The sequence below is a fragment of the Paracoccus sp. Z118 genome (genome assembly GCF_019061185.1).
Classification (GTDB): domain Bacteria; phylum Pseudomonadota; class Alphaproteobacteria; order Rhodobacterales; family Rhodobacteraceae; genus Paracoccus.
In genome coordinates this window covers 164,331-270,625 of the sequence record NZ_JAHQZU010000002.1, presented here as the reverse complement: position 1 = coordinate 270,625, position 106,295 = coordinate 164,331, and the positions used below count along the sequence as shown (strand labels likewise).

At 69.7% G+C, this 106,295-nt stretch carries 112 protein-coding genes, 2 tRNA genes, 1 pseudogene and 1 riboswitch (1 of these 116 only partly in view); of the genes and pseudogenes, 70 read left to right on the top strand and 45 right to left on the bottom strand.

Annotation, left to right across the window (positions count from 1 at the left end; genetic code table 11):
* The coding region (locus KTN05_RS02930) for a GTP-binding protein (protein WP_023878051.1) at window positions 1–93 on the bottom strand (93 nt) is incomplete at its 3' end.
* A gap of 111 nt (window positions 94–204) precedes the next feature.
* On the opposite strand from KTN05_RS02930, the gene KTN05_RS02925 reads away from it, so the two are divergent.
* The 4 genes from KTN05_RS02925 to KTN05_RS02910 all read left to right on the top strand — a co-directional run bounded on the left by KTN05_RS02925 (window position 205) and on the right by KTN05_RS02910 (window position 3,698).
* Window positions 205–1,497, top strand: coding sequence for a glycerate kinase (locus KTN05_RS02925; protein ID WP_217327866.1), 1,293 nt, complete (start codon window positions 205–207; stop codon window positions 1,495–1,497).
* Between the two features lie 89 nt (window positions 1,498–1,586).
* The gene (locus tag KTN05_RS02920) at window positions 1,587–2,456 is read left to right on the top strand and encodes a tellurite resistance TerB family protein (RefSeq protein ID WP_217327865.1); all 870 of its coding nucleotides are present in this window, start codon (window positions 1,587–1,589) and stop codon (window positions 2,454–2,456) included.
* A 202-nt stretch (window positions 2,457–2,658) separates the two neighbouring features.
* Window positions 2,659–3,108 (top strand): cytochrome c, encoded by a 450-nt coding sequence (locus KTN05_RS02915; RefSeq protein ID WP_217327864.1) that lies wholly within the window; start codon window positions 2,659–2,661, stop codon window positions 3,106–3,108.
* On the top strand, window positions 3,105–3,698 hold the full coding sequence (locus KTN05_RS02910; protein ID WP_217327863.1) for a cytochrome b/b6 domain-containing protein: 594 nt from the start codon (window positions 3,105–3,107) through the stop codon (window positions 3,696–3,698). Before KTN05_RS02915 ends, KTN05_RS02910 begins: the two co-directional genes overlap by 4 nt.
* A gap of 42 nt (window positions 3,699–3,740) precedes the next feature.
* Here KTN05_RS02910 and parC read toward each other — a convergent pair whose 3' ends face one another.
* Window positions 3,741–5,996, bottom strand: coding sequence for a DNA topoisomerase IV subunit A (gene parC, locus KTN05_RS02905; protein ID WP_217327862.1), 2,256 nt, complete (start codon window positions 5,994–5,996; stop codon window positions 3,741–3,743).
* Between the two features lie 192 nt (window positions 5,997–6,188).
* On the opposite strand from parC, the gene KTN05_RS02900 reads away from it, so the two are divergent.
* From KTN05_RS02900 to KTN05_RS02870, 7 genes are all read left to right on the top strand, one after another.
* On the top strand, window positions 6,189–6,545 hold the full coding sequence (locus tag KTN05_RS02900; RefSeq protein WP_217327861.1) for a hypothetical protein: 357 nt from the start codon (window positions 6,189–6,191) through the stop codon (window positions 6,543–6,545).
* Between the two features lie 6 nt (window positions 6,546–6,551).
* Window positions 6,552–7,370: an SDR family NAD(P)-dependent oxidoreductase gene (locus KTN05_RS02895; RefSeq protein WP_217327860.1), complete on the top strand. Its 819-nt coding sequence runs from the start codon at window positions 6,552–6,554 to the stop codon at window positions 7,368–7,370.
* A 27-nt stretch (window positions 7,371–7,397) separates the two neighbouring features.
* Window positions 7,398–7,601 carry a twin transmembrane helix small protein gene (locus KTN05_RS02890; RefSeq protein WP_217327859.1) on the top strand — a complete coding sequence of 68 codons (204 nt, stop codon included), beginning with the start codon at window positions 7,398–7,400 and terminating at the stop codon, window positions 7,599–7,601.
* On the top strand, window positions 7,601–8,173 hold the full coding sequence (locus tag KTN05_RS02885; protein ID WP_217327858.1) for a cob(I)yrinic acid a,c-diamide adenosyltransferase: 573 nt from the start codon (window positions 7,601–7,603) through the stop codon (window positions 8,171–8,173). Before KTN05_RS02890 ends, KTN05_RS02885 begins: the two co-directional genes overlap by 1 nt.
* A 109-nt stretch (window positions 8,174–8,282) precedes the next feature.
* The gene (locus KTN05_RS02880) at window positions 8,283–9,041 is read left to right on the top strand and encodes an electron transfer flavoprotein subunit beta/FixA family protein (protein ID WP_217327857.1); all 759 of its coding nucleotides are present in this window, start codon (window positions 8,283–8,285) and stop codon (window positions 9,039–9,041) included.
* Window positions 9,041–9,967: an electron transfer flavoprotein subunit alpha/FixB family protein gene (locus KTN05_RS02875; protein ID WP_217327856.1), complete on the top strand. Its 927-nt coding sequence runs from the start codon at window positions 9,041–9,043 to the stop codon at window positions 9,965–9,967. The genes KTN05_RS02880 and KTN05_RS02875 overlap by 1 nt, the downstream gene beginning before the upstream one ends.
* A gap of 104 nt (window positions 9,968–10,071) precedes the next feature.
* A complete protein-coding gene (locus KTN05_RS02870) occupies window positions 10,072–10,947 on the top strand; it encodes a 3-hydroxybutyryl-CoA dehydrogenase (RefSeq protein WP_217327855.1) in 876 nt (291 codons plus the stop codon).
* Window positions 10,948–10,951: 4 nt separating this feature from the next.
* On the opposite strand, the gene KTN05_RS02865 is transcribed toward KTN05_RS02870, so the two are convergent.
* Entirely contained in the window at window positions 10,952–11,692 is a 741-nt protein-coding gene (locus KTN05_RS02865) for an MBL fold metallo-hydrolase (RefSeq protein ID WP_217327854.1), read from the bottom strand.
* A 122-nt stretch (window positions 11,693–11,814) separates the two neighbouring features.
* On the opposite strand from KTN05_RS02865, the gene KTN05_RS02860 reads away from it, so the two are divergent.
* Both KTN05_RS02860 and KTN05_RS02855 read left to right on the top strand, forming a co-directional pair.
* Window positions 11,815–12,897, top strand: a complete 1,083-nt coding sequence (locus KTN05_RS02860; protein WP_371823257.1) for a type III polyketide synthase — start codon at window positions 11,815–11,817, stop codon at window positions 12,895–12,897.
* 3 nt (window positions 12,898–12,900) lie between these two features.
* Window positions 12,901–13,380: an isoprenylcysteine carboxyl methyltransferase family protein gene (locus KTN05_RS02855; protein ID WP_217327853.1), complete on the top strand. Its 480-nt coding sequence runs from the start codon at window positions 12,901–12,903 to the stop codon at window positions 13,378–13,380.
* Here the strand turns inward: KTN05_RS02855 and plsY are convergent.
* The 4 genes from plsY to KTN05_RS02835 all read right to left on the bottom strand — a co-directional run bounded on the left by plsY (window position 13,371) and on the right by KTN05_RS02835 (window position 16,949).
* Window positions 13,371–13,958: a glycerol-3-phosphate 1-O-acyltransferase PlsY gene (gene plsY / locus KTN05_RS02850; protein ID WP_217327852.1), complete on the bottom strand. Its 588-nt coding sequence runs from the start codon at window positions 13,956–13,958 to the stop codon at window positions 13,371–13,373. The two genes, KTN05_RS02855 and plsY, sit on opposite strands and share 10 nt — an antisense overlap.
* Window positions 13,955–15,262 (bottom strand): dihydroorotase, encoded by a 1,308-nt coding sequence (gene pyrC / locus KTN05_RS02845; RefSeq protein WP_217327851.1) that lies wholly within the window; start codon window positions 15,260–15,262, stop codon window positions 13,955–13,957. The genes plsY and pyrC overlap by 4 nt, the downstream gene beginning before the upstream one ends.
* A gap of 63 nt (window positions 15,263–15,325) precedes the next feature.
* On the bottom strand, window positions 15,326–16,294 hold the full coding sequence (locus KTN05_RS02840; RefSeq protein WP_217327850.1) for an aspartate carbamoyltransferase catalytic subunit: 969 nt from the start codon (window positions 16,292–16,294) through the stop codon (window positions 15,326–15,328).
* A 73-nt stretch (window positions 16,295–16,367) separates the two neighbouring features.
* Entirely contained in the window at window positions 16,368–16,949 is a 582-nt protein-coding gene (locus KTN05_RS02835) for a YqgE/AlgH family protein (RefSeq protein ID WP_217327849.1), read from the bottom strand.
* Between the two features lie 103 nt (window positions 16,950–17,052).
* Here KTN05_RS02835 and KTN05_RS02830 point away from each other — a divergent pair, with 103 nt between their 5' ends.
* Complete coding sequence (locus KTN05_RS02830; RefSeq protein ID WP_217327848.1) at window positions 17,053–17,874, top strand: protein-disulfide reductase DsbD domain-containing protein; 822 nt, start codon at window positions 17,053–17,055, stop codon at window positions 17,872–17,874.
* 21 nt (window positions 17,875–17,895) lie between these two features.
* Here KTN05_RS02830 and KTN05_RS02825 read toward each other — a convergent pair whose 3' ends face one another.
* Together KTN05_RS02825 and KTN05_RS02820 are read right to left on the bottom strand one after the other, a co-directional pair.
* Window positions 17,896–18,723 carry a uracil-DNA glycosylase family protein gene (locus KTN05_RS02825; protein WP_217327847.1) on the bottom strand — a complete coding sequence of 276 codons (828 nt, stop codon included), beginning with the start codon at window positions 18,721–18,723 and terminating at the stop codon, window positions 17,896–17,898.
* A 54-nt stretch (window positions 18,724–18,777) separates the two neighbouring features.
* A complete protein-coding gene (locus KTN05_RS02820) occupies window positions 18,778–19,713 on the bottom strand; it encodes an L-threonylcarbamoyladenylate synthase (RefSeq protein ID WP_217327846.1) in 936 nt (311 codons plus the stop codon).
* Window positions 19,714–19,839: 126 nt separating this feature from the next.
* Here KTN05_RS02820 and KTN05_RS02815 point away from each other — a divergent pair, with 126 nt between their 5' ends.
* From KTN05_RS02815 to KTN05_RS02800, 4 genes are all read left to right on the top strand, one after another.
* Entirely contained in the window at window positions 19,840–21,534 is a 1,695-nt protein-coding gene (locus tag KTN05_RS02815; RefSeq protein ID WP_217327845.1) for an acyl-CoA dehydrogenase, read from the top strand.
* The gene (locus KTN05_RS02810) at window positions 21,531–22,556 is read left to right on the top strand and encodes an MBL fold metallo-hydrolase (RefSeq protein ID WP_371823256.1); all 1,026 of its coding nucleotides are present in this window, start codon (window positions 21,531–21,533) and stop codon (window positions 22,554–22,556) included. Before KTN05_RS02815 ends, KTN05_RS02810 begins: the two co-directional genes overlap by 4 nt.
* A 65-nt stretch (window positions 22,557–22,621) precedes the next feature.
* Window positions 22,622–22,801, top strand: coding sequence for an aa3-type cytochrome c oxidase subunit IV (locus KTN05_RS02805; RefSeq protein ID WP_254367925.1), 180 nt, complete (start codon window positions 22,622–22,624; stop codon window positions 22,799–22,801).
* A gap of 60 nt (window positions 22,802–22,861) precedes the next feature.
* Window positions 22,862–23,521, top strand: a complete 660-nt coding sequence (locus KTN05_RS02800) for a hypothetical protein (protein WP_217327844.1) — start codon at window positions 22,862–22,864, stop codon at window positions 23,519–23,521.
* On the opposite strand, the gene KTN05_RS02795 is transcribed toward KTN05_RS02800, so the two are convergent.
* Together KTN05_RS02795 and KTN05_RS02790 are read right to left on the bottom strand one after the other, a co-directional pair.
* Window positions 23,509–23,835, bottom strand: a complete 327-nt coding sequence (locus KTN05_RS02795; protein ID WP_217327843.1) for an AzlD domain-containing protein — start codon at window positions 23,833–23,835, stop codon at window positions 23,509–23,511. The two genes, KTN05_RS02800 and KTN05_RS02795, sit on opposite strands and share 13 nt — an antisense overlap.
* Complete coding sequence (locus KTN05_RS02790; RefSeq protein WP_254367924.1) at window positions 23,832–24,536, bottom strand: AzlC family ABC transporter permease; 705 nt, start codon at window positions 24,534–24,536, stop codon at window positions 23,832–23,834. Before KTN05_RS02790 ends, KTN05_RS02795 begins: the two co-directional genes overlap by 4 nt.
* Window positions 24,537–24,875: 339 nt before the next feature.
* On the opposite strand from KTN05_RS02790, the gene KTN05_RS02785 reads away from it, so the two are divergent.
* A complete protein-coding gene (locus KTN05_RS02785; protein ID WP_217327841.1) occupies window positions 24,876–25,430 on the top strand; it encodes a GNAT family N-acetyltransferase in 555 nt (184 codons plus the stop codon).
* 52 nt (window positions 25,431–25,482) lie between these two features.
* Here KTN05_RS02785 and KTN05_RS02780 read toward each other — a convergent pair whose 3' ends face one another.
* From KTN05_RS02780 to greA, 3 genes are read right to left on the bottom strand one after another with little or no spacing between them, the layout of a single operon-like run.
* Window positions 25,483–26,313, bottom strand: a complete 831-nt coding sequence (locus KTN05_RS02780; protein ID WP_217327840.1) for a CoA transferase — start codon at window positions 26,311–26,313, stop codon at window positions 25,483–25,485.
* Between the two features lie 27 nt (window positions 26,314–26,340).
* Window positions 26,341–27,270 (bottom strand): hypothetical protein, encoded by a 930-nt coding sequence (locus KTN05_RS02775; RefSeq protein WP_217327839.1) that lies wholly within the window; start codon window positions 27,268–27,270, stop codon window positions 26,341–26,343.
* Window positions 27,263–27,733: a transcription elongation factor GreA gene (gene greA / locus KTN05_RS02770; RefSeq protein WP_217327838.1), complete on the bottom strand. Its 471-nt coding sequence runs from the start codon at window positions 27,731–27,733 to the stop codon at window positions 27,263–27,265. Before greA ends, KTN05_RS02775 begins: the two co-directional genes overlap by 8 nt.
* Before the next feature lie 235 nt (window positions 27,734–27,968).
* Between greA and KTN05_RS02765 the strand changes: the two genes are divergently transcribed.
* The 6 genes from KTN05_RS02765 (at window position 27,969) to acpS (ending at window position 34,552) form a co-directional block, all read left to right on the top strand.
* The gene (locus KTN05_RS02765; RefSeq protein ID WP_217327837.1) at window positions 27,969–29,624 is read left to right on the top strand and encodes an electron transfer flavoprotein-ubiquinone oxidoreductase; all 1,656 of its coding nucleotides are present in this window, start codon (window positions 27,969–27,971) and stop codon (window positions 29,622–29,624) included.
* A gap of 105 nt (window positions 29,625–29,729) precedes the next feature.
* Window positions 29,730–31,598, top strand: coding sequence for a tetratricopeptide repeat protein (locus KTN05_RS02760; protein WP_217327836.1), 1,869 nt, complete (start codon window positions 29,730–29,732; stop codon window positions 31,596–31,598).
* A 94-nt stretch (window positions 31,599–31,692) separates the two neighbouring features.
* Window positions 31,693–32,535, top strand: a complete 843-nt coding sequence (locus tag KTN05_RS02755) for a 4-(cytidine 5'-diphospho)-2-C-methyl-D-erythritol kinase (RefSeq protein WP_371823255.1) — start codon at window positions 31,693–31,695, stop codon at window positions 32,533–32,535.
* Window positions 32,536–32,569: 34 nt separating this feature from the next.
* Window positions 32,570–33,316 (top strand): pyridoxine 5'-phosphate synthase, encoded by a 747-nt coding sequence (locus KTN05_RS02750; RefSeq protein ID WP_217327834.1) that lies wholly within the window; start codon window positions 32,570–32,572, stop codon window positions 33,314–33,316.
* A 19-nt stretch (window positions 33,317–33,335) separates the two neighbouring features.
* A complete protein-coding gene (locus KTN05_RS02745; protein WP_217327833.1) occupies window positions 33,336–34,145 on the top strand; it encodes a hypothetical protein in 810 nt (269 codons plus the stop codon).
* A complete protein-coding gene (gene acpS / locus KTN05_RS02740) occupies window positions 34,142–34,552 on the top strand; it encodes a holo-ACP synthase (protein WP_217327832.1) in 411 nt (136 codons plus the stop codon). Before KTN05_RS02745 ends, acpS begins: the two co-directional genes overlap by 4 nt.
* A gap of 10 nt (window positions 34,553–34,562) precedes the next feature.
* Here acpS and fliP read toward each other — a convergent pair whose 3' ends face one another.
* From fliP to fliF, 4 genes are read right to left on the bottom strand one after another with little or no spacing between them, the layout of a single operon-like run.
* Complete coding sequence (gene fliP, locus KTN05_RS02735) at window positions 34,563–35,294, bottom strand: flagellar type III secretion system pore protein FliP (RefSeq protein ID WP_217327831.1); 732 nt, start codon at window positions 35,292–35,294, stop codon at window positions 34,563–34,565.
* Entirely contained in the window at window positions 35,291–35,545 is a 255-nt protein-coding gene (locus KTN05_RS02730) for a FliM/FliN family flagellar motor C-terminal domain-containing protein (RefSeq protein WP_217327830.1), read from the bottom strand. The genes fliP and KTN05_RS02730 overlap by 4 nt, the downstream gene beginning before the upstream one ends.
* The gene (locus tag KTN05_RS02725) at window positions 35,542–36,105 is read right to left on the bottom strand and encodes a hypothetical protein (protein ID WP_217327829.1); all 564 of its coding nucleotides are present in this window, start codon (window positions 36,103–36,105) and stop codon (window positions 35,542–35,544) included. The genes KTN05_RS02730 and KTN05_RS02725 overlap by 4 nt, the downstream gene beginning before the upstream one ends.
* On the bottom strand, window positions 36,105–37,658 hold the full coding sequence (fliF, locus tag KTN05_RS02720) for a flagellar basal-body MS-ring/collar protein FliF (RefSeq protein ID WP_217327828.1): 1,554 nt from the start codon (window positions 37,656–37,658) through the stop codon (window positions 36,105–36,107). The genes KTN05_RS02725 and fliF overlap by 1 nt, the downstream gene beginning before the upstream one ends.
* 108 nt (window positions 37,659–37,766) lie before the next feature.
* On the opposite strand from fliF, the gene KTN05_RS02715 reads away from it, so the two are divergent.
* The 8 genes from KTN05_RS02715 to KTN05_RS02680 are packed head-to-tail and all read left to right on the top strand — an operon-like array spanning window position 37,767 to window position 43,115.
* On the top strand, window positions 37,767–38,243 hold the full coding sequence (locus KTN05_RS02715) for a flagellar basal body-associated FliL family protein (protein WP_217327827.1): 477 nt from the start codon (window positions 37,767–37,769) through the stop codon (window positions 38,241–38,243).
* Complete coding sequence (locus KTN05_RS02710; protein ID WP_217327826.1) at window positions 38,240–38,572, top strand: hypothetical protein; 333 nt, start codon at window positions 38,240–38,242, stop codon at window positions 38,570–38,572. The genes KTN05_RS02715 and KTN05_RS02710 overlap by 4 nt, the downstream gene beginning before the upstream one ends.
* Before the next feature lie 10 nt (window positions 38,573–38,582).
* Window positions 38,583–39,107 (top strand): MotE family protein, encoded by a 525-nt coding sequence (locus KTN05_RS02705; RefSeq protein WP_254367923.1) that lies wholly within the window; start codon window positions 38,583–38,585, stop codon window positions 39,105–39,107.
* A gap of 3 nt (window positions 39,108–39,110) precedes the next feature.
* The gene (gene motA / locus KTN05_RS02700; RefSeq protein ID WP_254367922.1) at window positions 39,111–40,010 is read left to right on the top strand and encodes a flagellar motor stator protein MotA; all 900 of its coding nucleotides are present in this window, start codon (window positions 39,111–39,113) and stop codon (window positions 40,008–40,010) included.
* Window positions 39,899–40,912 carry an FHIPEP family type III secretion protein gene (locus KTN05_RS02695; protein WP_371823260.1) on the top strand — a complete coding sequence of 338 codons (1,014 nt, stop codon included), beginning with the start codon at window positions 39,899–39,901 and terminating at the stop codon, window positions 40,910–40,912. The genes motA and KTN05_RS02695 overlap by 112 nt, the downstream gene beginning before the upstream one ends.
* Window positions 40,909–41,646: a flagellar biosynthetic protein FliR gene (locus KTN05_RS02690; protein ID WP_217327823.1), complete on the top strand. Its 738-nt coding sequence runs from the start codon at window positions 40,909–40,911 to the stop codon at window positions 41,644–41,646. The genes KTN05_RS02695 and KTN05_RS02690 overlap by 4 nt, the downstream gene beginning before the upstream one ends.
* Before the next feature lie 9 nt (window positions 41,647–41,655).
* Window positions 41,656–42,753 carry a flagellar type III secretion system protein FlhB gene (gene flhB / locus KTN05_RS02685; RefSeq protein ID WP_217327822.1) on the top strand — a complete coding sequence of 366 codons (1,098 nt, stop codon included), beginning with the start codon at window positions 41,656–41,658 and terminating at the stop codon, window positions 42,751–42,753.
* Window positions 42,750–43,115: a hypothetical protein gene (locus KTN05_RS02680; RefSeq protein WP_217327821.1), complete on the top strand. Its 366-nt coding sequence runs from the start codon at window positions 42,750–42,752 to the stop codon at window positions 43,113–43,115. Before flhB ends, KTN05_RS02680 begins: the two co-directional genes overlap by 4 nt.
* 120 nt (window positions 43,116–43,235) lie before the next feature.
* Here KTN05_RS02680 and KTN05_RS02675 read toward each other — a convergent pair whose 3' ends face one another.
* Window positions 43,236–44,672: a Glu/Leu/Phe/Val dehydrogenase gene (locus KTN05_RS02675; protein ID WP_254367921.1), complete on the bottom strand. Its 1,437-nt coding sequence runs from the start codon at window positions 44,670–44,672 to the stop codon at window positions 43,236–43,238.
* 232 nt (window positions 44,673–44,904) lie between these two features.
* On the opposite strand from KTN05_RS02675, the gene KTN05_RS02670 reads away from it, so the two are divergent.
* The 3 genes from KTN05_RS02670 to KTN05_RS02660 all read left to right on the top strand — a co-directional run bounded on the left by KTN05_RS02670 (window position 44,905) and on the right by KTN05_RS02660 (window position 45,948).
* On the top strand, window positions 44,905–45,234 hold the full coding sequence (locus KTN05_RS02670) for a hypothetical protein (RefSeq protein ID WP_217327820.1): 330 nt from the start codon (window positions 44,905–44,907) through the stop codon (window positions 45,232–45,234).
* A gap of 8 nt (window positions 45,235–45,242) precedes the next feature.
* Window positions 45,243–45,524 carry an I78 family peptidase inhibitor gene (locus KTN05_RS02665; RefSeq protein ID WP_217327819.1) on the top strand — a complete coding sequence of 94 codons (282 nt, stop codon included), beginning with the start codon at window positions 45,243–45,245 and terminating at the stop codon, window positions 45,522–45,524.
* An 82-nt stretch (window positions 45,525–45,606) separates the two neighbouring features.
* Window positions 45,607–45,948: a DUF2794 domain-containing protein gene (locus tag KTN05_RS02660; RefSeq protein ID WP_217327818.1), complete on the top strand. Its 342-nt coding sequence runs from the start codon at window positions 45,607–45,609 to the stop codon at window positions 45,946–45,948.
* Between the two features lie 88 nt (window positions 45,949–46,036).
* Here KTN05_RS02660 and KTN05_RS02655 read toward each other — a convergent pair whose 3' ends face one another.
* The 4 genes from KTN05_RS02655 to KTN05_RS02640 form a co-directional block, all read right to left on the bottom strand.
* Window positions 46,037–46,843: a crotonase/enoyl-CoA hydratase family protein gene (locus tag KTN05_RS02655; protein WP_217327817.1), complete on the bottom strand. Its 807-nt coding sequence runs from the start codon at window positions 46,841–46,843 to the stop codon at window positions 46,037–46,039.
* A gap of 3 nt (window positions 46,844–46,846) precedes the next feature.
* Window positions 46,847–47,773 carry an AEC family transporter gene (locus KTN05_RS02650; RefSeq protein WP_217327816.1) on the bottom strand — a complete coding sequence of 309 codons (927 nt, stop codon included), beginning with the start codon at window positions 47,771–47,773 and terminating at the stop codon, window positions 46,847–46,849.
* A gap of 78 nt (window positions 47,774–47,851) precedes the next feature.
* Complete coding sequence (locus KTN05_RS02645; protein WP_217327815.1) at window positions 47,852–48,097, bottom strand: sulfurtransferase TusA family protein; 246 nt, start codon at window positions 48,095–48,097, stop codon at window positions 47,852–47,854.
* A gap of 6 nt (window positions 48,098–48,103) precedes the next feature.
* Window positions 48,104–48,616, bottom strand: coding sequence for a DUF2478 domain-containing protein (locus KTN05_RS02640; RefSeq protein WP_217327814.1), 513 nt, complete (start codon window positions 48,614–48,616; stop codon window positions 48,104–48,106).
* Between the two features lie 106 nt (window positions 48,617–48,722).
* On the opposite strand from KTN05_RS02640, the gene mobA reads away from it, so the two are divergent.
* Window positions 48,723–49,337, top strand: coding sequence for a molybdenum cofactor guanylyltransferase MobA (mobA, locus tag KTN05_RS02635; RefSeq protein WP_217327813.1), 615 nt, complete (start codon window positions 48,723–48,725; stop codon window positions 49,335–49,337).
* A gap of 98 nt (window positions 49,338–49,435) precedes the next feature.
* Entirely contained in the window at window positions 49,436–50,377 is a 942-nt protein-coding gene (locus KTN05_RS02630) for a DMT family transporter (RefSeq protein WP_217327812.1), read from the top strand.
* Here KTN05_RS02630 and KTN05_RS02625 read toward each other — a convergent pair.
* Window positions 50,311–50,922 (bottom strand): glutathione S-transferase family protein, encoded by a 612-nt coding sequence (locus KTN05_RS02625; RefSeq protein WP_217327811.1) that lies wholly within the window; start codon window positions 50,920–50,922, stop codon window positions 50,311–50,313. The two genes, KTN05_RS02630 and KTN05_RS02625, sit on opposite strands and share 67 nt — an antisense overlap.
* 101 nt (window positions 50,923–51,023) lie before the next feature.
* On the opposite strand from KTN05_RS02625, the gene KTN05_RS02620 reads away from it, so the two are divergent.
* The 4 genes from KTN05_RS02620 to pdeM all read left to right on the top strand — a co-directional run bounded on the left by KTN05_RS02620 (window position 51,024) and on the right by pdeM (window position 56,965).
* Window positions 51,024–52,019 carry a ligase-associated DNA damage response exonuclease gene (locus tag KTN05_RS02620; RefSeq protein ID WP_217327810.1) on the top strand — a complete coding sequence of 332 codons (996 nt, stop codon included), beginning with the start codon at window positions 51,024–51,026 and terminating at the stop codon, window positions 52,017–52,019.
* Between the two features lie 70 nt (window positions 52,020–52,089).
* A complete protein-coding gene (locus KTN05_RS02615; RefSeq protein WP_217327809.1) occupies window positions 52,090–53,802 on the top strand; it encodes a cisplatin damage response ATP-dependent DNA ligase in 1,713 nt (570 codons plus the stop codon).
* Window positions 53,799–56,231: a ligase-associated DNA damage response DEXH box helicase gene (locus KTN05_RS02610; protein WP_217327808.1), complete on the top strand. Its 2,433-nt coding sequence runs from the start codon at window positions 53,799–53,801 to the stop codon at window positions 56,229–56,231. Before KTN05_RS02615 ends, KTN05_RS02610 begins: the two co-directional genes overlap by 4 nt.
* A gap of 44 nt (window positions 56,232–56,275) precedes the next feature.
* Window positions 56,276–56,965 carry a ligase-associated DNA damage response endonuclease PdeM gene (gene pdeM / locus KTN05_RS02605; protein ID WP_217327888.1) on the top strand — a complete coding sequence of 230 codons (690 nt, stop codon included), beginning with the start codon at window positions 56,276–56,278 and terminating at the stop codon, window positions 56,963–56,965.
* 56 nt (window positions 56,966–57,021) lie between these two features.
* On the opposite strand, the gene KTN05_RS02600 is transcribed toward pdeM, so the two are convergent.
* The 8 genes and pseudogenes from KTN05_RS02600 to KTN05_RS02565 all read right to left on the bottom strand — a co-directional run bounded on the left by KTN05_RS02600 (window position 57,022) and on the right by KTN05_RS02565 (window position 63,552).
* On the bottom strand, window positions 57,022–57,708 hold the full coding sequence (locus tag KTN05_RS02600; RefSeq protein WP_217327807.1) for an outer membrane protein: 687 nt from the start codon (window positions 57,706–57,708) through the stop codon (window positions 57,022–57,024).
* A gap of 163 nt (window positions 57,709–57,871) precedes the next feature.
* Window positions 57,872–60,307, bottom strand: a complete 2,436-nt coding sequence (gene gyrB, locus KTN05_RS02595) for a DNA topoisomerase (ATP-hydrolyzing) subunit B (RefSeq protein WP_217327806.1) — start codon at window positions 60,305–60,307, stop codon at window positions 57,872–57,874.
* Between the two features lie 116 nt (window positions 60,308–60,423).
* Window positions 60,424–60,944 (bottom strand): annotated as a pseudogene (locus tag KTN05_RS02590) (ABC transporter permease); the annotation flags it as partial.
* Window positions 60,945–61,083: 139 nt separating this feature from the next.
* Window positions 61,084–61,329 carry a hypothetical protein gene (locus KTN05_RS02585; RefSeq protein ID WP_217327805.1) on the bottom strand — a complete coding sequence of 82 codons (246 nt, stop codon included), beginning with the start codon at window positions 61,327–61,329 and terminating at the stop codon, window positions 61,084–61,086.
* A 91-nt stretch (window positions 61,330–61,420) separates the two neighbouring features.
* Window positions 61,421–61,807: a GNAT family N-acetyltransferase gene (locus KTN05_RS02580; protein WP_217327804.1), complete on the bottom strand. Its 387-nt coding sequence runs from the start codon at window positions 61,805–61,807 to the stop codon at window positions 61,421–61,423.
* Window positions 61,808–61,818: 11 nt separating this feature from the next.
* Window positions 61,819–62,418 carry a tRNA (adenosine(37)-N6)-threonylcarbamoyltransferase complex dimerization subunit type 1 TsaB gene (gene tsaB / locus KTN05_RS02575; protein ID WP_217327803.1) on the bottom strand — a complete coding sequence of 200 codons (600 nt, stop codon included), beginning with the start codon at window positions 62,416–62,418 and terminating at the stop codon, window positions 61,819–61,821.
* Window positions 62,411–62,971: a NifU family protein gene (locus tag KTN05_RS02570; RefSeq protein WP_217327802.1), complete on the bottom strand. Its 561-nt coding sequence runs from the start codon at window positions 62,969–62,971 to the stop codon at window positions 62,411–62,413. Before KTN05_RS02570 ends, tsaB begins: the two co-directional genes overlap by 8 nt.
* Window positions 62,972–63,096: 125 nt before the next feature.
* Complete coding sequence (locus KTN05_RS02565; protein WP_217327801.1) at window positions 63,097–63,552, bottom strand: universal stress protein; 456 nt, start codon at window positions 63,550–63,552, stop codon at window positions 63,097–63,099.
* 181 nt (window positions 63,553–63,733) lie between these two features.
* On the opposite strand from KTN05_RS02565, the gene KTN05_RS02560 reads away from it, so the two are divergent.
* On the top strand, window positions 63,734–64,486 hold the full coding sequence (locus KTN05_RS02560; protein ID WP_371823254.1) for a sugar transferase: 753 nt from the start codon (window positions 63,734–63,736) through the stop codon (window positions 64,484–64,486).
* Here the strand turns inward: KTN05_RS02560 and truA are convergent.
* The 6 genes from truA to KTN05_RS02535 all read right to left on the bottom strand — a co-directional run bounded on the left by truA (window position 64,446) and on the right by KTN05_RS02535 (window position 70,014).
* Window positions 64,446–65,255 (bottom strand): tRNA pseudouridine(38-40) synthase TruA, encoded by an 810-nt coding sequence (truA, locus tag KTN05_RS02555; protein ID WP_217327800.1) that lies wholly within the window; start codon window positions 65,253–65,255, stop codon window positions 64,446–64,448. The genes KTN05_RS02560 and truA overlap by 41 nt on opposite strands.
* Before the next feature lie 7 nt (window positions 65,256–65,262).
* The gene (locus tag KTN05_RS02550; protein ID WP_217327799.1) at window positions 65,263–66,249 is read right to left on the bottom strand and encodes a 5-bromo-4-chloroindolyl phosphate hydrolysis family protein; all 987 of its coding nucleotides are present in this window, start codon (window positions 66,247–66,249) and stop codon (window positions 65,263–65,265) included.
* A gap of 9 nt (window positions 66,250–66,258) precedes the next feature.
* Window positions 66,259–66,393, bottom strand: coding sequence for a hypothetical protein (locus KTN05_RS18435; RefSeq protein WP_256449473.1), 135 nt, complete (start codon window positions 66,391–66,393; stop codon window positions 66,259–66,261).
* Entirely contained in the window at window positions 66,390–68,192 is a 1,803-nt protein-coding gene (ade, locus tag KTN05_RS02545; RefSeq protein ID WP_217327798.1) for an adenine deaminase, read from the bottom strand. The genes KTN05_RS18435 and ade overlap by 4 nt, the downstream gene beginning before the upstream one ends.
* 145 nt (window positions 68,193–68,337) lie before the next feature.
* Window positions 68,338–69,531, bottom strand: coding sequence for a Hint domain-containing protein (locus KTN05_RS02540; protein ID WP_217327797.1), 1,194 nt, complete (start codon window positions 69,529–69,531; stop codon window positions 68,338–68,340).
* A 409-nt stretch (window positions 69,532–69,940) separates the two neighbouring features.
* Window positions 69,941–70,014, bottom strand: a tRNA-Gly gene (locus KTN05_RS02535).
* A gap of 120 nt (window positions 70,015–70,134) precedes the next feature.
* On the opposite strand from KTN05_RS02535, the gene KTN05_RS02530 reads away from it, so the two are divergent.
* Window positions 70,135–71,583, top strand: a complete 1,449-nt coding sequence (locus tag KTN05_RS02530; RefSeq protein ID WP_217327796.1) for a TrkH family potassium uptake protein — start codon at window positions 70,135–70,137, stop codon at window positions 71,581–71,583.
* Between the two features lie 16 nt (window positions 71,584–71,599).
* Here KTN05_RS02530 and KTN05_RS02525 read toward each other — a convergent pair whose 3' ends face one another.
* A complete protein-coding gene (locus tag KTN05_RS02525; protein WP_217327795.1) occupies window positions 71,600–72,922 on the bottom strand; it encodes a peptidoglycan-binding protein in 1,323 nt (440 codons plus the stop codon).
* A gap of 112 nt (window positions 72,923–73,034) precedes the next feature.
* On the opposite strand from KTN05_RS02525, the gene KTN05_RS02520 reads away from it, so the two are divergent.
* Genes KTN05_RS02520 through glyS form a run of 3 tightly spaced genes read left to right on the top strand, consistent with a single transcriptional unit; the run spans window position 73,035 to window position 76,815 of the window.
* Window positions 73,035–73,997 (top strand): glycine--tRNA ligase subunit alpha, encoded by a 963-nt coding sequence (locus KTN05_RS02520; protein ID WP_217327794.1) that lies wholly within the window; start codon window positions 73,035–73,037, stop codon window positions 73,995–73,997.
* Window positions 73,994–74,476 carry a DUF6446 family protein gene (locus tag KTN05_RS02515; RefSeq protein WP_217327793.1) on the top strand — a complete coding sequence of 161 codons (483 nt, stop codon included), beginning with the start codon at window positions 73,994–73,996 and terminating at the stop codon, window positions 74,474–74,476. The genes KTN05_RS02520 and KTN05_RS02515 overlap by 4 nt, the downstream gene beginning before the upstream one ends.
* Window positions 74,473–76,815, top strand: a complete 2,343-nt coding sequence (gene glyS / locus KTN05_RS02510) for a glycine--tRNA ligase subunit beta (protein WP_217327886.1) — start codon at window positions 74,473–74,475, stop codon at window positions 76,813–76,815. Before KTN05_RS02515 ends, glyS begins: the two co-directional genes overlap by 4 nt.
* 307 nt (window positions 76,816–77,122) lie before the next feature.
* On the opposite strand, the gene KTN05_RS02505 is transcribed toward glyS, so the two are convergent.
* The 3 genes from KTN05_RS02505 to KTN05_RS02495 all read right to left on the bottom strand — a co-directional run bounded on the left by KTN05_RS02505 (window position 77,123) and on the right by KTN05_RS02495 (window position 80,246).
* Window positions 77,123–77,473, bottom strand: coding sequence for a hypothetical protein (locus KTN05_RS02505; protein ID WP_217327792.1), 351 nt, complete (start codon window positions 77,471–77,473; stop codon window positions 77,123–77,125).
* 91 nt (window positions 77,474–77,564) lie between these two features.
* Complete coding sequence (locus tag KTN05_RS02500; protein WP_217327791.1) at window positions 77,565–79,427, bottom strand: extracellular solute-binding protein; 1,863 nt, start codon at window positions 79,425–79,427, stop codon at window positions 77,565–77,567.
* A 255-nt stretch (window positions 79,428–79,682) separates the two neighbouring features.
* Window positions 79,683–80,246 (bottom strand): DUF1440 domain-containing protein, encoded by a 564-nt coding sequence (locus KTN05_RS02495; RefSeq protein WP_217327790.1) that lies wholly within the window; start codon window positions 80,244–80,246, stop codon window positions 79,683–79,685.
* Window positions 80,247–80,390: 144 nt separating this feature from the next.
* Here KTN05_RS02495 and KTN05_RS02490 point away from each other — a divergent pair, with 144 nt between their 5' ends.
* Genes KTN05_RS02490 through KTN05_RS02475 form a run of 4 tightly spaced genes read left to right on the top strand, consistent with a single transcriptional unit; the run spans window position 80,391 to window position 83,449 of the window.
* Complete coding sequence (locus tag KTN05_RS02490) at window positions 80,391–81,173, top strand: 3-hydroxybutyrate dehydrogenase (RefSeq protein ID WP_217327789.1); 783 nt, start codon at window positions 80,391–80,393, stop codon at window positions 81,171–81,173.
* Between the two features lie 12 nt (window positions 81,174–81,185).
* Window positions 81,186–81,971, top strand: coding sequence for an SDR family oxidoreductase (locus KTN05_RS02485; protein WP_217327788.1), 786 nt, complete (start codon window positions 81,186–81,188; stop codon window positions 81,969–81,971).
* Window positions 81,972–82,004: 33 nt separating this feature from the next.
* Entirely contained in the window at window positions 82,005–83,057 is a 1,053-nt protein-coding gene (locus KTN05_RS02480; protein ID WP_217327787.1) for an AI-2E family transporter, read from the top strand.
* A gap of 59 nt (window positions 83,058–83,116) precedes the next feature.
* Window positions 83,117–83,449 (top strand): four-helix bundle copper-binding protein, encoded by a 333-nt coding sequence (locus tag KTN05_RS02475; protein WP_217327786.1) that lies wholly within the window; start codon window positions 83,117–83,119, stop codon window positions 83,447–83,449.
* 3 nt (window positions 83,450–83,452) lie between these two features.
* On the opposite strand, the gene KTN05_RS02470 is transcribed toward KTN05_RS02475, so the two are convergent.
* Entirely contained in the window at window positions 83,453–84,346 is an 894-nt protein-coding gene (locus KTN05_RS02470; protein ID WP_217327785.1) for a LysR substrate-binding domain-containing protein, read from the bottom strand.
* 103 nt (window positions 84,347–84,449) lie between these two features.
* Between KTN05_RS02470 and KTN05_RS02465 the strand changes: the two genes are divergently transcribed.
* The 7 genes from KTN05_RS02465 (at window position 84,450) to KTN05_RS02435 (ending at window position 90,831) form a co-directional block, all read left to right on the top strand.
* Window positions 84,450–84,800 carry a hypothetical protein gene (locus KTN05_RS02465; protein ID WP_217327784.1) on the top strand — a complete coding sequence of 117 codons (351 nt, stop codon included), beginning with the start codon at window positions 84,450–84,452 and terminating at the stop codon, window positions 84,798–84,800.
* 146 nt (window positions 84,801–84,946) lie between these two features.
* A riboswitch (glycine riboswitch) is annotated at window positions 84,947–85,036 on the top strand.
* Between the two features lie 132 nt (window positions 85,037–85,168).
* Window positions 85,169–86,278: a glycine cleavage system aminomethyltransferase GcvT gene (gcvT, locus tag KTN05_RS02460; protein WP_217327783.1), complete on the top strand. Its 1,110-nt coding sequence runs from the start codon at window positions 85,169–85,171 to the stop codon at window positions 86,276–86,278.
* 14 nt (window positions 86,279–86,292) lie between these two features.
* Window positions 86,293–86,649 (top strand): glycine cleavage system protein GcvH, encoded by a 357-nt coding sequence (gcvH, locus tag KTN05_RS02455; RefSeq protein WP_217327885.1) that lies wholly within the window; start codon window positions 86,293–86,295, stop codon window positions 86,647–86,649.
* Window positions 86,649–86,987, top strand: coding sequence for a hypothetical protein (locus KTN05_RS02450; RefSeq protein ID WP_217327782.1), 339 nt, complete (start codon window positions 86,649–86,651; stop codon window positions 86,985–86,987). The genes gcvH and KTN05_RS02450 overlap by 1 nt, the downstream gene beginning before the upstream one ends.
* A 10-nt stretch (window positions 86,988–86,997) precedes the next feature.
* Window positions 86,998–89,832, top strand: coding sequence for an aminomethyl-transferring glycine dehydrogenase (gene gcvP, locus KTN05_RS02445; protein ID WP_217327781.1), 2,835 nt, complete (start codon window positions 86,998–87,000; stop codon window positions 89,830–89,832).
* A 199-nt stretch (window positions 89,833–90,031) separates the two neighbouring features.
* The gene (gene trxC, locus KTN05_RS02440; protein WP_217327780.1) at window positions 90,032–90,466 is read left to right on the top strand and encodes a thioredoxin TrxC; all 435 of its coding nucleotides are present in this window, start codon (window positions 90,032–90,034) and stop codon (window positions 90,464–90,466) included.
* A gap of 289 nt (window positions 90,467–90,755) precedes the next feature.
* A tRNA-Ala gene (locus KTN05_RS02435) sits at window positions 90,756–90,831 on the top strand.
* Between the two features lie 63 nt (window positions 90,832–90,894).
* Here the strand turns inward: KTN05_RS02435 and rlmJ are convergent.
* Window positions 90,895–91,677, bottom strand: coding sequence for a 23S rRNA (adenine(2030)-N(6))-methyltransferase RlmJ (rlmJ, locus tag KTN05_RS02430; RefSeq protein ID WP_217327779.1), 783 nt, complete (start codon window positions 91,675–91,677; stop codon window positions 90,895–90,897).
* Between the two features lie 385 nt (window positions 91,678–92,062).
* Window positions 92,063–92,296, bottom strand: coding sequence for a DUF1127 domain-containing protein (locus KTN05_RS02425; protein WP_217327778.1), 234 nt, complete (start codon window positions 92,294–92,296; stop codon window positions 92,063–92,065).
* 307 nt (window positions 92,297–92,603) lie between these two features.
* Between KTN05_RS02425 and KTN05_RS02420 the strand changes: the two genes are divergently transcribed.
* From KTN05_RS02420 to murC, 12 genes are all read left to right on the top strand, one after another.
* Entirely contained in the window at window positions 92,604–93,701 is a 1,098-nt protein-coding gene (locus KTN05_RS02420) for an Mrp/NBP35 family ATP-binding protein (protein ID WP_217327777.1), read from the top strand.
* A 657-nt stretch (window positions 93,702–94,358) separates the two neighbouring features.
* Window positions 94,359–94,862 (top strand): division/cell wall cluster transcriptional repressor MraZ, encoded by a 504-nt coding sequence (mraZ, locus tag KTN05_RS02415; protein WP_217327776.1) that lies wholly within the window; start codon window positions 94,359–94,361, stop codon window positions 94,860–94,862.
* On the top strand, window positions 94,862–95,827 hold the full coding sequence (rsmH, locus tag KTN05_RS02410) for a 16S rRNA (cytosine(1402)-N(4))-methyltransferase RsmH (RefSeq protein WP_217327775.1): 966 nt from the start codon (window positions 94,862–94,864) through the stop codon (window positions 95,825–95,827). Before mraZ ends, rsmH begins: the two co-directional genes overlap by 1 nt.
* Entirely contained in the window at window positions 95,824–96,237 is a 414-nt protein-coding gene (locus KTN05_RS02405; protein WP_217327774.1) for a cell division protein FtsL, read from the top strand. The genes rsmH and KTN05_RS02405 overlap by 4 nt, the downstream gene beginning before the upstream one ends.
* Window positions 96,234–98,039 (top strand): penicillin-binding protein 2, encoded by a 1,806-nt coding sequence (locus KTN05_RS02400; RefSeq protein WP_217327773.1) that lies wholly within the window; start codon window positions 96,234–96,236, stop codon window positions 98,037–98,039. The genes KTN05_RS02405 and KTN05_RS02400 overlap by 4 nt, the downstream gene beginning before the upstream one ends.
* A gap of 64 nt (window positions 98,040–98,103) precedes the next feature.
* On the top strand, window positions 98,104–99,567 hold the full coding sequence (locus KTN05_RS02395) for a UDP-N-acetylmuramoyl-L-alanyl-D-glutamate--2,6-diaminopimelate ligase (RefSeq protein ID WP_217327772.1): 1,464 nt from the start codon (window positions 98,104–98,106) through the stop codon (window positions 99,565–99,567).
* Window positions 99,564–100,961 carry a UDP-N-acetylmuramoyl-tripeptide--D-alanyl-D-alanine ligase gene (gene murF / locus KTN05_RS02390; protein WP_217327771.1) on the top strand — a complete coding sequence of 466 codons (1,398 nt, stop codon included), beginning with the start codon at window positions 99,564–99,566 and terminating at the stop codon, window positions 100,959–100,961. The genes KTN05_RS02395 and murF overlap by 4 nt, the downstream gene beginning before the upstream one ends.
* A gap of 4 nt (window positions 100,962–100,965) precedes the next feature.
* Window positions 100,966–102,051, top strand: coding sequence for a phospho-N-acetylmuramoyl-pentapeptide-transferase (mraY, locus tag KTN05_RS02385; protein ID WP_217327770.1), 1,086 nt, complete (start codon window positions 100,966–100,968; stop codon window positions 102,049–102,051).
* A 73-nt stretch (window positions 102,052–102,124) separates the two neighbouring features.
* Window positions 102,125–103,534 carry a UDP-N-acetylmuramoyl-L-alanine--D-glutamate ligase gene (gene murD / locus KTN05_RS02380; RefSeq protein ID WP_217327769.1) on the top strand — a complete coding sequence of 470 codons (1,410 nt, stop codon included), beginning with the start codon at window positions 102,125–102,127 and terminating at the stop codon, window positions 103,532–103,534.
* A 205-nt stretch (window positions 103,535–103,739) separates the two neighbouring features.
* Window positions 103,740–104,906, top strand: coding sequence for a putative lipid II flippase FtsW (gene ftsW / locus KTN05_RS02375; RefSeq protein ID WP_217327768.1), 1,167 nt, complete (start codon window positions 103,740–103,742; stop codon window positions 104,904–104,906).
* The gene (locus tag KTN05_RS02370) at window positions 104,903–105,994 is read left to right on the top strand and encodes a glycosyltransferase (RefSeq protein ID WP_217327767.1); all 1,092 of its coding nucleotides are present in this window, start codon (window positions 104,903–104,905) and stop codon (window positions 105,992–105,994) included. The genes ftsW and KTN05_RS02370 overlap by 4 nt, the downstream gene beginning before the upstream one ends.
* Window positions 105,991–106,295, top strand: the start of a protein-coding gene (gene murC / locus KTN05_RS02365) for a UDP-N-acetylmuramate--L-alanine ligase (RefSeq protein ID WP_217327766.1). Its footprint extends 1,120 nt past the window's final position; only the first 305 of its 1,425 coding nucleotides appear in the window; it begins with the start codon at window positions 105,991–105,993; its stop codon lies beyond the right edge, outside the window. The genes KTN05_RS02370 and murC overlap by 4 nt, the downstream gene beginning before the upstream one ends.

Below are 106,295 nucleotides of genomic sequence, written 5' to 3'. Positions count from 1 at the left end.
CGCCGCCGTCAGCGTGGTCTTGCCGTGATCGACGTGACCGATCGTCCCGATGTTGACGTGCGGTTTCGTCCGTTCGAATTTTGCCTTTGCCATCGTGGCCTCCTGGTGACGGGCGGCGGCGACTCCGCCCCCTTGGGAAAGATCGCCGCGACTTATAAGGCGGTCATGGAAAAATCAAGCTCTGCGACCGCCGGGAGGACCCAGATGAGCCAGCCTGACCACAAGATTGACCCGCCGCGCCTGCTGCGGACCCTTTTCGACCGCGCCGTCGCCCGCGCCGATCCGATGGAGGTGGTTCCCGCCCATCTGCCGCCCCGCCCGGAAGGCCGGGTGGTGGTCGTCGGCGCCGGCAAGGCGAGCGCGCGGATGGCCGAGGCGGTGGAAAGCGCCTGGGGGCCGTGCGAGGGGCTGGTCATCACCCGCTACGGCCACGGGCGCCCGACGCAAGGGATCGAGATCGTCGAGGCATCGCACCCGGTTCCCGACGCGGCGGGAGCGGCCGCGACGGCGCGGATGCTCGACCTGCTTCGGGGCTTGGGCGAGGGGGATCTGGCGCTGGCGCTGATCTCGGGCGGGGCCTCGGCGCTGCTGGTCGCGCCTGCGGACGGGCTGACGCTGGAGGACAAGCGGCGCGTGAACGCGGCGCTGCTGGCCAGCGGGGCGCCCATCGACCGCATGAACGTGGTCCGCAAGCATCTGAGCCGGGTGAAGGGCGGCCAGCTTGCCGCCGCCGCCCATCCCGCGCGGATGCTGGCGCTGCTGATTTCGGACGTGCCGGGGGACGATCCGGCGTTCATCGGCTCGGGGCCGACTGTCGGCGATGGCTCGACGCCGGAGGATGCGCGGGCGGTGCTGGCGCGCTGGTCGGTGGCGGTGCCGGAGCCGGTGACGGCGGCGCTGGGGGCCGCCATGGGCGTGGTGCCGCCCGGCGATGCGCGGCTTGCGCTGGTGGAGAACCGCATCGTCGCCGCGCCCGCGCAGTCGCTGGAGGCGGCGGCGGAGCTGGCCCGCAGCGAGGGTTGCGAGGTCCGCATTCTCGGCGACCGGATCGAGGGCGAGGCGCGGGACGTCGCCGGGGATCACGCGGCGCTGGCGCTGCGCGAGCAGGCGGAACGCGCGGCCGGCTCGCCCCCGCTGCTGCTGCTGTCGGGGGGCGAGCTGACGGTGACGCAGCGGGGCGATGGGACCGGCGGGGGGACCGGCGGGCCGAATGCCGAATACGCGCTGGCGCTCGCGGTGGCGCTGGACGGCGCGCCGGGCATCCATGCGATCGCCTGCGATACCGACGGAGTCGATGGCGCGGCCGAGATTGCCGGGGCGGTGATCGGGCCCGATACGCTGGCGCGTGCGCGGGCGGCGGGGGTCGATCCGGGGCGGGCGCTGGACAGCAACGATGCGCACGGGTTCTTCGCGGCGGCGGGCGGGCAGGTCGTCACCGGCCCGACGCTCACCAACGTCAACGACTTCCGCGCCATCCTCATCGTGCCGGGCGGCTGAACCCCGCGCGGAACCGCCGCCGGGCGAGGGACGTTGCGGAGCCGACGGACCCCCGCCTCCAGCGGGCGGCCACATATCGGAGTGACACCATGTCCATGATGAAATCCCTCGCCAAGGTCGCGGCAGGCGTGATGCTGGCCAAGGGCATCGGCAACATGATGCAGCGGCAGCAGCAGCCCCAAGGGCGCGGCGGCCACTCGACCGGGGGCGGCATCCTGGGCGATCTGCTCGGCGGCAGCGGAAACACGCGGACCGGCGGCGGCGGCCTTGGCGACATGATCGGGCAGGTGCTGGGCGGCCGCACGGCGGCGAACCCCGGCACCGGGCGGCCCTATGGCGGGCAGACGGCGGGCGGCGCGTCCGGCGGGATCGGCGGGCTGATCGACGGCTATACCCGGCGCGCGGGCGGGCCGCCGACCGGAGCGTCGAGCGGCGGCGGCATCCTTGGCGGGGTGCTGGGCGGCGCGGCCGGCGGCATGCTGGGCGATCTGCTGCGCGGTCCGGCGCAGCGGGATTCGCAGCCCCGCAACGACGCCACCTTCGGCGAGGTCCTCAACGATGCGATGTCGCGCCAGGATGAGCCGAGCGTCACGCCCACGCCCGAGCAGAACGCCGTCGCCGGTCTGATGCTGAAAGCCATGATCCAGGCGGCCAAGGCGGATGGCGAGATCGACGAGGCCGAGCGCCAGCGGCTCATGGGCCAGCTTGGCAATCTGGACGCGCAGGAGCAGCAGTTCATCCGCGACCAGATGGCCGCGCCCGTGGACGCCCGCGCGCTGGCCCGCGAGGTGCCCGAGGGGCTGGAGCGGCAGGTCTACATGATGTCCGTCCTGGCGATCGACTTCGACCACGAGCATGAGGCGGTCTATCTGCGCGAGCTCGCCCAGGCGCTGGGGCTGCGGCAGGATGCGGTGGACGAGGTTCACGAGCAGATCGGGGTGAAGAACCTTTACAGCTGACGGGATTGCGCACCGGGGCGGCCGGGCGGGTCCGGCTTCACCGCTCCGGCGCCTCCGGCGGGGATACTTCGCCACCGAAGACGGCCGGTGTCATGAAATCGTTACGATTCAAGAAGGTGCGCAAAGTTTGACGCAAACGTGATCTGCACATGGCGCGGTTACGGGGCATGCTGCGCCTGCATCATAGCCATGGGAGCCGCATATGCGCCTGATCCTCGCCGCCGCCATCCTGCTCACCCCCGTTGCCGCGCTTGCCCAGGACGACGCGCAGCGCGACGCGCTCAAGGCCCGGCAGGGCTACATGACCGCGGTCGCCACGAACATGGGCCCGCTGGCCGCGATGGCCAAGGGCGATCTGGACTATGACGAGGCGCTGGCCACGTTCCACGCCCGGAACCTCGCCGCGCTCGGCAATTACGAGGTCGAGATGCATTTCCTGCCCGGCACCGCGCAGGGCGAGGTGGAGGGCAGCCACGCGCTTCCGGCGGCCTGGCAGAACCTCGACGACGTCCGCGCCAAGCACAATGATTTCACCGCCGCCGCCGCCGCCGCCCCCGAGGGCGTGAAAGGCGGGCGGGAGCAGGTGGCGGCCGTGGTCCAGAGCCTCGGCGGCACCTGCAAGGCCTGCCACGACCAGTATCGCGCGAAATGACCGGCGCGGGCGGAGAGCCCGTCAGGGTCCGGCTGTGGGACCCGCTTCTGCGGGTCTATCACTGGCTTCTGGCGTTCTTCGTGATCGCGGCATGGCTGCTGGGGCAGTTCGGCCCGCTGAACATGACGCTGCATTTCTGGTGCGGCTACATCGTCGGCGGGCTGCTGGTGTTCCGGCTGGTGTGGGGGCTGGGCGGCCCCAGGCCGGCCCGCTTCACCCATTTCGTCACCGGCCCGCGCAAGGTCATCGCCTATGGCCGGGGCATCTTCCGGCGCGAGCCGTCGCATTGGCCCGGCCACAACCCGCTGGGGGCGCTGTCGGTGATCGCCATGCTGCTGGTGCTTGTGGCGCAGGTCGTGACGGGGCTGATTTCCGACCCCGACGACTTCATCAATGTCGGGCCGCTGGCCGGTCAGGTGAGCCGCGCGACCTCCACCGCCGCCGTGGGCTGGCACAATCTGGGGACGTGGCTGATCCTGATCCTCGTGCTGCTGCACGTGGGGATGATCCTCTATTACCGCTTCTGGAAGCGCGAGGATCTGGTGCGGCCGATGATCACCGGCTGGAAGATGGTGCGCCGCGAGGACTGAGGCCGCTGACGGAAAAGGCCGCCCTGCAAGGCGGCCTCATGGTCAGTTGAAGCGGTTGTCGCGCGGGAACCCGCGCGGCGCCATCCGGCCGGCGCTCGCGCGCTTGCCGAGCCATTCGGTGAGGTCGGACTCGGTCCGGGTGCGGCCCGCCGGGTCCTGCCACGACAGGCCCACCGACAGGGTGATGAACTTCGCGTCCGCGAGGCCCCCGTCCTTGAACCGTTGCAGCCGCACGCCCTTGCCGCGCGACATCTCGGGCAGTTCGGCGATCGGGAACACCAGCAGCTTGCGGTTGTCGCCCACCACGGCCAGATGGTCGCCCGACACGCGGCGGATCAGCAACGCATCGCCGTTCAGCACCTGCTTGCCGGCGCGGGTCTGGGCGAGGATGTCGCCCGCGTTCACGATGAACCCGTCGCCCGCGCGGGACGCCATGAGGAACTGCGTATCATCGCGCCACGGGAACATGTCGATCACGGCGGCATCGTTGGGCAGGTCGATCATCAGCCGCAGCGGCTCTCCCTGCCCGCGCCCGCCGGGCAGGTTGTTGGCGGGCAGCGTGTAGAACCTTCCGTTCGCGCCGAAGATCACCAGCTTGTCGGTGGTTTCGGCGTGGAGCGCCATGAACGGCTCGTCCCCGTCGCGGAACTTCACCTCGGCGTCCAGCGGCTGGTGGCCCTTCATCGCGCGGATCCAGCCCATCTTGGACAGGATCACGGTCAGCGGCTCGCGCTCGATCATCGCGTCCATGTCGAGCGGCTGCACGTCCTCGGATTCGGTGATCTCGGTGCGGCGCAGGCCTTCGGGGGTGGACTTGCCGAAGAGGCCGCGCACTTCCTTGAGCTGCGCGGCGATGCGGGTCCACTGGCTGCCCTCGTCGGCCAGCATGGCGGACAGCGCGGCGCGTTCCTCGATCAGGCGGTCATGCTCGGCCCGAAGCTCGATCTCCTCCAGCCGGCGCAGCGCGCGCAGGCGCATGTTCAGGATCGCCTCGACCTGCACGTCGGACAGACCGAACTCGGCCATCATCACGGCCTTGGGGTCGTCCTCGTGTCGGATGATCTCGATCACCCGGTCGAGGTTCAGATAGGCGACGATGTAGCCCGCCAGCACCTCGAGCCGGGCCGCGATCTTCTCCAGCCGGAAGTTCGAGCGGCGGACCAGCACCTCGCGCCGGTGGTCGAGGAAGGCGCGAAGGACTTCCTTGAGCGAGCAGACCTTGGGCACGCGGCCGTCGATCAGCACGTTCATGTTGAGGCCGAAGCGGGTTTCCAGATCGCTGACCCGGAACAGGGCGGCCATCAGCTGCTCGGGGTCCACCTGACGGGTGCGGGGTTCCAGCACGATGCGGATGTCATCGGCGGATTCGTCGCGCACATCGGCGAGGATGGGGATCTTGCGGGTGTTGACCAGATCCGCCAGCCGCTCGATCAGCTTGGATTTCTGTACCTGATAGGGAATCTCGGTCACGATGATCTGCCACTGGCCGCGACCCAGATCCTCGCGGCTCCAGCGGGCGCGCAGGCGCAGGGAACCGCGCCCGGTGCGGTAAGCCTCGCGCAGCGTTTCCGGGCTTTCCACCAGCACGCCGCCGGTCGGGAAGTCGGGCCCCGGCATGATCGCCATCAGCGTGTCGTCGCGCGCGTCGGGCGACTTGATGAGATGCAGGCAGGCGTCGATCACCTCATGCAGGTTGTGGGGCGGGATGTTGGTCGCCATCCCCACGGCGATGCCGCTTGCGCCGTTGCAGAGCAGGTTCGGGAACGCCGCCGGCAGCACGACAGGTTCTTCCAGCGTGCCGTCGTAGTTCGGGCGGAAGTCCACCGCGTCCTCGGCCAGCCCGTCCATCAGCGCCTCGGCGGCAAGGGTCAGCCGCGCCTCGGTGTAGCGGCTGGCGGCGGGGCTGTCGCCGTCGATGGAGCCAAAGTTCCCCTGGCCGTTCACCAGCGGGTAGCGCATCGCGAAGGGCTGCGCCAAACGCGCCATCGCGTCATAGATCGCGCCGTCTCCGTGCGGGTGGTAGTTCCCCATCACGTCGCCGGAGATCTTGGCCGATTTGCGGAAGCCGCCGGTCGGCGACAGCCGCAATTCGCGCATCGCATAGAGGATGCGGCGGTGGACCGGCTTCAGCCCGTCGCGCGCATCCGGCAGCGCCCGGTGCATGATCGTGGACAGCGCATAGGTCAGGTAACGCTCGCCGATGGCGCGCGACAGCGGCTCGGCCGTCATGCGCGGCGCGTCATCTTCCGGCGGCAGGTCTTCGGGGGGCAGGTCGGGATCGTCGGGTGCGCTGGTCATCCGCGCGGAATAGGGGTTTCGCGCCGCGATGGAAAGTCGCGTCGGAAAGCTGTTGCGCAAATGTCGCTGCCTGAAAAACAGGCATCAATCCCGCGTGACGGGGGGAACAGGGTTGTCACACCAGCGTTGCCTTTCGTAATGACCAATCCGGCAAACGGAGGTTGCCCGGCCGAGCAGCGGGCAAGAAGGCAGATGTTCAGGTTGTTGATGATCACCATGTCGGCGCTGTTCGTGGCGCTGGCCCTGCTGGGTTCCGGCGGGGCGGGCGGCGGCGCGAATGTCGCCGGCCTCGGCCCGGCGGCGGTGATGATCCCGCTGGACCGCTTCACCGGACAGCGCGTCGTCGTTCCCACCTGGGCGGAGGTCGTGCAGGACGTGCCGGTCTGGTCGGGTCCGTCGCTGGAATCGCTGGTGGTCGGCAATCTCGTGGAAGGGCAGGAGGTCCGCACCATCCGCGGCATGTGGGACCGGCCCGCGCAGGGCTGGGCCGCCGTGATCCTGCCGCAGTTCACGGGCTATGTCCCGACCAGCGCCATCAACCCGGTCTGAGCCCGCGTGCCCACCGTCCTGATCACCGGCTGTTCGTCCGGCATCGGCCTCGACGCCGCCCGCACCATGACGGCGCGCGGCTGGACGGTCCTCGCCACCTGCCGCAAGCCCGAGGATCTGGCCGCGCGCGAGGCCGAGGGGATGATCCCCGTCCCGCTGGATCTGGCCGATCCGCAATCGGTGGCGGACGCGGCGGACCTTGCGCTGTCCCACGGCCCCGTCGATGCGCTGGTGAACAACGCCGCCTTCGCCCTGCCCGGCGCGGTGGAGGATCTGCCGCGCGACGGGCTGCGGGCGATCTTCGAGGTCAACCTCTTCGGCACCCACGACCTGACCTGCCGGATGATCCCGCATTTCCGGGCGAACGGCGCGGGGCGAATCGTCAATGTCAGTTCTGTCCTGGGCCTCGTCGGCATCCCCTGGCGCGGGGCCTACAGCGCGACGAAGTTCGCGCTGGAAGGCCTCACCGACGTGCTGCGGCTGGAAATGGAGGACACGCCGATCCGCGTCATCCTGATCGAGCCGGGGCCGATCACCAGCCGCATCCGCGTCAACGCGATCCCCCATTTCGAGCGGTGGATCGACTGGGAGAACAGCCCTCGGGTCGAGCAATACCGCCGCAGCCTGCTCAAGCGGCTCTACGAGCCATCCGGCAAGGACCGGTTCGAGCTGCCCCCGTCCGCCGTCAGCGCCCGGCTGGTCCACGCGCTGGAAAGCCCCGCGCCCCGTGCCCGCTACGGGGTCACGGCCGCGACGCGGATCTCTGCCGCCGGCAAGCGGATGCTGCCCACGCGCGCACTGGACTGGTTCGCCCGGCGGAGCTAGGATCGCACCCCTGAAAGGCGGTGCCTCATGCCCGACATGATCCTTTTCCTGCTGATCGTCCTTGCGCTGCTCGCCACCACGGCGGTGCTGATGACCGGCCTCGGCGGCTTTGCCCGCGGGGGCGAGTTCAACCGCCGCAACGGCAACAAGCTGATGCGCTGGCGGATCATCGCGCAAGCGATCTCGATCGCGCTGATCCTGGCGTTCGTGGCGCTGCGGGGCGGCGGCTGATGGTCGTCCTGAACCGCATCTACACCCGCACCGGCGACAAGGGCGACACCGCCCTGTCGAACGGCGCCCGCGTTCCCAAGCATTCCGCGCGAGTCGAGGCTTACGGCTCGGTGGACGAGCTGAACGCGACGCTGGGCCTGTGCCGGCTGGTGGCGGAAGGCAACATGGCCGAGCGGCTAGCGGTGATCCAGAACGAGCTGTTCGACCTCGGCGCCGATCTTGCGCGGCCCGACATGGCCGCCGACGACGCTGCCGGCTATCCGGTGCTGCGGATGATCCAGAGCCAGGTGGACCGGCTGGAAGCCGAGATGGACGAGATGAACGCGGACCTGTCGCCCCTGCGCAGCTTCATCCTGCCGGGCGGCTCGGCGCTGGCCGCGCATCTGCATCTGGCCCGCACCGTGGCGCGGCGGGCGGAGCGCCGCGCGACCGAGCTGGCAGTCGAGGGTGACGCCAACCCCGCCGCGATCCGCTATCTCAACCGCCTGTCCGACTGGCTGTTCATCGCCGCGCGCGTCGCGAATGCGGGCGGGCAGGGCGATATCCTGTGGGTTCCGGGCGCCTCGCGCTAGGCGCGGCAGGGGTTTGGTGCAGTTGCAGCAAAATTACGCTGTAAAACCCCGGACCACCCGGCTATCTGAGGCAGCGATATTGGTGACGCTACTCAAGGGAGAGAGACCGATGAAGGTTCTCGTGCCAGTCAAGCGCGTGATCGACTTTAACGTGAAGGCCCGCGTGAAGGCGGACGGATCTGGTGTCGATCTGGCGAACGTGAAGATGTCGATGAACCCCTTCGACGAGATCGCGGTCGAAGAGGCGATCCGGCTGAAGGAAAAGGGCGTCGCGACCGAGATCGTCGTCGTGTCCATCGGCGTCAAGCAGGCGGCCGAGACGATCCGCACCGCGCTCGCCATGGGCGCGGATCGCGGCATCCTCGTGCAGGCCGCCGATGACGTGCATCAGGACATCGAGCCGCTGGCCGTCGCCAAGCTGCTGAAAGCCGTGATCGACGAGGAACAGCCGCAGCTGGTGATCGCCGGCAAGCAGGCGATCGACAACGACATGAACGCGACCGGGCAGATGCTCGCGGCGCTGCTCGGTTGGGGTCAGGCGACGCAGGCCGGCAGGATCGAGGTCGAGGGCGACACCGCCAAGGTCACGCGCGAGGTCGATGGGGGCCTTCAGACCGTCGCCGTGAAGCTGCCGGCCATCGTCACCGCCGACCTGCGGCTGAACGAGCCGCGCTATGCCTCGCTCCCGAATATCATGAAGGCGAAGAAGAAGCCGTTGGAGGAGAAGACCGCCGCCGATTACGGCGTCGATGTCTCGCCGCGGCTGACGGTGGTGAAGACCGCCGAGCCCGAGGGGCGCAAGGCGGGGGTGAAGGTCGCCTCGGTCGATGAGCTGGTGTCGAAACTGAAAGCCGCGGGGGTGATCTGATGGCTGTGCTGCTGCTGGCCGAGATGGCCGAAAACGGGCTGAACCTGGACGCGACAGCGAAGGCCGTGACCGCGGTCGCGCCGCTGGGTGACGTGACGGTTCTGGTCGCGGGCGAGGGCGCGAAAGCCGCCGCCGACGAGGCCGCGACGATCGACGGCGTGTCGAAGGTGCTGGTGGCCGAGGGCGAGACCTACGCCCACCGCCTGGCCGAGCCGATGGCCGCGCTGGTGGTCGAGCTTGCGCCGCAATTCTCGCACATCGCCGCGCCGGGCACGACCGATGCGCGCAACGTCCTGCCCCGCGCCGCCGCGCTGCTGGACGTGATGGTGATCCCGGAGGTCAGCAAGATCGTCGATGCGGACACGTTCGAACGTTCGGCCTTCACCTCGGCCGCCGTGCAGACGGTGAAATCGTCGGACAAGGTCAAGGTCTTCACCGTCCGCATCGCCAGCTTCGACGCGGCGGGCCAGGGCGGTTCGGCGTCGGTCGAAACCGCGCCCTCGGCGGCCGACCCCGGCCTGACGAGCTGGGTTTCCGACGAGGTGGCGCATTCCGACCGGCCCGAGCTGACCTCGGCCAAGCGGATCGTCTCGGGCGGCCGGGCGATGGGGTCCAAGGAGAACTTCGACCTGATCGAGAAACTGGCCGACAAGCTGGGCGCCGCCGTCGGGGCAAGCCGCGCGGCGGTCGATTCGGGCTATGCGCCGAACGACTGGCAGGTGGGCCAGACCGGCAAGGTGGTCGCCCCGGATCTCTATATCGCCGCCGGCATCTCGGGCGCGATCCAGCATCTCGCGGGGATGAAGGACAGCAAGGTGATCGTGGCGATCAACAAGGACGAGGAAGCGCCGATCTTCCAGGTCGCCGATTACGGGCTGGTGGGCGACGTGTTCACCGTCCTGCCGGAACTGACCGAGAAGATCTGAGGCTTGCGGAAACAACCAGCCGCCCGCCGTCGCGCGGGCGGCTTCTGCATTGAGGCGGCAGGCGATTCTGCTATGTTCGCGCCGACACGCGAAAAGGATGGAATATGGCGGTTCAGTCGGTTGGGATTGTCGGTGCGGGGCAGATGGGCAACGGCATCGCGCATGTGTTCGCGCTGGCCGGTTATGACGTGCTGATGACCGACATCAGCGAGGACGCCATCCAGAAGGCGCTGACGCTGATCGACAGGAACCTCGAACGCCAGGTCAGCCGCGGCAAGATCCAGGCCGAGGACAAGGCCGCCGCCCTCGGCCGCATCGGCACGACGACCGACATCACCGAGTTGGGCCAGTGCGATCTGGTGATCGAGGCCGCGACCGAACGTGAGGAGATCAAGCAGAAGATCTTCGACCAGCTTCTGCCGCATCTGAAGCCCGACACGATCCTGACCTCGAACACCTCGTCGATCTCCATCACCCGGCTGGCGAGCCGGACCGACCGGCCCGAGAAGTTCATGGGTTTCCACTTCATGAACCCCGTGCCGGTGATGCAGCTGGTCGAACTGATCCGCGGCATCGCCACCGACGAGCCGACCTATCGCACCCTCTGCGAGGTGGTCGAGAAGCTGGGCAAGACCAGCGCCAGCGCCGAGGATTTCCCGGCCTTCATCGTCAACCGCATCCTGATGCCGATGATCAACGAGGCGGTCTATACGCTCTACGAGGGCGTGGGTTCGGTCAAATCCATCGACGAATCGATGAAGCTGGGCGCGAATCATCCGATGGGGCCGCTGGAGCTGGCCGACTTCATCGGGCTGGATACCTGCCTGTCGATCATGAACGTGCTGCACGAGGGGCTGGCGGATACGAAATACCGCCCCTGCCCGCTGCTGACGAAATACGTCGAAGCCGGCTGGCTGGGCCGCAAGACCGGGCGCGGCTTCTACGACTATCGCGGCGAGGAGCCGGTGCCGACCCGCTGACGCCTCACAGCGTCAGGGTCATCCCATCCTCGGCGGTCTCGAACCCGATTCCGGCCCGTTCCGCCAGCACCTCTTCGCCCATATGGGTCAGGATCACCCGCTTCGCGCCGGCGCGGGGCAGGTTCTGGCGCAGCGTCTCCGCGTCCAGATGGAAGCGGCCCTGCGGCTTGAGAAAGCTGCATTCGCAGATCAGCAGGTCTGCGTCCCGGCCAAGACCGATCAGCGCCTCGGTCCATTCGGTGTCGCCGGTATAGGCGAGCGTCCGGCCGCCCTGCTCGAACCGATAGCCGAGAAAGGGGCCGTTCGCGTCCTTGCCGTGCCGGACGCGGGTCGCCGTGACGCGGACGCCGTTCACCTTTCGCGGGGTTTCCGGCGCGATTTCCTCCAGCCGGATCTCGAAGCCGCGGTCGGCCGTGGCGGAGCTTTGGAACGCCGCCCGCATGGCCGTGCCGAACTGCGCCGAAAGCCCTTCGGGGCCGACGATGGTCAGCGGCTTCTTGCGTTTCAACAGCTGCTGCGCGTCCAGCACGAAGAACGGCAGTCCCATGAAGTGATCGGCGTGGAAATGGGTCACGAAGATCGTGCGGATGGCCTCGCGGTCGATCCCCGCCCGCTTGAGCGCGACCAGCGACGTTGCGCCGCAATCGATCAGGAACGGCGGCGCATCGCCTGCGATGTGAAAGCAGGTGTTGAAGCGCCCACCGCTGCCCATGGCGTCTCCGCAGCCGACGAAGGTGATCTGCATGGCCGAAATCCCTTTGCCGCCCAACGCGCGCCACGGCGGGGCGGTTGCGGGAAGGTGACGGAACGGACGGGCGCGGCTATGGTTGATGCAGTCGGCGCGATCCGCGCCGCGGGGGTTCTGCCGTGACCGCGCATCTGACCAGCCCGACCCTGTCCGCCATTCCCGTCCCGGCAGAGGTCCGCCTGCTCGGCCTCTCCACCGCGCTGCCGCCCCATGTGCTGCGGCAGAGAGATGTCGTGTCCCGCGCCCGCGAGCTGCTGGCCCCGCGCTATCCGCAGTTCGAGCGGATCGTCGCGGCCTTCGAGAACGCGGGCATCGACCAGCGCGGGTCGGTCGTGCCGCTGGAATGGTTCGGCCAGCCGCATGGCTGGAAGGCCCGCAACGACGCCTTTCTGGCGGGGGCGGATGCGCTGTTCCGCGACGCGGCGGGGCGGGCGCTCGCCGCCGCCGGACTGCCGGCCAAGGCGATCGACGCGATCGTCACCGTCTCCTCGACCGGCATCGCCACCCCCACGCTGGAGGCTCGCGCCGCCCGCGACATGGGTTTCCGCGCCGACGTGCTGCGGGTGCCGGTGTTCGGCCTCGGCTGCGCGGGCGGGGTGAGCGGGCTCGCCATCGCGCGGGAACTCGCGGCGGCGCGGCCGGGAACGCGGGTGCTGATGGTCGCCGTGGAGACCTGCACGCTGCTGTTCCGCATGGACCGGCTGGACAAGGCCGACATCATCGCCACGGCGCTGTTCGGCGACGGTGCGGCTGCGGCGGTGCTGGGCTCGGGCGAGGGGACGGGGCCGCTGGTCGGGCGCGGGGTGCAGCATATGTGGCCCGAAACGCTCGAGATCATGGGGTGGGACGTGGACGATCTGGGGCTGGGGGTGATCTTCGACCGCTCGATTCCGGGCTTCGCCGCCGCCAACCTCGGCGCCGCCTATGCGGCGATGGCCCCCGCGCTGGGGGCGGAGCCGGTGCAGCGGATGGTCTGCCACCCCGGCGGCGCCAAGGTCGTCACCGCCATCGAGGACGCGCTGGCGCTGCCCCCCGGCACGCTGGACGCCGAGCGCGAGGTGCTGCGGATCGCGGGCAACATGTCCTCGCCCACCGTGCTGTTCGTGCTTCAGCAGGTGCTGGCCCGAAACCCCGGCGGCAGGCTGATGCTGTCGGCGCTGGGTCCGGGCTTCACCCTGTCGCTGCTGCCGCTGGACGTCTGAGGCATGGCGGCGGCGCTGTTCATCGCCTTCCTGATCGTCCAGCGCCTTGCCGAACTGGCGCTGGCCCGCCGCAACACACGGCGGCTGCTGGCTCGCGGCGCGGTGGAACATGGGGCCGGGCACTACCCGCTGATCGTCGCGCTGCACGCCGGCTGGCTTGCTGCCATCGCCATCTTCGGCTGGGGACAGCCGGTCCATCCCGGCTGGCTGGCCGGCTTCACGATCCTGCAAGCCTTCCGGGTCTGGATCATCGCCACGCTCGGCCCGCGCTGGACGACTCGGATCATCGCGCTGGACGTGCCGTTGGTGAAGCGCGGCCCGTTCCGCGTCCTGCGCCACCCGAACTACACGCTCGTCGTGCTGGAAATCGCCGTCGCGCCGATGGTGCTGGGGCTGACGGGGGTGGCGCTGCTGTTCTCGATCCTCAACGCCGCCGTGCTCAGCGTCCGGCTGCGGGCCGAAAACCGGGCGCTCTACCCCTGACGGCGGCCGATCCGCGGCTCGGTCCCGGCCATGAGGCGCTGGATGTTGGCGCGATGGCGGATGAAGATCAGCGCCGCCATGAAGGCCAGCACCAGCGCCAGCATCGGCAGGCCGAAGACCCACGCCATGACCGGCGCCCCCGTGGCCGCCACCAGCGCCGAGAGCGACGAGATCCGCGTGAGCGCCGCCGTCGCCAGCCATAACGCGCAGGCGATCAGCCCCACCGGCCAGAACAGCGCCAGAACCGTGCCGAGGAACGTCGCGACCCCCTTGCCGCCCCTGAACCCCAGCCAGACCGGGAACAGATGCCCGAGGAACGCGGCGGCCCCGGCGGCCAGCGCCGCATCCTCGCCGCCCAGCCAGCGGGCCAGCAGCACCGCGATGGCGCCCTTGCCGCTGTCCATCAGCAGCGTCGCCAGCGCCGCGCCCTTGTGGCCGGTGCGCAGCACGTTGGTCGCGCCGATATTGCCCGAGCCGATCTGGCGCAGATCGCCCAGACCCAGCGCGCGGGTGATGACGACGCCGAACGGGACCGAGCCCAGCAGATAGCCCATCACGGCCCAAAGCAGGGCGGTCATGCGCCCACCTCTGCCCGGACCTCGGCGGCGTCCGCCCCGCCCCTGCCATAGACCTGCCGCCCGCCGACCCAGGTGCCCAGCACCCGCCCCTCCATCCGGGCGCCGTCGAAAGGCGTGTTCTTGGACTTCGAGCGCAGGGTGAAGCGGTCCAGCACGAAGGGCGCGTGCGGATCGAACAGGACCAGATCGGCGGGTGCGCCGACCGCCAGCCGCCCGCCGGGCAGGCCCAGCCGGTCCGCCGGGTTCAGCGACATCGCCCGCCACAGCCGGGGCAGGGACACGCCGCCCTGATGGAACAGCCGCATCGCGGCGGGCAGCAGCGTCTCCAGCCCGACTGCGCCGGGTGCTGCGACCTCGAAGGGCAGGCGCTTCACCTCCTCGTCCTGCGGGGTGTGGAAGCTGCCGATCACGTCGATGGTGCCGTCGGCCACCGCCTCGACCAGCGCCAGCCGATCATCCTCGGACCGCAAGGGCGGGGTCAGCCGGAAGAAGGTGCGATAATCGCCCACGTCGAACTCGTTGAGCGTCAGATGGTGGATCGAGGTGCCCGCCGTCACGTCCAGCCCCGCCGCCCGCGCCCGGTCCAGCACCGGCAGCGCGGCCGCCGTGGTGATCTGGTCGGCGTGCCAGCGAACGCCCGTGGCCTCCACCAGCGCCAGGTCCCGCTCCAGCCCCATCCGCTCCGCCAGCGGCGAAACGGCGGGGATGCCGTAAAGCGAGGCGAACTTGCCGCCGGTCGCCGCCGCCCCGCGCGAAAGCCCCGCATCCTGCGGATGGCCCACGATCAGCGCGCCGAGGCCCCGTGCATAGGTCATGCAGCGGGCCAGCAGCTTGGTGCTCTCGACCACCCGCACGCCATCGGTGAAGGCCACCGCGCCCGCGTCCTGTAGGAAACCCAACTCGACCATCTCGCGCCCCTCGCGGCCGCGCGTCAGCGCCGCCTGATGGCGGATGCGGACCGGCTGCTCGGCGGCGCGGCGGGTCACGAACTCCAGCGACTCGGGCGTGTCGATCGGGGGCAGGGTGTCGGGCCGGGCGACGATGGTGGTGACCCCCCCAGCCAGCGCCGACAGCGCCGCGCTGCGCATGGATTCCTTGTGCCGCTCGCCCGGCTCGCCGATCTTGACGCCCCAGTCCACGATTCCCGGCGCCAGATACCTGCCGCCGCAATCGACCACCGTCGCCCCCGCCGGCGCGTCGTCATCCTGGGCCGAGATCACGCCGTCCTGCACCGTCAGGCTGCCGGGCCCGTCGGTCAGCGCCTCGGGATCGATCAGCCGGGCATTGGTGAAATGCAGGATCATGAAAGCGCCCCGGCTTCTTTCTGGTTCAAATACCCATGCGGCCGCGCCGCCCGAACGAACGGCTCAGACATGGACGCCCCCCTCGGCCGCCTTCGCCCCACGCTCGGCCCGCAGGTTCCGGGCCAGCAGGTCCATGGCGGCCATGCGGACGGCGACACCCATCTCGACCTGGTCCTGGATGACGGATCGGTTGATGTCGTCCGCGATGGTGCCGTCGATCTCGACCCCCCGGTTCATCGGCCCCGGATGCATGACGATCGCGTCGGGCTTGGCCAGCGCCAGCTTTTCGGCGTCCAGCCCCCAGCGGTGATAGTATTCCCGCTCGGACGGGATGAAGCCGCCGTCCATGCGCTCCTTCTGAAGCCGCAGCATCATCACCACGTCGGCGTCCCGCAGCCCCTCGCGCATGTCCTCGCAGATCTCGCAGCCCCAGTCCGCCGCGCCCGAGGGCATCAGCGTCGCCGGGCCGACCAGCCGCAGGCGGCTTTCCATCTTGCCCAGCAGGATCATGTTGGACCGGGCGACGCGGCTGTGAGCGATGTCGCCGCAGATCGCCACCGTCAGCCGGTGCAGCCGCCCCTTGGCGCGGCGGATCGTGAGCGCGTCCAGCAGCGCCTGCGTCGGATGCTCGTGCCGCCCGTCGCCCGCGTTCACGACCGCGCAGTTCACCTTTTCGGCCAGCAGGTTCACCGCGCCGGAATGGGGGTGCCGCACCACCAGCAGGTCGGGCTGCATCGCGTTCAGCGTCAGCGCGGTGTCGATCAGCGTCTCGCCCTTCTTCACCGAGGACTGCGCGACGGCCATGTTCATCACGTCCGCGCCCAGCCGCTTGCCGGCCAGCTCGAAGCTGGACTGGGTGCGGGTGGACGCCTCGAAGAACAGGTTGATCTGGGTCAGCCCCTCCAGCGCGTCGCCGTGCTTCATCGTGCGGCGGTTCAGCGCGACATAGGTTTCGGCGAGGTCGAGAAGGGTGGTGATCTCGTCCGGGGCAAGCTGCTCGACGCCGAGAAGGTGACGGGCACGGAACGTCATGGGGGCCTCCGCTGGATGCGGGGCCTGTATCGCAAGATCGGCGGCGCGGGGCAAGAACCCGGCGCGGGGAAGGTCAGGCGCGCCCGGCGGTCGAGGACAGCATCACCGGGTCGATCCCCAGCGATTTCAGCGCGATCTGCCATTTATGCTCGTTGTCGGCGCCGAACAGGATGTCGTCGCTGGCCTCGGCGGTCAGCCAGCCGTTGGCCAGCATCTCCTGCTCGAGCTGCCCGGCGTCCCAGCCCGCATAGCCCAGCGACAGCACCGCGTCGTCCGGCCCGCGCCCACGGGCGAGGTCTTCGAGGATGTCGCGGGTCGTCGCCATGGCAAGGTCGCTGTCACCGATCCGCATCCGCCCTTCCGGCTCGTCCTCGGGGCGCACGCCCCTGGCGCGGTGCAGCACGAAGCCGCGCCCCGGCTCGACCGGGCCGCCGAAATGCACGGGGACGTCGCGGGCGTCGGCGGTCGGCTCGATCTCCAATTGTTTCAGCAGGTCGCCGAACTCCAGCCCGGTCAGGGGCCGGTTGACGACCAGCCCCATCGCGCCCTCGTCGCCATGGGCGCAGATCAGCACCACGGAGCGGGCGAAGCGCGGGTCGCTCATGCCGGGCATCGCGATCAGGACCTTGCCGGTCAGCGAGTCTGTGTTGTTCATGTGCCTACCTCTCCCGTCCAAGATCGGCATCGCGCCGCCGCCGCGCAAGGGCGTGGCGAAGTTGTGACTTCACCTGCGGGCCGCAGGACCCTAGATCGAAAGGATGAACGCGAAAGCCCTGATCCCGGTTCTTCTGTGCGCGGCGGCCCTGGGCCATGCAGGCGCGGCCCATGCGAGCGAGAGCCATGTCGGCGAGCCGCCGCCGCCGGGGCTGACCTCGGCCGAGCTGCTGCCGGTCCAGACCGCGCCCGACGGAAGCCGCATGACCGCGTTGCGGCTGGTGCTGGAGCCGGGGTGGAAGACCTATTGGCGCAGCCCCGGCGACAGCGGCGTGCCGCCCGAGTTCGACTGGTCCGGTTCGGCCAACCTGGCGGGCGCGCAGCCGCTCTGGCCGCGCCCCGAGGTGATCGATTCGGGCGGCGAGCGGACGCTGGGCTACCATGACGAGCTGCTGCTGCCGATCCGGCTGACCCCGCAGGCGGCGGGCGAGCCGGTGGCGCTGGACGTGAGGCTGAACTTCGGCCTTTGCGAGGATGTCTGCGTGCCCGCGCGGGTCCGGCTGGCCGCGGCGCCCGAGGGGGACGGGTTCGACCCGCGCATCGCCGAGGCGCTGGCGCGGGTTCCGGCAGCGGGCGAAGGGGCGCTGACCTGCCACGTGACCGACATCGCGGACGGGGTGCAGGTCGCCGCCACGATCCCCGAGGCCGGGGCGGGCGCGGCGGCGGCGATGGAGTTGATGCAGGACGGGATCTGGGTCTCGCAGGCCGAACTGACCGAGCAGGGCGGGCAGGTGACGGCGGTCGCCGATTTCGTCGCGCCGAGCGGCAAGCCGTTTCCGCTGGATACGGACAAGCTGCGGGTCACGCTGATCTCGGCCGGCGGCGCGGTGGAATATCGGGGTTGTGCCGAGACGGTTTCGGGCTGAGCCGTCGTAAGGCCGAGAGCGTCAGGCTGACAGCCGCGCCGCGATTTCCAGCAGGTCGGCCCACGCATCGCGCTTGGCGGCGGGGGTGCGCAACAGATAGCTCGGATGCGTCATCGGCATGGCGGGGCGGCCCCAGGCCGTGGCCCATTTGCCCCGCATCCGCAGCACGCCCTGCCGCCCCAGCGCGGCCTGGCAGGCGGCGTTGCCCATCAGGATCAGCAGATCGGGGGCGGCAAGCTCGACATGGCGGGCGAGGAAGGGGCGCATCGCGTCGATCTCGGCCGGCAGCGGCGCACGGTTGCCCGGCGGGCGCCACGTCAGGACGTTGGTGATGTAGACCGCCCGTTCGGCGTCCACCGCGTCGCGGGCAAGGCCGATCGCGTCCAGCATCCGGTCGAGCAACTGCCCGGCTCGGCCGACGAACGGGCGGCCCATCCGGTCCTCGTCCTCGCCCGGCGCCTCGCCCACGATCATCACCCGCGCGGCGGGGTTGCCGTCTGCAAAGACGAAGCTGCGGGCGCCCTTGCGGATGTCGAGCCCGTCGAAGCTTTCCACCGCCGCCGCAAGCTGCTCAAGCGTTTCCGCGCGGGAAGCCAGCGCGGCGGCGCGGGCGGGCAGGTCGTCGGTGTCGCTTTCGGACGCGGTTTGGGGCGCCGTCTGGGGGCCAGTCCGGGGCGCGGCTGCCGGGACCGGCGCGGCGGGCGCGGGCGCGCGCGCGGCTTCGGCATAGCGGTCCACGGGCGTGTCGAGCATCGGCTCGTCCACCCCCATCTCGCGCTGCCAGTCGAGCAGCGCGAGCGCGGTTTCCGCGTCCAGCGCGAATCCTCTCCAGATCGGGTCTGCGGTCATGGCGGCAGGATAAGCAGCGCGGGCGGCGGCACAAGCAGGGAGGGGCGCTGCGGCCTATCGCGGCGCGGCGGCGCGGCGCAGGCGGTCGTTGATGGCAAGGCCCAGCCCCTCGTCGGGGACCCGCGCCACGGCGATCGGGCGGCCCAGCCGGTCGGCCTGCCGCAGCACGTCGAACAGCCGGGCCGCGGCCTCGGTCGTGTCGGCGCGGGGCGACAGGGTCAGCGGGCCGGGGCCGAAGGCGATGAAGGTCTCTCCCTCGCGCGGCGCGTCCGCGTTCAGCCGCAGGGGGGCGTTCGGGGCGTAGTGGCTGGACAGCTGTCCCGGCGCGTCCGGCGCGGCAAGCTCGCCGGGCTGCGCGAGCGGACCGATCACCGCCTCGATGGCGTCCACCGGAACCCCGCCGGGCCGCAGCAGCGTCGCGCGGCCTTCGCGCCAGCCGACGATTGTGGATTCCAGCCCGACCGGGCAGGCGCCGCCGTCCAGAACCGCCGCGATGCGGCCGTCGAGGCCGCCATCCGGGTCCAGCACATGCGCCGCCGTCGTCGGGCTGATCCGCCCCGAGACGTTGGCCGAGGGCGCGGCGAGCGGCCCGCCGAAGCGGCGCAGCAGCGCCCGCGCCACCGGATGCGCGGGGACCCGCAGCGCCACCGTCTCCAGCCCCGCCGTGACAAGCGAGGCGATGCCGGCCGCCTCGCGCAGCGGCACCACCAGCGTCAGCGCACCCGGCCACAGCGCCGCCAATTGCCGCGCCTCGTCCCCGAACACGCCGATCCGCCCGGCGGCTTCCCTGTCGGCCACATGCACGATCAGCGGGTTGAAGCTGGGCCGCCCCTTGGCAGCATAGATCCGCGCGACGGCTTCGGCGTTCCGGGCATTGCCGGCGAGGCCATAGACCGTCTCGGTCGGGACCGCGACCACCTCGCCCGCCGTAAGCAGCCGGGCGGCGCGGCCGATGCCGTCTTCGTCGGGGTTGAGGCGTTCCGTCTGCATGAATGGCCCTGGTGGCACTTGACGTGGGGTCGCGGCTTGCACACCAAGCGGGCGCATCTACTCTGTCGCGGAGCGACGAGTGATAGGCGCGCCGCAGGATATTGCCAAGGCGCAAGGGGGAAAAGAATGGCTTACCAGGTACCGGTCGAGGACATCACGTTCATCCTGCGCAACCTCCTGCCGTTCGAGCAGATCGCTGGCACCGAGCGGTTCGCCGAAGCGACCGGCGACACCGTGGACGCCATTCTGACCGAAGCCGGGCGCATGTCCTCGGAAGTGCTGGCGCCGCTGAACCGGGCGGGCGATCTGAAGGGCGCGGCGCTGGAAAACGGCGCGGTGCGGTCCTCGCCCGGCTTCGATCAGGGCTTCCGCGCCATCGCCGAGGGCGGCTGGATCGGGCTGTCCGCCAACCCCGAATATGGCGGCGCGGGGCTGCCGCAGACGCTGAACATGGCGGTGGCCGAGATGATGGCGGGGGCGTGCCTGTCGCTGCAGCTCAACCCGCTGCTGACCCAGGGCCAAATCGAGGCGCTGGAGCATCACGCCAGTGACGAGATGAAGGCGCTGTATCTGCCCAAGCTGATTTCCGGCGAGTGGTCCGGCACGATGAACCTGACCGAACCCGGCGCGGGCTCGGACGTCGGCGCGCTGACGACCAGGGCGGAACGGGCGGATGACGGCAGCTACCGCATCACCGGGCAGAAGATCTTCATCACCTGGGGCGACAGCGACGTGACGGAAAACGTCTGCCACGCGGTGCTGGCCCGCCTGCCCGATGGCGGGGCAGGGACCAGGGGCATCAGCCTGTTCATGGTGCCGAAATACCTGCCCGACGAGAACGGCAAGCCCGGCGTCGCCAACAGCCTGCGGGTCGTCAGCCTGGAACACAAGCTGGGCATCCACGGCAGCCCCACCTGCGTGATGAGCTTCGAGGGCGCGACCGGCTGGCTGATCGGCGAGGAACACAAGGGCATGGCGTCGATGTTCACGATGATGAACGCGGCCCGCCTCGGCGTCGGCGTGCAGGGCGTCGCGCTGGCCGAGGCCGCGTTGCAGCAGGCCGCCGCCTATGCGGCCGAGCGCGACCAGATGGGGCCGATCATCCGCCATGCCGACGTGCGCCGGATGCTGGCGACCTCGCGGGCCGAGGTGTTCGCCGCCCGCGCCATCTGCCTGTCCTGCGCCGCTGCGCTGGACATGGCGCGGGCGACGGGCGACGACGAATGGGCCGCCCGCGCCGCGCTGCTGACCCCGATCGCCAAGGCGCACGGCACCGATGTCGGCTGCCGCGTGGCCGACACCGGGGTGCAGGTCCACGGCGGCATGGGCTTCATCGAGGAGACCGGCGCGGCCCAGTATCTGCGCGACGTGCGGATCACGCCCATCTACGAAGGCACCAACGGGATTCAGGCGATGGACCTTGTGGGCCGCAAGATGATGGACGGGGGCGAGGCCGCGATGCGCCTGCTGGACGAGGTGATGGACGGGGTGCAGGCCGCGCAATCCGCGCTGCCCGACCTTGCCGCGCCCGTCTGGGACGCGGCCGAGGCGCTGCGCGAGGCGACCTCGGCGCTGGTCGAGACGGGAATGCAGGACCGCTTCGCCGGCGCGGTGCCGTATCTCGACGCCTTCGCCCGCGTGCTGGGCGCAAGCTATCACCTGACCGCGGCGATGGCCGGGGACGACGCCCGCAAGGCGCTGGCCCGGATCTACATCACCCGCATCCTGCCCCGCTATGCCGCCGATCTGGCCGAGGCGAAGGCGGGGGTCGCGGATCTCGACGCGGTGCCGGACGCCGCGTTCTCGGGCACGGCGGCGTGACGATCCACCACCCGTGGACCGATGCCCCGGCTGACGGCGAGGCTGTGGAGATCGCGCCGGACGTCCTGTGGATGCGCCTGCCGCTGCCGATGCGGCTGAACCACGTGAACTCCTACGCCTTCCGTGACGCGGAAGGCTGGACGGTCGTCGATACCGGCTTCGACACCCCCCGCGCCCGCGCGGCGTGGCAGGCGCTGCTGGACGGCCCTCTTTCCGGGGCGCCCGTGGTGCGGGTGATCGCGACGCACCACCACTCGGACCATATCGGCCTTGCCGGTTGGCTGATGACGCGCGGGGCCGAGCTGTGGACCAGCCGGGCAAGCTGGCTCATGGCGCGGATGCTGTGGCTGGACGTGCAGGAACAGGCGACGCCGCAGCAGGAAGCGTTCTGGCGACGCGCCGGAATGCCGGCGGACAAGCTGGCGGCGCGGATGGCCGAGCGGCCGTGGAACGCCTCGGACAACGCCCATCCGCTGCCGCCGGGCTTTGTCCGGCTGACCGAGGGGCAGGAGGTCCGTTTCGGCGGCCGCGACTGGCGGGTGGTGCTGGGCGAGGGTCACGCGCCCGAGCAGGTGACGCTCTGGTCGCAGGATGACGACCTGGTGATCGGCGCCGACCAGATCCTGCCGGGCATCTCGCCCAATCTCGGCGTCTATCCGAACGAGCCCGACGCCGATCCCGTGACCGGCTGGCTGGAAAGCTGCGCGACGCTGGCCGCGCTGGCCGAGGACCGCCATCTCGTCCTGCCCGGCCACAAGCTGCCCTTCCGGGGCCTTCCCGCGCGGCTTTCGGCGATGACCGAGAATCACGAATCGGCCCTGACCCGGCTGGCGGAGGATCTGCGGCGCGCGCCCCGCACCGCGGTCGGCTGCTTCGACCTGCTGTTCCGGCGCCGGATCGAGGATGCCGTCTTCGGCCTCGCGGTGGTCGAGGCGGTCGCCCATATCAACTGCCTGCGCCAGCGTGGCCTGATCGCGCCGGTGGGGCGGACAAAGGACGGCGGAACGCTGTGGGGGGCGTGACAGCCCGGTTCATTCGGGTTAGCACATCCGCAACGCACCAAGGACACGACCGGAGGAGGACGCCGATGGCCACGACCCACGATACCGCCCGCAACGCCCACGCGCAGGACATGCGCAACGATGCCGCCGGCACGGTGGACGCCACCAACCACAAGCGCACCTTCGACGGGTTCGTGAAATTCCTGGCGTGGAACGTCGCCGCCATTGCGGTCGTGCTGATCTTCCTGGCGCTGGCCAACTCCTGAGAGGGACCGCGGCGACCGGGCGGCCACAGCCCGGCGTCGGAATCGAGGGGCTGAACCATCATGCACCGGCGTTCCTTCATCGCGCTCGCGCTGCCGGCCGTGCTTGCCGCCTGCGGCGCTGACAACCGATGGGCCGGCGACGAGGCCGTGCGCGCCGCCCGGTTCGTGTCGGACGAGCCGCCGTCGATCACGCTTTACACCGTCATCGGCATCCAGCGTGGTGAGGGGGCCCATTCCGCGCTGATGATCAACGGCAGCCAGCGGGTGATCTTCGATCCCGCGGGAAGCTGGCAGCATCCCCATATCCCCGAACGCGGCGACGTGCTTTACGGGATCACCGACAACTTCAAACGCTTCTATATCGACTACCACGCGCGGCAGACCTACTGGGTCGCCGAGGACCGCGTGATGGTCACGCGCGAGGTGGCCGACATGGCGATCCGCGCGGCCGAGGCGAACGGGGCCGCCAACAAGTCCTTCTGCGCCGTGGCGACCTCGTCGGTGCTGCGGCAGGTGCCGGGCTTTCAGGGCGCGCCGGGCGGGTTCAGCCCGCTCAAGCTGCGGGACTGGTTCCTGACGCTGCCGGGCGTCGTCTCGCATCGCTGGATGGACGGAGATCCGGCCAACAACCACGACGTGCTGCTGCGCCAGAAGAACGGCACGATCGAAGGGTATGTGAACGGCCAGCTCAGGTCCGAACGGATCGCTCAGGCGAGATAGGTTCCCAGCCCCAGCACGACCCCTCCGGCAAGGATGGCGGCCAGCGTGTTGCGGGTCAGCAGCCCCACGACGATCGTCGCGGCGGCGGCGCCCAGCCGCGCCGGATCGGGCCGCCCGCCCGTCGCCGCGGGCCACATCACCATCGGCGCGATCAGCGCGGGCAGCACCGACACGGCGGTATAGCGCAGCAGCCGCTGCGCCCAGAGCGGGAAAGGACGGTTGCCCATCGCGCCGAGGAACGACCAGCGCAGCAGGAACGTGCCGATCCCCAGCACGACGATGATGAACCAGATGGTCGGGATCGAGTAGCTCATCGTCCTGCCCTTTTCACCGGATAGTTCAGGCGGTTGGCCCGACGGGCGGTCAGCGTCTCCACCCACGCGCCCACGGCCATGCCGAGCGGCGCGGCGATCAGCAGGCCGCTGCCGCTCGGCAGCCCGGCCAGCGCCAGCGCCAGCAGGATCGACGCCGCCGCCGCCGCCAGATGGGCCAGCGTCCGCAGCATCGGCGCGACCATCGACAGAAAGGTGATCGGCACCGCGAAATCCAGCGGCCATGCGGCGGGAATGAAGTTCCCCGCCGTCGCGCCGAGATAGGTGAACAGGAACCACGGCGGGCAGAGCACCAGCGAGGCGCCGAAGAAATGCGCGACCTTCTGCCGGGTGGAAAGCCCCGGATGCGCCTCGGCGTTCTGGATCGCCATCGCGTAGCCCTGATCGACGAGGCAATAGGCGATCAGCGCCCGCTCCCACGGCTTCGCGTCCCCGAAATGCGGGACCAGCGAGGCGGAATACATCGCCATCCGAAGGTTCACCGCCAAGGCCGAGGCGAGGATCAGCAGCACCGGCGCGTTCTGCGCCATCAGCTCCATCGCGGCGAATTGCGAGGCACCCGCCAGCACGACGATGGAAAAGCCCATCGTCTCGACCACCCGCATCCCCGCCGCCTGCGCGACGACCCCGAACAGCATCCCGAACGGAATCAGCACGAGCAGGAACGGCAGGGCCTGGACCATGCCCCGGCGGAACGCCTGCGGGGGAGTTTCGGAAAGCGCCGGATCGGGGCCGCCGCGAGAGGAACGGCGCGCGGGGGAAGGAGAAGCGGACATGGAAAGGGGCGGCCTGAAAGGAAAATCCGGCGGCCACCATAGGGCGTTGTCTCGCAGGCACAAGCGGGGGTGCCTAGGGTGGATTCGGCGTGTCTGCGATGCTGCTTCGTGCGCTCGGATCATGCCCGGAGAAACTGGCCGAGGGCGGCTTTCCGCGCTGCGGCAGCGGTTCCGCGAGGTCTGATCCGGTGGCGCCGGGGCCGCTGCCGTTGCGGCGCCTCGTCCCTGCGGGCAAGCTGTGCAGCCATGAACCGCCAGTCCCGCCACACGCCCCTGCAACTGCGCCTCGTGCGGCCGCTGCCGCTGGCGGTGCGGGCAGACGCCGCGCGGCTGATCGCGGAGGAGTTCGGGCGGGAGATCGCACCTTGGTCGGACCGGCGCACGGCGCTTGTCCTGATCCGGCGCGGACTGCGGCGCGAGCGGATCATCGCCGCGCTGGACGGGCAGGGGCGGCTGGTCGGCCTGACCGGACTGCGCGGCCCGAGGGGCGGGGCGCTCGCGCTGCCGCGCGGCAGGGCCGCGGCGGCACTCGACCGGGTCCTGGGCCTTGCCGCGCCGCGGACGGCGGATCTGGTGCTGGACTGCCTCGTCGTGTCGCCCGGCTGGCGCGGGCGCGGCGTCGCCGCCCTTCTGATCGCCGCCGCCTTGACCGAGGCGGAACGGCGCGGCCATCCGGGCCTGCGGGCCGAGGTCGCGCGCCGCAACGCCCCGGCGTTGGCCGCCTTCCGCCGCGCCGGGTTCGCGCCGCAGCGGGGATGGCCGGGCGGAGCGCGGGTGCTGCGCCTCACCGTCTATCGATAGCGGAGCGCCCTGATGCGCCGAGCGCGTCGCCTGCGGCGGCCGCCGATCCGCGTCAGCCCGCCACTGCCTCGATCGGCAGATCCTGCGCCTCGGCCAGCGTCTCGATCTCGGCCACTGTGGCGGCTGCGAAGAAGGCGGCGGGATCGGCCCCCACCGCCGCGTCGAAGCGGGCGGCGAAATGCGGCTCGAGCGCGGCGACGGCGGCCCAGCCGTCGCTCAACGCGTAGATGCGATAGTTCGGCAGCGCGCCCGACAGGAAGCCCCCATCGACCGACAGCCCGTGGCGCACCGGGGCGTCGAGGGCCTCGGCGGACTGGCGCAGGCCGATGGTGCGGTGCCGTTCGGCCCGGCCGCGGGCCCGCCCCAGCAGCAGCGCCAGCGCGGCGCGGGCGGCATCGCGCGCGCCCGCCAGATCGGCCAACGCCGTGCGCGGCATCGCGGGCGGGGCCAGCAGCCCGGCCCTGAACTGGTAGGTGAGGTTATGGCCGGGGACATCCGGCGCCTCATTGTCGCCCACGATCTCGATCCAGCAGAGATCGGCGTTGATCGCCGCCAGCGCCGGGACGGTTATCCCGAGCCGGGTCAGCCCCGCGCGGCGGTGGCTGGTGATGAGCAGGTCGGCCTCGGCCAGCAGCCCCCGGAACTCGGCGAAGCCGGACTCCGAGCGCAGGTCCAGCTTGCGGACCTCGACGTCTTCGGTCAGCTCGGCATACCAGCCCGGCGCGGCCTCGATCAGCAGATCGCCCGCCGGGCCTTCGATCTTGACGATGCGCATCCCTTCGGCCCGCAGCAGCGCCGCCGCCTCGGGCCCCGGCGCGTTCGCGGCGATGGACACGGCCAGCATGCCGGAAAGCGGGCCGTCCTGGGGTGCCTCGGTCGTCATTGTTCCCTCGCTGTTTTCCGGCGCCTGTCAGGTGCCGCTGCTGAAGATGCCCGAGCTTTGCCCCAGCAGCACGAAGGCCCGGCCCGAGCGGGTTTCGGTCATCGCGCCGAGGAACTCGTCCTCGAGCTCAGGCGCCATGCGGGTCAGCATCCGGTCGAACTGGCGCATGAAGTGATGGGCGGCGTCGCGGAAGATCTCGTCCCCCCGCAGGAGGTTCGTGGCCCGGTCCAGCGCCGCCTCGTCATCGACGCCGGCCAGCGCCGCCATCTGCGGCCCGCGCGCGCCTTCGGCAAAGCCGCGCCACAGCGGCGCGGGGGCGGGGCGGGGGGCGAGGTCGTCCATATAGACGCCGGCCTGCGCCAGCAGCGTGACGACATCCTGCGCGGCGCGGATCAGCCGCATCGTGTCGTGATCGGCCAGCGCCGCGCGCAGGGCGCGGATCGCCTCGACATCGTCGGGGCCGTCGGGAAAGTTCAGCGCCCGCAGCAGGTCGATGGGCGAGATGGCGGCGGGCGGCTCGTCATCCTCCAGCGGCAGTGCGCTCTGGCGGGCATCGGCCTGCGGGCGGGCGGCAGCACCGGGGCGGGCCGGGGCGCGAGAGGTCTGGACGGGCCGGGCGGCGGGCGGCACCTCGCGCGGCCGTCCCACGGGGCTGGCGGCGGCATCCTGCACCCGCGCCAGTTCGGCGCGCAGATCGTCCGCCTCGGCCCGCAGAGCCGCGATGGTGCGGGCAAGGCTCACGGCCATCCAGATCAGGGCCAGCGGCGAGATAAGCCCCGCCGCGCGCAGCAGCCAGCCCGCGCCGCTGGTCCGGCCGGAGCCCTCGGGGCCGAGCAGCCAGAACAGCAGCACGGCCGCGATCCACAGGGCCGCGGCGGCCAGCCCGATCATCACCGGGCGCTCGCCCGAGCCGCCGCCCTCCAGCAGACCGCGCAGGCTGCCGCGAAGCTCACTCATACCGGATCGACAGGATCTCGTAGGCCTTGTCGCCGCCGGGCGTGACCACCTCGACGCTGTCGCCCTCGTCCTTGCCGATCAGGGCGCGGGCCAGCGGCGAGCGGACGTTGAGCAGGCCGCGTTCCAGATCCGCCTCCTGCTCGCCGACCAGCTGGAAGGTCTTTTCCTCCTCGGTGTCCTCGTCCACCACCGTCACCTTGGCGCCGAACTTGACGCTGCCCGACAGCTTGGACACGTCGATCACCTCGGCGCGCGAGATGACCATCTCCAGCTCCTTGATGCGGCCCTCGATGAAGCTCTGCTTTTCGCGCGCGGAATGATATTCTGCGTTTTCCGACAGATCGCCATGCTCGCGCGCTTCCGCGATGGCGCGGATCACGGCCGGACGCTCGACACCCTTGAGGTCGCGCAATTCCTTGTCCAGCAGGTCGAAGCCGGCGCGGGTCATCGGTATCTTTTCCATCGGTCCTCCGGGCGGTGCCCCAAAGCAGCAAATCGAACGCCCCCGGCCATTGGGGCGGGGGGCGTATCATCCTGAAAGCATCGTGGCGCGAACCCGGCGGGCTTGCAAGCTGGCCGGTGGCATTATGCGGCGCACCGCCGCCCGGCGGCAGGGGGCAAAACGCCGCGGAATGATTGTGGACCGGGGGGTGAGCGGCTAGGAAGATTGCGTCAGCACGCCGATGGAGGAGCCAGCCGTGGATCAAGTCGAACGCGAGGCGATGGATTTTGACGTTGTGATCGTGGGCGCGGGGCCGGCCGGCCTGTCGGCGGCGATTCGGCTGAAACAGATCGACCCCGAGCTGAACGTGGTGGTGCTGGAAAAGGGATCGGAGGTCGGCGCCCATATCCTGTCGGGCGCGGTGCTGGACCCCGGCGCGCTGACCGGACTGATCCCCGACTGGAAGGAAAAGGGCGCCCCGATCCGCACCCAGGTCACGAAGGACAGCTTCGTGATGCTGGGCGAGGGCGGCTCGGCCCGCATCCCCAACTGGCCGATGCCCCGGCTGATGTCGAACCACGGCAACTACATCGTCAGCCTTGGCAATGTCTGCCGCTGGCTGGCCGAGCAGGCCGAGGCGATGGGCGTGGAAGTCTTCCCCGGCATGGCGGCCAGCGCTCTGGTGATGGACGGGAACCGCGTCGCGGGCGTCGTCGCCGGCGAGATGGGGCTGAACCACGACGGCACCCCCGGCCCCTCCTACGAGCCAGGGATGGAGCTGCGCGGCAAGTATGTCTTCATCGCCGAAGGGGTGCGCGGCAGCCTTGCCAAGCAGCTGATCCAGAGCCACGACCTGTCGGCCGGGCACGAGCCGCAGAAGTTCGGCATCGGCCTGAAGGAAATCTGGGACATTGATCCCGCCAAGCACAACGAAGGTGCGGTCGTCCACACGATGGGCTGGCCGCTGGGCAAGAACGCGGGCGGCGGGTCGTTCATCTATCACGCGGAAAACAACCAGCTCTACATCGGCTTCGTCGTCCACCTGAATTACGAGAACCCGTATCTGAACCCCTACATGGAGTTTCAGCGCTTCAAGCATCACCCCATGGTCGCCGAGCTGCTGGAGGGCGGCAAGCGCGTGGCCTACGGCGCCCGCGCGATCTCGGAAGGCGGCTGGCAGTCGATCCCAAAACTGACGGTTCCCGGCGCGGTCCTGCTGGGCTGCTCGGCCGGGCTGGTGAACGTGCCGCGGATCAAGGGCAGCCACAACGCGATCCAGTCCGGGATGCACGCCGCCGAGGCCGCCGCCGAGGCGATCGCCGCGGGCCGCGAGGGCGACGAGCTGGTGGAATACGAGGCCGCGCTGCGCTCGGGTCCCATCGCGGCCGACCTCAAGCGGGTGCGCAACGTCAAGCCCGCATGGTCGCGCACCGGCATGATCGGCTCGCTGATGCTGGGCGGGGCGGACATGTGGTTCGGACAGCTTTTCAGGGGCAGCATCCTGGGCACCTGGAAACACGGCAAGACCGACGCCGCCGCGACCGGCAAGGCGAAGAACTTCAAGCCGATCGACTATCCCAAGCCCGACGGCAGGCTGAGCTTCGACCGGCTGACGAACGTGGCGTTTTCCTTCACCAACCACGAGGAAAGCCAGCCTTCGCATCTGAAGCTGAAGGACCCGACGATCCCGATCCGGGTCAACCTGTCCGAATATGCCGAACCCGCGCAGCGCTACTGCCCGGCGGCGGTCTATGAGGTGGTCGAGGACGCCAGCGTTCCCGAGGGCGCGCGCTTCGTCATCAACTTCCAGAACTGTGTCCACTGCAAGACCTGCGACATCAAGGACCCCAGCCAGAACATCGTCTGGACCACCCCCCAGGGTGGCGACGGGCCGAACTATCCGAACATGTGATCGGCGGCGGAAGGCCGGGCACGGCGCGGGACGTTGCCCCGCCCCCGCGGGCCCGCTAGGGTCCGCCGACAGATCGATAGCCCCGAAACCGGCCGGACGCGCGACATGACATCCTTGCACTCACTGGTGCTGGCGGCACTGCTCCTCGCGCCGCTGCCGCTTGCCGCGCAGACTGACGCCTCGCCGGCCGCGATGGGGGCGGAGGCCCCGCCCGCGCCGATGCTGCGCGGCTCGGCTGGTCCCTATCTCGCCGCCCGCGCCGCCGCGATGGAGAACGACTTCGTCGAGGCCGCCCGCTGGTATGCGGAGACGCTGGCGCACGATCCCACCGATCCCGTGCTGCAGGACAGCCTGCTGATCGCGCTCGTCTCGGCGGGGCAGGTGCCCCGCGCGGTCGAGGTGTCGCAGGATCTGACCGAGCAGGGAAACCCGACCCCGCTCGCCGGGGTCGTGCTGCGCGCCGACCTTGCCCGGCAGCAGCGCTGGGATGACCTGCTGGAAATGCTGGGCGAGCCGCAGCCGGACGCGAACGGCCCCGGCGGCGCATTGCTCGACGACATGATCCGCGCATGGGCGCTTCTGGGCGCGGGCCGGGCGGGCGATGCCATCGCGGCCTTCGGGCAACTTGAAACCAGCCCCGGCGCGGCGGCGATGGCGCAGTATCATCTCGGCTTGGCGCTGGCGAGCGTGGGCGACTTCGAGGGCGCGGACGCCGCCATGGCGAAGCCCGGCGCCAGCGCGCATCTGCTGGGAATCATGGCGCGGGTGCAGGTGCTCTCGCAACTCGACCGGAACGGCGAGGCGATCGAACTGATCGACGGGCTCGGCTTCGTCGAAGCCGAACCGCTGCTGCAGGATCAGCGCGCCCGTCTGGAGGCGGGCGAGACGCTGCCCTTCACCGCCATCCGCTCGCCCGCCGACGGGATCGCGCAGGTGTTCCTGACCTTCGCCGGCGCCCTTTCGACGGGTGAGGAGCCGGACCCGCTGGCCCTGATCCACGCGCGGCTGGCCAGCCACATCGCCCCCGATCTGGGCGAGGCGCGGCTGATCTCGGCCCAGCTTCTGCAATCGGTGGGCCAGTTCGACCTGGCGGGGCAGGAGTTCGACGCCCTGCGCGAGTCCGGCGAGGTGCGCCCGGTGGCCGAGCTTGCCCGCATCGACGCCCTCGTCGGGGCCGAGCGGATGACCGACGCCGAAGCCGCCGCCCGTGCGCTGACCGACGCCCGCCCCGACCTCGCCCCGGCCTGGACCGCGCTGGGCGATCTGCTGCGGGCGCAGGACAAATGGGCAGAGGCAGTGGTCGCCTATGACCGCGCCGTCGAGCTGCTGTCGCAGGAGCCCGATTCGCAAGCGCCGTGGTTCGCGCTCTACGCCCGCGGGATCGCGCTGGAACGCTCGCGCCAGTATGAGCGCTCGGACGCCGACATGAGGGCGGCGCTGGAAATGCAGCCCGACCATGCCGCGATCCTGAACTATCTCGGCTATTCCTGGGTGGACCGGAACGTCAACCTCGACGAGGCGCTGGAGCTGATCGAGCGCGCGGTCGAACTTCGCCCGGATGACGGCTACATCCTCGATTCGCTCGGCTGGGCCTATTACCGGCTGGGCCGCTACGACGATGCGGTCGCGCCGATGGAGCGGGCCGTCGCCGTGATGTCCGACGACAGCCTGGTCAACGACCATCTGGGCGACGTCTACTGGATGGCCGGCCGCGAGCGCGAGGCCGACGTCCAGTGGCGGCGGGCCCTGAGCCTCTGGACCGAGGAAGACACCGACACCGACCCGGACCGCATCCGCGCCAAGCTGAATGTCGGGCTTGACGATGTTCTGGCCGCCGAGGAGGCGAACGGCGGCCAACTGCCCGACGGGTTCGGGCTGCCCGAGGAGCCGGCGGAGTCCGACGACGCAGCGGCCGAACCCGAAGACGATGCCGCCGCGCCGGACGACGGCGATCAACCCGCCCCACGGCCGTGATCGCCGAAGCTCCAACGGGGCCCGGATCGGGTTTGCTGCCGGGGCGGGGCACGGGTTTCCGGCCCGGCCGCCCCCGACCGGGGCGAGCCGCCCTGTGACCGCCGCGTCCCACGACGCTGCCCGCAGCGAACCCGCCCCTGCCAAGATCAACCTCGCCCTGCATGTCACAGGCCAACGGGCAGACGGGTATCACCTGCTCGATTCGCTGGTCGTCTTCACCGAACTCGGCGACCGGGTGACGGTCGCGCCCGGTCCGCAGTCGCTGACGGTCACGGGCCCGTTCGCCGCTGATCTGCCGGTGGATGGCGACAACCTCTGCCTGCGGGCCGCCCGCAGCGTCGGTGCGGAGTGTGCGATCACGCTGCACAAGGCGCTGCCTGTGGCCTCGGGGATCGGCGGCGGCTCGGCGGACGCCGCGGCGGTCCTGCGCGCTTTGGGACGCCGCCCGACGCGCCCCGAGGCGCTGGGCGCGGACGTGCCCGTCTGCCTTGCCGGGATTCCCGCGCGGATGCGCGGCGTGGGCGAGGTGATCGACCCGCTGCCCGGCCTGCCTGCGCTGGATCTCGTGCTGGTCAACCCGCGCGTCGCCCTGTCCACGCCCGCCGTGTTCAACGCGCTGGATCGCCGCGACAACCCGCCCATGCCCGAGCCGCCGCATGTCGCGGATGCCGCCGGGCTGACCGAATGGCTGGCCGGCACCCGCAACGATCTCCAGCCCGCCGCGATCCGGCTTGCCCCTGCGGTGGCCGAGGCGCTGTCGGCGCTTGAGGCGGCGGGCGCGCGGCTTGTCCGAATGTCTGGCTCGGGGGCGACCTGCTTCGGTATTTTCGAAGGTGAGACGGCGGCGCAGGCGGCGGCCGCCGCGATCGCCGCCGCGCATCCGGGCTGGTGGGTGGTGGCCACGCGGACCCTACCTTCCCCCGCCGCGCCGCGCTAACCTGTCGCGCGAGAGGCAGAAGGACGAGGGTGCAATGCTGCGGCTGGGCGTGAACATCGATCATGTGGCGACGGTGCGGAATGCCCGCGGCTCGCCTTGGCCCGACCCGCTGCGCGCCGCCCTGCTGGCCGAAGAGGCGGGCGCCGACGGCATCACCGCCCATCTGCGCGAGGATCGCCGCCATATTTCCGATGACGACATCGCCCGGCTGGCCGAGGCGCTGCGCGTGCCGCTGAACTTTGAAATGGCGGCCACCGCCGAGATGCAGGCGATCGCCCTGCGCCACCGCCCGCACGCCGTCTGCATCGTCCCCGAAAAGCGCGAGGAGCGGACGACCGAGGGCGGGCTCGACATCGTGGCGGACGAATCGCGGCTCGCCGACTTCATCGCGCCCCTGCGCGAGGCGGGCAGCCGGGTGTCGCTGTTCATCGGCCACGACCCGCGCCAGATCGACGCCGCCGCCCGGATCGGCGCCGCCGTGGTCGAGCTGCACACCGGCAGCTATTGCGACCTCGACACCGAAGGCCGCCACGCCGCGCGCGACGCCGAACTCGCCGGGCTTGCGGACGGCGCCCGGCTCGCCGCCTCGCTGGGGCTAGAGGTTCACGCCGGCCACGGCCTGACCTTCGACACGGTCGGCCCCATCGCCGCGATCCCCGAACTGGCCGAACTGAACATCGGCCATTTCCTGATCTCGGAATCGATCTTCACCGGCCTCGGCCCCGCGATCCGCGAGATGCGGCGCTGCATGGAACTGGCGCGGCGGGGGACTGGCAGTTGATCCCGCAGGAAGGCCGGCGGTGGTAGGCCTGCGCGGGGCCCGGCGCACGATCAGGCTGGTGCTGCGGACGCTCGGGGGCCTCTGGTCCGTCCTGATGCTGCTACTGATGGCCAGTTCGCTGGCGCTTAGCATTGCCATGACGATGGTTCCGGCAATCTTCGCCGCTGTGTCGGGCGTGGTCGAGTCGGCGACAGGGCTCCGCTCGCTGCATACGCGGCAGGCGGATGAACTCGCCCGGATCGAAAGACGCGCAGCGGCCGAGGCGGCCCAGCGTCGCGCCGCCACAAGTCGCCCCGACAATCTGGCCCGGGAACTTGCCGACAGCCGCGCCGCACAGTTTAAGCTGGCGCGTGAGATGGCGGAAAGTCAGGTCACCTATCGGGGCACCCGCATGGCGGGGCGGGATGCAGTCAAGGACACCGCGGCCCGCGTCTCGCGCCGCACGACGATTGCGACCTCACGGAACCTTGCCAGCATGGCCGGCGAGGCATTGCCCGTCATCGGCGTGGGCGTCATCGTCGCGGCAACCGCATGGGAACTGTCCGACGCCTGCACGTTGATGGGAGAAATGCGCGAGCTTGACGCAGCCTTCAACCCGGAGAACCCGATGACCGACGACGATATCTGCGGGTTGAAGGTGCCGACCCGGGCCGAGTTGTGGGCTAGCATCAGGTCCAGCCCTGGTGCGGCATGGGACGGCGCACGCGAGCTTTATGGCGGACTGCCCAACGTCTCTATGTCGGCGACCTATACCGCTACCATCGGCTACCTGGCCGGTCTGGTGGATTGGGTTTTCGGTGTTGATCCCGAAGCAGCGGCCGCCCCATGATCCTCGGCATCGGCACAGACCTCTGCAACATCGACCGCATCGCCGGCGTGCTGGAGCGGTTCGGCGACCGTTTCCGCAACCGGGTCTTCACCGAGGACGAGCTTGCCCGCGCCGCCCGCCGCGCCAACGAGGCGGCGACGCTCGCCAAGCGATGGGCGGCGAAGGAGGCGTGCAGCAAGGCGCTGGGAACGGGCCTCGCCATGGGAATCGCGTGGCGCGACATGGCGGTCAGCAATCTGGGCAGCGGGCAGCCGCAGATGCACCTGTCCGGCTGGGCGGCCGAGCGGATGGCGGCGATGACCCCGCCGGGGCACAGCGCGGTCGTGCATGTGACGCTGACCGACGACCACCCCTGGGCGCAGGCCTTCGTCGTGATCGCGGCGGTGCCACTGGCGGCCGCCAGCTGAGCCCGGCCGCTCAGACCTGATAGCCGCGCACCAGCGCGGCGGCGATCAGGCCCCAGCCGTCCACGACGACAAAGAACGCCAGCTTGAACGGCAGCGCCACAATCGCCGGCGGCACCATCATCATCCCCATCGACATCAGCACCGCCGAGACCACCAGGTCGATGATCAGGAATGGCAGCGCGACGAGGAAGCCGATCTCGAACGCGCGCTGGATCTCCGACAGCATGAAGGACGGCACCAGCACGGACAGCGCCGGTTCGGCCGCAGGCTCTGGCGGCGCGGGTGCGACCTCGACCAGCGCGGCGAGGGTGTCGGGATTCGTGCGGGCGGACATGAAGGCGCGGAACGGCTCGATCCCGCGCTCGAACGCCTCGGGGAGCGAGATCACGCCCTGCTGCAACGGCGCGCCGGCAACGGTCCACGCCTCGCGCAGCACCGGGTCCATGACGAACCAGGTCAGAAACAGCGCGAGGCTGACGATCAGCATGTTGGGCGGCGACTGCTGAAGCCCGATCGACTGGCGCAGGATCGACAGCACCGTGACCACGAAGGGAAAGCAGGTGATCATGATGGCGAAGCCGGGCGCCAGCGCCAGGATCGTCAATCCGAGGAAGATCAGGACCGCATTGTCGCCAAGCCCGCCAGCGGCCGACTGGGCGATCTGGTCCAGCCCCTGCGCCCCCGCCGCCTGCGGCAGCAGCAGGGCGACGGCGAGGGCGGCGGCGACCGGCGGGCGTATCATGCCTCGCCCGCGGACAGGATGCGGACGGAAAGCCGCCCCTCGCTGCCGGCGTCGTCCACCAGCTCGCCGCGGGCGATGACCTTGTCGCCGATGCAGATCTCCACCCCGTCCGAGATGTCCTGATCCAGCGCCAGCACGTCGCCGGGGCGCAGGCGCGACAGTTCGGCGACCGTCAGCCGCGTGCGGCCCAACCGGATTTCGATCTCGACCTGGATATGGTCGGTGGCGATCAGCGAGGCGATGTCGGTCATTGCGGTGCTCCGTCAAGGATTTCCATCAGCAGCGCGCGGAACGATTCCGCCAGCGCCGCCCGGTCGAAGGTGATGCGCCCGCCCGCGACGGCCAGTTCGACCGTCCCCTCCGGCCCGGTGGGGTCGAGCTCAAACGTGGCGTCCGGCAGATCGCTCAGGCATTGCTGCAGCGTGGCGCTCTGGTCAGGCCCGCAGCACAGCCGGGCAGCGAGCGGCGTCGCGGTGTCCGCGAGCCGCTGCAGTTCCTGGCGCAACGCGGCTTCCAGCCGGCACTGGGCAAGGATCGGCAGCGCCCCGTCGGCGAAGGCCAGCAGCATCGGCGCGAGCGCGGCGATGACCTCGGCCTGAACGGCCGCGCGCCGGTCCGCGGCCTCGCGGATGGTCGCCGCCAATGCAGAAAGCCGGCTGATGATCTCCGCCAACTGCGCATCATGGGCCTGCGCCGCCCCGGCCGATGCGCCCCGCTCGTGCGCGGCGTCGAGGTCGGCCTGGGTGAACATGGCTTCGGGCAGCGGCAGCGGCTGGTCGAAGGATTGCAGCCTGAGAATCGCGGCGGCCATCACGCCTTCTCCTTCTCGTCGATCCAGCCCGAGAGGATCCGCAGGCTGTCCTGCTGGCGCTCGCGCATCAGCTCGCGCAGACGGGCAACCGGATCGGCGGCGGGCAAGGACGGGAACTCGTATTCAGGTTCGGCCATCGACAGCGCCGCGAGCGCGGGGATCTCGGGCAGATCGGGTGCGGGCAGGGCCGGGCCCGAGCCGTCCAGCAGCGGGGCCGCCGCGCCCTGGGCGCGGGCGCGCAGCACGGGGCGCAGGACAAGGGCGGCGATGAGCAGCGCGAACAGCCCGATCAGCGCGAGCCGGATCAGCCCGTTCGGCTCCAGCCGGTCCACCAGCCCGCCGCGCCGGGCCAGCGTTCCATCCTCCCCCAACGCCGCAAAAGGCAGCGACTTGACCGTGACCACGTCGCCCCGGCCCTCGTCGAAGCCGACCGCCGAGGCGACGAGTTCCCGCAGCGTCTCGATCTCGGCCTCCGGGCGCGGGACCAGCGTCACCTCGCCCCCGGCGACGGTCTGGGGCACGCCGTTGACCAGAACGGCGACGGTCAGGCGGCGGGTCGCGCCGGGCTGGCTGACGACCTCGCGGGTGATCCGGCTGACTTCGTAGTTCGAGCGCTGCCGGGTTTCCGAGCTGTTGGCGCGGCTCTGGTCGTCCTGATCGCCGGTTCCTTCCGGCAGGTTCGACGAAGCCGTCACAGGGCCGCCTGACTGGTTCGTGGACTGGTCCGTCGTCTCCTCGCTTTCCTGCGAGATCAGCGCCCGCTGGGTCGGGTCAAATCGCTGCTCGGTGAGCTGCTCGGCTTCGGTCTGCAGCGCGATGTTCAGCTCCACGATGGCGTTGCCGGGGCCGACATGGGATTCGAGCAACCGCTCGACGTTGCGCTTGAGTTCGGCCTCGCGGTCGGCACCAGCCATCTCGTCGCCGCTGGAAACCACGCCCCGCGCGCTGTCGATCACGGTGACACGCTCCGGCGTCATGCCCGGCACGCCCGAGGCGATCAGGAATCGCAGCGCCTGCGCCTGCGTGCGGTCCACCGCCGCGCCGCTGGTCGTGAGCGTGACCGATGCGGTGCCCGCCGCCTCGCGCCGGTAGCCGCGCCCGGTCGGAACGGCGAGATGGACCCGCGCCGCCTTGACATTCGGCAGCGCGAGGATCGTGCGTGCCAGCTCGCCCTCCTTCGCGCGCCAGTAGGCGGCGTCGAACATCTGCGAGGTGGTGCCGAAGCCGGACATGCCGTCGAGGATCTCGTATCCCGCGCCGCCCGCGCTCGGCAGGCCCAGCCCCGCCAGCGTCATCCGCAGCTGGTCCCGTTGGCCGGCATCCACCCAGATCGAATCGCCCCGCACCTGATAGGCGACGCCGGATTTTTCCACCTCGGCCATGATCGAGCCCGACTGCGCCCCGTCCAGCCCGCCGTAAAGCAGCGCCATCTCGGTCCTGTTCGAGGCGAAGGCGAAGGCGGCCACGGCGAGGAAGGTCAGCGCGAAGGCGGCAATCAGCGTCATCCGCTGCTGCCCGCTGCGCGCGTTCCAGTAGTCCTGCAGCTTCTGCATGCAACCGCTCCCGAATCCGATTCCCGTGAAAGCGTCATGGCACGGCGGCGATTAAGAATGCGTTAGCCCCGCCCTGCTAATGATCCCCCTGCAGGACGGAGAATCACGATGGCCGACATCACCGCAGACACTCTCGCCGCGCCGCGCAGGCCGCTGCTGAAGCGGCTGATCCCGGTGCTGCTGCCGGTCATCGCGCTGGCGGCGGGCTTCGGCACCACATGGACGGGGCTGTGGTCACCCGCGTCGCTGCTTCACGGCGCGCCCGAGCCGCCGGCGGTTGCCGCGCCCGAGGTCGCCTTCCTCGACGTGCCGCGGATCGTCCTGACCCTGCCGGGGGCCGGCGGGCGCAGCTTGGTGCTGACCGCGCTGCTCGATGTCGATCCGGCGCATCTGGGCAACGCGAAGCTGCTGGTGCCGCGCGTGACCGACGCCTTCACCGGCTTCCTGTCGGAAATCGATCCCGCCGCTTTTGACCGCCGCGGCATCCTTGAAATCATCCGCGCCGAACTCGCCACACGCGCCCGCTTCGTGCTGGGCGAGGATGCGGTGCGCGACCTGCTCATCACGGAGTTCCGAATCCAATGACGCTGCCCCTGATGCTGCAACTTGCGCTGTGCGTGTCGGCGGGGGGGCTGGCGGCGTTCTGCCTGCTGCTCTCGCGCCGGCTGCGTCGGCTCAATGATCTGGAAACCGGGCTCGGCGGCGCGATCGCCGTGATGACCGCCGAGATCGGCCGGCTGGAAGCCGGGATGGCGGCCGCCAGAGCCGAGGCGACCGCCGCCACGCGCGAGCTTGCGGCCGAGATCGAGCGGGCCAAGGCCGAGCGCGCCTATTGGGCGCTTCAGCGCAGCATGGTCGCGGACACCGCCCCGCGCCGCCCGCGCCTGCGCCGCCGGGAAGCGGCCGATGCGTAGGGGCCTTCTGATGACCGCCGCACTGGCGCTCGGCACCGTCGCGGCGCTGCAGGCCGCGCAGCTTGCGGACCCCGGCAGCCGGATGCTCGCCTTCGCCGCGACGCCGGCGCTCATGGAAGGCTGCGGCGACGTGCCCGAAGCGGTGGCGCTGGCCGAGACGCTGCGCCTGCGCGGCATCGCGGTGGATCGCGGGATCGAGGCGCTGGACCAGCGCGAGGCAGAGATCGCCGCCGCCGAGGAGCGGCTGACGGCCCGCCTGACCGAACTTCGCGCCGCGAAACAGGCGCTGGACGACACGCGCACCGCCCGCGCCACGGGCGCGGATGAGGGGATCGCCCGGCTGATCGCCGTCTATGACGTGATGAAGCCGGCCGAGGCGGCCGAGGTGCTAGGGGCGCTGCCCCCCGATTTCGGGGCCGAGATCCTCGCCCGCGTCCAGCCCGAGGTCGGCGCACGCATCATCGCCGCGCTGGAGCCCTCGCAGGCGGCGATCCTGACCGCCCGCATGGGCGCCCCCCGCAGCATGAAGGACTGACCCATGTTCGGCATCATCGGCATCGTCCTGACCGTCGCGATGGTCTTCGGCGGCTACATCCTCGCCGGCGGCAAGATGAGCGTCATCATGCACTCGCTGCCGTTCGAGCTGATGATGATCGGCGGCGCGGCGGTCGGCGCCTATCTGCTGTCGAACAGTTCGGCGGTGCTGCGGCACACGCTCGGCGGGCTGATTCGCGCCTTCAAGGGGCCGAAATGGCACGATGCCGATCACCAGCAGGTGCTGTGCCTGCTGTTCCAGCTGCTGCGGCTGGCCCGCTCGAACCCGGTCGAGCTGGAGGAGCATATCGAGACGCCGGAAACCTCGGCCATCTTCCAGGCCTATCCGCAGATCCTCGCCGACGAGCAGGCGGTCAGGCTGATCACCGACACCATGCGCTCGGCCAGCCTCAACTATGACGACCCCTATCAGGTCGAGGACATGCTGGCCCGCCGCATCTCGCTGATGAAGGACGAAGCGATGCATGTCCCGCACGCGCTGCAGAACATGGCCGACGCGCTGCCGGCGCTGGGGATCGTGGCGGCGGTGCTGGGGATCATCAAGACGATGGGCTCGATCGACCAGCCGCCCGAGGTGCTGGGCGGGATGATCGGCGGGGCGCTGGTCGGCACGTTCCTGGGCGTGTTCCTCGCCTATGGGTTCGTGGCGCCGCTGGCGCAGCGGCTGGGCGAGGTGACCAAGCAGGATCTGGCGTTCTACGAGGTCATCAAGTCCGTCCTCGTGGCATCGACACCCGCCCGCGCATGGGCGACATCCTCGACACCGACGAGATCAGCGTCGAGATCGGCCCCGACCTCATCGCCAGCGCGCTGGACGGCGCGCGGGGCCTTGGCCCCCGCATCAACAACCTGCGCCTGCACATCGCCCGCAGCCTCGGCGTGATCCTGCCGGAGGTGCGGATCACCGATGCGCTGTCGCTGGATGGCGGCGATTACGTCATCCGCATCCACGGCGTCGTCCGCGCGCGCGGCAACCTCCGCCCCGGCCAGATCCTCGCGCTGGGGGACGCCGAGACGCTGGCCGCGTTGACCGGCGATCCGACGCGCGAGCCGGTCTATGACAGCCCCGCCTGCTGGATCCCGCCCGCCGATCAGGACGGCGCCGCCATCGCAGGGGCGACGGTCGTCACCCCGATGGAGGTGCTGTCCACCCACCTGATGGAAACCGTCAAGGCCAACCTGCCGGCGCTGTTCACCCTGTCCGCCATGCAGCGGCTGATCCAGGAGCTGCGCGGGCTCAGCGACGAGGGACGGGCCCAGACCTATCAGCGGCTCTTCGACAGCATGATCCCCGACAAGGTGGCGCCCGACCTGCTGCTGGCGGTGCTGCGGCTGCTGCTGGCCGAGCGGGTGTCGATCCGCAACCTGCCGCTGATCGTCGAGGCGGTCTATGAATCCCGCAGCGCCGAACCCGAGCTTGCCTGCGACGTGGTCCGCCGCCGCCTGCGCGGCCAGATCACCGAACAGCTGGCAGACGCCGAAGGCCGGCTGGACGTGATCCAGCTGCATCCGGGGTGGGAGGCCGAGTTCGTCCGCGCCGAGGCCGAGGCGGGACGCCAACCGGGCGCGCTCAGCCAGCCGCTGATCCAGTCGATGACGGCGCAGCTGAAACGCACCGCCGCGACGCTTGCGGCGGGGGCGCAGCCGGCGCTGATCGTTCCCGACCACCGCCGCCGCGCCGTCCGGGCCATGGCGGCGGCGGCGGGGATCGGCTGGCCGGTCCTCGGCATCGACGAGGTGGACCCCGCCGCCCGGATGCGGCTGCTGGGCACGGTCGAGACATGACCTTCACCGCGTCGGCGCTGCTGCCGCTGATCCTCGTCTATGCGCGGGTGCAGGCCTGCCTGCTGGCGCTGCCGGGCTTCGGGGAACAGCCGCTGCCGGTCCGGGTGCGGGTGGCGCTGGCATTCGCGCTGACGCCGCTGCTGGCCGGAACCACCGCCGCGCCGGATGCCGCGACGCCGGGCGCGCTTGGTCTGCTGGTCGCGGCCGAGATCGTGACGGGCGCCGCGCTGGGGCTGATGGTGCGGCTGATCGCGATGGCGCTCGACATCGGGGCGACGGCGATCGCGCAGACCGCCTCGCTGTCGCAGATACTCGGCGTCTCGAACGAGATGGCGCCGCATCCGATCGGCAACCTGCTGCATCTCGCCGGGCTTGCCGTGCTGATGGCGCTGGGGCTGCCGATCATGGTCTGCGACCTTCTGTCGGACAGCCTGCGGCTGCGCCCGGCGGGCGGCTGGCCCGACATTCAGGGGCTGCTTCCCGCCATCGTGGAGCTGGTCCGCAGCAGCTTCAGCCTCGCGCTGGTGATCGCCGCGCCCTTCGTGCTGGGCGGCTTCCTGTTCCAGGCGCTGTCGGGGGTGATCGCGCGGGTGATGCCGGCGCTGCCGGTGGTCTTCATCGCCGCGCCGGCGGCGATCCTGCTGGCGCTGGTCGCGCTGACCGTCATGTCGCCCGCGATCCTGCGGATCTGGGCCGACGCGGTGCTGTCGGTGCCGCTTCCCGTGCTGCCGTAGGGGCGCCGGATGAGCGAGGACAAGGAGGACCGCCAGCACGACCCGTCCGAGCAGAAGCTGCGCCGGGCGCGCGAAAAGGGCGACATCCCCCGCTCGCCGGAGACATCGACCGCGCTGTCCTGGCTGGGCAGCGTGCTTGCCCTGACGATGGTCGCGGCGGCCGCGCTCGGCGGCTGGTCGGCGATGGCCGCGCGGTTGCTGGGGGCGGAGGCATGGCCCGTGGCGCCCGCCTCGGCCTTCGACATCGCCACCGCGCTGGGGCGGCGCAGCGGCGTCATCGTGCTGGCGCTGCTGACTGCGCCCGCTGCGCTGGTGCTGCTGGGGCTGGTGGTGCAGCGCGGCTTCGTCTTCACGCCCTCGAAGCTGTCGCCCGACCTGAACCGTATCAACCCGCTGAAGAACGCGGGCCAGAAGTTCGGCCGGCAGGGGCTGATGACCTTCGCCCTGTCGCTCGCGAAAGCCGCGCTTGTCGCGGCGGGGGGCTGGCTGCTGTTCCGCAGCCTCATGGGCCGGCTCGGCAGCGCGGCCTTTCTGGCGGAGGATCAGTGGACCGCCGCGCTTGCGCTGCTGATGCGGCAAGTGCTGTTGCTGGCGCTGGCCATCGCGGTCGTCTTCGCCGGGATCGACCTGTTCTGGAAACGGCTGGAGTTCCTGCGCCGCAACCGCATGACCCGCAAGGAGGTGCAGGACGAGCACAAGGAAAGCGAGGGCGACCCGCATCTGAAGCAGGCCCGCAGGCAACGGGCGGTGGATATCGCACTGGGAACAATGCTGGCGGATGTCGAAAAGGCCGACGTGGTGATCGTGAACCCCACCCATTACGCCGTGGCGCTGGAATGGAAGCGGGGCAGCGGGCGGGCGCCGGTCTGCCTGGCCAAGGGCGTGGACGAGGTCGCGGCCCGCATCTGCGAACGCGCCCGCGCCCATGACGTGCCGATCTGGTCCGACCCGCCCTGCGCCCGCGCCCTGCACGCGACGGTCAAGCTGGGCGAGGAAATCCCCCATGCCCAGTTCGGCCCCGTCGCCGCCGCGATCCGCTTTGCCGAGGCCATGCGGGTGCGCGCGCGGCAGGGCTGGGGGGCCGGGCAGGGCGGAGGAGCGGCATGACCGAAGCGAAGCTCCGCGCCCTCGCGCATGTGGCGCAGTTGAAATCCGACCTGGAGCTGCGCCGGTTCGCGGCCTTCCGCGCCCATGTCGTCGCCGTCGAATCCCGTGTCGGCGCGATCCGCGGCGAGCTGGGGGAGCTTTGCGCCGCCGCCGCGCCGGACTCGCTGCCGGACTTGCGGGCGATGGCGGCGATCGCCGGCCGCAATGCCGACTCCCTGCTGCGGGCCGAGGCGGAGCTGTCGCGCCTCGCCCCCGGTTTCGCGGCTGCCCGCGCGAAGGCCGCGCGGGAATTCGGCCGTGCGCGGGTGCTGGCGCAATTGACCGACGAGGCCGCGGCCGAACGCCGTGAGCGCAAGTCGTGAGCGCCTGCGCGTTACGCCGGCCGGCGCCGCTGGCCTGTCAACCCGGCGCAGGCCGCACGGCGCCCGTCAAGAGAGGTCGCGGTATCGGCGGTCAGGCGGCTGCGGCGGAAGCCGCCGTCCTCAAAGCCCGAGCGAATGATAGCTTTCCGCGATCCGCCGGATCGATACCATGAACGCCGCCGTCCGCAGGTCCGGCACCCGGCTGTCGTTGTGCAGTTGCGCGAACATCTGCTGGAACGCCCCCCGCATCGTGTCGTCGAGGCCCGAGCGGACCAGCTCCAGCTCGCTCGCGCCCGTCAGGTAACGCTGCTTGAACCCCTCCGACAGCGTCCAGCCGAGGCCGGTGTCGGCCGACAGCCGCTGCAGCTCCTCGACCAGCAGGCGGTGGCGGTCTTCCTCCTGCCGCCGTTCCAGCCGCCCGAAGGTGATATGGCCGAGGTTCTTGACCCATTCGAAATAGCTGACCGTCACCCCGCCCGCGTTGGCATACATGTCGGGCACGATCACCACGCCCCGCTTGCGCAGGATCGCGTCGGCGCCGGCGGTGGTGGGGCCGTTCGCCGCCTCCAGTATCAGCCGCGCCTTGATGCGGCCGGCGTTCTCCTCGTTGATGACGGCCTCCATCGCCGCTGGGATCAGGACGTCGCAATCGAGTTCCAGCGCCTGGGCCGAATCCGGCTCGAACGTGCCGCCGGGGAAGCCCTTCACGCCGCCGTTCTTGCGCAGATACTCGCGCAGGTCGTCGATGTTCAGCCCGTCCGGGTTCATCACCGCGCCGTCGCGTTCGGCCACCGCGATGATCCGCGCCCCGTCCTCGGAGGACAGGAAGGACGCGGCATGGTAGCCCACGTTGCCAAGGCCCTGAACGACGATCCGCTGTCCTTCGAGCGAGCCTTCCAGCCCGGCCCGCGCCAGCAGCTCGGGCGTGCGGAACACCTCGCGCAGCGCGTATTGCACGCCGCGGCCCGTGGCCTCGACCCGGCCCGAGATCCCGCCCATGCCGATCGGCTTGCCGGTCACGCAGGCGCGGGCGTCGATATCCTCGGGGTGGAGCCGCTTGTAGGCGTCGGCCATCCACGCCATCTCGCGCTCGCTTGTGCCCATGTCGGGCGCCGGGACGTTCTGGCTGGGTGAGATCAGCCGCCGCCGGGACAATTCATAGGTGAAGCGGCGGGTGATCTGCTCCAGTTCGGCCGCATCCCAGTCGCGCGGGTCCAGCCGCAGCCCGCCTTTCGATCCGCCGAAGGGCAATTCGACCAGCGCGCATTTGTAGGTCATCAGCGCCGCCAGCGCCTCGACCTCGTCCTGGTTGACGCTGGGGGCGTAGCGGATGCCGCCCTTGACCGGCTCGTGATGCTCGGAATGGACCGAGCGGTAGCCGGTGAAGGTGTGGATCTGCCCCCGCAGCCGCACCCCGAACCGCACCGTATAGGTCGAGTTGCAGACCCGGATCTTCTCGGCCAGCCCCGGCGGCAGGTCCATCAGGGCGACCGCCTCGGCGAACATGGCATCGACGGAATCGCGGAACGAGGCTTGGTGCGGGAACGGGCGGTTCATGGCGGATCCTTGCAGGGTGGTTTCGGATGGGCGCAGGCTGACACGGAATCCCCTGCCGATAAAGCGCGCAGGGAGGCGCTTTTGGGCGGAATCGGGAATGTTCAAGAGGATGGCGCGCAAACTTGAACGGCGCGGTCGGGTGCCGGGTTCTCAACCCATGCAGGATTGCGCTATGCTGCGGGAACCACACGCATCTTCCGCGACAACGACCAACGACAAACGAATGGACAACATGATCCGCAAAATGTTCGCCCTGGCCCTGGTGGCCGCGCCCCTCGCCGCCTGCGCCCCCGCCCCCGCCGCGGTCGAACCGCTTCCCGTGATGGAGGTGCCGGCAGTCACCGGCGTGTCCGGCCTGCAGGAACGCCAGCCTGACGGTTGCCACGCGGGCACCTACGTCTCGGCCTTGGGCCAGCCGGGCAGCGTCATCCGCACGCTCGGCATCACCCGCGACTATCGCGTGGTCGAGCATCGCGGGATCGAGCCCCAGGAATACGACCCGCTGCGGATCGTCTTCCGCCTCGACCAGATGGGCAACATCCAGAACATCGATTGCGGCTGAGGAGGCGCATGACAATGACGACCCGCTTTTTCCTGGCACTGCCGCTGCTGGCCCTGACCGCCTGCGTCGAGCCGGTTCCCGTTGTGGACGAACCTGACACCGACGCCTGCAAGGCCTCCAGCTATCAGGGCCTCGTCGGCCAGCCCCGGACCGTGCTGGACACGATGCTGCTGCCGGCCGGCACGCGCATCATCGGACCGGGCGACGCGGTCACGATGGATTACCGCATCGAGCGTCTGAACGTCGAGATCGGAACCGACAGCCGCATCGCGAAGGTCGCCTGCTACTGATGCGGGGCTGAAAACGGGGGGGGGGCCGGTCCGCGGCCCCTTGCCCATTGAACGGCGGGGGGCGGGATGTCACCTTGGGGTCATGCTGAGCCAGCTTCCCCCCGCGCCGCCCCACCGGCCCGCCCCCGAGCAGACCGCCTTCGACCGGGCCGAGCTGTCCGCGATCCTTTCGGTCTATGGCCGCATGGTCGCGGCGGGCGAATGGCGCGACTACGCCATGTCCTTTCTGCGCGAGGTGGCGGTGTTCAGCATCTTCCGCCGCGCGGCGGAAACCCCCATCTACCGGATCGAGAAGCGCCCGAAGCTGCGGGCCGCGCAGGGGCAATATGCGGTGATCGGCATGGATGGCCGGGTCCTGAAACGCGGCCACGACCTCAAGGCCGTGCTGCGGGTGTTCGATTCCAAGTTGATCCGCGCGGTCTGAAGCGCCCGTAAACCCGGCGTAAAGCTTTCCGCGCCAGTCTGTCCGCGCAGGCGAATCGCGGGGACAGGTGCTGGCGCTTATTTCGATCCTACTGGTTCTGATCGGGCTTGATGCGGGCCGCCGTGCCCATGGCGAAGGCTTCCAGCCGCGCCTTGGCCGCTTCCTGCGTGTTGACGACGCCGGCGACGACCGACTCGGCATAGGCGGCGTCCAGCGCGGACATGTTCTGCATGTGCGAGATAGCCGAGCAGATGGCGAAGTTCGACAGCGGCGGGTTCTGGGCGGCGGCGCGGGCAAGCTCCATCGCCTTGGCTTCGCTGTCCTCCACCAGATACTGCGCAAGGCCGACATCCACCGCTTCCTGCCCGCGATAGAGCCGGCCGGTCAGCATCATGTCGATCATCCGCGCCTTGCCGATCAGGTCGGCCACCCGGATCGTGGCCCCCCCGCCGGTGAAAAGGCCGCGTTGCCCCTCGGGGAGGCCGAAATAGGTGGACTGGTCGGCCACCCGGATATGGGCGGCCGACGCGAGTTCAAGCCCCCCGCCGACGACCGCGCCCTTCAGCGCGGCGATGATCGGCACGCCGCCATATTCCATCTTGTTGAACGCCTCGTGCCAGCGCAGGCACAGATGCATGAAATCGGCGGCCGAGCGGTCGGCCTGCCAATGCTCCACCAGATCCAGCCCGGCGCAGAAATGGGGCCCTTCGGCCCGCAGCACGCAGGCGCGGGCGCCGGCGCGGGGCAGGGTGGAAAACAGCTCGACCAGCTCCTCCACCGTCGTCGAATCCAGCGCGTTGCGCTTGGCGGGGCGGTTCAGCGTGACGACCGCGATGCCGTCCTCGTCCATCGAGAACAGCAGGTTGGTGAGCTGGAGTTCCGAGATCTTGCGCATGGTTCACCCTTTCGAAATGGCATGGATCACTGCGGGAATGGTCAGGATGCTGACCGCGGTGGAGATGAGGATCGCGGCCGAGACCCGCTGCTCGGCGACCCGGAAATGATGGGCGAGCATGTAGACATTGCCCGCCACCGGCAGCGCCGCGGCGGCCACCATGACGCCCGCAGGCCCCGAGGCGACGCCGAAGGCCAGCGCCGCCAGCGCCACGGCGGCGGGATGCAGCACCAGCTTGGCGAAGCTGAGCCATGCGGCCGGGCCGATCCGTCCCACGGGGCGGGCGGCCAGCGAGGCGCCGATGGCGAACAGCGCGCCGGGCGTCGCGGCATTGCCGAGCAGCGTCAGGAACTCGGCGGCGGGCGCGGGCAGCGGCAGGCTCAGCGCCGCCCAGGCCAGCCCGGCGGCCATCGACACGATCATCGGGTTGGCGATCACCCCGCGCAGCGCCGCCAGCAACGTGGCAAGGCCCACCCGCTGGTGCCGCGAAGCCGCGATGATCAGCGTGATGACCGTCGAGAACACGATCATGTCCAGCGTCAGCACCATCAGCACCGGCCCGATGGCCGGCTCGCCCAACATGACGACCAGCATCGGCACGCCGAGAAAGCCGGTATTGCCCGTCATGCCGGTATGCGCCTCCATCGCCGCCTCGGCGGGCGAGGCGCCCCGGCGGCGGGCGACCACGAAGCCCGCCGCCCAGACCGCGCCCGATCCGACCAGATAGGCCAGAACGAAGCGCCAGTCGAACAGCGCGGCAAGGTCCAGCGTCGCGGCAAAGCGGAACAGCATCGCCGACAATGCGAAATAGAAGACGAAGCGGGTCAGCCAGGCCGTCGCCTCGGCCGGGAAGAAGCGGGTGCGCCCGGCGACCCAGCCCAGTCCGATCAACGCAAAGAACGGCAGCGTCTGCAGGAATATCGCCAGCACGGCGCTTGCCCCTCCTGTCTCCGACGCCCGGCGGCACAGAACCACCGGTGGGGCGCGGGTGCAAGCAGATGGAAGGCGTCAGCCCCGGCGGACGGTGAACAGCCGCGCGCCGTTTTCGGACGGCTCGACCGAAAGCAGTTCGTGGCCGCCCTGCTGGCAGAAATGCGGCACGTCGATGACGGCGGCGGGATCGGTGGCGAGCAGCTGCACCTGCGCGCCCGGCGCAAGGTCCCGCAACGCCTTGCGCAGCTTCAGCACCGGCAGCGGGCAGAGCAGGCCCTGCGCGTCGATCCGCAGCGTGGCGTCGGCAGACGGGATCTGCATCCGCCCTCAGCCCGCCGGATGCAGCGCGGCGGCGCGGCACCAGTCCAGCGCGTCTTCAGGCGCGAGCGGCTGCGCCAGATCGCCCGCGAAATCCGTGAAAGCGGCCTGGAACTTCGGCGCGACGGCGATCAGCACCGGCGTGCCCTGGGCGAGCGCTTCGGCGATCAGCTCGCGAAAACCGCCACCCTCGGCCTCCTGCCTGCCGAACTTGTTGACGATGACGAGGTCGGCCCCGCCCTCCAGCACCCGCGCCGCCCGGCCAACGGCGAGCGCCAGCGCCCCGCTGTCCAGCCGACAGCCCCCCGCGCCGTTCCCCAGCGATTGCGAGATCCGCACCGCCGGCCCGCCGTCGCCCAGCACCGTCAGGTCCATGTCGCAACTGCAATCCGCCCCGCGATCATGGTTGACCTGCACCGCCCCGGCCAGCCGCAGCCCCTCGGCCGCGAGCCTGCGGGCGATGTCGGCAAACAGCAGGCTGGCGGCACCGGACTCGTCGGCGGAGGTGACATAGGCGAGCATGGGGCGATGATAGGGACGCCGCCCCGCAGCGGCAATCGGTGTTTCGGCGCTGCGCCGATCGGTCGCGCGGGCTTGCGCCCGCCGCCGCGCCGGGCAAGCTGCGAGTATGGAACACGCGGGGATCATTCTGGCAGGCGGCGCCTCGCGCCGGATGCAGGCGGCGGGACACGGAGCGGGGCCGGGCGGCATCGACAAGGCGCTGCTGCCGCTCGCGGGCCGCCCGATGATCGCCCATGTCGTCGAACGGCTGGGCTGCGTCCGCGCGATCAGCGCCAACGGCGACCCAGAACGGTTCCGTTCCTTCGGCCTGCCGGTCCTGCCCGACCGCCTGCCGGACGGAACGCCGGATCGCCCCGGCCCGCTCGCCGGGGTGCTGGCGGGGATGGACTGGGCGGCGGCGCAGGGCTTCGCCCGGATCGTCACCGCATCGGCCGACACGCCTTTCCTGCCCCGCGATCTCGCCGCGCGGCTGCTGGCGGCGGGCGGACCGGTCGCCATGGCGACACACGAGGGGCGCGATCACCCGACCCTCGCCGCTTGGGATGTGAGCCTGCGCGAGCCGCTTCGCCGCGCCCTGGCCGAAGGCGTCCGCCGTCCCGCCGTCTGGGCCGAGGAGCAGGGCGCCCGCCGGGTCGCATTCTTCGGCGGCGATCCGTTCTTCAACGTCAACACCCCCGAGGATCTGGCCGAGGCCGAGCGCCGCGCCCGCCTGCCGGGCTGAGCGCGGCCAGTCTCACGCGCCGGGTGGACATTCCCCGCGCCCCCTGCCTCTAGTGTCCCGGCGCGCCTTGCGTGGCGGTGATCGGAGGAGGGGCGGGATTGGACGGCAAGGCGCTGCTGATGGGCATTTCCTTCGCGTTCATCTGGGCGTCGGCCTTCACGACGACGCGGATCATCGTCGTGGACGCCCCGCCGCTGACGGCGCTGGTGATCCGCTTCACCCTGTCGGCGATCCTCGCTATCGGACTTGCCCGGCTGCTCGGCCAGCGGATGGATTTTTCCGCCCGCGAATGGCGGGCGCTGATCATCTTCGGCCTCTGCCAGAACGCGCTCTATCTCGGGCTCAACTGGATGGGGATGCAGACGGTCGAGGCGTCGGCCGCCGCGATCATCGCCTCGATGATGCCGCTGCTGGTGGCGATGTTCGGCGGGCTGTTCATGGGCGAGCGGCTGCGCCCCGTCGCCATTGCCGGGCTGATCACCGGCCTTGCGGGCGTCGCGCTGATCATGGGGGTGCGGCTGACGCAGGGGCTGGACCTGTTCGGCACGGTGCTGTGCCTGATCGCCGTGGTGGCGCTGGCCGTCGCCACGCTGAGCGTTCGGGGCGCAGGCGGCGGGCGCAACGTGCTGATGGCGGTGGGCGTCCAGATGGCCATCGGCGCGGCGGCGCTGTTGCTGCCGGCGCTGCTGCTGGAACGCGGGCTGCCGATCCGGTGGAGCGGAGAGCTCGTCCTCGCCTTCCTCTACACCATCGTCGCGCCGGGGATCGGGGCGACGTTCATCTGGTTCCAGCTGGTCCAGCGGGTAGGGGCGGTGCGGGCGGCGACCTTCCATTTCCTGTCGCCGCCCTTCGGCGTCGCTGTCGCCGCAGTCCTGCTGGGCGAGCGGTTCGGGGCGTCGGACGTGATCGGCTCGATCATCGTGGCGGCCGGCATCCTGATGGTGCAGCTGGCGCGGGTGCCGCCTGCGACGCTTCAGGCCGGTCCGCCGCGCTCCGCCCCGTCCTCGGCCATCGCCCGCCGCGCGGCCTCGCGGCCCTGACACCGCTCTACCCATGACCCGATCGGTCCCGTTTCCGGGATCAGGTGCCGGAACCAGCCGAACGCGCCGGCGATCAGCAGGTCGGCGGCGGAATAGCTGTCGCCGAGCAGATAGTCCCCACCGGCCAGCGCATCCTCGATCTGCCCGATCGCGGTGGGCAGGTCGCGGAAGGTCGCGTTGACGATGGGATCGTCCAGTTTGATGTGATCGAAGATCACGACCGGCTCGAAGACGCCCTGATACCAGAACAGCCACTTCAGGAACGTGCCGCGGTTCTTCTGCCCGGCCAGCGGCGCGAGGGCGGAGGGGTAGCGCTCGGTCAGCCACACGATGATCGCGCCGCGCTCGCGGATCAGCTCGCCCTCATCCACGAGGACCGGCACCTTCTTCTCGGGATGCGGGTTCCTCGGGTCCGGCCCCTCGGAGCCGTCGGCGCGGGGAATGGTGACGCGGACGATCTCCAGATCCTCGGGGTCGCCCAGCTCGTGGACCAGCGCGAGGATCGAGGTCGAGCGGCTCATCGGCGCGTGGTAAAGGGTCGGCATGGCTGCTCCTTCCGGCGATACGCAGGCGCATGATGCGGCCGGCGGCGCGCTGCGTGAACGCCGCCGGGCAACCCGCCGACGGTCCGGCGCGTTCTGACCCAATGCGCGCCGACGACTTCCTGTTTCCGACCGATGCGGGGCTTTTTTGCCCGGCGGGCGATTTCTTCATCGACCCGGTGCGCCCGGTGCCGCGCGCGCTGATCACCCACGGCCACGGCGATCACGCGCGGGCCGGGCACGGCGCGGTGATGGCGACACGCGAGACGCTGGACATCATGGCGATCCGCTATGGCGAGAACTTCACCGCCGCCCGCCAGGCCGCGGATGGCCCGGCCCGCATCGGCGGGGTCGAGGTCAGCTTCCATCCCGCCGGCCACATCCTCGGCTCGGCGCAGATCCGGCTGGCCTGCGACGACGGGCCGGTGATCACCGTCTCGGGCGACTACTGCCGCACCCCGAACCTCGTCTGCGCCCCGTGGGAGCCGGTCCCCTGCGACATCTTCGTGACCGAGGCGACGTTCGGGCTGCCGGTCTTCAAGCACCCCGACCCAGCGCACGAGATCGCAAGGCTGCTCGCCAGCATGGCCGAGTTTCCCGGCCGCGCGCATCTGGTCGGCGCCTATGCCCTCGGCAAGGCGCAGCGGGTGATCGCGCTACTGCGGCAGGCGGGCTTTGAGGCGCCCGTCCACCTGCACGGTGCCATGCAGCGGCTGACCGATTACCATGTCGAGCAGGGCATCCCCTTGGGCGACCTGCGCCCCGCGACCACCCCGAAGGAGATCGAGGGGCAGGTGGTCATCGCCCCGCCCTCCGCCTTTGCCTCCCCTTGGGTCCAGCGTTTCCGCGATCCGGTGATCTGCTTCGCCTCCGGCTGGATGGCGGTGCGCGCCCGCGCTCGCCAGCGGGGGGTGGAACTGCCACTCGTCATCAGCGACCATGTCGATTGGCCGCAATTGACGCAGACGCTGGCCGAACTGCGACCGGAGCAGGTGTGGGTCACGCACGGCGCCGAAGAAGGCGTCGTCCGCTGGTGCGAGTTGAACGGCCTTGATGCCCGCCCCCTGCGGCTGGTCGGCTACGAGGACGAGGCGGAATGAGCCATTCTTCTTCGCGCAAATATCCTCGGGGGGTTCGGGGGGCAGACAGCCCCCCGCGCGGCGGTGCCGCATGAAAGCCTTCGCCGCCCTGCTGGAGCGGCTGGCCTTCACGCCGGCCCGCAATGCCAAGCTGACGATTTTGCAGCACTACCTCGAACGCACCGCCGATCCGGACCGCGGCCATGCCCTCGCCGCGCTGACCGGCGATCTCAAGCTGCGCGCCGTCACCCCCGGCCTGCTGCGAGGGTTGGCGGCGGAGCGGTTCGACGAGGTGCTGTTCGCGCTGTCCTACGACTTCGTGGGCGATCTGGCCGAAACCATCGCGCTGATCTGGGAGGGGCCGGGCGGGGCCGACCTGCCGCTGGCCGACGCCGTGCGCCTGCTGGAAACCACCGGCAAGGCCGGCCTGCCCGCCGCCATTGCCGGGGTGCTGGACCGCCTCGGCCCGTCCGAGCGGTTGGCCTTCCTGAAGCTCGCCACCGGCAACCTGCGGGTCGGCCTGTCCGCGCGGCTTGCCCGCACCGCGCTGGCGCAGATGGGCGGCCCGACACTCGCGGAGATCGAGGAAATCTGGCACGGCCTCAACCCCCCATATCCCGAGCTTTTCGCCTGGATCGAGGGCGGCCCGCGCCCCGATCGCGCTGCGCTCGCGCCGTTCCGGCCGGTGATGCTGTCCACCCCGATCACCCTTGAGGAGCTGCGCGGGCTCGACCCCGCCGAGCACATCGCAGAATGGAAATGGGATGGCATCCGCGTGCAGGCGGTCAGCGAGGGCGGCGTCCGGCGGCTCTATTCCCGGACCGGAGAGGACATCTCCGGCGCCTTCCCCGACCTGATCGACGAGATGAACTGGGAAGGCGCTGTCGATGGGGAGCTGCTGGTCCGGCGTGAAGGCGCGGTCGCCACCTTCAACGACCTGCAGCAGCGGCTGAACCGCAAGACCGTCAGCCGCGCGCTGCTGACCAGCCATCCGGCGGGGCTGCGCGTCTATGACCTGCTGATCTGGGGCGGTGCGGACCTGCGCCCGCTGCCCCTGATCGAACGCCGCAAGGTGCTGGAGGCCGCCGATTTCCGGTCGGACCGCATCGACATCTCGCAGCTTTTGCCGTTCGGGACATGGGACGACTTGGCCGCCCTGCGTGCCGAACCGCCGGCGCCGGTGATCGAGGGGGTGATGATCAAGCGCCGCGACGCGCCCTATGTCGGGGGTCGCCCGCGCGGGCCGTGGTTCAAGTGGAAACGCGACCCCCGCGTCGTGGATGCCGTGCTGATGTATGCGCAGCGCGGGCACGGGCGCCGCTCGGGGTTCTATTCCGACTTCACCTTCGGCCTGTGGTCAGATGATGCGCTGGTCCCGGTCGGCAAGGCCTATTTCGGCTTCACCGACGAGGAACTGCGCGAACTCGACCGCTTCGTGCGGGCCAACACGACCGAGCGCTTCGGCCCGGTGAGGGCCGTCGCGCCGAAGCTGGTGGTCGAGGTCGCCTTCGAGGGGGTCAACCGCTCGGCCCGCCACAAGTCCGGCGTCGCCATGCGCTTCCCCCGGATCAGCCGCATCCGCTGGGACAAGCCCGCGGCCGAGGCCGACCGGCTGGAGACGCTGGAGGCGATGATCGACACGCCGAATGTCTTTGACGCCGAGGGGGCTCGGGCGGGCGTGCGGCATGGGCGGACCAAGCGACGCGGCGGGGGCGAGGCGCCCCAAGAAGCGGGGGCTGCGCGCCCCCTGGATGGGGTCGAAACCCCATCCATCCCCGCGGGATATTTGGACGAAGAAGAATGAGCCTGCCGCCCGCTTTCGCCGAGTGGTTCGCGCGGCAGGGCTGGAGCCCGCACCCGCATCAGCTCGCGCTGCTGGATACGGCGGGCGACAGCCTGCTGATTGCGCCGACCGGCGGCGGCAAGACGCTGGCCGGGTTCCTGCCGTCGCTGGTGGAGCTGAGCGGCGGCTGGCAGGGGCTGCACACGCTCTATGTCTCGCCCCTGAAGGCGCTGACGGCGGATATCGGCCGCAACCTCGCGCGGCCCGTGGCGGACCTCGGCTTGCCGATCCGGGTCGAGGACCGGACGGGGGATACGAAATCCAGCGCCCGCCAGCGCCAGCGCACCGATCCGCCGCAGATATTGCTGACGACGCCGGAAAGCCTCGCGCTGATGCTGTCCTATCCCGAGGCGCCGCGTATCTTCGGCAATCTGCGCCGGGTGGTGCTGGACGAGCTGCACGCGCTGGCGGAATCCAAGCGCGGCGACCAGCTGATGCTGGGGCTTGCGCGGCTGCGCAGCCTCTCGCCCGGCCTGATCGCAACCGGCCTCTCGGCCACCGTGGAAGACCCGGCGGCGCTGGCGGATTTCATGGGCGGCGCGGCGGTGATCCACGCCGATCCCGGACCCGATCCCGACATCGCCATGCTGCGGACGGCCCGCCCGGCGCCGTGGTCCGGTGGCGGCGGCCATTACGCCGTGCCCGACGTGCTGGAGGCGGTGCGGCGGGCCAATACGACCATCATCTTCATCAACACCCGCGCGCAGGCGGAGCTGTTCTTTCAGGCGATCTGGGCCGCGAACGAGGACAACCTGCCCATCGGCCTGCACCACGGCAGCCTGTCGCGTGAGGCCCGCGGCCGGGTCGAGGCGGCGATGGCGGCGGGGCAGCTCAGGGCGGTGGTGGCGACCGGCAGCCTCGATCTGGGGATCGACTGGGGCAATGTCGATCTGGTGATCCAGGTCGGGGCACCCAAGAACGTCAAGCGTCTGGTCCAGCGGATCGGGCGGGCGAACCACCGCTACAACGCGCCGTCAACCGCCCGGATCGTGCCCGCCAACCGCTTCGAGGTGATCGAATGCGTGGCCGCGCTGGAAGCCGTCCGCGCGCATGATCTTGACGGCGAGCCGCGCGGCCCCGGCCCGTTGGACGTGCTGTGCCAGCATATCCTGCTGACCGCCAGCGCGGGGCCGTTCGATGCGGATGTGCTGTTCGCCGAGGTGCGGACCGCCGGTCCCTACGCCGGGCTGACCCGCGCCGATTTCGACGATTGCCTGAACTTCTGCGCCACCGGCGGCTATGCCCTGCGCGCCTATGACCGCTGGCAGCGGCTGGTTCAGCGGAACGGCCTTTGGCAACTGCGCGACCCCCGCGCCACGCGCGATCTGCGCATGAATATCGGCACCATCGTCGAAGCCGAGATGATGAAGGTCCGCTGGAAACGCGGCGGCGGGCTGCTGGGCGCGGTCGAAGAGGCGTTCGCCGCCACCCTGATCCCCGGCGACACCTTCCTGACCGGCGGCCAGACCGTCCGCTACGAGGGGCTGCGCGAACTGGTGATCGAGGTCAGCCCGAACCCGCACAAGGAGCCGAAGATCGCCGTCTTCAGCGGCCTGAAGCTCGCCACGTCCACCGAACTTTCCCACCGCGTGCTGGCGCTGATCGGCGATCCCGCCCGCTGGGACGCGCTGCCGCCCGACACGCAGGGCTGGCTTGCGCTTCAGGCCGAGGTCTCGGCCCTGCCGCAGCCGGGCACACTGCTGGCCGAGACGTTCCCCTATATGGGCCGCTGGCATCTGGCGATCTATGGCTTTGCCGGGCGCAATGCCCTGCAGACGCTGGGCCTGCTGCTGACCCGGACGATGGAGGAGGCGGGGCTGGGTCCGCTCGGCTTCCTGTCCACTGATTATGCGCTGCTGGTCTGGTCGCTGGACCCGGTGACGGATCTCGCGCCGCTGATGGACCGCGAGGGGTTGCGGGCGGGCCTCGGCGAGTGGCTGGCGGGCAATGCGGTGATGAAGCGGACGTTCCGCAATGTCGCCATCATCTCGGGGCTGATCCAGCGCAACATGCCGGGCGGGCGGCGGACGGGCAAGCAGGCGACATTCTCCAGCGACATCCTGTATGACACGCTGCGCCGCTATGACCCGGACCACCTGCTGCTGCGGATCACGGCGATCGAGGCGGGCCGCGGCCTCGTGGATTTCGGCCGGATCGAGGAGATGCTGGACCGATCGCCCCGGCTTGACCACCGGATGCTGGACCGCGTATCGCCCCTGGCCGCGCCGCTGATGCTGGAAATGGGGCGCGTCAGGATCGAAGGACAGGGTCGGATGCGGCTGGCTGAAGCAGAGGCAGAGGCGATGATGCGCGAGGCGGGGCTGACTTTGGGCGAGCCGGGAATGGCCGATGAAGCGCCGGTCCCCGTGCGGACGCGCAAGGCGCGATGACCGGGGACGCACAGGGCACCGTGGGGGAGGACGCACAAGGCGCAATGACAGGCTTCGTCTTCGACTGGCACGGGCTGACGTTCGAGGCGCGCTGTTCCGGCGCGCTCTGGTGGCCGCAGGGGCGGTGGCTGATCGTCGCGGATCTGCATCTGGGGAAATCCGAGCGGATGGCGCGGCGCGGCGGCGCGCTGCTGCCGCCCTATGACGGGCTGGAAACACTGCGGCGGCTGGGGGACGAGATCGCCGCGCTGGACCCGGCTTTGGTCGTTAGCCTCGGCGACGGGTTCGATGACGATGCGGCGGCCGGGGCGCTGGATGCGGATGTGGCTGCGGCGTTGGCGGCACTGGCCGACGGGCGGGACTGGTTGTGGGTGTCGGGGAACCACGATCCCGCGCATCACGGAACGGCGCTGCCGGGCCGGCGGGCGGACGAGGCGCGGTTGGGCGGCGTCACCCTGCGCCATGTCGCCGAAGCCGGCGGCCCCGATATCAGCGGCCATTACCACCCGGTCGTGCCGCTGGCCGGGGCGCGGCGGCGGGCGCTGCTGGTCGGGCGCGATCACCTGATCCTGCCCGCGTTCGGCAGCTACACGGGCGGGCTGTCCGTCCACGATCCGGCGCTGCTGCATCTGGTCGAGGGCGGCTTTGCCGTCGCCTGCCTGCACAGGGCTTTGCCGATCCCGCTGCAACCGCCGCGCCGGCGCCGCGCCGGACCGCCGCTGTCATTCGGATGACGGCGACGCAAAAGGGCCGCCCCTGAGGACGGCCCTTTGTCTCGACCCGGAGCGGATCAGAACTTGAAGTTCACACCGACCTTGACGTTGTTGAAGGTCGGCGTGCCGTTGGTGTCCCCCAGCGCTCCCAGATCGATGTTTTCGCTCTTGAAGTGGTTGCGCTCGATCTCGCCCGTCACCGACAGGCGGTCGGTGATCATGCGCTCGATGCCGAGGCCGAAGACGTAGCCGTTGGTGTCATAGTCGAAATCCTGACCATCGGCGGTGAAGGTGAAGTCGCCGCGGCTGACACCGGCAATGCCATAGACCAGCGTGTCCGGGCGCACTTGATAGCCGGTTTTCAGCTTCAGCGCGACCATGTGGTTCAAGGACGATTCGTAGTCGTCGCCAAGCACCGAAACGCTGTCATCGACGTTGCCGCCGGTGATCGACAGTTCCGGCCCGATCACAAGGTTGCCGCGCTGCCAGCGATAGCCGACATGCAGGCCGGCGTTGACACCGGAGATTTCGTTGTCGCCGACGATGCTGCCGCCGCCCAGGGTGAACTCGTCATCGCCGCCGAAGCCGTAGCCGAGCGTGCCCCCCGCATACAGGCCCTGCCAGTCACCTGCGGGCGCGGGCGTCACGACCACGGGAGCCGCCGGCGCGACATCGGTGACGGGGGCGGTATATCCGCCGGCGTTCGCCGACGCGGCCAGGCCAAGCGCGATGGCCGAGGCGAGCGGGATGGTCATTTTACGCATGCGGGATCACTCCAGAAATTCAAAACAAGGCTCAGCAAGAATGCTGTCCTGCGCAGAACAAAACCTAGGGGCAGGGGTTCCTTGCCACAACCCGCGCTGCGAAGCTTTTGCAGGAGTGTGGGTTTTTTGCATCCCGGAGCGCAAGATGCGCACCGGGGCCGGCTCAGGTGTCCAGATTTTCCACGCTGAGCGCGTTGGACTGGATGAAGTCGCGCCGCGGCTCGACCACGTCGCCCATCAGCTTGGTGAAGATGTCCTCGGCCTCGGCCACGTCCTCGATCTTCACCTGCAGCAGGGTGCGCGCCGCCGGGTCCAGCGTCGTTTCCCACAGCTGCTCGGGGTTCATCTCGCCCAGACCCTTGTAGCGCTGAAGGCTCAGGCCCTTCTCCCCTTCCAGGAAGATCGCCTGCAACAAGGACAGCGGGCCGGTGATGAGCGTGTCGCGGTCCTTGCGGATCAGCCGGACGGGGCCGCCATACACCTCCTGCAACGCATCGGTCATGGCGCCGAGACGCCGGCTTTCGCCGGAGCGGAGCATCTGCCCTTCCAGCGTCCGCGCCTCCTCGACGCCGCGCAGCATCCGGCTGAGGCGGATGCCGGCGTCCTGCGTCGGGCGGCCGGTCCAGCCCCGCTCGTATTCGGCGGCAATCCTGTCGAGCCGGTCGGCCACCGCGTCCGCCACCCGCTGCGCGTCCTGATCGACGCGGCCCGGCACCAACGCACCCGCGATGGCGGCCTGTTCGGTGATGTGCGGCGGGTAATGGGTCGGGTAGGCGCGCAGGATGCGCCGCGCGGTCCGCGCTTCCTCGACCACGCGGGCGAGGTCGGCCCCCACGATCTCCTCGCCCGAGCCGAGCCGCAGCGCCGCGCCATCGATCCCCTGCTGGATGAGGTAATCCTCCAGCGCCGCCTCGTCCTTCAGATAGACCTCGGACCGGCCCCGGCTGACCTTATAAAGCGGCGGCTGCGCGATATAGAGATGCCCCGCCTCGATCAGCTCCGGCATCTGCCGGAAAAAGAAGGTCAGCAGCAGCGTGCGGATATGGGCGCCGTCCACGTCGGCATCGGTCATGATGATGATCTTGTGATAGCGCAGCTTGTTCAGGTTGAACTCGTCGCGCCCGATGCCCGTCCCCAGGGCGGTGATGAGCGTTCCGATCATGTCCGAGGACAGCATCCGGTCGAACCGCGCCCGTTCCACGTTCAGGATCTTGCCCCGCAGCGGCAGCACCGCCTGGTTCTGGCGCGAGCGGCCCTGTTTGGCCGAGCCGCCTGCCGAGTCGCCCTCGACGATGAACAGTTCGGACAGCGCCGGGTCTTTTTCCTGGCAGTCGGCCAGCTTGCCGGGCAGGGACGCCACGTCCATCGCCGTCTTGCGGCGGGTCAGTTCGCGCGCCTTCCGGGCGGCTTCGCGGGCCAGCGCGGCCTCGATGATCTTGCCGATGATGATCTTGGCTTCGCCCGGATGTTCCTCGAACCACTCGGACAGCTTCTCGTTCACAAGGTTCTCGACCGCGGGCCGAACCTCGGAGGAGACCAGCTTGTCCTTGGTCTGGCTGGAGAACTTCGGGTCCGGCACCTTGACGGAAAGCACGCAGGTCAGCCCCTCGCGGGCGTCGTCGCCGGTGAAGTCCACCTTTTCCTTCTTGGCGATCCCGCTGGACTGCGCATAGCCGTTGATGACGCGGGTCAGCGCGCCGCGGAAGCCGGCCATGTGGGTGCCGCCGTCGCGCTGCGGGATGTTGTTGGTGAAGGGCAGCACCGTTTCGTGATAGCTGTCGTTCCACCACATCGCGACCTCGACGCTGATGCCGTTCCGCTCGCCAGTGATGAAGATCGGCTCGGGCGTCAGCGCGGACTTGCTGCGGTCCAGATACTTCACGAACTCGCGCACGCCGCCTTCGTAGAACAGCTCGGTGCGCAGCGGCTCGGCCGGGCGCTCGTCTTCCAGGATGATGCGGACGCCGGAGTTCAGGAAGGCAAGCTCGCGCAGCCGGTTTTCCAGCGTCTTGAACTGATAATCGAGGTTCAGGAACGTGCCCGCCGCACCATTCTCGCGCGAGGAGGCGAGGAACCGCACCTCGGTCCCGGATTCGCCGGGGGCATCGCCGACGACGCGCAGATGCTCGACCGTGTCGCCGTTCTCGAAACGGACGAAATGTTCCTTGCCGTTGCGCCAGATGCGCAGTTCCAGCCAGTCGGACAGGGCGTTCACGACCGACACGCCGACGCCGTGCAGCCCGCCGGACACCTTGTAGCTGTTCTGGTCGAACTTCCCGCCCGCGTGAAGCTGGGTCATGATGACCTCGGCCGCGCTGACGCCTTCGCTGGGGTGCATGTCAACGGGGATGCCGCGACCGTTGTCGCGCACCGACACGCTGCTGTCGGAGTGAATCTTGACGTGAACATAGTCGGCGTGACCGGCCAGTGCCTCGTCGATGCCGTTGTCCACGACTTCGGTGACCATGTGATGCAGGCCCGAGCCGTCGTCGGTGTCACCGATATACATGCCGGGCCGCTTGCGGACGGCCTCGAGTCCCTTGAGAACCTTGATGGAATCGGCGCCGTAAGTGCTCGGCTGCGCGGGGGCTGCGCTCATGCGTTTATGTCCTGCCATTGATCTGCATGATATAGTCACAAACCGCCCCATTGTCACGCCGAACCCACAAGATTTTGCGGGGTTACAGGGGTTTGGCAAAGCCCCGCCTGCCGCGCTCAGCGTTCCTTGACACAGGGGATGCCGCTGGCGCGCGGCGGGTGCGCGCGGCCGATGAAGCCGGCGAGGATGATGACCGTCAGGCTATAGGGCAGGGCATTCATGAACATCGACCGAATGGTGAACGGCCCCACGTCGGGATCGGGGAAGCGGTTGGCGATCGCCTCCATCACGCCGAACAGGAACGTCGCGCCAAGCGCCCGCCAAGGGTGCCAGTTGGCGCAGATCAGCGCGGCGAGCGCGATATAGCCGCGCCCCGCCGTCATCTCGCGCACGAACCCGGCGGAAAGCCCGGTGGCAAGGTAAGCGCCCCGCGAGCCCGGCCAGCAGCCCGGTGGTGGCAATCGCGCTCCATCGCAGGCGGGTGACGGAGACGCTGGGTATCGACCGAGGCGGGGTTTTCCCCCACAGCCCGCAGCCGCAGGCCATAGCGGGTCCGATACAGCACCCACCTCGCCCCCGGCACCGCCAGCGACGCGACACAGACCAGCGGCGTGTGCCGGGACAGCACGTCCGCATAGGTAGCCGAAGGCGGTATTCTCCCACGCGGCGAAGTCCATCACCAACCCCCCTCGGCCTGCCGAGCCTCTGGGATGTGGCCGATCCCGGCGTGGTGCCGCGCCCGCGCGTCGGTGCGGGTCAGCGACAGGGACGGCCGTTCAGCACCAACGCGCCTTCGATCTTCGCCCCCGGTTCGGGCTGGCCGCCGAGGATTTCCAGCAGCGCGCTCTGCCCATTGCCGCTGACCGCGCGATCCCGAGAATCCCGCCCGCGCGGATCGTCAGGTCGATGCCGTGCAGCCGCTCGATCCCGTCCTTGTCCACCATCCTGAAGCCGCGCAGGTTCAGCAGCACGGGGCCGGGCCTCGCACGGCGCCGCGGCAGCAGGTTGCGGAGAACGGTCACCGGGCACCTCCTGCGCGGGCAGGCTGCGGGCTGCCGCGGAATGCGCCGATTTAGCGCAACCGGGGGGTCGCGCTTGGGCGAGGGGGGGGGCTCAGCCCATATCGGCGGCCATCGTCAGCGCGTCAATGCCGGGCGCGTAATAGCTCCGCCGCCGCCCGGTCTGCCGCCAGCCGCAGGCGGCATAGAGCGAGAGCGCCGCGTCGTTGTCCGAGGCGACCTCAAGGAAGCCGTGCGCCGCGCTGCGGGAGCGGGCGACGCGGGCGAATTCCTGCACCAGCGCCCGGCCGATGCCCTGCCGCCTTGCCTCGGGTTCGACGGCGAGCGTCAGCAGCTCCGCCTCGTCGGCGGCGGTGCGGCCGATGAGGAAGCCCTGCGGGCGCAGCAGCAGGAATGCGCCCGGAAGCGAGGAGACGTCGCGGATCTCGCCCGCCGACCACGGGCGCGGGTGGGCGAAGCAGCGCGCGTGAAGCGCGGCCATTTCCTCGGGCGTCACGGAAGGATGACGGGTGCGGGATCGCGCGGCGGGGCGGCGTCGGCGGGGCGCAGGTAAAGCGGGGCCGGGCGCGGCAGCGGCTCGCCCGCGGCGATGCGGCTGGCGGCGATGCGGGCGATGGCGACGGCGGTGGGGAGCGTCGGCTCGGTGATCGGCGGACCGGGCGGCAAGGTGTCTGCTGCGGCCTGGGCGGGCTGGCGGAGCAGGCCGGATGCGTCGAAATCTTGCCAGAACACCTCGTTTCCGCGCCCGGCCACGACAGCCCGGCAGGGGCGGGGGGCGTCCAGCGCCGCCGCCTCCGTCACGGTCACGCCAACGGCAGGGATGCCCAGCGACAGCGCGAGCCCCCGCGCGGCGGCGACGCTGATGCGGATGCCGGTGAAGTTGCCGGGGCCGATCCCGACACCGATGCCGGTCAGGTCGGAAAGCGGGACGCCCGCCTCGGCCAGCACCTCCTCGATCAGCGGCATCAGCCGCTCGGCCTGGCCCTTCGCCATCGGCTCCAGCCGCTCGGCCAGCACCCGGCCGCCCGAAACGACAGCGGCCGCGCAATGCGCGGCCGAGGTGTCGAAGCCAAGGACCAGCCCGTCAGGCAACCGGGCGAACCTCGGTCACTTCGGGGATGTAGTGGCGCAGCAGGTTCTCGATCCCCATCTTCAGCGTCAGGGTCGAGGACGGGCAGCCCGCGCAGGCGCCCTTCATGGTCAGGTAGACGACGCCGCGGTCGAAACCGTGGAAGGTGATGTCGCCGCCGTCCTGCGCCACCGCCGGGCGGACGCGGGTGTCCAGCAGTTCCTTGATCTGCACGACGATCTCGGCATCGGGGCCGGAATGTTCGGCATGGCCATCATCGACCGCGCCCGTCTGCACCACCGCCGGCTGGCCGGACTGGTAATGCTCCATGATCGCGCCGAGGATCGAGGGCTTGATCTGGTCCCAGACCGAGGCGTCCGCCTTGGTGACGGTCACGAAATCCTGGCCGAGGAACACGCCCGAGACGCCCGGAACGGCGAACAGGCGCTGCGCCAGCGGGCTGGACGCGGCGGTATCGCTGGCCGGGAAATCCGCCGTGCCGTTTGCCAGCACGGTCTCGCCGGGCAGGAACTTCAGCGTGGCGGGATTCGGTGTGGTTTCGGTCTGGATGAACATGGCGCGGCTCCTCTTGAGGATCGGATATGGTCATCGGGCGCGGTCAAGTCAACCGGGTCAAGTCAACCGGAGCCAGTCAAGGGGCGAAGTCAACCCGCGCGGCTCCGCCGGGTTCCCACCGCCCGTCAGGTGATCTGCTGAAGCCGTTCGGCCGAAATGTCCCCCGGCACGATCGTCAGCGGGCAGGGCAGCGAGGCCACGTCCCGCAGAAGCCGGCTGGCGAGCGGGCCGGGCCCCGCGCTGTCGGTCGAGGCGCCCAGCACGACGACCCCGATCTGCGGGTCGGCGGAGATCTGCGCCAGCAGCTCGGTCGCGGGGTCGCCCTCGCGGATGACCAGCTCTGGCTCCACCCCCGGCTTGTCCCGCATCCACTTGGCAAATACCTGAAAATGCGCCTCGATCCGCTCCTGCGCCTCGGCGCGCATGACCTCGGCGACGCCCATGCCGTGCTGGATTTCCTCGGCGGGGATCACCGCCAGAACCTGCACCGAGCTGCCTGTCGCCGCGGCCCGCAGCGCCGCATAGCGGATCGCGTTCAGGCATTCGCGGGTTTCGTCCAGAACCACGAGAAACTTGCGCACGGGATGTCCTTTCCTGTGCCGGCCGGGTGCCGGACAGGCGGTAACCTGCCAAAACCGTTGCATCCTCGCAAGATCGCCATGTTTTCCGGCTTCCGCCGATTTCACGCATGCGCTTTAGATGGTAAACGGAACGGCAGGTCTCTATCGATGTCCGATTTTCCGAGTTTCCAGCGGGGTGCGCGTGTCGATCATACAGGACTGGGAACGGACGGAGCGGCGTCCGCCGGAACGTGTCGCCGCGGCATCGGCCGCGATCCCCTACGGCATTCTGACCGGTCCTTCCGCCTCGATCCACATGACGCCCGGCAAGCGGGCCTTCGACATCGTCTTTTCGCTGCTGCTGCTGATCCCGCTGTCACTGGTGATGCTGGTCGTCGCGGCGATCCTGCTGGTCTCGCAGGGGCGGCCCATCCTCTACGTCGCGCCCCGGATGCGCAGCCCCGACGAAAGCTTCAACCAGCTCAAGTTCCGCACCATGCGACGGGCCGCCGAGGATTCGGGGGCCTCGGGCGCGCACAAGAACTGGCGCATCACCAGGTTCGGCTGCATCCTGCGCCGGACCCGGATCGACGAAATGCCGCAGCTCTTCAACATCCTGCGCGGCGACATGAGCTTCGTCGGCCCGCGCCCGCCGCTGCGCGAATATGTGGAACGGTTCCCCCGCGAATACGCGCAGGTGCTTCAGATGCGCCCCGGCGCCACGGGCCTCGCGACGCTGATCTATCACGCGCATGAGGACGCCATCATGGCGTCCTGCGGCACGGCCGAGGCGACCGAGCAGGCCTATTACCGCCGCTGCCTGCCGACCAAGCTGCAGCTGGACATGATCTATCTGCGCCGCCGCAGCTTCGCGCTGGACATGTGGATCATCTGGAACACGGTGATGACGGTCATCATTCCGGGCTGGAAACGGACCCGCTGGACGAAGCGGTGAACGGGTCCTGCGGATAACCGGCACCGGTGAGGTACAGCCCCTGCGGCGGGCAGACCGGCCCGCAGGCGGCGCGGTCTTTGGCTGCCAGTGCCTCGGCCACCCGTTGGGGAGGCCACGCGCCGGCCCCCACCCGCTCCAGCGTCCCGACGATGGATCGGACCTGATTATGCAGGAACGACCGCGCCCGCAGGTGAAGGCGGTATTCGGTGCCCGAGGGGACCGGCAGTTCCTCGATCCCGATCGCGTCCAGCGTTTTCACCGGGCTGGCCGACTGGCACATGGTGGATCGGAAGGTGGTGAAATCATGCCGTCCGACCAGATGCGCCGCGCCCTGCCGCATCGCGCCTGCATCCAGCGGCTGGCGCACCTGCCAGACCAGCCCGCGATCATGCGTGGCCGGCGCGCGGCGGGCGAGCAGGCGGAAGGTGTAGCGCCGTTCGGTCGCGTCGAAGCGGGCATGGAAGTCGTCCGGGACAAGCGCCGCCTCCAGCACCGCCACCGGATCGGGTTTCAGATGCCAGTTCAGCGCCTCGGCCAGCCGGAACGGCTCCCATTCTCGGGCGAGGTCGGCATGGGCGACCTGCCCGGTCGCGTGGACGCCCGCATCGGTGCGCCCCGCCGCCGCGATTCGCGCCCCCGCCCTGAAGCCGGGATCGAGCGCCGCCAGCGCCCGTTCCACCGCGCCCTGCACCGAGGGCTGGTCCGCCTGCGCCTGCCATCCGGCGAACGGGCCGCCGTCATATTCGATCTTCAGCGCGAAGCGGGGCATGGGCCGGTCAGCGCCCGGCCTTCTGTTCCGCCGGCATCCGCAGCAGCTCGTCCAACGTCTGCGTGTCGGTCAGCCGCCCGCTGCCCAGCAGAGGCTGGCCCTCGGGCATCCGCACCCCTTCGCGGGCAAGGCGTTCGCGCAGGACGCTGATCTCGATCTCCATGTCGGTGCGCCCGCCCTGCCGCAGCCGGTCGGCGATGGCGCGGAAGTTCCGTTCCAGGTCGGCCAGCAGCGCCTCGTAGTCCGAGCGGGCCGTCGCATCGCGCGTCTGCGCGTAATGGTCCGCGAACTTCACCGTCGCGTCGCGCGCGCCCATCAGATAGACGCCGAGATAGCGCCGCGCCGGGGACAGCCCGTCCGGGTCCTGCTCCACCTGATCGAACAGCGTCCGCGCCGTGGCGGCGAACAGGTTCACCCGCGCCTCAAGCTGGCGGTCACCCGTGCGCTTGATCGCCTCGGTCATGCCGTCCAGATAGGTCTCCGCCTCGGCCACGATCCGGGCCACGCGGTCCTGCTGGAAGGTATCCACCCCCTCCATGCCCTTGTCCCTGGTCGGATCGGGGCCGAAGGCGAGCCAGTGCAGGATCGCGGCGGTGAAGCCCAGGACGCCCGCGCCCGCCGCCGCGCCCGGCTCGAACGCGCCGACGGCGATGCCGGTGCCGGCGAGGATGCCGCCGAACAGCTTGCGCGGGATGCCCGGCCGGCGGGCGACGCGGCGGGCGTCGTAGGCGGCCTCGGCCTGCAGCCCCTCGCGCGTCATCCACATGCCGGCGGCGATCAGGCCGAAGCCCGCAAGCGCCGTCGCCAACTCAAAGGGGGAACCCCACCCGGACAGCAGGAGCGGAGTCGCCATGATGGTGATCCACTTCGGCCGCGACTCGAACCGGTGCCGCACCTCGCCCGGCCGAGGGCGGGGCAGGGGATCGTTGCCGTTGCCGTAGCCGTTGCGGGCCTGCTGGCCGGGGGAATACTTGCCGCCGAAACGCCGTGCCATCGGACCTCCTTATGCGCCGACGAGCGAGGCGTAGAGCGTCACGCCCATCAGCAGATAGAAGGACAGGCGGTGCATCGCGGCGCGGGACATGGCGTTCCTTTCGATTTCTTGGCCCCATATCGGGGGGCCGAGCCGCCGGATCAAGCGGCGGGCTGCGGATCGGGCAGGATCACCTCCACCCGCTCGAACCGCGTGACGTCGATCAGGCCCATGTCCGAGATGCGAAGCTCGGGGATGACGACCAGCGCCAGCAGCGAGTGCTGCATGTAGGCGTTGTTGAGCGTGCAGCCGCAGTCGCGCATCGCCTGCACCAGACGGTCGGCCTTGGCGGCGACGATCTCGGCCCGCTCGTCCGACATGAGGCCGGCGATGGGCAGTTCGACGAGCGCGAGCTCCTCGCCGCCCGCGATCACGACGATGCCGCCGCCGACCTCCTGCAACCGGTTCGCGGCCTGCGCCATGTCGGCCTTGTCGGTGCCGACGACGATCATGTGGTGGCTGTCATGTGCCACCGTCGAGGCGACGGCGCAGGGCCGGTCATAGCCGAAGCCCGAAACGAAGCCGTTGACCACCGCGCCCGTGCCGCGGTGCCGTTCGACCAGCGCGATCTGGCAGACGTCGCCCGCAGGGTCCATCTGCACGGTGCCGTCCCGCACGGGCAGGCGCCGTTCCAGCGCCCGCGTCGGCGCCTGATTTTCAACGACGCCGATCACGCGGGCGGTGACTTCCGCCGCCTCGGCGGAAATGTCGAAATCGGCGGCGGAAAGCGTCCGGCCCAGATGGACCGTATTGCGGGCCGTTTCGGGATAGGGATGCTCCGGCAGATCGGCGGTCAGCACGCCGCCCTTGGCCATCAGCCGCCCCCGCGCGAACACCATCTCGACCGGCAGGTCCACGAGGTCGGAGGTCACGATCAGGTCCGCCCGCCGCCCCGGCGCGATGGAGCCAAGCTCGCGCTCCAGCCCGAAATGCTGGGCGGTGTTCAGCGTCGCCATCTGGATCGCCGTGACGGGCTTCAGGCCCTGCGCGATGGCGTGGCGGACGACGCGGTTCATGTGGCCTTCATGGACCAGCGTGCCGGAGTGGCTGTCGTCCGTGCAGAGGATGAAGCTGCGCGAGTCCAGCCCCCGCTCGGTGATCGCCTTCACCTGCGCGGCGACGTCGTGCCACGCCGACCCCAGCCGCAGCATCGCCCGCATCCCCTGCCGCACGCGGGCCACCGCGTCGTCGGCGGTGGTCCCCTCGTGATCGTCGGCCGGGCCGCCCGCCGCATAGGCGTGGAAGGGGCGGCCGAGATCGGGCGAGGCGTAATGCCCGCCGACCGTCAGCCCCGCCGACATGGTGGCGGCGATCTCGGCCGTCATCTTGGGATCGTTGGCGATCACACCGGGAAAGCTCATCACCTCGCCCAGACCGATGATGTTCGGCCAGGTCAGCGCCTCGCGCACGTCGTCGGGGGTAAGCTCGGCGCCCGGATGCTCCAGCCCCGGCGCGCTGGGAACGCAGCTCGGCACCTGCACATAGACGTTGATCGGCAGCCCCGCCGCCTCGTCATGCATCAGCCTGACGCCGGGCAGGCCGAGGACGTTGGCGATCTCGTGCGGGTCGATGAACATCGAGGTGGTGCCGTGCGGGATCACCGCGCGGGCGAACTCCGTCACCGTCACCATGCCGCTTTCGACATGCATATGCGCGTCGCAGAGGCCGGGGACGAGGTAACGCCCGTTCGCCTCGACCACCTGCGTCTGCGGGCCGATGGCGTGGCTGGCATCGGGGCCGACATAGGCGAAGCGCCCCTCGGCCACGGCGATATCGGTGCCGGGAATGATCTCGCCCGAGTGGACGTTGACCCACTGCCCGCCCCGGATCACCAGATCGGCGGGCCTGCGCCCCATCGCCACGTCCACCAATTGCGGGGCTGACTGATGCCACGGGCGCTGCATGTTCCGGTTCCTTCTTTGCTTGCCTTCGGGGCGGAGCTTCTTCGTGCCGCGTTTCGCCGGGGATGACCAGAGCCGCCATATCCGGTGCGTCCCGCAAATGAAACGGGGCCCCGCAGGGCCCCATGTCGTCGTTCTCCGCGCTGGCCTAGTTGACCAGCGGCTTGCCGTTCTGGCCGTGCCGCGACGCCAGCCTGCGCCCCATCCGCCCCGAGGCGAGCAGGCGGGCCGGCACCGGCGCGTAGTCGCGCTCCTTCAGTTCGGGGAACAGCGCGAAGATTTCCTCATGCGCCGCCTTGCCGACCCCCTTCATGGCCTCTGGCCCGGTATAGAGCGATTCCGTCTCGGCCCCGTTCGAGATCACCACCTCGTGCCGGTCGAAGAGGATGTGGAAATACTCCACCGACTCGAGATCATGGGCGATGTCGATCCCGTCGAGCAGCAGCAACTGCCTGGCCGCAACGAGGATCTCGTCGGTGCCGAACATCCTTTGCGCGACTTTCGAGCGCACGAGAATGCGGTGCTGCGGCGAGACGACGAGGTCCGAGGCCGGCGTGCCCGCCCCCAGCGCCCCGGCGCGGATGCGAATCGGGCGCAGCTTCGGGTTGCGGGCAAGCGCGGCGGCCGTCACGACCGTGGAGCCGATCCAGCGGACCGGACGCGGGCCGTGATCGCGGGTGAGGACGAGGTGGCCGACCGAGAGCGATTCCACCTGCACCTCGCCGTCTTGGGTGAGGATCAGGGTGCCGGCGGCGAAACACGCAAGCACCTCGTCGGCTTCCAGTGCCATCGTGGCAGTGGGATCGTGGTCGACGGTGACGACGGCCGTGTTGAGGAGATTGTTCGCCGCTTGGGAGACCGACGCGAGAGCCGGTCCGAGCAAGGGCACCTCGCCAAGCTCTGAAATTGGAACATTGATGGGGGGCGAAAGTTCCGCCCCGAGAATCGACCCCGTGATGGTGACCCCGAGGTTGTTTCCGGTGGGGTTGTCCTCGGAGACGAAATACAATGTTCCGTCGTCGGTCTGGAGGATATGTCCCTCAACCGGGTTGAGCTGTACGTTCAGATTGGCGACGAGAAGAACGTTGACGTTCGTACCTGCGGTCGCCAGCGTTGCCGATCCGACATAGGTGCCGCTCACCGCAGCTGTCCCGTCTTCATCGGTCAGCGCCATGTCGTCTCCCGGCGAGACGGTGGTCACCGTCGGCGCTGCGACGTCATATCGGGCGAATGACTCCGAGCCGCTGAGTTGGTTCAGAAGCCCCGTGTCGCCGAGCTCGATCAGGCCGGTATCGGCGTTCACCGTTGCAAAGCTGGCGGGGAGTTGGGTGTAGTAGGGCATGTGTTGCTCCTGGCAAGATCGGGATCGGCCGGCGTTTGCCGGCCGTGAGGTTGTGCTTGATGATCAGGAGCCCGAGCGATCGTTGCCGACGAGGCGACGAACGGAAGAACGCGACTTCAGCATGTGAACATCCTGACAGAATGCCTGCGAGCAGGCGGTTCGAAGGGTTCGCTTGTCGATGCCAAGCAAAAATTATCTACTTCAGGTTGTTATGCTTGCGCAACCTGTTGTTAACCATTTCCCGGATTGTTCATAAACAAGTATCAGGCGGATGGTTTTGCAGAAAAGCACCGTCACCGGACTTCAGCTCGCGTCATTGGAGAAGTTCCAGCACGGGCCGCTTGCCGTTCGGCGGGGCCACGCGCCCGCAACGGGCAGCTGCCGGAACCTTGGACGAGTGAATGAAAGATGGAGCGGGTGATGGGAATCGAACCCACGTATTCAGCTTGGAAGGCTGCTGCTCTACCATTGAGCTACACCCGCGACGGATTCCGTATAGGGCCGCGCGGGGCATGGCGCAAGCGCGGCATCGCCTGAACGCCATCGTGCGCGCGCCTGCGCGACGCGCTTGATTTGCGCGGAAGGCGGGGGCAGTCAGGCGGCATGATCGACATCCGCCCCGTCGCCAACGCCATCGGCCGCCTGACCGCCGTCTTCGGCGCGATGATGGCCGCGCCCGCGCTGGTGGACTGGTGGGCGGGCGATCCGCACTGGATGGTCTTTGCCGAAACCGGGCTGATCTGCGCGATCCTCGGCGGGCTGGTCGCCATCGCCACCGCCGGGCGCGGGGGCGAGCTGATGCTGGAGCAGGCGTTCCTGCTGACCTCGGGCGTGTGGCTGGTGCTGCCGCTGGTCGGGGCGCTGCCCTTCATGCTGGGCGAGCCCGATGCGAGCTTCACCGACGCCGTGTTCGAGGCGATGTCGGGCATGACCACGACCGGCGCGACGGCGTTCCCCGCGCTCGACGGGCTGCCGCTGGGCACGCATCTGTGGCGGGGGATGCTGCAATTCTCGGGCGGGCTGGGGATCGTGGTCGTGGCGCTGATCTTCCTGCCGGCGATGCGGATCGGCGGGATGCAGTTCTTCCGCTCGGAAGGATTCGACACGATGGGCAAGATCAGCCCGCGGGCCGGGCAGATCGCGGCGGACGTCACCCGCGTCTACGTGATGATCACCATCGCCTGCGCCGTGACCTATGCCGCGCTGGGGATGTCCGGCTTCGACGCCATCTTCCACGCGATGACCACCACCTCCTCGGGGGGCTTCTCGAACTACGACGCCAGCTTCGGCGCGTTCATCGGCCCGCCGGAACTGGCCTCGTCGCTGTTCATGATCCTGGCCACGATCCCCTTCGTGCGGCTGGTGCAGGCGGGATATGGCGAGGTGCGGCCCCTGTGGCGCGACAGCCAGATCCGCGCCTATCTGCGGGTGCTGGGGACGATCATCCTGCTGATCGCGGCCTATCGGGTGCTGGTCATGGGGCATACGGACCTGGGCCATATCCTGCGCGAGACGACCTTCAACGTCGTGACCACCGTGTCGGGCACCGGGTTTTTTTCAACGGACGTGACCCAGTGGGGCCCCCTGCCGCTGGCGCTGCTGATCGTCGGAGGGCTGATCGGCGGCTGCACCGGCTCGACCGCCTGCTCGATCAAGATCTTCCGCTATCAGGTGCTGCTGCGCGCGGTCGAGGCGCAGATCCTGCGGATGCAGTCGCCGCACCGGGTCGCGTATCCCCGGTTGCAGGGGCGGCGGCTGAGCGCCGAGGTGGTCGGCTCGGTCATGGCGTTCTTCACGCTGTTCATCCTCAGCTTCGGGGTGCTGATCGTGGCGCTGGCGCTGACCGGGCTGCACCCGCGCACGGCGCTGACCGCGGCCTGGACCTCCATCGCCAACGTGGGACCGGCATGGGGGCCGGAGGTGACGGCCAACGGCTCGGTCGCGGACTTCCCCGCCACGGCGAAATGGCTGATGATCGCGGGGATGTATGTCGGGCGGCTGGAGCTGCTGGCCGTCTATGTGCTGTTCCTGCCGCGCTTCTGGCGGCAGTAGCGCGGCCGTCCGGGGGTCAGTTCCCCGCTGGCAGCGTCACGTCCGGCACCGTCTGCTCCGCCGCCTCGTCCGTCTCTGCGGGAGCGAAGCGGGTCAGGCTGTCCGAGATTTCGGCGGCGATACGGGGCTGGTTCCGGGCATCCTCGAGCGGCCAGATCAGCACGAAACCTTCGGCCCGGCCATCGGCGACGCGGCCCTCGGCGTATCCGATATGGGTCGCGTCCTGTCCCTTGAGCGTGATCCGGCCGTCGCTCACCTGCCGGTCCGGCTTCGGCACCCAGCCGAGCGCGGTGACGAGACCGGCGAGGTCCAGCATTTCCTGCTGGCCGCCGGGCTGCGAGAACAGGATCAGCGCCGCGCCCGAATCGCCCGTGGGGCGATAGATCGACAGCGCGCGCTGGGTGCGGTCGAATTCCAGCCGATCCATCGGCGCGATGGCGGAAAGGCCGGTGTGATCGTCGCGCAGTTCCGACAGGCCCATCTCGGCCCGCCACGCCTCGCGCTGCTCGATCAGCCGCGACATGGCGGTGGGCGCGTCGGGGGCGAGCCGACCCTGCACGACCTGCGCCTCGATCGCCTCGCGCGTCATCGGGCCATCCTTGCCGTCGATGGCGCCGTCATAGAGCCCGGCCCAGCGGAGCGCGCGCTGCACCTGATCCAGCGGCGGCATCTGCGCCTCGCCGGGCGGCGGCAGATCGGGGGCGCTGCCCGGCACGGCGACCGAGCCGAGCGGCTCGGCCGTGGTCACGAAAGCGTCGCGCGGCACGGTTCCGGCGGACTTGAAGGCAGTCAGCCATGCGGCGGCCGTCGCTTCCTCCATCGGCCCCAGCGTCACGGTGAAGGCGCCGCCGGGCAACTCCATCAGCGCCGCTTCGGGGAAGGTCTCGCGCCACGCGGCCAGCGCCGCATCCGCTTCGGCGCGGGTGGGGAAGGACTGGATGTTGATGAAATGGCCCGGCGGCGGGGCCGGGGCGGGGAGTTCGGCGGCAGGTTCGGCAGCGACCTCGGGCACGGCATCCGCCGGGGTCAGCGCCACAGCCTCGCCCGGCGCGGCGAGGAAACTGTCGGCGGGAATCCGGCGCTCGGCCTTCAGCTCCGCCATGCGGGCGTTCGCATCCTCGCGCTCCATCGGGCCGAGGCCGATGGCCACCCAGTCGCCCGGCAGGGGGAAGGTCACGACATCGGGAAACTCGGCCCGCCAGCGCGCCGCCGCCTCGTCCGCCGTCGCGCTGCGCCGCGCCTCGACCCGGATCACGGTCGGCTCGGCCACCGCCGCAAGCGGCATCCCCAGCGTCATCGCGAGGGCGATCAGGCTGCCGTAGCGCAAGTTTTTCTGCATTCCCGTCTCCGCCGCCCCTTTGATCCGCGCGCATCGGCCGCAATTGACCCTGTCCGGTCAGCCCCATAGAAGGCCCCGTGACATCGCGCCAGTTATGCAAAAGGACGCCGGGATGACCAGCCCCCAGCCTCAGCCCGTGCCGCAGGTCGATCGCCCGCGCTGCTTTCAGGACGTGATCCTGCGCCTGCAATCCTACTGGGCGGCGACCGGCTGCGCGATCCTGCAACCTTACGACATGGAAGTCGGCGCGGGCACCTTCCACCCGGCCACGACGCTGCGTTCGCTGGGCACACGGCCCTGGGCGGCGGCCTATGTCCAGCCCTCGCGCCGCCCCACGGATGGCCGCTACGGCGAGAACCCGAACCGGCTTCAGCACTATTATCAATATCAGGTCATCATCAAACCCTCGCCCCCGAACCTGCAGGAGCTTTACCTCGGCAGCCTCAAGGCGATCGGGCTGGACCCGCTGATCCACGATGTCCGCTTCGTCGAGGATGACTGGGAATCCCCCACGCTCGGCGCCTGGGGCCTCGGCTGGGAGGTCTGGTGCGACGGGATGGAGGTCAGCCAGTTCACCTATTTCCAGCAGGTCGGCGGCCATGACTGCCGCCCCGTCTCGGGCGAGCTGACCTACGGGCTCGAGCGGCTGGCGATGTATGTGCTGGGCGTGGAACACGTCATGGACATGCCCTTCAACGCCCCCGACGCCGCCATCCCGCTGACCTATGGCGACGTCTTCCGCCAGACCGAACGCGAATATTCCCGCTGGAACTTCGAGGTGGCGGATACCGACATGCTGCTCCAGCACTTCAGGGATGCCGAGGCGGAATGCGCCCGCATCCTGAACGCCCCTGCCGAGGACAGCGCCGGGCGGCATATCCCGATGGCGCATCCGGCTTACGATCAGGCGATCAAGGCCAGCCACATCTTCAACCTGCTGGACGCGCGCGGCGTCATCTCCGTCACCGAGCGGCAGGCCTATATCGGCCGGGTCCGGGCGCTGGCGAAGGCCTGCGCCGACCTGTTCGTGACGACCGAGGCCGCGACGGGCCGGAACGCGGGGGCAGAGGCATGACCACCGGCAAGATCATGGTCTCGATGCTGGTGCTGACGGCTCTGCTGGCGGGGCTCGCGATGTATTACCTGCAGGTCTACGGCTTCTACGAGGAATTCGACGAGATCACCGGCCCGAACGAGATCACCGTGACGCTGCCGGACGGCAGGGCCCGTTCGGTGGAGGTCGAGGGCTTCCGCGCTATCGACGCCAGCTCCTCGCCGATCCGCTGGCGCGGCTGCTTCACGCTCGATCCCGCCGAGATCGCGGACGCCGCGCCTTACACGGGCGCGACGCCGCTCAACGGCCCGCGCTGGTTCCGCTGCTATTCGGCCCGCGGGCTGACCGAGGATCTGGAATCCGGCGCTGCCCGCGCCGTGCTGGGGCAGGCGGATGTCCGCCCCGACGTGGACCGGGTGATCGTCGTCTATCCCGACGGCCGCGCCTTCGGCTGGCACCAGTTCAACGACAAGACCCCGGAACGCGGAGTGATGGACTGATGGACCTTCTCATCGAACTGTTCTCCGAGGAGATCCCCGCCCGCATGCAGCCCCGCGCCCGCGAGGACCTGAAGCGGCTGGTGACGGACGGTCTGGTCGAGGCGGGGCTGACCTACGCCTCGGCAGGGGCCTTTTCGACCCCGCGCCGGCTGACGCTGGCGGTCGAGGGGCTGACGGCGGAATCGAAGCCCGTGCGCGAGGAGCGCAAGGGGCCGCGCACGGACGCGCCCGAGAAGGCGGTCGAGGGCTTCCTGCGCTCCACCGGCCTGACGCTGGAGCAGCTGGAACGCCGCGCCGAGAAGAAGGGCGAGGTCTACTTCGCCGTGATCGAGAAGCCGGGCCGCGAGGCGGCGGAGATCGTGGCCGAAGTGCTTGAGGCGACGATCCGCGACTTCCCCTGGCCCAAGTCGATGCGCTGGGGCTCGGGGTCTTTGCGCTGGGTGCGCCCGCTGCATTCCATCCTTGCGATCCTGTCGGACGAGGCGGGCGCGCAGATCGTGCCGTTGAGCGTGGACGGCATCGCGGCCGGCGACACGACGCGCGGCCACCGCTTCATGGCGCCCGACGCGTTCCGGGTGACGGGCTTCGACGACTACGCCGCTAAACTGCGTCGGGCGCGCGTCATGCTCGACCCCGCCGAGCGCGAAGCCGCGATCCGGCAGGAGGCCGCGAACCTCGCCTTCGCGCGCGGGTGGGAGATCGTGCCCGACGACGGGCTGATGGCGGAACTCGCAGGGCTGGTCGAATGGCCCGTGCCGCTGATGGGCGTGATCGAGGACCGCTTCCTCGACCTGCCGCCCGAGGTGCTGCAGACCTCGATGAAGGAGCACCAGAAGTTCCTGTCCGCCCGCAACCCGGCGACGGGGCGGATCGAGGGCTTCGTGACGGTGGCGAACATCGAGACCTCCGACGACGGGGCGACGATCCTGAAGGGCAACCAGCGCGTGCTGGCCGCGCGGCTGTCGGACGCCGCGTTCTTCTGGGAGAACGACCTGCGGGTCGCGAAAGCGGGCATGGGCGAGTGGGCCGAGGGGCTGAAATCCGTGACATTCCACGCCAGGCTCGGATCACAGGCCGACCGGGTGGAGCGGATCGCCGCGCTCGCCAGCGAGATCGCGCCGGCCGTGGGCGCTGATGCAGATCAGGCCGAGCAGGCCGCGCGGGTGGCGAAGCTGGACCTGCGGTCCGCAATGGTGGGCGAGTTCCCCGAGCTGCAGGGGACGATGGGCCGCTATTACGCGCAGGCCGCCGGGCTGCCGGACGCGGTGGCCGACGCGGCGCGGGACCATTATTCGCCGCTGGGGCCGTCGGACGAGGTGCCTTCTGCGCCGGTACCGGTGGCGGTGGCGCTCGCCGACAAGCTGGACACGCTGACGGGGTTCTGGGCGATTGATGAGAAGCCCACCGGGAGCAAGGACCCCTTCGCGCTGCGGAGGGCGGCGTTGGGGGTGATCCGGCTGGTGCTGGGAAATCAAGTGCGGCTGCCGCTCCTAGAAACAGCTAGCGCGGCATACTACGGCCTGATGTACAATCTGTCGGGCCAAATGCGGCTTGGTCATGTATATTGCAATGATGATGAAGGTACGTTCTTTGAACGTACCGCGCACGTCTCGTTTGATGAGGATGAGAGCGGTACCTATGCAATCTATGAACCGTTCGGATGGGAACAGATTAGCGAGCTAACTGACCAAGGGAATGTCTACTACGCTGTTGAAAGTTCGATAGTACAGTACAGCCAAGCTGGCGTCGTTCGCACCCCTACTCTGTTTACATCGTATGCTGACGAACCATTCCGCCCGAGAGGCGAGCAAGTCGATAGCCTCCTCGCCTTCCTCCACGACCGCCTCAAGGTCCATCTCCGCGAGAAGGGCATCCGCCATGACGTGATCGACGCGGTGCTGGCGATGCCCGGCTCGGACGACCTCACCCTTGTCGTCCGCCGCGCGACCGCGCTGAACGACATGCTCAAAACCGAGGACGGCACCAACCTCCTGCAGGGCCTCAAACGCGCCGCCAACATCCTCGCGCAGGCCGAGGAAAAGGACGGCGTCGAATACTCCTTCGGCGCCGACCCGAAATTCGCTGACACCGACGAGGAGCGCGCCCTCTTCGCCGCCCTCGACGCGGCCGAGCCGAAGATCGCGAGCGCCATGCGGGCCGAGGATTTCCCCGCCGCCATGACGGCCATCGCCGCGCTGCGCGGCCCCATCGACGCCTTCTTCGAGGCGGTGCAGGTCAACAGCGACAATCAGATCCTGCGCCGCAACCGGCTCAACCTGCTTTCGCGCATCCGCGAGGCGGGGCGTCTGATCGCGGATTTCGGCAAGATCGAGGGGTGAGGGGAGGCCGCGAACGGACTTGCGGACCGTTTGCAGTTCCGAACGCCCCAAGCGGAACGCGCAAGGCTTGAGGAGCCGATCAGGAAAAGGTCCCGTGGTCCTTTCCCACCGAACGCCCGAAACGCAAAGGCGAGGACCGGACGAGCTTTCCCGGCCCCATGATGCCGATGTCGTGCGGAAGCACACGGGGGCCTCGCGCCCCCGGACCCCCGCGGGATATTTGCAGCCGCCCGAAGCCCTCTCGGGCGGCTGCAAATATCCCGCGGGGGAGTCGCGCGTCAGCGCGGCGGGGGCGGACAGCCCCCTGCTAGCGCCGCTCGGTGTCGCCGTCGTCGGGGTAGTCGTCGTCGTCGCCGAAGCGGGCGTCGTCGGCCAGTTCGTCCTCGCCCTCGGGCACGTATTTGGCCGACAGGTTGATCGAATGGTTGTCGTGCATCGGGTCCATCACGACATCGGCGGGCAGCTCGCCCGCGAGCCATTCGCGGATCTCGTCGCGGGCGTCCGAGGGCTCGGCCTCGGTGATCTGCGCGACATAGGTCACGAAGGCGCGCTGGTCGCCATCGATCTCGTCAAGCTCGGCCTCGTCGGCGTCGGGCCATTTTTCCAGGATGGCCTCGTAGAACGCGGACCAGTTCTCCTGCACATGCGACCACTTCATGGGGCGATTCCTTCTGCTCTGCGGGGCGTGCCCCTTCTTGTGAGCGAAACGGGAAAGCCGCGCCACGGTTCCCAATGTTGCGGCGGCTTCCTCAGCGGGCCGGGGCGGCCCACCAGGTTTCCGGCATGAAGCCCGGCCAGTCGCCATAGATCGGCGTCTGCTGCGGAAAGTGCAGATCGGATGAATGCGCGATCCGGCTGACGGGCGAGAACGAGACCGGGATGACATAGCGCCCTGCCGTCAGCAGCCGGTCCAGCGCGCGGACGGCGGCGGTGTAGTCCTGCGCGTCGGTCGCGTTCACCATCCGGGCGATCATCGCGTCGATGGCGGGCGAGGTGACGCCCATCCAGTTCTTGCTGCCCTGCTGCGTCGCGCTGGCCGAGCCCCAGTAGAGCGCCTGCTCGTTCCCCGGCGACAGCGACAGGCCGCGCTCATACCACGCCATGTCGAAGGCGAAGCGGTTGGTGCGCTCGATGAACTGGGCGCTGTCGAGCAGCGTCACTTCGGGGCGGATGCCGATATGCTTCAGCGCCTCGACATAGATGCCGACGATCTTCAGCACTTCGCTGCCCGAACGCATGGCGCTGCCGGACTGGTTCAGCAGGATCTCGAACTGGAACGCCGAACCATCCGCGCGGCGCAGCATCCCGTCTTCGGCCACCGTCCAGCCGGCGTCCTCCAGCAGCGCCAGCGCCGTGCGCAGCCCCTTGCGGTTCAGCGCGTCCGGGCTGCCGTCAGGCAGCGTGTAGCCTTCAAGCGTGCCGGGCAGCAGGTCCGCGGCGTAGGGCGCCAGCAGGTCCGCCACCTCGCCGTCCGCGGGGCCAGGGCGCATGGCGAGATCGGAGTTCGCGAAATAGCTGGTGATGCGCGGGTCCACCCCGCCGGTCAGGGCGGCGTTGATGAACTGGTAGTTGAACGCCTCGATCATCGCCTGCCGCACGCGCCAGTCCGCGAAGACCGGGTTGCGGGTGTTCATCGCCAAACCCATGATCCCCGAGGGCCGTTCATGCGGGATTTCCGCCTGCACGACCTTCCCCTCCACCCGCGCCGGAAAGCCGTATTCGCTGGCCCATTTCGCGCCGTCGAGTTCGCGCCAGACGTTCACCTCGCCGGCCTTGAAGGCCTGGAACATGGCGTTGGTGTCCGAGAAATAATCGTAGCGGATGGTGTCGATGTTGTGCAGCCCGCGGTTCACGGGCAGGTCCGCGCCCCACCAGTCGGGATCGCGGGCGAAGCTGATCGAGCGGCCCGGATCGACGCGGTCGATGACATAGGGGCCGGAGCCGATCGGCGGCTCCAGCCCGGACTGGCTGAAATCCTGCCCTTCCCACTGCGCCTTCTTCAGGATCGGGCGCATCCCCATCAGCATCGCCAATTCGCGGTCGGGGGTGTTGAAGGTGAAGCGGACGGACCGGGGGCCGGTCTGCTCCATCCGCTCGACCTTGGCCCAGGCGCCGGCGTAGCGGGGGTGGCCTTCGGTTCCCAGCGTCTCGTAGGACCACATCACGTCCTCGATGGTGACGGACGAGTCGTCGGAAAACCGGGCCTCGGGGCGAAGGGTGAACTCGACCCAAGTGCGCTCAGGGTCGGTCTCCACGGTTTCCGCCAGCAGGCCGTAAAGGGTGAACGGCTCGTCGATCGAACGGAACATCAGCGTTTCCGCGACATGCGTCCCCACCGCCCAGGCCGGATTGCCCTTGAGCACCCACGGCTTCAGCGAATCGAAACCACCCGGCTCGGCCAGTCGAATCGCGCCGCCCTTGGGCGCGTCCGGGTTGGCATAGGGCAGGTGGGTGAAGCCGGGGGGAAGCGCGGGTTTTCCAACCATTGCAATGGCATGGGACGGCTCGGCGGCACTTGCCAGCGGCATCGCTGCAACAGTCAGCACGGCCACGGAAATCACGCGCAGCACACGCGCAATCGCGGATTCGTCAGCAATATTGAAGATTCGCATCGCTCGGCTGCCCCTTGGTGGCCGGTATGGTCCGGCTCTTGCGTTCCGAACTTACCGAAGCGCAAGGGGGCTGGCAAACTTGAGCCTTGGACTCGGGCGGTGGAAGGCGTATACCAATCCTACTGCTCGATAGGTTTCTTGCCTGTATGAAACCTGCCTCATGACTTGACGCCCGCCTTGTGCGGGCGTCTTTTTTTGCTGCGGGCGGGTGCGGCACGCGCGGCAGGGCGCCGGATGTGCGATCCGGCGGGCCTCTCAGTATCGGCGTCGGCGCCGTTTCGGCGGGCCGTCCAGCAGCCGCATCGCGCCTTCCAGCACCGCGCCATAGACCAGATGGGCGATCAGCCCCCGCGCGTGGGCCTGCCAAGGATATTCGCGCGGCTTCGCGCCAAGTCCGCTGACGGTGTTCATCCCCTCGTCCTGGACCAGGAACAGCCCCAGCCCGAACAGCGTCCCGCAGCCCGCGGTCAGCGCCGGGGTCCGGTCCCGCATCGCCGCATAGGCCAGCGCGGGGGCCACGCCGATGGCGAAATGGACCGCCACCCCGGCGGGGTGCTGGTTGTCCCGGCCCTTCGGCTCGATGTCCGTGCCCATCGCGCGGGCGATCTTGCGCGCGACGACATGGCCGGGATCCAGCCCATCGGGGCGAACGCTGCGGGTCTGCTGGCGGGTTTCGGGGTCCAGATGGTCCCACATATACCAGTCCAGCCGGTCCAGCGCGACCGAGGCGGCGACCCCCGCGACAGTCCCCTTGAGCAGAGCTTCGCCGAGATCGCCGTCATCGTCGTCGTAGTGATCCGTCCTGTGGTGCCGTGTCATTGCAGCCTCCATGGGTTTGGGCGGGAAACCAACGGGGCGGCGGGCGGCGCGGTTCCGGCGCGGCTGGCGGCAGGAAGGGGCTGGCGGATGCGGCTTTGCCGGCGCTAAGGTCGCGCCACCACCGGGGCAGGAAGGACAGGGAACATGACGGGCAGGATACTGGCGGGCAGGACCGCCGTCGTCACCGGATCGAACAGCGGCATCGGGCTGGGCATCGCCGAGGCGCTTGCGGCCGCCGGGGCCGATCTGGTCATCAACAGCTTCACGGACGACGCGCAGGACCACGAACTGGCCGAAAGGCTGTCCGCCGAACACGGCGTCAAGGCCCGCTACATCCGGGGCGACATGGCGAAGCCCGCCGATTGCCGCGCGCTGGTCGAGAAGGCGGGGCGCTGCGACATCCTCGTGAACAACGCGGGCATCCAGCATGTCGCGCCGATCCCCGATTTCCCGGCCGAGCGTTGGGACGCGATCATCGCCATCAACCTGAACTCGGCCTTCCACACCTCGGCCGTCGCGCTGCCGATGATGCGCGCAGCGGGTTGGGGTCGGATCGTCAACATCGCCTCGGCCCACGGGCTGACCGCCTCGCCCTTCAAGTCGGCCTATGTCGCGGCCAAGCACGGCGTCGTCGGGCTGACCAAGGTCACGGCGCTGGAAACCGCGACCGACCCGATCACGTGCAACGCGATCTGCCCCGGTTATGTGCTGACGCCGATCGTGGAAAAGCAGATCCCCGACCAGATGAAGACCCACAGCATGAGCCGCGAGGACGTGATCGCCAAGGTGATGCTGGCCCGCCAGCCCTCGGGCGAGTTCGCCACGGTCGAACAGCTTGGCGGGACGGCGGTGTTCCTGTGCTCGGACGCAGCCGCGCAGATCACGGGGACGACGATCTCGGTCGATGGCGGCTGGACCGCGCTTTAAGGAGGATACGCGATGGACATGGGAATCAAGGGCAAGCGGGCGCTGGTCTGCGCCGCATCCAAGGGGTTGGGCCGGGCCTGCGCCGAGGCGCTGGCGGCCGAGGGCGTGAACCTCGTCATCAACGCCCGCACGCAGGAAACGCTCGAGGCCACCGCGAAGGAGATCGCGGACCGCCACGGGGTCGAGGTGATCCCGGTCGCCGCCGACATCACCACGCCCGAGGGGCGCGAGAAGGTGCTGGCCGCGCTGGAAGGCGGGCAGGCCGACATCCTCGTGAACAACGCGGGCGGCCCGCCCCCCGGCAACTGGCAGGACTGGAGCCGCGACGATTTCATCCGCGCCATCGACGCCAACATGCTGACCGCCATCGCGCTGATGCAGGCGCTGGTGCCGGGTATGATGGAACGCGGCTGGGGCAGGGTGGTCAACATCACCTCGGCCGCCGTCCGCTCGCCCATCGCGCAGCTTGGCCTGTCGAACACCGCCCGCACCGGGCTGACCGGCTTTGTCGCCGGCATGTCGCGGCAGATCGCGGGCAGCGGCGTCTGCGTCAACAACCTGCTGCCGGGGATGCACGACACCGACCGCGCCGTCTCGCTGGACACCGCCGCGTCCAAGGCGCAGGGCATTTCCATCGACGAGGCGCGCGCCAAGCGGCAGGCGAGCATCCCCACCGGCGTCTATGGCCGCCCCGAGGACTTCGGCGCCGCCTGCGCGTTCATGTGTTCGGAACACGCGCGGTTCATGATCGGCCAGAACGTGATGCTGGACGGCGGGATCTACAACTCGACGATGTAGCGCCGCACGGCGGCGTGGGCAGGGGCACGGGCCATGGGCAGACCGGCGAGAGACGACAACAGGTGGCTTTGGGACGCCGCGAAGGTCATCGTCCTTGCGGTCGCCATCGTTGTCGCCGTGCTGCTTCTGTGGCAGCTCTCCGGCGTGCTGCTGCTGGTCTTCGGCGCGATCCTTGTCGCGACCCTGCTGCGCGCGGCGGCGGCCCCGATCGAGCGGTTCACCCCGCTTTCGCGCCGCTGGGCGGTCATCATCGCCGCGCTGCTGATCGGCGCGGTCGTGGTCGGTTTCCTCGTGATGCTGGGCGACCGGATATTGGCGCAGGCGCAACTGCTCATCGAGAATCTGCCGTCGATCGTGGCCGCTGCCGAGGACCGGCTGGGCATCGAGGGCCTGGGCGAATGGCTCGACCGGCAACGTTTCGCGGTGCTGACCAACGGCCAATGGGTCATCAACGTCGCCGGCTTCTCGACCTCTGCGTTCAGCGTCGCCGCGCAGGTCCTCGTCGTGGTGGCAGGCGGCATCTACTTCGCCCTCGCGCCGCAGGACAATGTCGAAGGGCTGGTGATGCTGGTGCCCGAATCCCAGCAGGCTCTGGCCCGCGACACGCTCGTGACGGTGGGCAGCGCGCTCAGGCTCTGGCTGCTGGGGCAGCTCGTGGCGATGGCGATGGTGGGCACGCTCGTCACGGCCGGGCTGTGGCTGCTGGGCGTTCAGGGGGCGCTGGTCCTGGGTCTCATCGCCGGTCTGTTCGACTTCGTCCCGCTGGTGGGTCCGGTGGCGGCGGCCGTTCCGGCGGTGGTGGTGGGCCTTGCCGACAGCCCCGCCACGGCGCTCTGGGTGGCGGGGCTCTACTTCGTCGTCCAGCAGATCGAAACCATCGTCATCACGCCGCTGGTCCAACAGTATTCGGTGGAGCTGCCGCCGATCCTGACGCTGTTCGCCATCTTCGCCTTCGGCACGCTGCTCGGTCCCTTGGGCGTGCTGGTGGCCACGCCGCTGGCGGTGGTCGGGCTGGTCGTGGTCAAGAAGCTCTGGATGCGCGAGGTCCTGCGCGAGGATGTCGAGGTGCCGGGCGAGGAGGGGTGAACGGAACCCCGCCCGCCCATGTCCGTTGAGCCGACGCCACGATCAACGGAGCGACTGCAATGCAACACGTCCAGACGGACATGCAGGCCTGCATCGACGCCTGCCTCGCCTGCTATGTCACCTGCCATTCCATGCTGATGGGCCATTGCGTGGAAACCGGGGGCGAGCATGTCGCGCCGGATCACGTCCGCATCATGGCCGCCTGCGCCGAAATGTGCCGCGCCTCGGCCCATATCATGCTGACCGGATCGCCCCTCCACCGCCACAGTTGCCGCGCCTGCGCCGAGATCTGCGAGGCCTGCGCGAAGGACTGCGAGGGCATGGCAGGGATGGAGGATTGCGTCCGCGCCTGCCGCCACTGCGCCGAGGAATGCCGCAAGATGGCGGCCTGAGATTCAGGCCGTCTCAGCCTCTGCCGCGATCTCGGCCTGAAGGAAGCGGCGGAACGCGCGGATCGCCGGCAGATTGCGGCGGGCGGGCGGATAGACCAGCCAGTAGGCGCGGCCATTCGCGGCGAGGATCGGGAACGGCTGCACCAGCGCGCCCGTCGCCAGTTCGAACCGGAAGAAACGGGGGGTCAGCAGCGCCACCCCCTCGGCGGCGACCGCGGCCCGCGCCTCGTGGATCTGGGTTCCGAGTTGCAGGACCGGGCCCGGCGGCGCTTCGCTGCGCGGCAACCCGGCGGCGGCCAGCCACACGTCCCACGCCGGATCGGCGGGGGCGAGCCGGTGCAGCGACATGATCTGCGCCGGTTCGGTCAGCGGCCCGTGGCGCCGGGCCAGTTCGGGCGACAGCATCGGGGTGAAATCCACGTCGAAGAGGTGATGGGCGGTCAGCCCCGGCCAGTCGCCCATGCCGTAGCGGATGGCGAGATCGAAATCCTCGCGGGCGAAATCGATCAGCGCGTCCGAGGCGTCCAGCCGCACCGAAAGGCCCGGATTGGCCGTCTGGAAATGCGCCAGCCGCTGCGACAGCCAGTTCCCCGCGAAGGTCGGCAGGGTGCTGATCGACAGCGTCTCCGGCCCGGTGCCGTCATGGGCATAGATGCTGCGAAGCATGTCGAACGCCTCGCGCGTCGCGGGGGCAAGCCGCTGGCCGAGCGCCGTCAGCTCCAGCCCGCGCGGCTTGCGCAGGAACAGCCGCCCGCCCAGCCGTTCTTCCAGGATGCGGATCTGATAGCTGACCCCGGCCTGTGTCATGCCCAGCTCGCCCGCGGCGGCCGTGAAGGACAGGTGCCGGGCGGCGGCCTCGAAGGCGCGGACAGCCGAAAGGGGCGGGAGGTGATGCATAAGCCAACCTTGTGCCGCCATGCCGCGGCTTTGTTGGATCGCAGGCCCGAATGGTAGCACCCTTGGTCCATTCATCAAAGCATGGCCCGAAGGACGATTCGCCATGAGCACGCTTGCATTTCGCCATCACCCGGCCTGGCTCGAATGGGGCTGGGCCGATCCCGAGACCCGGCCCGTTCCCCCGCTCGGCATCCTGCCGGTTCCCGGCACCGCCGTCGGTGTCATTACCGAGGCCGAGGTCTTCATGCCCCGGCATGGCCGTTCGCTGCGCCTGTGGTGGCTCCACCATCGGGAACATGCGGCCGAGCGCCGGTCGGTCCGGCTGATCCCCGAGCATCTGCGCCACGACCTCGGCCTGAACGGCGACCTGCCGCCCGCCCATTTCGAGAATGACGGCCGGACCTTCGTGTCCGGCGACCGCCCGGACTGCACGCTCAGCGGCTGGCTCTGGTGACGCCTGCCGCCTGCGGGGCTGCACTGCCGCGCTGAGGCCGGCGGCTACGCGCAATGCTGCCGGCATTCGTCCGCGCGGCCCTTCCGCATCCGCCCGGCCCGCCGCTCAAGCCCCTTGCCAGAACCGGATCGCCGGGCTACCAACCTTCTTGGACACCGGGAGACGCTGGCGCTTTCCCAGGGCCGAAGGAGCAGCCGCCCCGGCAAACTCTCAGGCAAAAGGACCGGGTCCGCACGACACTCTGAAGAGTGGCCGCCCTCGGGTGGCCCGCCGAAGGATAACGATCTCAGGCGCCCGAAGTCGCAAGGCGGGGCAAGGACAGAGGGGGCATCTTGGTCGCGGCGCAAGGCCGCATTTGGGGATGCTCGATGAACGATTTGCGCCGCACACCGCTTTACGACCTCCATGTTGTGCGGGGGGCCAAGCTGGTGCCGTTCGCCGGCTGGGAAATGCCGGTCCAGTATCCGATGGGGGTTCTGAACGAACACCTGCACACCCGCGCGAAAGCCGGGCTGTTCGACGTCAGCCACATGGGCCAGATCATCCTGCGCGGCGAGAGGGCGGCCGAGGCGCTGGAGACGCTGGTGCCTGCCGACGTGGTCGGGATCCCCGCCGGGCGGCAGCGCTACGGGATGTTCACCAACGAACGGGGCGGCATCCTCGACGACCTGATGATCGCCAATAAAGGTGACCACCTGCTGCTGGTCGTCAACGCCGCCTGCGCCGAGCAGGACCTCGCCCATCTGCGCCAGCTCGAATCGCGGGGCATCACCGTCGAGCCAGTCACCGACCGCGGGCTGCTGGCGCTGCAAGGCCCCGCAGCGGCGGCGGCGCTGGCCCGGCTGATGCCCGAAGTGGCGGAGATGCGCTTCATGGACGCCCGCGATGTCGAGTTTCAGGGCGAAACCCTCTGGATCACCCGCTCGGGCTATACCGGCGAGGACGGGTTCGAGATTTCCATGCCTGCCCGCGTGGCCCCCATGGTGGCCGAGAGGCTGCTGGCGATGGACGAGGTCGCCCCCATCGGCCTCGGCGCCCGCGACAGCCTGCGGCTGGAGGCCGGCCTCTCGCTTTATGGCCACGACATGGACCCGGACACCACCCCGGCAGAGGCCGGGCTCGGCTGGTCCATCCCCAAGGTCCGCCGCACCGGCGGCGAGCGCGCGGGCGGGTTCCCCGGCGCGGATGTGATCCTGCCCGAACTCGGCAACGCCGCCCGCTCGCGCCGCGGACTGCGCCCCGAGGGCCGCGCCCCGATCCGCGAGGGCGTGGTGCTGTTCGCGGATGCGGCGGGCGGCGAGCCCATCGGCACCGTCAGCTCGGGCGGCTTCGGTCCCTCGCTTGGCGGGCCGATGGCGATGGCGATCCTGCCCGCTGACATTCCCGACGGCGCCACCATCCACGCCGAGCAGCGCGGCCGCCGCCAGCCGGTGACGGTCGTGCCCACCCCCTTCGTCAAACCCACCTACAAACGCTGAAGGACCGGCCCATGCTGAAATACACCGAAGACCACGAATGGCTGCGCGCCGAGGGCGATGAGATCGTCGTCGGCATCACCCGCCACGCCAGCGAGCAGCTTGGCGACGTGGTGTTCATCGAACTGCCCGAGGAAGGCCGCGAGGTCGAGGCGGGCGAGGAGATCGTCGTGATCGAATCGGTCAAGGCCGCGTCCGACATCACCGCCCCGATTTCCGGGACGATCACCGCCGTGAACTCGGCGCTGGCCGACGCGCCTGGCGGGGTCAACGACGACGCGCTGGCTGCGTGGTTCTTCCGCATCAAGCCGGCGGATGGCGTCAGCCTCGACGGTTTCATGGACGAGGCCGCCTATAACGAGCTGATCGGCTGATGGAACGCCCGCTGGATCCCGCCGAGGGCAGCGCGTCGCGCTGGACCGCCGAGACCGGCGGGCAGGTGCTGCCGATCCTGCATTCGACCTGGTGGAACCTCGCCTCGGGCGACTATCTCGACCCGATGCGGGATGTGCTGGTGGACGGCCCGGCCTATGACGACTACGTCGCGCGGCTGCGTTCGGGCGACCGCGTCATCATGCAGAAGGACGCCGATCCCGTGACGCTGGCCCCTGCGGGGATCGAAGGCGTCTTCCGCTTTTCCAATCTCGACGTGCGGCCTGACGGCTCGATCCGGCTGGTGCTGGGCGAGCGCGTCGCCGACGCCAACCCCTGAGAAGATCTTCATGACCTGCTGGATTCCCACCGACTACAACCCCGACGATTTCGGCAACCGCCGCCATATCGGCCCGTCCCCGGCCGAGATGGAGGCGATGCTGAAGGTCGTCGGCTGCGCGTCGCTTGACGAGCTGATCGACCAGACCGTCCCCGGCTCCATCCGGCAGGACAAGCCGCTGCCCTGGCCGGCGCTGTCCGAGCATGAAATGCTGGCGCTGATGCGCGAGGTGGGCAGCCGCAACAAGGTGATGACCAGCCTGATCGGGCAGGGCTATTACGGCACCGTCACGCCGCCCGCGATCCAGCGCAACATCTTCGAGAACCCGGCCTGGTATACGGCCTACACTCCCTACCAGCCGGAAATCGCGCAGGGGCGGCTGGAAGCGCTGCTGAACTTCCAGACGATGGTGTCGGACCTGACCGGCCTGCCGGTCGCCAACGCCTCGCTTCTGGACGAGGCGACGGCGGCGGCCGAAGGGATGGCGATGGCGCTGCGGCTGGCGAAGTCCAAGGCCAAGGCGTTCTTCGTCAGCGAGAACCTGCACCCGCAGACGATTTCCGTGATCGAGACCCGCGCCGAGCCGCTGGGGATCGAGATCGTGAAGGGCGCCCCCGAGGATTGCGACCCGAACGCGGTCTTCGGCGCGATCTTCCAGTATCCGGGCACCTTCGGCCACATCCGCGACCTCACCGCCGAATGCGAGGCGCTGCACACGGCCGGCGCGATCGCGGTGGTGGCGACGGACCTGCTGGCGCTGTGCCTGCTGAAGGAGCCGGGCGCGATGGGCGCCGATATCTGCGTGGGGTCCGCGCAGCGCTTCGGCGTGCCGATGGGCTATGGCGGGCCGCATGCGGGCTTCATGTCCTGCCGCGACGAGATGAAGCGGGCGATGCCGGGCCGGATCGTCGGCGTTTCCATCGACGCGGCGGGGCGGCAGGCCTATCGTCTCGCGCTTCAGACCCGCGAGCAGCATATCCGCCGCGAAAAGGCGACCTCGAACGTCTGCACCGCGCAGGCGCTGCTGGCGGTGATGGCCGGTTTCTACGCCGTGTTCCACGGCCCCGTCGGCCTGCGCGCCATCGCCCAGCGGGTGCATCTGCACGCGGCAACGCTTGCCCGCGCGCTGCGCGAGGCGGGGGCTGACGTGCAGCCGGAAGCGTTCTTCGACACCATCACCGTGCGCGTCGGCGTCGGTCAGCAGGGCATCATGGCCGCCGCCCGCCATCGGGGCATCAACCTGCGGAAAGTGGGCCGCGACCGCGTCGGTATCAGCGTGGACGAGACGACCGACGAAGGCGTGATCGCCCGCGTGCTGGACGCCTTCGGCATCACCGAACCGGCGGAACCCGCGACCGCGCCCGCGATCCCCGACGATCTGCTGCGTGAAAGCGACTACATGACCCACCCGGTCTTCCACATGAACCGGGCGGAATCCGAGATGATGCGCTACATGCGCCGCCTGTCGGACCGCGACCTCGCGCTCGACCGGGCGATGATCCCGCTCGGCTCCTGCACGATGAAGCTGAACGCGGCGGCCGAGATGATGCCGGTTTCGTGGCCGGAGTTCGCCGCTCTGCACCCCTTCGCGCCGGAAAATCAGGCGGAAGGCTATCACCACATCTTCGCCGACCTGACCGACAAGCTGTGCGAGATCACCGGCTACGACGCCTTCTCGCTGCAACCCAACTCGGGCGCGCAGGGGGAATATGCGGGGCTGCTGACCATCGCCGCCTATCACAAGGCGAACGGCGAGGATCGCGACGTCTGCCTGATCCCGGTCTCGGCCCACGGCACCAACCCGGCCAGCGCGCAGATGTGCGGGATGAAGGTCGTGGTGGTGAAATCGGCCCCGAACGGCGACATCGACCTCGAGGATTTTGCCGACAAGGCCGCCAAGGCCGGCGACAAGCTGGCGGCGGTGATGATCACCTATCCCTCCACGCACGGCGTCTTCGAGGATACCGTGCGCGAGGTCTGCCGGATCACGCATGACCATGGCGGGCAGGTCTATATCGACGGCGCGAACATGAACGCGCTGGTCGGGCTGGTGAAGCCGGGCGAGATCGGTGGCGACGTGAGCCACCTGAACCTGCACAAGACCTTCGCCATCCCGCATGGCGGCGGCGGTCCCGGCATGGGCCCGATCGGGGTCAAGGCGCATCTGGCGCCGCACCTGCCCGCCGACCCGCGCGACGGGGCGGGGGCGGTCTCGGCCGCGCCGTGGGGCTCGGCCTCGATCCTGCTGATCTCCTGGGCCTATATCCGCATGATGGGCGGCGAGGGGCTGACGCAGGCGACCCGCGTCGCGATCCTGAACGCGAACTACATCGCCTCGCGCCTGGCCTCGGCCTATCCGATCCTGTTCATGGGCAACCGCGGCCGCGTCGCGCATGAGTGCATTGTGGACACCCGTCCCTTCGCGGAACACGGCGTCACCGTGGACGACATCGCCAAGCGGCTGGTCGATAACGGCTTCCACGCGCCGACGATGAGCTGGCCCGTCGCGGGCACGCTGATGGTGGAGCCGACCGAGTCCGAGACGAAGGCCGAGATCGACCGTTTCATCACGGCCATGCTGGCGATCCGCGACGAGATCACCGAGGTCGCCGAGGGCCGCATCAGCGCCGAGAACAGCCCGCTGCGCCATGCCCCGCACACGGTCGAGGATCTGGTCGCCGAATGGGACCGCGCCTATTCGCGTGAACAGGGCTGCTTCCCGCCGGGGGCGTTCCGGGTGGACAAATACTGGCCGCCGGTCGGGCGAGTGGACAACGCCTATGGCGACCGCAACCTGATCTGCACCTGTCCGCCGCTGGAAGCCTACGCCGAAGCGGCCGAGTGACGCGCCTGCCGGGCGCGTCCGCCGCGCCCGGCTTTCCGCGCGGGAACCCGTGAGATTCCGCAGCGTTGGCCCTTCGCAATCACAGAAAGGGACTGCGCCATGAAGGGAATCATCGCCTGGCTGCTGGGTGTGCCGATCATCGTCATCATCCTGCTCTACGTGTTCGGCATATTCTGACGGCTCGACAGGGAAGACGGCGGTGGCAGACACCCGCATCCTCACCTGCCTGTCCTGCGGACAGGGCAACCGCGTTCCGGCCGACCGCCTGGAGCAGGGGCCGAAATGCGGCACCTGCGGGTCCGCACTGATGCCGGGCAAACCCGTCGAGGTGGACCTCGCCACGCTCACCAAGGCCGCGAGAGCCGACCAGATCCCGCTGCTGGTCGATTTCTGGGCCCCGTGGTGCGGTCCCTGCCGGATGATGGCGCCCGAGTTCGAAAAAGCGGCCAGCCTCCTGAAAGGCCAGGCGCGGCTGGCCAAGATCGACACCGAGCGCAGCCCCGAAGCCTCGACCCGCTGGAACATCCGCGGCATCCCTGCCTTCATCCTCTTCAAGGACGGCCGGGAAACCGCCCGCCTCGCCGGGGCGCGCCCCGCTGCCGAACTGGTCGGCTGGGTGCGCGAACAGATCTGATCGCCGTTCCGGCGATGCCTCCGGCGGGGATATTTGACGCACCAAAGACGCGCAGGTCGCACACAGTCCGCGCGGGTACCCGTCCCCGCGGACTGTGGCGTCTTCGGTGGCGGTCATCGGCGTCCCTGCCTGTACCGCCTCTTCCTTCTGGCACATGGAGTCTAAGATTCGGTTAAGCGGGTCTTTGGTGCCGAAATATCCTCGGGGGCGCGGGGGCAGACAGCCCCCGCATTTTGCGCCGGGCAGATGCTTGACAACTTTTCCGCGCCGGTCCAAAAGGCGCGCCTGTGGGGCCGTAGCTCAGTTGGTAGAGCGCGTCGTTCGCAATGACGAGGCCAGGGGTTCGATTCCCCTCGGCTCCACCAGTTTTCCACTTTCGCTGCACCTCCGCTCGGATCGGCTGTCCCCGCGCGCTGCCAGCCGTGAGCTCAGGTCACCAGACGCCCGAATGTCTCCGCCATCCGCGCGGCCTCGTCCTCGAGCCCGAAGGGCGGGTTCAGGATGAACATGCCCGAGCCGGTCATGCCGTGGCCAGGCCGGGCTGGGGAGAAGCGGACTTCGGAGGACAGGGCACCGGGATGGGCGGCCCTCAGCGCGCGCGCCATCGGCGCCTGCCGGTCATCGGTCAGGATGGGATACCACAGCCCGATCACGCCCACGTTCCACTTGCGCGCCAGCTTCGCCACGATACCGGGGATGCGGTCGTAATCGGCCTTCACCTCGTAGCTCGGGTCGATCAGCATGAGGCCGCGGCGGGGTGCCGGCGGCAGCAGGGCGTTCGCCGTTACAAAGCCGTCCTGCCGGTGGAGATGGGCGAAGCCGGCGACCTGCTGCAGTGCGGCGTGTTCCTGCGGGTGAAGCTCGGCCAGATGGGCGGTATCGCCGGGCCGCAGGAAATGGGCGGCGATGAGGGGCGAGCCGGGATAGGCCGTCCCGCCATGCCGCGACCGGATCGCCGTGAGGGCGGCGATCAGCGGGTGGTCCTGCGGCAGCCAGCCTTCGGCCAGCGCCCGTTCGATGCCGGCGGCGGCTTCCCCGGTGCGGACCGCCTCGGGGCTGCGCAGATCATAGAGGCCACGGCCGGCGTGGGTTTCCAGATAGGTGAACGGCTTGTCCTTGGCCGCCAGCCGCGCCAGCGCCGATGCCAGCAGCGCGTGCTTGTGCAGGTCGGCGAGATTTCCCGCGTGGTAGCTGTGCTGATAGGAAAGCATCCCTCCGCATAGACCGTTCCCGTTCGGGAAGGAAGCGGCGGCGCCAGGGAGGAGGGAGGAGAGGCGCCGCCGCGCAACGCTGGCCCAGGGAGGAGGAGGGGCCGCGTATGGGGTGCGGCAACGGCCAGGGAGGAGGAGGGCCGTCACCGCAAACGACCGGCCCAGGGAGGAGGAGGGGCCGTCGTATCCTGTTCCCGCCGGGGCGGGAGGGTCGGCGGCGACCCCAGGGAGGAGGAGGGGGCCGCCGCCTGATGCGCGAAGATCCGGGGAGGAGGTCGGATCCGTCGCGTATTCTTTGGGCGGCATCCCCTGGGAGGGAGGAGTGGGGATGCCGCCTTGACCTGAACCCCGAGGGAGGAGGAGAGGGGGTCAGGAAACCTTGTTCTTACCGCTGCGTGTTGACAGCCTGATGGGCAACGCTGTGGATCATGCTCCGGTTCACGCCGATATCCGCCAATTCGCGGTTGGACATCGCCGAAAGCTCGTTTACGGTGCGACGATACAGCGCACGGCGCGCAATCTGGTCGCGGATGCTGGCGGCCGTCGCCGCGATCCGCTGCGCAATGCCGGGGGCGCGGGTGTTGGTCTGGTTGGTGCCGAACTGGTCGAACGTTGCCATTTTCTCTTCTCGGGTCTGCGGCGGGGGCTGGTTGGCCGGGCGCCGGTTGTTGTTTTCTGTTGGGAGCTAAATGGGCCAGTTTCTGCACCTGCACAATGGCTGAAAATGGAACGGAGCCATTCGTCATGTGCATGGCTCCGCCACGGCTGTGACCAACAATTAAGCGGTTAGGGAAGTTTCTTGGAAGAAAATCTGCGACTTCAAGTCGCAGTCATGCAAATGACGCAACGTCCGAATGGGCGGGCCGTCACCTTTACGTCACGCGCAGGCTTTGCGATGCTGCGCCGCAGATCAACCGCAGGGGGCAATGATGATCGACAGAGACAGGATTCTTGAGTCGCTCGCCACGATTCAGGTGCCGGGCGGCGGAAACCTCGTGTCGGCCGATCTCGTGCGCGCCTTGCAGATATCCGACGACGGCACCGTCCGCTTCGTGATCGAGGCGCCCGACGCCCAGCTTGCCCGTGCGCTGGAGCCTGCCCGCGCGCAGGCCGAATCCCTGTTGCGTGGAATGACGGGCGTGGCTGGCGTGCAGATCGTGACCACCGCGCCCGCGGGAAAATCCTCGCCCGTTGCGGCGCGCAGCGGCGGGGCCGCGCCGCCGCCTGATCTGAAGATCGGCCGCCACCCGACCCCGCAGGCCGGGCCGGAGGCGATTCCGGGTGTTGACCGGATCGTGGCCATCGGCTCGGGCAAGGGCGGGGTGGGGAAATCCACGCTGACCGCCAACCTCGCCGTGGCGCTGGCCCGCGCCGGGCGCCGGGTCGGCATCCTCGACGCCGACATCTACGGCCCCAGTCAGCCGCGGATGCTGGGGGTGACCGGCCGCCCGCGCAGCGAGGGCGACCGGATCCAGCCCATGTATGGCCATGGCGTCGCGATGATGTCGCTGGGGCTGATGATGAACGAAGGCCAGGCGCTCGTCTGGCGCGGCCCGATGTTGCAGGGCGCCTTGCAGCAGATGCTGAATCAGGTGGAATGGGGCAAGCTCGACGTGCTGCTGGTGGACCTGCCGCCGGGGACTGGCGATGTGCAGCTGAGTCTGTGCCAGAAGGCGCCGGTGACGGGGGCGGTGATCGTCTCCACCCCGCAGGACGTGGCGCTGATCGATGCGCGCCGGGCGATCGACATGTTCGACAAGCTCAAGACCCCGGTTCTGGGACTGGTCGAGAACATGTCTACCTATGTCTGCCCCAATTGCGGCCATGAGGAGCATCTGTTCGGCCATGGCGGCGTCGCGGCCGAGGCGCAGGCCCGCGGCCTGCCGTTCCTGGGCGAGGTGCCGCTGGACCTGTCTGTGCGGATCGCGGGCGATTCGGGAACCCCGGTCGCGGCGGGCGAGGGGCCGGTGGCCGATGCCTATATGCGGCTGGCGCGGCGGCTGATCGAATCGGGCGTCGCCTGAACCCGCCAGCGGCTGTGCGTGAGGGGCGGTCCTTTGGGGCCGCCCTTTTTCATGGGCGGCCATCTGGGAAACTGCGGGAACGCGCCTGTGCGAATCTCGCTCAAGCCGGCGTGAGCGGGTGTGAATCGGGGTGGCTCCTCCGGCTTGCGGTGCCTCAGGTTGGTGCCGGAACAGGCTGACGCGCAGCTTTTCCCAGATTTGGGAATTTGTGGGTCTTATCTGCAACACGGTCACTGCCCACCACATGTTGTGTGCTGAAAGCCACAGTCCCGCTAAATTAAGCCTCCCGATCACCGCCGCGTGAGGATGTTCGTGCCGCGTTCCCCTTGGCCCGGCCGGCGGGCTTGTGCTTGGCGGCGAACAAACCCGTTGCTTCCCATGATTTCCCATGGCATCCCTGAACTCACGGAAGGCGGAGCGAAGGGGCACCAAGACCCCACGCCATAGGCAGGCTTCATACAGGCAGCCGCACTTCCGCAAAACGACCCGGTCGCGTGCGAGCAGCACCTCCCCCAGGTGGCGCGACGAGCCGGGCGATCCCCGAAACTTCGGGGCCCAGCAATGGGACGAGGGCGGCGGATCGGGCAGTGGCAGCGGCCCGATCCGCCCTTTCCCGTTGCGGGGACCGGAGCGGGCGGACAGTGGAAGGTGGCCGGCGTGGCGCGCAGGTTCAGAGGCTCGGAAGAGGTGAAGGTGGACGCCAAGGGGCGTCTGTCGATCCCGGCCAAGTTCCGCCGCGTCTTCGAATCCTGCGACCCCGACTGGGAAACCGGCAAGCGCCCGCAGATGGTCATCGTCTATGGTTTCGACGACTGGACCCATCTGCGCCTGTTCACCATCGAAGCCATCGACGAGATCGACGAGAGCATTTCCCGGATGCCGCGCGGATCGGCCGAGCGGACCTATCTGGAAACGCTGATGAACGGCCTGTCGGAAGAGGCCGAGATCGACGGCGATGGCCGCCTCGTCCTGCCGCATCGCCTGCGCGAGAAGATCGGGCTGGACGACCGCGCCTTCTTCATGGCCTCGGGCGATTACCTGAAGGTCTCCACCCCCGAGACCCACGAGGCCGAGTTGCAGTCCATCGCGGCGATGGTGCCCGAGCTTGCGCCCGGCGCCGATCCGCTGTCGCTGCTGCCGGCGCCGGAGGCTGCGGCCTGATGTCCGCCCCGCATGTGCCCGTCCTGCTCGCCCCGCTGCTGCGGGCGGTGGCCCCCGTTTCGGGCGTCTGGGTGGACGGCACCTTTGGCGCGGGCGGCTATGCGCGCGGCCTGCTGGAAGCCGGGGCGGGGCGCGTCATCGGCATCGACCGCGACCCGTCCGTGTTCGAGATGGCCCGCGGATGGGCGGACGAATATGGCGACCGGCTGCGGATGGTGCAGGGCACGTTCTCGGACCTCGACAGTCTCGCGGGCGAGAAGCTGGATGGGGTGGTGCTGGATCTCGGCGTCAGCTCGATGCAGCTCGACCAGCCGGAACGCGGCTTTTCCTTCCTGCGCGACGGGCCGCTGGACATGCGGATGGGCCAGGACGGCCCCTCGGCCGCCGATCTGCTGAACGAGGCCGAGGAATCGCGCATCGCCGATGTCCTCTATCATTACGGCGAGGAACGCGCCGCCCGCCGCATCGCCCGCGCCATCGTCGCCGCCCGGCCGCTGACCCGCACCGCCGAGCTTGCGGATGTGGTGCAGTCCTGCCTGCCGCGCCCGAAACCGGGGCAGAGCCATCCCGCGACCCGCAGCTTCCAGGCGATCCGCATCTGGGTGAACGACGAGTTCGGCCAGCTTGTCGCGGGACTGTCCGCCGCCGAGCGAGCGCTGAAGCCCGGCGGGCATCTGGCGGTGGTCAGCTTCCACTCGCTGGAAGACCGCATCGTCAAACGCTTCATGCAGACCCGCGCCAACGCGGCGGGCGGCGGCAGCCGCTACGCCCCCGAGGCGAAGCAGGACGCCCCCGCCTTCAAGCTGCCCTTCCGCCGCGCCATCGGGGCGGACGAGGCGGAGCTTGCCGCCAATCCCCGCGCCCGCTCGGCCTTTCTGCGCGTCGCCATCCGCACCGACGCCCCGGGGGGCCGGGTGGACACCGCCGCGCTCGGCCTGCCGCAGCTGCCGGAGAGCGGCAGATGAGGGCGTTGCTTTACACCGTCACGGTCCTGATCGTCATGGGTCTGGCCTTCTGGGCCTATCGCGAGAACTATCGCACCCAGGCCGCGATCGACGACATGAACCGCATCCAGCGGGACATCGGCGGCCTGCGCGAGCAGCTCGGCGTCCTGCGCGCCGAATGGGCCTATCTCAACCGCCCCGAACGGCTGCGCGACCTGGTGGATCTCAACTTCGCGCGGCTGAAGCTGGTGCCGGTGCAGGCGGGCCAGTTCGGCGCGGTGAACAACGTCGATTATCCACCGCCGCCCGCCCCCGACCTGCCGCCCGAGGGCGAGCCCGACGCGTTTTCCGACCCGCCGGTTCCCGCCGATGCGCCCGCCATCGCCGGCCGCCCCCGTTCCCGCCCCGTCCAGATGGAGAATCAGCCGTGATCCGCACCCCCTTGCGTCCCCTGGCCCGCATCCTCCGCGCCCGCGAGAAGGGCGAGGACCCGAACGCCATCGAGGCCGAGAACCGCGCCCGCCGCCATGCCGAGATTCAGGACAGGGCCCGCAAGCGTGCGCGGATGCGGCTTTACGTGATGACGAGTTGCTTCCTGCTGGCCTTCGGCACGGTGGGGATGCGGATGGGGGCGCTCGCCTCCAGCAATCCCAGCGAGCCGCGGGCGCAGACCACGGGGGCGCAGATCATCTCGCAGCGGGCGGACATCGTGGACCGGCACGGGCGGGTGCTGGCGACGAACCTGTCCACCCACGCGCTCTACGCCCACCCCAAGCAGATGGTCGATCCGGCCGGCGCGGCGGATGGGCTGGCGAAGATATTCCCCGATCTGGACCACGAGCGGCTGGTCAAGGACTTCACCGGCAACCGCAGCTTCGTCTGGATCAAGAAGAAGCTCTCGCCCGAGCAGATGCAGGCCGTCCACGACATCGGCGAGCCGGGCCTGCTGTTCGGCCCGCGCGAGATGCGGCTTTACCCCAACGGCAAGTTGGCCAGCCACATCCTCGGCGGCTCGACCTTCGGGGCCGAGGGCGTGAGCAGCGCCGAGGTGCTGGGCATGGCGGGGGTCGAGAAGGCGTTCGACAACTGGCTGCGCGATCCCGCCAATGCCGGCGCGCCACTGACGCTGTCCGTCGACCTCACCGCCCAGGCGGCGATGGAGGAGGTGCTGTCCAACGGCATGAAGGTGATGAACGCCAAGGGCGCCGCCGCCGTGCTGATGGAGGTGAAGACCGGCGAGATCGTCGCGATGGCGAGCCTGCCCGACTTCGACCCCAACGACCGCCCCCGCCCGCTGACCAAGGGCGATCCGTCCGACAGCCCGCTGTTCAACCGCATGGTGCAGGGGCAGTATGAACTCGGCTCGTCCTTCAAGATATTCCCCGTGGCCCAGGCCATCGACGAGGGGCTGATCAACGCCAACACGATGATCAACGCCAACTCGCCGATGAAGATCGGCAAGTATCTGATCCACGATTTCCACAACTACGGCGGCAGCCTGTCGGTCGCGGACATCATCGTGAAATCCTCGAACGTGGGCACCGTGCGGATCGCGCAGATGCTGGGGCCGGAGCGGCAGCAGCAGTTCCTGAAGGATCTGGGCCTGTTCGAGCCGACCACCGTCGAGATGACCGAGGCGCCGACCGGCAAGCCGCTGGTCCCCTCGCGCTGGCCCGCCGTGACGGCGGCGACGGTTTCCTTCGGTCACGGGCTGGCGGCGAGCCCGCTGCACCTCGCGGCGGCCTATGCGACCATCGCCAATGACGGCCTGCGGGTCCGGCCCACGCTGGTCCATCGCCGCGATCACGTGCAGGGAGAGCGGGTCATGTCCGAAAGCGCCGCCCGCACCGCCCGCGACCTGCTGCGGCAGGTCGTGACGCGCGGCACCGCCCGCCGGGCCGAGGTCGAAGGATACCACGTCGGCGGCAAGACCGGCACCGCCGACAAGCCGCGCCCCGGCGGCGGCTATTACGACAGCAAGGTGATCTCCAACTTCGCCAGCATGTTCCCGGCCCATGATCCGAAATACGTGCTGGTCGTGGCGCTGGACGAGCCTTCGGCCACCAACTCCACCGGGCGCGAGGCGCGCACCGCCGGCCTCACGGTCGCCCCGGTGGCGGCCGAGCTGGTGCGGCGCCTGTCGCCCATCGTGGGGCTTCGGCCGGAAACCGACACCTCGCTTCCCGTGATTGGAAATCGCCCGGCAGGTGATCTAAAGCTCGTCGCGAACTGACGCGCAGGCTGAGGGCGCGGGATGCAGCGAAGCGGGGTGACGGGTGAGCGTTGAGGCCAAGCGGATGTCCGCGCTGGGTTTGCGGGCAAAGGACGGGCGCGACCCGCAGATCACGGGCCTGTCCGTCGATTCGCGGAGCGTGCGCGACGGCCATCTGTTCGCCGCGCTGCCCGGAACGGCGCTGCATGGCGGCGAGTTCATCCAGTATGCGCTGCGCCAGGGCGCGGCTGCGATCCTGACGGACCGGCAGGGCGCGTCCATCGCCGCTGATGTGCTGGCCGGATCGGAGGCCGCCGTGGTGGTCGCCGAAGACCCCCGCGCCGCACTGGCGGGCGCCGCCGCGCTGTGGTTCGAGGCGCAGCCGGAAACCGTCGTCGCCGTTACCGGCACTTCGGGCAAGACCTCGGTCGCGACCTTCACCCGGCAGATCTGGCAGGCGCTCGGCCATTCCGCCATCAGCCTCGGCACGATGGGGGTGGAGGGCGATCACTCCGCCAAACTCGCCCACACCACGCCCGAGCCGGTGACGCTGCACCGCGTCCTGTCCGAGGCGGCCGAGGCGGGCGTGACCCACGCGGCGATGGAGGCGTCCTCGCACGGGCTCGACCAGCGGCGGCTGGACGGGGTGCGGCTGCGGGCCGGGGCGTTCACCAACTTCAGCCAGGACCATCTCGACTACCACCGCGACTTCGACGAGTATTTCGCGGCCAAGGCGCTGCTCTTCTCGCGCCTTCTGCAACCCGGCGACGCGGCGGTCATCAACACCGACGGCGAGCGCGGCCGGCAGATGGCCGAAATCGCCCGCGACCGCGAGCTGAAGCTGACCACGGTGGGGACGGGGGCGGGCTGCGACCTGCGCATCCTCGGCCAGCGCTACGACGCGACGGGGCAGGATCTGCGCTTCTCGATGGACGGGCAGACGCACCTGATCCGCCTGAACCTGATCGGCGGCTTTCAGGCCGAGAACGTGCTGGCCGCCGCCGGTCTCGCCATCGCTGCCGGTGACACGCCGGGCCGGGTGCTGGCGGCGCTGCCGAATCTCACCACCGTGCGCGGCCGGATGGAGCTTGCCGCCATCCGCGAGAACGGCGCGGCGGTGTTCGTGGACTACGCCCACAAGCCCGGCGCGGTGGTCGCGGCGCTGCAATCGCTGCGCCCGCATGTGATGGGCCGGATCATCGTCGTGATCGGCGCGGGCGGCGACCGCGACAAGGGCAAGCGCCCGCTGATGGGACAGGCCGCACGGGAACACGCCGACGTGGTCTATGTCACCGACGACAACCCCCGCACGGAAGACCCCGCCGCGATCCGCGCCGAGGTGATGGCCGGCGCGGGCCCCGACGCGACCGAGGTGCCCGACCGGGCCGAGGCAATCCTGCGCGCCGTGGACGCCCTGCAACCCGGCGACGCACTGCTGATCGCCGGCAAGGGGCACGAGACCGGGCAGATCGTCGGCTCCGACGTGTTCCCCTTCGACGACGCGGAGCAGGCCTCTGTCGCCGTGGCCGCGCTGGACGGCCGGATATGACGCTCTGGACCTCCGACGACGCCGCCGTTGCGACGGGCGGGCGCAGCACCGCGGAATGGGCCGCGAGCGGCATCTCCATCGACACCCGCACGATCCGCCCCGGCGACCTGTTCGTGGCGCTGAAGGACGCGCGCGACGGGCACGACTTCGTGGCGCAGGCGCTGGAAAAGGGCGCCGCCGCCGCTTTGGTCAGCCGCATCCCCGAGGGTATCACCCCGGATGCCCCGCTCCTCATCGTCCCCGATGTCCTCCCCGCGCTGGAGGCGCTCGGCCGCGCCGCCCGCGCGCGCAGCGCCGCGAAGGTGCTGGCGATCACCGGCAGCGTCGGCAAGACCTCGACCAAGGACATGGCCGCAGCCGCGCTGGCTTCCCAAGGCAAGGTCCACGCCGCAGAGGCGAGCCTCAACAACCACTGGGGCGTTCCCCTGACGCTCGCCCGGATGCCGGTGGATACCGACTTCGCCATCTATGAGCTCGGCATGAACCACCCCGGCGAGATCGCCCCGCTCGCCCGCATGGCCCGCCCGCATGTGGCGATGATCACCACCGTCGCCCCCGCGCATATGGAGGCGTTCGGCTCCCTCGACGGGATCGCCCGCGAGAAGGCGTCGATCTTCGAGGGGCTGGAACCCGCCGGCCACGCCATCATCCCCGAGGATCTGCCCGTCACCTCGATCCTGCGCGACGCCGCCGACGCGGCGGGGGCGATCGTCATCGGCTTCGGCAAGGACGGCGTGGCCAGGCCGCTGGAATCCGACACCGACGAAGGCCGCACGCAAGTCCGCGCCCGCATCCTGGGCGAAACGGTGGAGTTCACGCTCGCCTCCGCCGGCGCGCATTTCGTGATGAACGCGGTCGGCGTTCTGGCGGCGGTCAGCGCACTCGGCGCCGACCTGCGCCGCGCCGCCGAGGGGCTGTCCCACTGGCAGCCCTACAAGGGTCGCGGCGGGGTGGAACGGATCGGCGGCATCACCCTGCTGGACGACAGCTACAACGCCAACCCCGCCAGCCTTGCCGCCGGGCTGGAAACGCTCGCCCGCCTGCCGGGCACCCGCAAGGTCGCGATCCTCGGCGACATGCTGGAACTCGGCCCGAACGAGGCGCGGCTTCACGCCGACATCGCCCGCTATCCCCAGATGGAAACCGTCTCACTGGTCCACGCCTGCGGCACCCGGATGCGCCACCTGATGGACGCGCTGCCCGCGGAAAAACGTGGGTTCTGGGTGGAAACGGCGGACGAGCTCTGCGCCCGCGCCGCCGATCTGGCGCGCGATGGCGACGTGGTGATCGTCAAGGGATCGAAGGGCTCGGGCGTCGCGCGCGTGGTTGACGCGATCCGTAAAACCCGTCAGACGCCCGCGCCTGACCAGACCCTGCCCCAGACGGAAGGTTGACCGGATGCTCTACTGGCTTGCGAATCTCTCCCCGGAAGGGGCGGGCGGCGTCTTCAACCTGTTCCGCTACATCACCTTCCGGGCCGGGTTCGCCTTCTTCACCGCGCTGATCTTCGGCTTCATCTTCGGCCGCCCCCTCATCAACTGGTTGCGGCTGAAGCAGAAGAAGGGCCAGCCGCTGCGCGAAATCGGCCCCGACCACGTCCACAAGGGCGGCACCCCCACGATGGGCGGGCTGCTGATCCTGTCGGCGCTGACGATATCCACCCTGCTCTGGGCGCGGCTCGACAATGCCTATGTCTGGATCGTGCTGCTGGTGACGCTGGCCTTCGCGGCGCTGGGATTCGCGGACGACTACGCCAAGGTCAAGAAATTCACCCATGCGGGCGTCTCGGGCAAGGTCCGCATGGCGATCGGCCTGGCCGTGGGCGTGGTCGCCGCGATCGCCGCCGCCTGGGCGAACCCCGAGGCGCTGTCGGGCCAGCTGGCGCTGCCGTTCTTCAAGGACGCGCTGATCGACCTCGGCCTCTTCTACATCCCCTTCGCGATGATCGTGATCGTCGGCGCGGCGAACGCCGTCAACCTGACGGACGGCCTCGACGGCCTCGCCATCGGCCCGGTGATGATCGCCGCCGGCACCTTCGGCGTCATCGCCTATCTGGTCGGCAACCGCATCTTCGCGGATTACCTCGGCGTCCATTTCGTCCCCGGCACCGGGGAACTTCTGGTCTTCGTCTCGGCCCTGATCGGCGCGGGCCTCGGGTTCCTCTGGTACAACGCGCCCCCCGCCGCCGTCTTCATGGGCGACACCGGCAGCCTCGCCCTCGGCGGCGCGCTCGGCGCCATCGCCATCTGCGTCAAGCACGAGATCGTGCTGGCCATCGTCGGCGGCCTGTTCGTGGTCGAGGCGCTGAGCGTCATGATCCAGGTCTTCCACTTCAAGCGCACCGGCCGCCGCGTGTTCCTGATGGCCCCGATCCACCATCATTTCGAGAAGAAGGGCTGGGCCGAGGCCACCATCGTCATCCGCTTCTGGATCATCGCGCTGATCCTTGCTCTGATCGGCCTCGCGACCCTGAAACTCCGCTGATCCGTTCTTCTTCGCCCAAATATCCCGGGGGTCCGGGGGCTGGCCCCCGGCCTTCCCGTCACAGGAGCCACCGATGATCCCCGTTCAAGGCGTCCAGAACCAGACCATCGCCGTCCTCGGCCTCGGCCGTTCGGGCCGGGCGACCGCCGCCGCCCTGCGCGAGGGCGGGGCGCGCATCATCGCCTGGGACGACAGCGCCGAGACCCGCGCCGCCGCCGAGACTGAGGGGCTGCAACTCGCCGACCTTACCCACGACAAGGCGTGGGAGGAGCGGATCGACGCGCTCATCACCTCGCCCGGCATCCCGCATCTCTACCCGCAGCCGCACGCGGCCATCGCGCAGGCCTATGCGCGGGGCGTGCCGGTGGACAACGACATCGGCCTGTTCTTCCGCAGCTTCGCGACGCAGGCGTGGGAGGCGTTCGACACGGCCCCGCGCGTGATCTGCGTCACCGGCTCGAACGGCAAATCCACCACCACCGCGCTGATCCACCACATCCTGAGCGAAGCGGGCCGCCCTACCCAGATGGGCGGCAATATCGGCACGGGCGTCCTGTCGCTGGACCCGCCGATGGACGGCGAAGTCGTGGTGCTGGAACTCAGCAGCTATCAGACCGACCTTGCCCGCGCGCTGACGCCGGATGTGGCGGTGTTCACCAACCTGTCGCCTGACCATCTCGACCGACACGGCGGCATGGGCGGCTATTTCGCGGCCAAGCGGCGCCTGTTCTCGGAAGGGGGCCCCGACCGCTGCGTGATCGGGGTGGACGAGGCCGAGGGGCGTTACCTTGCCGGGCAGATGGGGCAGACGCCGCAGGACGACCGGGTGATCCGCATCTCGGTCGAGGAGAAGCTGGAAGGCCTCGGCTGGTCGGTCTTCGCCCGCAAGGGATTCCTTTCGGAATACCGCAAGGGCCGGCAGGTCGCCTCGATCGACCTGCGCGGGATCACCGGCCTGCCCGGCACCCACAACCACCAGAACGCCTGCGCCGCCTACGCCGCCTGCCGGGCCGTGGGCCTCGCCCCGCGCGAGATCGAGGCCGCGTTCCACAGCTTCGGCGGCCTGCCGCATCGCAGCCAGACGGTGGCCGAGATCGGCGGCGTGGCTTGGGTGAACGATTCCAAGGCGACCAACGTGGATGCGGCCGAAAAGGCGCTGCTGGCCTTCGACCGCATCCGCTGGATCGCCGGGGGCCTCGGCAAGGACGGCGGCATCGCCGCGCTGGCGCCGCATCTGAGCCGGGTGGTCAAGGCCTACCTGATCGGCCACTCCGCCCGCGACTTCGCGCTTCAGCTCGGCGAAACCCCACACGAGGTCGTGGAGACGCTGGATCAGGCCGTCGCGCTTGCGAGCGCCGAGGCGCAGCCGGGCGAGACGGTGCTACTCGCCCCCGCCGCCGCCAGCTTCGACCAGTATCCGAACTTCGAGAAGCGCGGCGAGCATTTCACCGCGCTGGTGGAGGCGCTGCGGGCGGACGGCTGAGCCGGGGCATTGGTGCGCTGAAGCGGATCTTACGCTTCGGCGCCCTGTAGGGTGCGCTTCAGCGGACCGCCCGCAACGCGCCGCCGCTTCACCTCACGCAATCATTTCTAGCCTCGCCCCGCCATCCGCGCTATTCTCCGCCCCAGACCCGGCAAACGGGCAGCCCGGCGACGGGCATGGCAGAGGCAGTGACAGCGGTGATCCCATGACCGAAATGGTCTTTGGCGCGACGCGTGTGCGTTCGGGCGATCCTATCCTTCCGCGCTGGTGGCGCACGCTGGACAAGTGGACGCTGGCCTGCGTGGTGGGCCTCTTCGCCATCGGCATCCTGCTGGGGCTGGCGGCATCGGTCCCGCTGGCGGAAAAGAACAACCTGCCGCGCTTCTACTACGTCACCCGGCAGGGCATCTTCGGCGGTGTCGCGCTGGTGGTGATGCTGGTCATCTCGATGATGTCGCCCCGGCAGGTGCGGCGGGTGGGGGTGATGGTCTTCGCCATCTCGTTCGTGACCGTCGCCCTGCTGCCGTTCATCGGCACGGATTTCGGCAAGGGCGCGACGCGGTGGCTCAGCCTCGGCTTCACCTCGATCCAGCCGTCCGAGTTCCTCAAGCCCGGCCTCGTCGCCCTGCTGGGCTGGTTCATGGCGGCCAGCCAGGAAGTGGGCGGCCCGCCCGGCAAGTCGTTCGCCGCGCTGATGACGCTGGCGGTGGTGGTGATCCTCGCCATGCAGCCGGATTTCGGGCAGGCGTCGCTGGTGCTGTTTTCCTGGGGGGTGATGTATTTCATCGCCGGGGCGCCGATGCTGTATCTGATGGCCGCCGCAGGGCTGGCGTTGATCGGCGGCGTCTTCGCCTATTCCAATTCGGAACATTTCGCCCGCCGCATCGACGGGTTCCTGTCGCCCGAGATCGACCCCCGCACCCAGATCGGCTACGCGACCAACGCCATCCAGGAGGGCGGGTTCTTCGGCGTCGGCGTGGGCGAGGGCACGGTGAAATGGTCGCTGCCCGACGCGCATACCGACTTCATCATCGCCGTCGCGGCCGAGGAATACGGCTTCATCATGGTGCTGATCGTGATCCTGCTCTACGCGACGGTGGTGTCCCGTTCGCTGCTGCGGCTGACGGGCGAGCGTGATCCCTTCGCCCGCATCGCCGGCACCGGGCTGGCCTGCGCCTTCGGCATCCAGGCGCTCATCAACATGGGCGTCGCGGTGCGCCTGCTGCCCGCCAAGGGGATGACGCTGCCCTTCGTGAGCTATGGCGGCTCGTCGGTGATCGCCTCGGCCATCGCGATGGGGATGCTGCTGGCGCTGACCCGCTCGCGCCCGCAGGGCAAGATCGCGGACGTGCTGGGGCGCGCGGGCCGATGAACGGCCGCGGTAAACTCGCGCTGATCGCGGCGGGTGGAACCGGGGGCCACATGTTCCCGGCGCAGGCGCTGGCCGAGCGGCTGCTGGCGCATGGCTGGCGGGTCAAGCTGTCCACCGACGAGCGCGGCGCCCGCTACGCGGGGGGCTTCCCGCCCGAGGTGACGCGCGAGATCGTGCCCTCGGCCACAACCGCCCGCGGTGGCCCGATCGGCAAGCTGACCGCACCGCTGAAGATCGGGGCGGGCGTCACCCGCGCCGTGGCCGGGCTGCGCCGGGACCGTCCGGCGGTGGTCGTGGGCTTCGGCGGCTATCCCGCCATCCCGGCGATGAGCGCGGCGGTGCTGCTGGGCCTGCCGCGCATGATCCACGAACAGAACGGCGTCATGGGGCGCGTGAACCGCATCTTCGCGCGGCGCGTGGACCGTGTCGCCTGCGGCACCTGGCCGACCGACCTGCCGGCGGGCGTCACCGGCATCCACACCGGCAACCCGGTGCGGCAGGCGGTGCTGGACCGCGCGGGTGCGCCCTATGCCCCGCCCGATGACGGCCCGCTGCATCTGCTGATCATCGGCGGCAGTCAGGGCGCCCGCGTCCTGTCGGACATCGTCCCCGCCGCCATCGCCGCGCTGCCCGAAACGCTCCGCACCCGCCTGAGCGTCAGCCATCAGGCCCGCGCCGAGGACGAGGCCCGCGTCACCCGCGCCTATGCCGAGGCCGGGGTGCAGGCCGAGGTGCGGCCGTTCTTCGCGGATGTGCCTGAACGGCTGGCACAGGCGCAGGCCGTGGTCAGCCGGGCAGGGGCGTCGTCCATCGCCGATATCACCGTGATCGGGCGGCCCTCGATCCTCATCCCCTTTGCCGCGGCGGCAGGCGATCACCAGTCGGCCAACGCCCGCGCGCTGGCCGAATCGGGCGCGGCGGTGGTCCTGCCGGAATCGGTGCTGGACATTGCCAGCCTGACGCGCGACCTGAACGCAATTCTCGCGGACCCCGCCCGCGCCGGCCGTATGGCGGCGGCGGCGCTCGCGCTGGGACGGCCCGACGCGGCCGCCCGGCTCTACGATCTAGTCACGGAACTCAGCTCATGAACGTAGCGACCAAGCTTCCCGGAGAACTCGGGCCCATCCATTTCGTCGGCATCGGCGGCATCGGCATGTCCGGCATCGCCGAGGTGCTGATGACGCTGGGCTACAACGTCCAGGGCTCGGACGCGAAGCGGTCCAAGATCACCGACCGGCTGGAATGCCTCGGCGCGCGCATCTTCGAGGGGCAGCGGGCCGAGAATATCGGGGATGCGGGGGTGGTCGTCATCTCCACCGCCATCAAGAAGGGCAACCCCGAGCTGGAGGAGGCGCGCCGTCGCGGCCTGCCGGTCGTGCGCCGGGCCGA

Excerpts from the sequence above, each read along its gene's own strand:
- KTN05_RS02925 (WP_217327866.1), top strand. The coding sequence starts at position 205 with ATGAGCCAGCCTGACCACAAGATTGACCCGCCGCGCCTGCTGCGGACC.
- KTN05_RS02920 (WP_217327865.1), top strand. The coding sequence starts at position 1,587 with ATGTCCATGATGAAATCCCTCGCCAAGGTCGCGGCAGGCGTGATGCTG.
- KTN05_RS02915 (WP_217327864.1), top strand. The coding sequence starts at position 2,659 with ATGCGCCTGATCCTCGCCGCCGCCATCCTGCTCACCCCCGTTGCCGCG.
- KTN05_RS02910 (WP_217327863.1), top strand. The coding sequence starts at position 3,105 with ATGACCGGCGCGGGCGGAGAGCCCGTCAGGGTCCGGCTGTGGGACCCG.
- parC (WP_217327862.1), bottom strand. The coding sequence starts at position 5,996 with ATGACCAGCGCACCCGACGATCCCGACCTGCCCCCCGAAGACCTGCCG.
- KTN05_RS02900 (WP_217327861.1), top strand. The coding sequence starts at position 6,189 with ATGTTCAGGTTGTTGATGATCACCATGTCGGCGCTGTTCGTGGCGCTG.
- KTN05_RS02890 (WP_217327859.1), top strand. The coding sequence starts at position 7,398 with ATGCCCGACATGATCCTTTTCCTGCTGATCGTCCTTGCGCTGCTCGCC.
- KTN05_RS02885 (WP_217327858.1), top strand. The coding sequence starts at position 7,601 with ATGGTCGTCCTGAACCGCATCTACACCCGCACCGGCGACAAGGGCGAC.
- KTN05_RS02880 (WP_217327857.1), top strand. The coding sequence starts at position 8,283 with ATGAAGGTTCTCGTGCCAGTCAAGCGCGTGATCGACTTTAACGTGAAG.
- KTN05_RS02875 (WP_217327856.1), top strand. The coding sequence starts at position 9,041 with ATGGCTGTGCTGCTGCTGGCCGAGATGGCCGAAAACGGGCTGAACCTG.
- KTN05_RS02870 (WP_217327855.1), top strand. The coding sequence starts at position 10,072 with ATGGCGGTTCAGTCGGTTGGGATTGTCGGTGCGGGGCAGATGGGCAAC.
- KTN05_RS02865 (WP_217327854.1), bottom strand. The coding sequence starts at position 11,692 with ATGCAGATCACCTTCGTCGGCTGCGGAGACGCCATGGGCAGCGGTGGG.
- KTN05_RS02855 (WP_217327853.1), top strand. The coding sequence starts at position 12,901 with ATGGCGGCGGCGCTGTTCATCGCCTTCCTGATCGTCCAGCGCCTTGCC.
- plsY (WP_217327852.1), bottom strand. The coding sequence starts at position 13,958 with ATGACCGCCCTGCTTTGGGCCGTGATGGGCTATCTGCTGGGCTCGGTC.
- pyrC (WP_217327851.1), bottom strand. The coding sequence starts at position 15,262 with ATGATCCTGCATTTCACCAATGCCCGGCTGATCGATCCCGAGGCGCTG.
- KTN05_RS02840 (WP_217327850.1), bottom strand. The coding sequence starts at position 16,294 with ATGACGTTCCGTGCCCGTCACCTTCTCGGCGTCGAGCAGCTTGCCCCG.
- KTN05_RS02835 (WP_217327849.1), bottom strand. The coding sequence starts at position 16,949 with ATGAACAACACAGACTCGCTGACCGGCAAGGTCCTGATCGCGATGCCC.
- KTN05_RS02830 (WP_217327848.1), top strand. The coding sequence starts at position 17,053 with ATGAACGCGAAAGCCCTGATCCCGGTTCTTCTGTGCGCGGCGGCCCTG.
- KTN05_RS02825 (WP_217327847.1), bottom strand. The coding sequence starts at position 18,723 with ATGACCGCAGACCCGATCTGGAGAGGATTCGCGCTGGACGCGGAAACC.
- KTN05_RS02820 (WP_217327846.1), bottom strand. The coding sequence starts at position 19,713 with ATGCAGACGGAACGCCTCAACCCCGACGAAGACGGCATCGGCCGCGCC.
- KTN05_RS02815 (WP_217327845.1), top strand. The coding sequence starts at position 19,840 with ATGGCTTACCAGGTACCGGTCGAGGACATCACGTTCATCCTGCGCAAC.
- KTN05_RS02805 (WP_254367925.1), top strand. The coding sequence starts at position 22,622 with ATGGCCACGACCCACGATACCGCCCGCAACGCCCACGCGCAGGACATG.
- KTN05_RS02800 (WP_217327844.1), top strand. The coding sequence starts at position 22,862 with ATGCACCGGCGTTCCTTCATCGCGCTCGCGCTGCCGGCCGTGCTTGCC.
- KTN05_RS02795 (WP_217327843.1), bottom strand. The coding sequence starts at position 23,835 with ATGAGCTACTCGATCCCGACCATCTGGTTCATCATCGTCGTGCTGGGG.
- KTN05_RS02790 (WP_254367924.1), bottom strand. The coding sequence starts at position 24,536 with ATGGTCCAGGCCCTGCCGTTCCTGCTCGTGCTGATTCCGTTCGGGATG.
- KTN05_RS02785 (WP_217327841.1), top strand. The coding sequence starts at position 24,876 with ATGAACCGCCAGTCCCGCCACACGCCCCTGCAACTGCGCCTCGTGCGG.
- KTN05_RS02780 (WP_217327840.1), bottom strand. The coding sequence starts at position 26,313 with ATGACGACCGAGGCACCCCAGGACGGCCCGCTTTCCGGCATGCTGGCC.
- KTN05_RS02775 (WP_217327839.1), bottom strand. The coding sequence starts at position 27,270 with ATGAGTGAGCTTCGCGGCAGCCTGCGCGGTCTGCTGGAGGGCGGCGGC.
- greA (WP_217327838.1), bottom strand. The coding sequence starts at position 27,733 with ATGGAAAAGATACCGATGACCCGCGCCGGCTTCGACCTGCTGGACAAG.
- KTN05_RS02760 (WP_217327836.1), top strand. The coding sequence starts at position 29,730 with ATGACATCCTTGCACTCACTGGTGCTGGCGGCACTGCTCCTCGCGCCG.
- KTN05_RS02750 (WP_217327834.1), top strand. The coding sequence starts at position 32,570 with ATGCTGCGGCTGGGCGTGAACATCGATCATGTGGCGACGGTGCGGAAT.
- acpS (WP_217327832.1), top strand. The coding sequence starts at position 34,142 with ATGATCCTCGGCATCGGCACAGACCTCTGCAACATCGACCGCATCGCC.
- fliP (WP_217327831.1), bottom strand. The coding sequence starts at position 35,294 with ATGATACGCCCGCCGGTCGCCGCCGCCCTCGCCGTCGCCCTGCTGCTG.
- KTN05_RS02730 (WP_217327830.1), bottom strand. The coding sequence starts at position 35,545 with ATGACCGACATCGCCTCGCTGATCGCCACCGACCATATCCAGGTCGAG.
- KTN05_RS02725 (WP_217327829.1), bottom strand. The coding sequence starts at position 36,105 with ATGGCCGCCGCGATTCTCAGGCTGCAATCCTTCGACCAGCCGCTGCCG.
- fliF (WP_217327828.1), bottom strand. The coding sequence starts at position 37,658 with ATGCAGAAGCTGCAGGACTACTGGAACGCGCGCAGCGGGCAGCAGCGG.
- KTN05_RS02715 (WP_217327827.1), top strand. The coding sequence starts at position 37,767 with ATGGCCGACATCACCGCAGACACTCTCGCCGCGCCGCGCAGGCCGCTG.
- KTN05_RS02710 (WP_217327826.1), top strand. The coding sequence starts at position 38,240 with ATGACGCTGCCCCTGATGCTGCAACTTGCGCTGTGCGTGTCGGCGGGG.
- KTN05_RS02705 (WP_254367923.1), top strand. The coding sequence starts at position 38,583 with ATGACCGCCGCACTGGCGCTCGGCACCGTCGCGGCGCTGCAGGCCGCG.
- motA (WP_254367922.1), top strand. The coding sequence starts at position 39,111 with ATGTTCGGCATCATCGGCATCGTCCTGACCGTCGCGATGGTCTTCGGC.
- KTN05_RS02690 (WP_217327823.1), top strand. The coding sequence starts at position 40,909 with ATGACCTTCACCGCGTCGGCGCTGCTGCCGCTGATCCTCGTCTATGCG.
- flhB (WP_217327822.1), top strand. The coding sequence starts at position 41,656 with ATGAGCGAGGACAAGGAGGACCGCCAGCACGACCCGTCCGAGCAGAAG.
- KTN05_RS02680 (WP_217327821.1), top strand. The coding sequence starts at position 42,750 with ATGACCGAAGCGAAGCTCCGCGCCCTCGCGCATGTGGCGCAGTTGAAA.
- KTN05_RS02675 (WP_254367921.1), bottom strand. The coding sequence starts at position 44,672 with ATGAACCGCCCGTTCCCGCACCAAGCCTCGTTCCGCGATTCCGTCGAT.
- KTN05_RS02670 (WP_217327820.1), top strand. The coding sequence starts at position 44,905 with ATGATCCGCAAAATGTTCGCCCTGGCCCTGGTGGCCGCGCCCCTCGCC.
- KTN05_RS02665 (WP_217327819.1), top strand. The coding sequence starts at position 45,243 with ATGACAATGACGACCCGCTTTTTCCTGGCACTGCCGCTGCTGGCCCTG.
- KTN05_RS02660 (WP_217327818.1), top strand. The coding sequence starts at position 45,607 with ATGCTGAGCCAGCTTCCCCCCGCGCCGCCCCACCGGCCCGCCCCCGAG.
- KTN05_RS02655 (WP_217327817.1), bottom strand. The coding sequence starts at position 46,843 with ATGCGCAAGATCTCGGAACTCCAGCTCACCAACCTGCTGTTCTCGATG.
- KTN05_RS02645 (WP_217327815.1), bottom strand. The coding sequence starts at position 48,097 with ATGCAGATCCCGTCTGCCGACGCCACGCTGCGGATCGACGCGCAGGGC.
- KTN05_RS02640 (WP_217327814.1), bottom strand. The coding sequence starts at position 48,616 with ATGCTCGCCTATGTCACCTCCGCCGACGAGTCCGGTGCCGCCAGCCTG.
- mobA (WP_217327813.1), top strand. The coding sequence starts at position 48,723 with ATGGAACACGCGGGGATCATTCTGGCAGGCGGCGCCTCGCGCCGGATG.
- KTN05_RS02625 (WP_217327811.1), bottom strand. The coding sequence starts at position 50,922 with ATGCCGACCCTTTACCACGCGCCGATGAGCCGCTCGACCTCGATCCTC.
- KTN05_RS02620 (WP_217327810.1), top strand. The coding sequence starts at position 51,024 with ATGCGCGCCGACGACTTCCTGTTTCCGACCGATGCGGGGCTTTTTTGC.
- KTN05_RS02615 (WP_217327809.1), top strand. The coding sequence starts at position 52,090 with ATGAAAGCCTTCGCCGCCCTGCTGGAGCGGCTGGCCTTCACGCCGGCC.
- KTN05_RS02610 (WP_217327808.1), top strand. The coding sequence starts at position 53,799 with ATGAGCCTGCCGCCCGCTTTCGCCGAGTGGTTCGCGCGGCAGGGCTGG.
- pdeM (WP_217327888.1), top strand. The coding sequence starts at position 56,276 with ATGACAGGCTTCGTCTTCGACTGGCACGGGCTGACGTTCGAGGCGCGC.
- KTN05_RS02600 (WP_217327807.1), bottom strand. The coding sequence starts at position 57,708 with ATGCGTAAAATGACCATCCCGCTCGCCTCGGCCATCGCGCTTGGCCTG.
- gyrB (WP_217327806.1), bottom strand. The coding sequence starts at position 60,307 with ATGAGCGCAGCCCCCGCGCAGCCGAGCACTTACGGCGCCGATTCCATC.
- KTN05_RS02580 (WP_217327804.1), bottom strand. The coding sequence starts at position 61,807 with ATGGCCGCGCTTCACGCGCGCTGCTTCGCCCACCCGCGCCCGTGGTCG.
- KTN05_RS02570 (WP_217327802.1), bottom strand. The coding sequence starts at position 62,971 with ATGTTCATCCAGACCGAAACCACACCGAATCCCGCCACGCTGAAGTTC.
- truA (WP_217327800.1), bottom strand. The coding sequence starts at position 65,255 with ATGCCCCGCTTCGCGCTGAAGATCGAATATGACGGCGGCCCGTTCGCC.
- KTN05_RS02550 (WP_217327799.1), bottom strand. The coding sequence starts at position 66,249 with ATGGCACGGCGTTTCGGCGGCAAGTATTCCCCCGGCCAGCAGGCCCGC.
- ade (WP_217327798.1), bottom strand. The coding sequence starts at position 68,192 with ATGCAGCGCCCGTGGCATCAGTCAGCCCCGCAATTGGTGGACGTGGCG.
- KTN05_RS02540 (WP_217327797.1), bottom strand. The coding sequence starts at position 69,531 with ATGCCCTACTACACCCAACTCCCCGCCAGCTTTGCAACGGTGAACGCC.
- KTN05_RS02530 (WP_217327796.1), top strand. The coding sequence starts at position 70,135 with ATGATCGACATCCGCCCCGTCGCCAACGCCATCGGCCGCCTGACCGCC.
- KTN05_RS02525 (WP_217327795.1), bottom strand. The coding sequence starts at position 72,922 with ATGCAGAAAAACTTGCGCTACGGCAGCCTGATCGCCCTCGCGATGACG.
- KTN05_RS02520 (WP_217327794.1), top strand. The coding sequence starts at position 73,035 with ATGACCAGCCCCCAGCCTCAGCCCGTGCCGCAGGTCGATCGCCCGCGC.
- KTN05_RS02515 (WP_217327793.1), top strand. The coding sequence starts at position 73,994 with ATGACCACCGGCAAGATCATGGTCTCGATGCTGGTGCTGACGGCTCTG.
- KTN05_RS02505 (WP_217327792.1), bottom strand. The coding sequence starts at position 77,473 with ATGAAGTGGTCGCATGTGCAGGAGAACTGGTCCGCGTTCTACGAGGCC.
- KTN05_RS02500 (WP_217327791.1), bottom strand. The coding sequence starts at position 79,427 with ATGCGAATCTTCAATATTGCTGACGAATCCGCGATTGCGCGTGTGCTG.
- KTN05_RS02495 (WP_217327790.1), bottom strand. The coding sequence starts at position 80,246 with ATGACACGGCACCACAGGACGGATCACTACGACGACGATGACGGCGAT.
- KTN05_RS02490 (WP_217327789.1), top strand. The coding sequence starts at position 80,391 with ATGACGGGCAGGATACTGGCGGGCAGGACCGCCGTCGTCACCGGATCG.
- KTN05_RS02485 (WP_217327788.1), top strand. The coding sequence starts at position 81,186 with ATGGACATGGGAATCAAGGGCAAGCGGGCGCTGGTCTGCGCCGCATCC.
- KTN05_RS02480 (WP_217327787.1), top strand. The coding sequence starts at position 82,005 with ATGGGCAGACCGGCGAGAGACGACAACAGGTGGCTTTGGGACGCCGCG.
- KTN05_RS02475 (WP_217327786.1), top strand. The coding sequence starts at position 83,117 with ATGCAACACGTCCAGACGGACATGCAGGCCTGCATCGACGCCTGCCTC.
- KTN05_RS02470 (WP_217327785.1), bottom strand. The coding sequence starts at position 84,346 with ATGCATCACCTCCCGCCCCTTTCGGCTGTCCGCGCCTTCGAGGCCGCC.
- KTN05_RS02465 (WP_217327784.1), top strand. The coding sequence starts at position 84,450 with ATGAGCACGCTTGCATTTCGCCATCACCCGGCCTGGCTCGAATGGGGC.
- gcvT (WP_217327783.1), top strand. The coding sequence starts at position 85,169 with ATGAACGATTTGCGCCGCACACCGCTTTACGACCTCCATGTTGTGCGG.
- KTN05_RS02450 (WP_217327782.1), top strand. The coding sequence starts at position 86,649 with ATGGAACGCCCGCTGGATCCCGCCGAGGGCAGCGCGTCGCGCTGGACC.
- gcvP (WP_217327781.1), top strand. The coding sequence starts at position 86,998 with ATGACCTGCTGGATTCCCACCGACTACAACCCCGACGATTTCGGCAAC.
- rlmJ (WP_217327779.1), bottom strand. The coding sequence starts at position 91,677 with ATGCTTTCCTATCAGCACAGCTACCACGCGGGAAATCTCGCCGACCTG.
- KTN05_RS02425 (WP_217327778.1), bottom strand. The coding sequence starts at position 92,296 with ATGGCAACGTTCGACCAGTTCGGCACCAACCAGACCAACACCCGCGCC.
- KTN05_RS02420 (WP_217327777.1), top strand. The coding sequence starts at position 92,604 with ATGATGATCGACAGAGACAGGATTCTTGAGTCGCTCGCCACGATTCAG.
- rsmH (WP_217327775.1), top strand. The coding sequence starts at position 94,862 with ATGTCCGCCCCGCATGTGCCCGTCCTGCTCGCCCCGCTGCTGCGGGCG.
- KTN05_RS02405 (WP_217327774.1), top strand. The coding sequence starts at position 95,824 with ATGAGGGCGTTGCTTTACACCGTCACGGTCCTGATCGTCATGGGTCTG.
- KTN05_RS02395 (WP_217327772.1), top strand. The coding sequence starts at position 98,104 with ATGTCCGCGCTGGGTTTGCGGGCAAAGGACGGGCGCGACCCGCAGATC.
- murF (WP_217327771.1), top strand. The coding sequence starts at position 99,564 with ATGACGCTCTGGACCTCCGACGACGCCGCCGTTGCGACGGGCGGGCGC.
- mraY (WP_217327770.1), top strand. The coding sequence starts at position 100,966 with ATGCTCTACTGGCTTGCGAATCTCTCCCCGGAAGGGGCGGGCGGCGTC.
- murD (WP_217327769.1), top strand. The coding sequence starts at position 102,125 with ATGATCCCCGTTCAAGGCGTCCAGAACCAGACCATCGCCGTCCTCGGC.
- ftsW (WP_217327768.1), top strand. The coding sequence starts at position 103,740 with ATGACCGAAATGGTCTTTGGCGCGACGCGTGTGCGTTCGGGCGATCCT.
- KTN05_RS02370 (WP_217327767.1), top strand. The coding sequence starts at position 104,903 with ATGAACGGCCGCGGTAAACTCGCGCTGATCGCGGCGGGTGGAACCGGG.